Below are 112,195 nucleotides of genomic sequence, written 5' to 3' on the forward strand. Positions count from 1 at the left end.
CCGTGCTGCAGGCGCGCGGGATCGAGTCGGAGGCGACGCTCCCCCACGCCGTCCTGCTGGAGCTGCTCGGCCCGCTGCGCCCCCTGCTGGCCGGGGTCCCGCCGGGTCAGGCGGCGGCCCTCGCGGCGGCGCTGGGCTGGGGCCCGCCCGACGTCCCGGGCGAGCGGCACCTGGTCGGGGCCGGCACCCTCTCGCTGCTGGCCGCGACCGCGGCGGACACGTCCCTGCTGGTCCTGGTCGACGACCTCCAGTGGGCCGACGCCGAGTCCGCGGCCGCGCTGCTGTTCGCCGCCCGCCGGATGCACGGGGACCGGGTCGCGGTCGTGGTCTCCCGGCGGCCGTCCCCGGACCCGGTGCCCGGTGCCGACCTGCTCCCGGTGGGGGCACTGCCCGCCGAGGAGGCCCGCACGCTGCTCGCCGGTCGGGTGGCCCCCGCCGTGGCGCGCCGGCTCGCCGACCGCGTCGGCGGCATCCCGCTCGCGCTCCTGGAGGTGGCCGCGGCGCTCTCCCCGGCGCAGCGTGCGGGCACCGAGCCGCTGCCCGCGGACCTGCCCACCGGCCCGGCGCTGGCCGGGGCGTTCGACCCGGAGCTGGCCGCGCTGCCGCCCGGGGCGCGGGAGGCGGTGCTGCTGCTGGCCGCGGCGTACGACGGCAACGCCGCCACGGTGGCCGCGGCGCTCGCCCGCACGGGCACCGACCCCGCCGCGGCGCTGGACGCCGCCGAGCAGCGCGGCGTCGTCGTGCGCACCGGCGACGCCCTGGACTTCCGGCACCCGCTGCTGCGCAGCCTCGTGTGGCGCCGGGCCTCCCCCGCCGACCGCCGCCGCGCCCACCACCTGCTCGCCGAGACCGCGCGCAGCGGCGACGACGTCGCCCGCACCTGGCACCGCGCGCTCGCCGCCGCCGGACCGGACGAGGCGCTGGCCGGCGAGCTGGCGGTGGTCGCCGGCCGGGCGCGCGGCCGCCGCGGGCTCGCCGCCTCCTCGGCGGCCCTCGAGCGGGCCGCGGCACTGACCGGCGACGCCGCCCGGGCCGCGGCGCTGCTCGCCGCGGCCGTGCGCGACGCCGCCGACGGCGGGGACGCCGCCCGCGCCCGCGCGCTGGCGGGCGAGGTGCTGCGCGGTGCGGCTCCCCCTGGGGTGCGCGCCGAGGTGCTGCACGTGCTCGGCCGGGTCGAGCAGGACACCGGCTCGGTGCCCGCCGCGCACGACCTGCTCCGGGCCGCTGCGGAGACCGCGGAGGGCCGCACCGCCGCCTGGGTGCTCACCGACCTCGCCGTCGTGCAGCACCGGCTCGGCGACGTGGCGGGGATGCAGGCGACGGCGCGGCGGATCACCGCGGCCGCGGGGACCGGCGACCCCCTGCAGCGGGTGCTGGCGGCGTGGGTCACCGGGATCGCCGCCCTGCACGTCGGCGACCCCGACCGCGGCCGGCCGCACCTCCGGGCGGCGGTGGAGGGCATGGAGGCCGACCCGGAGCTGCGCGCCGAGCCCCGGCTGCTGCCCCTGCTCGTCCTCGCGCTGGGCTGGCTGGCCGACCCGCTGGCCGCCGTCCCCGTCGTCGAGCGCCGCCTCCGCGAGGCCCGCACCCTCGGCGCCCTCGGGGTGCTGGTGAGCGTGCTGTCGATGACCGCCCACGGCCGGGCCGAGATGCTCGGGGACCACGCGGGCGCCTACGCCGACGCCGGGGAGGCCGTCGAGCTCGCCGAGCAGCTCGGCTACGTCGCCGACGCCGCCCCCGCCCTGGAGCTGCTCGCGTGGGAGGCCGCCGCCCGCGGCCGGCACGACGAGGCGGCGGCGTACCTCGACCGCGCCCGCGCCCTCGTCACCCGGGCCGGCACCGCCGCGGTGGCGGCCCACCTCACGGTCAACGAGGCGTTCTGCGCCCTGTGCCGCGGTGACCTGGCCGCCGTCGCGCGGCTGCTGGAGGCACGGCTGGCCGCCGACGGCGGGGTCGGCCCGCTCGGCGAGCCGCTCGGCGTGGCGCCGGTGCTGGTCGAGGCCTGGGCGGGGTTGGGTCGGGTCGCCGAGGCCGCGGAGCTGGCCGCCGAGTACGAGCGGGTGTCGCGGTCACCGCTGCCGCCGACCGCCGCGCTGGTGGCGCGCTGCCGGGCCCTGGCCTGCCCCGACGACGACGAGGCCACCGCGCTGTTCGAGCGGGCGCTGGCCGCCCACGCCGCGGCCCCGGACGCCTTCGAGACCCCGCACACCCGGCTGCTGTTCGGCGAGCGGCTGCGCCGGTCGGGCCGCCGCACCCGCGCCCGCGAGGAGCTGGCCGCAGCCGCGGACGCGTTCGCCGCCCTGGACCTGGTGCACTGGGCGCGGCGGGCGGAGGAGGAGCTGCGGGCCACCGGGCGGACCGCGCGGCCCCGCCGTCCGCTGCCGGAGGAGCCGCTCACCGCGCAGGAGACGCGGATCGCGCTCCTCGCGGCGCGGGGGGCGTCGAACCGGGAGATCGCCGCGGAGCTGTTCCTCAGCCCGAAGACCGTGGAGCACCACCTGACCAGCGTCTACCGCAAGCGCGGGCTGCGGTCCCGGGTGCAGCTGGCCCGGCTGGTCCCCCCCGGCGGCTGAGCGGCCCGCCCACCCGGCTCGGGCGTCTCGGGCGGCGTCGTCCCGGGCGGCGTCGGCTCAGGCGGCGTCGTCCCGGCCGGCCAGCCGGTCGACGAACCGGTCGAGCGGACGCGGCTGCTCGCCCGGCGCCAGCGGCGCCGGCGGGGTGAGCACCCAGAGGACGGCGTAGAGCACCAGGCCGACGCCGCCGGCGAGGGTCAGCGCCACGAACGCGGCCCGCCACAGCACGGTGTCGATGCCGGTGTGGGCGGCGAGGCCGGTGCTGACGCCGCCGAGCATCGCGCCGGAGCGGACGCGGCGGAGTTCGGGACGGGAGGTGGTGGAGGGGATCTGTGTCATGCCACGAGCCTCCCGGGAGCGGCCGCGGCGGGGTATCCGGCGACGCCCGGACCGGTCCCTGGTCCTCGGCGTCCGGGGATCCCCCGACCCGCCCCACCCGCGTGCCGGGACGGCGCAGCGGGCACACTCCGTGCATGGCGGACGCTCGCGGCAGCGGGGCGCCGACCGGCGGGCCGGCCGCGCGCTCCGGGTCGAGCGACGCCACGTCCCCGCACCACCTCTCGCTCCGGGAGTGGTGGCACGTCCTCGGCCGGTCCGCCCGGCAGGCGTTCGGCGAGCGGCTGATGGTGCAGGTCTCGGCGGTCGCCTTCTTCGCCCTGCTGTCGATCGCCCCGGTGCTGGTGACCGCGCTGTCGATCTACGGCGCCGTCAACACCCCGGAGCAGGCCCTCGACCAGCTGTCGGACATGGCCGAGGTGCTGCCCGACGACCTCGAACCCCTCGTCGCCGACCAGCTCACCAGCATCACCACCGCCTCCGGCCAGGTGCTCACCTGGCGGGGGATCAGCGGCCTGGTGGCGGCCCTGTGGACGGCGACGACCGCCGCCACCTACCTCGTCGACGCGCTGACCCTGGCCTACGACGAGCAGGAGACCCGGGGCTTCCTCCGGCGCAGCGGGCTCGGGCTGGCCGTGGTGCTGGGCGGGGCCGCGCTCCTGGGCGGGGTGATCGCCGGCGCCACCCTGCTGTCGTCGGTGGTCGCCGGGGCACCCGGACCGGTCCGCGCCGTCGAACCCGTCCTGCTCTGGCTCGGTCTGGCCGGGCTCATGGTGGTCGTGCTCGCCGTCCTCTACCGGATCGGCCCCGACCGGCGGCAGGCGCGCTGGCGGTGGATCAGCGGGGGCGCGGTGCTCGCGACGGTCCTCTGGCTGGCGACGTCGGCGGCGCTGTTCGGCTACGTGCAGAGCCTCGGGGACTACACGGCCACCTACGGCTCCCTGGCCGGCGTGGCCATCAGCATGGTGTGGCTGTGGCTCAGCGTCTTCCTGGTCGTCCTGGGCGCGGTGGTGAACGCCGAGGCCGAGCGGCAGACCGAGCGCGACTCGACCATCGGGCCCGAGCGCCCCCGGGGTGAGCGGGGTGCGGTGGTGGCCGACGACGCCCCGCCCTTCCCGCGCGACCCCTGACGACGGCGACCCGAGCGCGCAGTTGCGGTCGGCGACACGCGCCGACACGCCGTCCCGAGCGGCGGCAACCGCTCACTCGACGGCGCGGAGGGCTCAGGCGTCGGCCACCTTCGGCGCCACCTCGGTGCCCAGCAGCTCGATGCCGCGCAGCAGGTCGGCGTGCGCCAGCCGCGGGTTGGTCATCTGGATCGACACCCGGTCGACGCCGCCGAGCTGCCCGGACACGCGCACCAGCTTCTCGGCGACGGTGTCGGGGTCGCCCAGGAAGAACGCCCCGTCGGGCCCGCTGGTGGCGTCGAACCGCGCCCGGCTGGGCGGGGGGAACCCGCGCTCCCGGGAGACCTTGGCGAACATCTCGTGCCAGCCGGGGTAGATCGTGTCCGCGGCGGCCTCGGTGCTCTCGGCGACGAAGCCGAACACGTGCAGGCCTACCTTCAGGTCCTCGGGCCGGTGCCCGGCCCGCTCGCCGGCCTGCCGGTACAGGTCGACCAGCGGCGCGAACTGCCGCGGCTCGCCGCCGATGATCGCGACCATCAGCGGCAGGCCGAGCACCCCGGCGCGCACGAAGGACAGCGGCGTGCCGCCGACGCCGACCCAGACCGGCAGCGGGTCCTGCAGCGGCCGGGGGTACACGCCCTGCCCGGTGAGCGCCGGCCGGTGCCGGCCGGACCAGGTGACCTGCTCCGAGGCCCGGATCCGCAGCAGCAGGTCGAGCTTCTCGTCGAACAACTCGTCGTAGTCGGCGAGGGAGAGGCCGAAGAGCGGGAACGCCTCGGTGAACGAGCCCCGGCCCACGACGAGGTCGATGCGGCCGCGGCTGATCAGGTCGAGGGTGGCGAACTGCTGGAAGACCCGGACCGGGTCGGCGGCCGACAGCACGGTGACCGCGCTGCCCAGCCGGATCCGGGAGGTCCGGGCGGCCGCCGCGGCCAGGATCACCGGCGGCGCGGAGTCGTAGTACTCGGGCCGGTGGTGCTCCCCGATGCCGAAGGAGTGCAGCCCCACCCGGTCGGCGGTCTCGATCTCCTCCAGCAGGTCGGCCATCCGCTCCTCCGGTCCCACGGCGCGACCGGTGGCCGGGTCGGTCACCGCCGCCACGAAGCTGTCGATGCCCAGGTGCACGGCGGTCCTCCTGCGGGGTGGGAGCGGGTCGTCGAGCGTTCAACCACCAGTGAACCGCACGGCGCGGCGGCCGGGGACGACGACGCCCCTCGGGCCGGGAGGCCGGAGGGGCGTCGGGAGTGGTTCAGGCCGCCGAGGCGGTCTGCGCGGGGGTGTCCCCCGTCCCGCGGGGACGGGGCGCCGCGCCCTCACCGCGCCGGGCCCGCAGGCCGGCGAGGTGCCAGGAGGTGCAGTCGGGGCAGCTGGCGATCCAGACGTGCCGGGGGTGACGGTGACAGACGGCGCGATCGGCCATCGAGCTGGTCATGGTGCGGATACTCCCTGCCGCGGCGCTGCCGCGGCTCGTGACTCGTGGGACGGCTGGTGCAACACGGACGGGGCGGTCGCCCATCCGGGTGTGCGGGAGGACACGCACCGACGCCTGCACCTGCACGTTCGGCGAGATGTGACGATCACGACCTCACCCTTTGGCGTCGGGACACTGCCGTCCGACCACGCTGAGTGCCGATCCTGGGCGCATGTCCGCTCGACTCGTCGCGGCCGGCACCGTCGCCGGTCAGCAGCCGTGGCCCCGGGAGACGCCCGCCCAGGACGGCCCGTGGTGGCGCTCGGCCGTCGTCTACCAGGTGTACCTGCGCTCGTTCGCCGACGGCGACGGCGACGGCATCGGTGACCTGGCCGGCCTGCGCGCCCGCCTGCCCTACCTGTCGTGGCTGGGCGTGGACGCGCTGTGGATCAACCCGCACTACCCCTCGGGCGGCGCGGACGGCGGCTACGACGTCACCGACTACCGGGCGGTGGACCCCGAGTACGGCGACGTGTCCGACGTCGAGGCGCTGGTCGCCGACGCGCGACGGCTGGGCCTGCGCGTGGTGCTCGACGTCGTCCCCAACCACACCTCCGACCAGCACCCGTGGTTCCAGGCGGCGCTGGCCGACCCGGACTGCCCCGAGGCGTCCCGGTACCACTTCGCCCCGCCGTCGGAGCAGCCGCCGAACAACTGGCGGTCGCTGTTCGGCGGGCCGGCGTGGTCGCGGACCGCCGACGGCCGCTGGTACCTGCACCTGTTCGCCCCCGAGCAGCCCGACCTCAACTGGCGCGACCCCGCCGTCGCCGAGGATTTCGAGCGGACCCTGCGCTTCTGGCTCGACCGGGGCGTGAGCGGCTTCCGGGTCGACGTCGCCTACGGCCTCTACAAGGACGCCGGCCTGCGGGACAACCCCGGCGAGTACTCCCCCACGCTGTTCGGCCACGGCCCCGAGCAGGCGATGACGTGGAACCAGCCCGAGGTGCACGACGTGTGGCGCCGCTGGCGGTCGATCTGCGACGAGTACCCGGACACCATGCTGGTCGGCGAGGTCTGCCTGGCCGACCTCGACGAGGTCGCGCTGTACTCGCGGCCCGACGAGATGCACCAGTCGCTGTCCTTCCGGCTGCTCAAGTCGCGGTGGGAGACCCCCGCCTTCGCCGAGGCGATCGGCAGCGCGCTGGAGGCCTTCGGTCGGGTCGGCGCCCCGGTCAGCTGGGTGCTGGGCAACCACGACAAGGACCGCATGGTCACCCGCTTCGGCGGCGGCGAGACCGGCCTGGCCCGCGCCCGCGCGGCGGCCCTGCTGCTGCTGTCGCTGCCCGGCTCGGCCTACGTCTACGCCGGCGACGAGCTCGGCCTGCCGCAGGCGCACGTGCCCGACGAGTGCAAGCAGGACCCGATCTTCCACCGCAGCGGTGGCGCGCGGGCCGGCCGCGACGGCTGCCGCGTGCCGATGCCGTGGAACGCCACCACCGGCGTCGGCTTCTCCCGCGACCGCTCGGCCAGGCCGTGGCTGCCGGTGCCCGCGGAGTGGAAGCGGCACGCCGTCTCCCGGCAGACCCGCGAGTCCGGCTCGGTGCTGCACCTGTACCGCCAGGCGCTGGCCGTGCGCGCCGAGCACCCCGCGCTGGGGACCGGCGAGGCCACCGTGAGCACCCGCGGCGACGTGCTGACCGTCCGGTGCACCGGCGGCGGCCGCACGGTGCGCTGCGTGGTCAACATGGGCGCCGAGCCGGTGCTGGTCCGCTCGCGCGGGCAGGTGCTGCTCGAGTCGGGCCCGGGCGTGCACTCCTCGGCCCGCTCGGTGGCCCTGCCGCCCGACACCGCCGTCTGGATCGCTGAAGACTGAGGGGGTGCGCCCCCGACGCTGCCCCTGCGGATCCGGCCTGGCCTACGCCGAGTGCTGCGGCCGGCTGCACGACGGGACGGCGACCGCGGCGACCGCCGAGCAGTTGATGCGGTCGCGCTACAGCGCCTTCGCCGTCGGCGACCCGGCCTACCTCCTCGCCACCTGGGACCCCGCCACCCGGCCGCGCACGCTGGACCTCGACCCGGGGATGCGCTGGATCGGGCTGGAGGTGCTGGGGACGACCGGCGGCGGGCTGTTCGACGCCGAGGGCACGGTCACCTTCCGCGCGTCCGCCCGGGCCGGCGGGGAGCGGCACGTGCAGGGCGAGCGCAGCCGGTTCCGCCGCGTCGGCGGCCGCTGGGTCTACGTCGACGGCGACCCGGCCTGACGCGCCGGCAGCCAGCGCTCCAGCCAGCCGAGCGTCAGCTCGACGACGTGGCGCAGGGCGCCCGGCTCGGGGAACAGGTGGGTCGCGCCGGGGACGACGGCCAGCTCGTGCACCGCCCGCAGGCGCGCGGTGGCCGCGCGGTTGAGCTCGAGCACGCGCTCGTCGGCCCCGCCCACGATCAGCAGCGTCGGCGCCCGCAGCCGCTCCAGCGCCTCCCCGGCCAGGTCGGGACGGCCGCCGCGGGAGACCACCGCCACGACGCGGTCGGGACGGTCGGCCGCCGTGACGACCGCGGCGGCGGCCCCGGTGCTGGCGCCGAAGGTGGCCAGCGGGAGCCCGGCGGTGCCCGGCGCGCCGCCCAGCCAGTCGGCGGCGGCGGTCAGCCGGCCGCCGAGCAGCCGGACGTCGAAGCGCAGTTCCCGCGTGCGGGCGTCGACCTCCTCCTCGGCAGCCGTGAGCAGGTCCAGCAGCAGGGTGCCGAGGTCCGCCCGCTGCAGCGCGGCGGCCACCTCCCGGTTGCGGGGACTGTGCCGACTGCTGCCGCTGCCGTGCGCGAAGAGGACCACCCCGCGGGCACCGGGCGGCACGGTGAGGTCACCGGCCAGCACCGTCCCGGCTGCGGGCAGTTCGACCGGTCCCCCGGCGCGCATCGACGTCCCTCCTCGGGCGACGGACTCCGTCCTCCCCGGTACCCGGACCCGCCCGGACCGACGCGCACCCCCGGCCTGGCGCCCCGACCGGGGGTGTGGTGGTCTGCCGCCGTGCCCCCCGCCGACCTCGACGTCCTGGTGGCGGGGAGTGGTCCTGCGGGCCTGTCCGCCGCGGCCGCGTGCGCCGCGGCGGGCCTGCGGACGGCGCTGGTCACCCCGTCGCTGCGCGCCTGGCCGGCCACCTACTGCCTGTGGGCCGACGAGCTCGACGCCGCGGCCGGGCCGCTCGGCCTCGACCCGGCCGCCGCCGCGGCGCGGTACGCCCCCACCGTCGTCCGCACCGCAGCGGGCGGCGAGCGGCGGCTCGCGCGCGGCTACGCCCGGCTGCGCAACGACGTCGTGCACGCCGCGCTGCTCGACCGGTTCCGGGCGGCCGGCGGGACGGTGGTCACCGGCCGCGTGACGGCCGTCGAGCGCGGGGAGGTCACCGTCCTCGCCGACGGCGGGCGGCTGGCCGCGCGGGTGGTCCTCGACGCCCGCGGCGGCGGGCCGGGGACGGCGCAGCAGCGGGCCTGGGGTGAGGTGGTGGCCGGTCCGGTCCCCGACCTCGTGCCGCCCGGCGGCGCGCTGCTCATGGACTGGACGGCGCTGGCCGCACCCGGTGCGCCACCGGCGTTCCTCTACGGGCTCCCCCTCGACGACGGCACCGTGCTGCTCGAGGCCACCTCCCTCGCCGCCCGGCCGCCGCTGCCGCTGCCCGGCCTGCGGGACCGGCTGGCCGCGCTGCTCGCCGCGCACGGCCTGCGCCCGGCCGGGGCCGCCGAGCGGGTGGCGATCCCGCTCGACGCGCCGTCCCGCGGCGGCGGTCCGGGCACGCCGCTGGGTGCGGCCGCCGGGCTGGTGCACCCGGCCACCGGCTACAGCGTGGCCGCGTCGCTGCGGCTGGGCCCCCGGGTGGCCGCCTCGCTCACCGGCGGGGGCGGCCCGGCCGCGGCCCGGCGGGCGGTGCGCGCGGCCCGGCCCCGGGCGACGGCGGCGCTGCTCGGCCTGGGCCTGGAGGTGCTGCTGCCACTGGACACCGCCGCCACCGACGCCTTCTTCGCCGCGTTCTTCACCCTGCCCGAGCGGGCGTGGGCGGCCTACCTCGACGTCGGGTCGCCCCCGCCGGCGGTCGCCGGGGCGATGGCGCGGGTGTTCGCCGCCCTCTCCCCCGCGCAGCGCGCCCGGCTGCTGGGCCGCGTCGCGCGGGGGGTGCCCCGGCTCAGGCGGGCGCGGGCGGCGGGGTCGGCTCGATGACGGCGGCGTGCTCGGGCAGCACGCCGGTGCGCTTGCGCTGGCGCAGCAGGTACCAGGCCAGCCCCACCGCGACGATCGCGCCGATGAACAGCGGCGCGGCCCACTGCAGGTACCAGTGCTGCGGGCCGGTGGCGTTGTAGATCTCGCGCCGCGGCCAGGCCAGGTTCACCGCCATGCCGGCGCCCCACAGGACGGCGAGCAGGTTGACCGGCAGCCCCCAGCGCCCGAGCGAGAACCGCCCGGCCGGCGCCGGTGCCGGCCAGCGACCGCGCAGCCGGGCGACCAGCATCGGCCCGGTCACCAGCAGGTAGGCCAGGTAGATCATCACCACGGCCATGCTGGTCAGGGCGGTGAACACCTGCGGCTGGCGGACGTTGAGCAGCAGCACGCCCACCGCGAGCGTGCCGACGACGACGGCGGGCACGACCGGCGTCCGCCGCCGCGGGTCGACGTGGGCCAGCCGGGCGCTGGCCGGCAGCACGTTGTCGCGGGCCATGGCGAAGGTCATCCGGATGGCCGCGGTGTGCACCGCCAGGCAGCACACGGTGACCGCGACGACGATGCAGACGAGGAACGCCCTGCCCAGCCCCGTGCCGGCCACCGAGAGCAGGACGTACTGCAGGCCGCCGCCGCCCGAGGACAGCGCCGGGTCGGTGAGGGAGGGGGCGGCCATGAGGCCGAAGAGCAGGATCAGCCCGCCGAGCACGAACGACGCGGTGATCGCCCGGATGATCGCCCGGGGCGCGGTGCGGCCGGGGTCCTTCGTCTCCTCGCCCAGTGAGCTGGCGGTGTCGAAGCCGTACATGACGTAGCCCGAGGCGAGCGCGGCGACCAGGAAGGCGCCGAGGTAGCCCAGCGGCTGCCCCTCGCCACGGCCGCCGGTGTCGAACAGGACGTCCTGCGGCCCGCGGGTGATCGCCAGCGCCAGGACGACGACGATCAGCACCGCCGCGACCAGCTCGATGAACACCCCGGCGCTGTTGATGCGGGACATCAGCCGCACGCCGAAGGCGTTGACCAGCGTGGTGAACGTGATGAGCAGACCGCCCAGCAGCACGGCGTTGACGGCGACGTCGTAGGTGCCGGTGCCGTCGCCGACGACCTGGAAGCCCGACCACAGCTGCGGCAGCGTGATCTGGTAGGCCAGCGCGGTCGCGGCGAGGGTCACGATCGAGGCGGTGAGCATCACCCAGCCGGCCAGCCACGACGTCGTCGCGCTGCCCAGCCGCTTGGTCCAGTTGTAGAGCGACCCGGCCACCGGGTAGCGGGCGGCGAGCTCGGCGAAGCACAGCGCCACCATCAGCTGCCCGGCGAAGACCAGCGGCCAGGACCAGACGTAGGCCGGCCCGCCGGCGCCGAACCCGAAGTAGAAGAGCTGGAACGTGCCGGTGAGGATCGAGATGTAGCTGACGCCGGCCGCGAAGCTGGAGAACCGGCCGATGCTGCGGTCCAGGTGCTGTCGGTAGCCGAACTCCGCGAGGTGGGGGTCGCCGTCGTCCGAGGGGGGCACGTCGAGGGGCCTTTCCGGTGAGTGAGGTGCTGGGCCGCACCACTCTCGCCGACGGCGCGGCCCCCGGCGAACCGGGACCGCGCCCGGTTACCCTCCCCGCCGATGAGCACCTCCCGGCCCGGCCCCGGCCCCCTGGCCGGGATGCTGCGGCAGTGGCGCGAGCGGGCCGCGCTCAGCCAGGAGGAGCTCGCCGCCCGGGCGGGCCTGACCGCCAAGGCCGTGAGCGCGCTCGAGCGCGGGGAGCGGTGCCGCCCGTACCCGCACACCCTCCGCGCGCTGGCCGACGCACTGGCCCTCGACGACGCCGACCGCGCGGCCCTGACCGCGGCCGCGCGTCCCGGCGGACCGGCGCCCGCCGAGACCGGGAGCGCGCGGGACCTCCCCGTCCTCCCGACGCCGCTGGTCGGCCGGGACGCGGAGCTGGCCGAGGTCGGCGGGCTGCTGCGGTCGGGCGCGACCCGGCTGCTCACGCTCACCGGCCCCGGCGGCGTCGGCAAGACGACGCTGGCACTGGCCGCGGCACGGGCGCTGGCCCCGCACTTCCCCGACGGCGTCACCGTCGTCGAGCTCGCGCCGGTGCGCGAGGCCCGGCTGGTGCTGCCCGAGCTGGCCCGCGCGCTGGGCGGGCAGCGGCCGGCCGGGCCGGTGGCCGACGCCGTCGCCGGCCGGCTGGGCGCCCGCCGGCACCTGGTCGTCCTGGACAACGCCGAGCACGTCCTCGACGCGGCACCGGAGGTCGCCGGCCTGCTGGCCCGCTGCCCGGGGCTCGCCGTGCTGGCCACCAGCCGCGCGCCCCTGCGGGTGCGGGCCGAGCGCGAGTTCCCGCTCGGCCCGCTGCCGGTCCCGGCGCGCGCGGACGCCGCGACCGTCGCCGCCTCCCCCGCCGCGCGGCTCTTCCTCGACCGGGCGGCCGCCGCCGGCCGCACGGTCGCCCTCGACGACGCCGCGGCCGCCGCCGTCGCCGCGATCTGCCGCCGTCTCGACGGGCTCCCGCTGGCCCTGGAGCTGGCCGCGGCGCACGCCCGCTACCTGCCGCCGTCGGCGCTGCTCGGCCGGCTCGACGACGCCCTGGGCGCCGGCCGCTCGCGGGACCTGCCCGAGCGGCAGCGCACGATGCGCGCCGCGCTCGACTGGAGCCACGAGCTGCTCACCGCCGGCGAGCAGGCGCTGTTGCGGCGGCTCGCGGTGTTCGCGGGCGGGTTCGGCCTGGACGCGGCGCGGGCGGTGGCCGGCGGCGACGACGTCGTCCCGGAGCTGGGCGGCCTGGTGGAGCAGTCGCTGGTGGCGGTCGAGGACGGGCCCGAGGCCCGGTACCGGCTCCTCGAGCCGGTCCGCCAGTACGCCGCGGCCCGGCTCGCGGCCTCCGGCGAGGCCGACGCCGTCGCCGGCCGGGCCACCGCCGCCGTCCTCGACCTCGCGGCCGGTGCCCGCGACGGGCTGACCGGGCCGGAGCAGGGGCCGTGGCTGGACCGGCTCGAGCGCGACCACGGCAACCTCGCCGCCGCCCTCGGCCGCCTGGTGGCGGACGGGCGCGTGGCCGACGTCGCCCGGCTCACCGAGGCGACGTGGCTGTACTGGGCGGTGCGCGGCGGCGCCGCCGAGGGGCTGGGCTGGGTGGCGCAGGTGTCCCCGGCCGGGCTGGCCCCCGACGACGCCGCCCGGCTGCTGCTCGGGCTCGCCGCGCTGCGCTACGCGTCGGGCGACATCCCGGGAACCCGCGCAGCCGCCTCCGACGCCGCGGGCGCCGCCGCCGACGCCGGGGCCGCGGACCTGCGGGCGCTCGCGCTGGTGCTCACCGGGTCGGCCGCCGTCTTCCTCGGGGACCTCGACGCCGCCGCCGTCGACCTCGACGAGGCGGAGCGCCGGGCGGACGACACCGGTCAGGCGTGGGCGCGGGCGCACGCGGTGACCGCGCGCGGGCAGCTGCTGCTGCAGGCCGGCGACCTCGGCGGGGGCACCGCCGAGCTCGCCCGCGCCGAGCGGTTGGCCCGCGAGCTGGGCAGCCCGTTCACGCTGGCCACGGTGCTCAACGTGCAGGCCTCGCTCGCCCAGCTGGCCGGCGACGAGGACACCGCGCTGGCCCGGTGGACCGAGGCCGCGGACCTGGCCGCGGAGGTCCGCACCACCTGGACGCTGGCGTACACGCTGCCGGGGCTGGCCGTCGTCGCGGCCCGCCGCGGGTCGCCGGAGCTGGCGGCGCGGCTGTTCGCCGCGGGCTCGGCGACGGCGGAGGCGGCGTCGGTGGCGGTGGCCTTCCCGCCCGACCTGGAGCTGGTCCGCGTGGTGCTGCCGGAGGTGCGCGCGACGCTGGGCGAGGAGGCGTTCGGGCGGGCCTGGGACGCCGGCCGGCTGCTGCGCCCGGAGGACGTCCCGGCCCTGGCCCGCGGGATCAGCGGGTCCCCCGGACGCGGCTGACGTAGCGCCGGTACTGCCGGGCGAGGACGGTCCGCAGCAGGACGCGGACGGGGAACGGGACGACGCCGAGCATCATCTCCCGCTCCTCCGGGCTGCACTCCTCGACGAGCGCGCCGAACAGGATCGGCAGGTCCTTCTTCGCCATCACCTCCTGCCCGTGCGCCCCCAGCCGCGCCCACTCCGCCTGCGTGACGTGCCGCTCGGCGAGCGGGAGGATCTCCCGCTCCTCCTCCGCCAGGTGCACGAGCAGGACCTCGCGGAGTGCGTCGATCGTGCCGGCGACCTCCTCGGCGACGGCCGGCCGGGCCTCGGCCTCCCAGCGGTCCAGCGCGGGGCCGAGCCGCTCGATGAGGTGCTCGACCTGCTCGTGCTGGGCCTCCATGCGGTGCACGACCTCGGCGTCGGGCGGGCAGCGCTCGAGCAGCGTCGGCCACAGGTACTCGTCCTCACCGGTGTGGTGCAGGTGCAGGCCCTGCAGCACCAGGCGGGCGTGCCCGGCGAGGACGGCGGCGCGGTCGGTGTCGCCCGGGGCGACGGCGCGCACCAGCTCGGGCAGCAGCCGGAACTCGCGGCGGAAGGCGCGGTGGACGACGTACATGTCGCGGACGTCGGCCATCGGGACGGGGGCGGGAGCGGTGTTCGTCATGGCGTCGAGCCTGTCGGCGGCCGTCGGCACGTCCCACCCACAGCGCCCCCACACCTCTCCCACACTCCACGGTGTCCGTGCTGGTCAGGACCCCGTTCCTGTCGTACCCCCGGGCTAGCGTCCGGGACGTGTTCGAGGGCTACGGGGTCGGGCTGGCGGTGGCGGAGGTGCCGCGGCCGCCCGCTGCGGCGTCTGCCCACGAGGACGGCGCCCGGCCCTTCCGGTTGACCGACGTGCTGCAGGTCGGCACCTGGGCACCGGCCACGCAGGCCCTCGAGCTGGGCCGCATCCAGGACGTCCGCTCGGCGCTGGCCGCCTACGAGGTGGCCCTGATCGCCGAGCTGGCCGGCGCCCGGGCCGACTTCTTCGGACCGCCCCGGTCGGGAGCGCCCGGCCTCGTGGTCGGAGGGCGGCCTGGCCGGGATGGGTGAGTTCACCGTCGACGAGGTGGCCCAACTGCTGCGCTGCTCGGTCACCGAGGCCAGCGTGCGGTGCGAGATCGCGCTGCTGCTCACCCGGCACCTCACCGCGACCTGGGCGGCGCTCGCCGACGGCCTCGTCGACTGGTCACGGGCCCGGGCGATCGCCGCGGAGCTGTCCGAGCCGGTCCGCCGCGGTGACCCCGCACGGGTGGTCGCCGCGGTCGAGGCCGCCGTGCTGCCCGGTGCGATGGACCTCGGCGTGCGCGCGCTGCGGGCCGCCGCGCGCCGGGAGTTGGTCCGGCTCGACGCCGGGGCGGCCGAACGGCGGCGGCGGGAGGCCCGGCAGTCGGCGGACGTCCGGGTCCGGCCGGTCGCCGACGGCATGTCCGAACTGGTGACCCTGCTGCCACACGAGGACGCCTGCGCCGTCCGCGACACCCTCGACCGCCACGCCCGGCTGGCCGCCGACGCCGGCGCCACCGCCCCGCTGGGGGTGCTGCGCGCCGGGGTGCTCACCGATCTCGTGCTGCGCCCATGGGACACCACCCGCCCGGCGGTGACCGCGCACGTGACCGTGTCGGCACCGCTCCCGGCCCTGGCCGGGACCCCGGGCGCGGACCCGGCCGAGATCGACGGCGAGCCGATCACCGCCGCCCACCTGCGCGAGGTCCTCGCCCAGCTCGACGCAGCCTGCCCAGGCGGACTACGCGCCCCGGCCGGCGGCTGCCTGGACGTCGCGCTCACCGACCCACGCACCGGCGCCCTGCGCGCCGTGGCCCCCGCAGGTGAACTGGTCAGGCTCGCCCGCCGCGGCTGCACCGACCACCCTGGTCCGGTCTGCCGGTGCACACTGCTGCGCCGACCGGCGGAGGTCGACGGCTACCGGCCCAGCCGACCTCAGCGGCGGTTCGTCGCCACCCGGGACCGCACCTGCCGCATGCCCGGCTGCAGTCGACCGGCCGCCTCGACCGACCTCGACCACGTGGCCCCCCACGGCCGCGGCGGGCTCACCGACTGCACGAACCTCTGCTGTCTGTGCGAACGGCACCACCGGCTGAAGACCCACGCCCGCGGCTGGGCCTTCGCGATGGACGACGACGGCTTCCTGACCGTCACCACACCCAGCGGCGTCACCCGGGTGACGCGACCGCCGGGTCTCCGCCGACCGGCTGCGGACGAACCCCCGCCGTTCTGAGCCGCCCGGGTCGACAAGACGACGACTCGACGTGCGGACACCTCGACGTGCGGACACCTCGACGTGCGGACACCTCGACGTGCGGACACCTCGACGTGGCGACGGGTCGACGACTCGACCTGTCGCCACATCGAGGGAGAGTGCCCGGACTCAGTGCTCCGACGCGTGGTGCCGGAACCGCCGCCACGGGTGCCGTTTGGCGGGCGGGGGCTCGGCGGGCGGCAGCTCGGCCTGCGGCACGTCGGCGGACGTCGACGCGACCGGCTCGCGGGCGGGCGGCGCGGCCGTCGCCTGCTCCGGAGGCCGGCGGGCGCCCGGCCGGGTCCGGTCGGCGAGCCGCTCGCGGCTGAGCTGGTGCTGCAGGCCCAGCGGGTCGCACCGCGAGCCGCGCGCGGCGACGTCGTGCTGCGCCTCCCACTGCGCGATCAGCTTCTCCTCCGGCGACATGTCCCGGTACCGGCCCTCACCGGGCGGCGGCGTGCTGGACCTCGTCATGGCGCTCCCTCCGTGCACGGCAGGCCGGGTCCAGTGCACGCCGCACCACCGGCCGGCGGGAGGGTCGGAGGTCCCTGCGCACCGCCGGGCTCAGACCTCCTCGGTCTCCAGCTCCCCCGCCGAGCGCTGCACCAGGCCCACGACGACCACCAGCGACACCAGGGCGGCCAGGGCACCGATCACCACCCACGCCGGCAACTCGAGCAGCGCGTCGAGCGCGGCCACCACCGCGGCCACCAGCGGCCACCACCACCCGTGTCGTACCCGTCCCGTCATCGCCGACGCGGTGAGGCTGGCCGAGACGAGGTAGGCCGCCACCCCACCGGCGACCAGCAGCCTGGTCCCGGCCGGCACCTCACCGGCGGCGGCCTCCACCACGGCGAGCTCCAGACCCGCGCCCACCGACGCGAGCGCGAGCGTCAGCGGCAGGTGCCCGAAGACGTAGACGTCGTGGGAGTGCGCGCCGTTGGACTCCCCGGCCTCGCCCAGCAGCTTCTTCGCCCTCGCGCCGGCGAGGTCGAAGTAGCTCCACCACAGCGCCACGGCGAGCACGAACCCCAGGAGGGCCACCGGCAGCGCGGCGGCCGACCACTTCGCGTCGTAGAGCCCGTGGGCGACGGCGGCCACCGGCTCGCCGAGCACGAGGATGACGAACAGCGCGAACCGCTCGGGCAGGTGCTCGACGTGCAGCGGCACGTCGGCCGAGGACCGCGTCGCGAGCAGCGGCACCAGCGCCTCGACCAGGACCGCGGCCGCCCACAGCGCGTACGCGGCCGGCCGGGGGACCGCCAGCGACACCGCCCACAGCACCGCACCGGCGCCCGCGCCGAGCAGGTACAGCCGGGTGATCGGTCGCGCCTCGGGGACGTGCACGTGCGCCCGGCGGTACTGCAGGAGCAGCAGCACCCGCAGCAGGACGTGGCAGAGCACGAAGACGGTGAACCGCTCCCCCGTCGCCTCCGACGCCGACGCCGCCAGCCCCACGACGGCGGCCATGCTGGCGAGCTTGTACAGCCGGTAGACGACGTCGTCGTGGTCGAAGCGGTTGGCGTAGAGCGTCGAGCTCACCCACGACCACCAGACGGTGGCGAACAGGCCCGCGAAGACGGCGAACCCGTGCACGGTCACGTCCTCGCGCAGCGCGATCGCCAGCTCGGCGACCACCAGGACGAACGCGAGGTCGAAGAACAGCTCCAGTCGCGAGGCGGAGCGGTGGTCGTCGGTGCGCAGCCGCGGCGGCCGGACGGCGTCGCCGCCGCGGCCGCCGAAGAAGGTCCGGACGCCGGCCATGGAACTCCCCCCGTAGCGGGCCGGTCAGGGCGCGGGGGTCGCGTCCGGCACGGGCCTCGACCGGCTCAGCTTCCGCCAGATCCAGCTCGACGGCACCCGCTGGCCGGTGACGAGGTAGTCGGCGACGCCGTCGATGAACAGCGTGGCCTCCACCTCCCGGTGCACCGCGGCCCGGCCGGCGAACAGCAGCTCGTCGCCGGGCTCGAGCACCAGGCCGCCGTCGGGCGCCATCAGTGCCTCGTCCCCGCGCAGCGCCAGCAGCGGCACCGCCAGCAGCGTCGTGTCCCGGTCGGCGGGGTTGCGCAGCAGGTGGGCGAGCCGGAACCGCCCGCCGACCAGGTGGGGGTGCAGCGCCGGCGCGTCGTCCGGGGTGAGCCGCACCTTCCACAGCGCCTCGAGGTGGGTGCCGCACGCCTCCAGCAGCCGGTCGATGACGCCGGCCGACCAGTCGTCGGTCTGCCGGGGCAGCTCGCGCAGGAAGCGCCAGAGCAGCGGCGTGCTGAGCCGGGCGTAGGCGTCGTGCGCGACCACCTCGGTGGGCACCAGCAGCGCGTCGACCTCCATCGCGGCGAACAGCGCCGCGTCGGCGGGCTGGTTCTGGCGGGCGGCGACGAACAGGTCGGGGTTGAGCCGCCGCGCCTCGGCCACCAGCGAGAGGTTCGTCGTGTCGTTGTCGGTCGCCGCGACCAGCCCGACCGCCGACGCCGGGTCGGTCCGCCGGATGGTCTCGGGGTCCGCGGAGTCCCCGACGATGGTCGGCTCCTCCTCCGGCGAGGGATCGACCGTGGTCACCTCCAGGCCCTCCGCGCGCAGGTCGGAGGCGAAGTGCCGGCCGAACCGGCCGTAGCCGCACACCAGCCACCGGCCCGGCGCGGGCGCCTTCCCCCGGGGCGGCAGCTCGGCGCCCGGGCCGCTCTCCAGCCAGGTCATGAGCTGGAACGAGGCCGGGGTCCGCAGCGCCAGCCGCAGGTGGTCGCCGAACCGGTCGAAGGGGTTGATGACCGTCGGCGACCCGAAGCCCGACATCCGCTCCGCCACCGTCGCCGACGTCGTGCGGGCCACCACCGGCAGCTCGGGGCGCAGCAGCGCGGCGGCCATCGTGACCGCGAGGTTGGCCTCGTCGTCACCGGTGACGGCCAGCACGCCCTCGCAGTAGGGGTGCCCGAGCCCGGCGACCCCGAGCACGTGCGGGTCGCGGGCGTCACCCACCACCCCGGGGACGTCGGCCCGGTGGCCGGCGATCTCGAGGGCGTCGATGCGGTTCTCCGCGCAGTCGACGACGGCGAACCGGCGGCCCAGGGCGTCGAGGGAGCGCGCGAGCGTCTCGCCGGCCTGCCCGAAGCCGCAGATCAGCAGGAACGGCTCGCGCAGCGCGCTGACCTTGCGGGACACGTGCCGCAGCGCCAGCGCCTGCCGGAACGCGCGGTCCTGCAGCAGCGCCAGCAGCGACCCGATCGCATAGGCCCAGCCGACGACGGTCAGGTAGATGGTCCCGGTCACCCACAGCCGCTGCCCGTAGCTGAACTCGTACGGGATCTCGCCGAAGCCGATCGTCGTCGCCGTGTAGCTCATGACGTAGAAGGCGTCGAAGAGGCTGAGCCGGGCCGGTCGGCCCTCCGCGTCGACGCCCGGGATCAGCGACAGCCCGAGCACGCTGACGAAGAAGATGGCGATGAGCGTGATCAGCGGCGCCCGCATCCGCCGGAGGACGACGAACACCGTCGCCGAACCCTCGGCGCGCGGCACCACCGGGGCCCGCCGGCGCCGACGCCGTCCGCGGGTCGTGACGGGGGGCGGCGGCGCGGCGTCCACGGCGGTCAGTGCCGCTGGAAGGACACGGTCTCGATGACGAGCAGGACCACCGAGACCACGTTGGCCAGCAGCGCCCCGCCCGACAGCGACACCATGCTCGCCGTCGTCACCTCGGTGAGCCCGTCCGCGGAGACGTGCACCGCCCAGGCCCAGGTGATGGTGGCCGCCACCAGCTGCAGGTCGGCGACCAGGCTGGTGGCGAGGTGGACCGCGCCGATCTGCGTGCGGTCGCCGAACTTGAGCACCGTCGCGATGAGGCTGACCACGAGGGCGGCGAACAGCTCGTAGACGTTGTGCAGCGCGGGGTCGGAGATGTCGCCGAGGAAGAACCCGAAGTTCAGCGTCGCGGCGAGCAGCACGAAGAACCCGAACACGACCTTCTCGAGGTTCATGCGGCTCCTGCGACCGGCCCGGTGCTGACCGCGCCGACCCTAGCGCCGGACACGCACCGGCGCCGGGGAGACCGGACTCCCCGGCGCCGGGCGGGCTCAGCGCGCGCAGTGGCTCGGCGGCTCAGCGCACGTGGTGCACCTCGGCCAGCCGGTACACCGGCGTCGGGATGCCCACCTGCCGGGCCTTGAGCTGCAGCGCGAGGTAGAGCGAGTAGTGCCGCGACTGGTGCAGGTTGCCGCCGTGGAACCACAGCCCCGGCTGCCGGGTGGGCTTCCACATGTTGCGCTGCTCGCCCTCCCAGGGCCCCGGGTCCTTGGTGGTGTCCGAGCCCAGGCCCCACACCTTGCCGACCCGGTCGGCCACCTCCTGGGAGATGAGGTCGGCCGCCCACCCGTTCATCGAGCCGTAGCCGGTGGCGTAGACGACGAGGTCGGCGGGCAGCTCGGTGCCGTCGTCGAGCACGACGGCGTCCTCGGTCAGGTGGTCGACCTGGCCGTGCACCAGCTCCACGTCGCCGTCGGCCACCAGGTCGGCGGCGCCGACGTCGATGTAGTAGCCCGAGCCGCGGCGCAGGTACTTCATGAACAGCCCCGACCCGTCGTCGCCCCAGTCCAGCCAGAACCCGGCCTTCTCGAGCCGGTCGTAGAAGTCGGCGTCGCGCTCCTTCATCTGCTCGTACGCGGGGATCTGGAACTCGTGCAGGATCCGGTACGGCAGCGAGGCGAAGGTGAGGTCGGCCTTCTCCGTGGTCATGCCGGCGGCCACGGCCTCCTCGCTGTAGAGCGCCCCGAGCCCGATCTCCATGAGACTGTCGCTCTTCACGATGTGGGTCGAGGAGCGCTGCACCATCGTCACGTCGGCGCCGTGCTCCCACAGCGCCCCGCAGATGTCGAAGGCGGAGTTGTTGCTGCCGACGACGACCACCCGCTTGCCGGCGTAGGCGTCCGGGCCGGGGTGGGCCGAGGAGTGGTGCTGCTCGCCGCGGAACACGTCCTGGCCCGGCAGCACCGGCACGTTGGGCTTGCCGCTCATGCCGGTGGCCAGCACGAGCTCCCTCGGGTGGAGCGTGAGCTCCTCCCCGTCCCGGACGAGCTCGACGGTCCACTCCCCGGCCGCCTCGTCGTACTCCGCGCGGCGGACCTCGGTGCTGCCCCAGTACGGGATCTCCATGACCTTCACGTAGGACTCGAGCCAGTCGGCGATCTTGTCCTTGGGCGAGAACACCGGCCAGTTGTCCGGGAACGGCAGGTAGGGCAGGTGGTCGTACCAGACCGGGTCGTGCAGGCACAGGGACTTGTAGCGGCCGCGCCACTGGTCGCCGGGCCGGGGGTGCCGGTCGACGACGAGGGCGGGCACGTCCAGCTGGCGCAGCCGGGCGCCCAGTGCGATGCCGCCCTGCCCGCCGCCGACGACGAGGACGTGCGGCTGGGTGGTGCGGCCCAGCTCGGCCGCCTCGCGGGCCCGGCGCTCGGCCCAGGTCCGCCGCCGCCGGTTCGCCCCGTGCTCGGCGCCCATCGGCCGGCCCGGGCCGCGCGGCTCCTCGTGGCCCTTCAGCTCGTACAGGGTGGTGAGGAACGTCCACGCCCGCGGCTGCCCGTCCTCCTCGACCAGGCGCACCAGGCCCTTCCCGCGGCCGACCGCGGTCTCGAAGGTGAACCAGGCCGTGGTGACGCCGTCGGCCTCCTCGGGCTCCTCGCTGACGACGAAGCCGGAGGGATCGGTGCGGTCGAGCGTGGCGGTGAGCAGGTCGGTCACCCCGGCACGGTCCTCGACGGTGGCCAGGTTCCAGCTGAAGGCGACCAGGTCGCGCCAGAAGCTCGTGGTCGCGAACAGGCCGGCGGCCCGCTCGACGTCGCGGGCGCGCAGCGCGTCCTCGAGGGCGGTGAACCACTCGGCCGCGCGCCGCGCGGGGCTCTGCGGGGGTGCGTCGAGCGTCTGCGTCACGGAGAGACCTCCTCGTCCCGGTCCGACGTGGTGTGATGTCCAGCACAGCGCGCCGCCGACCGGAGCGGGAGCGTTGCAGCGGATTGCACGCCCCGAGGAGGCGCCGGTGCCCGCGTGGTCGGCGGTCGCGCCCGGTACCGACCTGTCCACGCACGCCCGGGTGCTCTCCCGGGTGCACGACGCCGTCCTCGCCGGCGGGCGTCCGCCGGTGCGGCCGCGGCGGGTGGTCGAGCGGTCCTGGTCCCGCGTGCTGGGCCTGGGCCTGGACCCCGACCGGCCGCGCCCCCGCGACCCGCTGCCCCCCGACGCGGTGGAGGCGCGCCGCCACGGGTCCGGCCTGGCGCTGGTCGTCGCGGAGCTGCGCCAGGTGCTGGTCGGCGTCGCCGACGCCTCGCACGGGCTGGTCGTCGTCACCGACGCCGACGGCGTCGTGCTGTGGCGGGACGGGTCGGCGGCCACCCGGCGGCGGGCCGACCGGCTCGGCTTCGCCGAGGGGGCGACCTGGACCGAGGCCGCGGTGGGCACCAACGCCATCGGGACGGCGCTGGCCGAGGCCGCGCCGGTGCAGCTGTTCTCCGCCGAGCACTTCGAGCCCGCCCAGCACCCCTGGTACTGCTCGGCCGCCCCGGTCCACTCGCCGGTCACCGGGGAGCTGCTCGGCGTCGTCGACGTCAGCGGCCCGGCGCTCACGCTGCACCCGGCGATCGGCGCGCTGGTGGAGACCTCGGTGCGGCTGGCCGAGACCGGGCTGTGGCGACGGCACGAGCAGCACCTCGACCGGCTGCGGCGGGCCGCCGAGCCGGTGCTGGGGACGGTGCGCGGGCCGGTGCTGGTGGTCGACGACGACGGCTGGGTGGCCGCCCGGTCGGGGATCGCCGCCGGCCCGCGGGTGGCCGCGCCGCGCGCCGGGCTGCCCATGGCGGTGGCCGGGCTCGGGCTGTGCACCCCCGAGCGGCTGGGCGAGGGGTGGCTGCTGCGCTGCCGGGAGTCCCGCGCGCCGGTCACCGCCGAGCTGGACCTCACCGCCCGGCCGGTGCTGCGGGTCACCGGCGGCGAGGGCTCGTGGTCGGCCGCGCTCACCCGGCGGCAGGCGCAGGTCCTCGCCCTCGTGGCCGGCGCCGGCCCGCGGGGGCTGGACGCCGCCGCGCTGGGCCGCGGCCTGTTCGGCGACGACGGGCACGTGGTGGCCGCGCGGGCCGAGGTGTCCCGGCTCCGCCGCGTCGTCGGCGACCTGGTCGCCACCGGTCCCTACCGGCTGGCCGACGGCGTCGTGCTGACGGTGCGTACCGGTCCCGGCCGCGGGTAGCCCCGGGGCGTCCCGTCCCGCGTCCCGAGGAGATCCCGTGGCCGACGCCGTTCCCGTGCCGGACGTGCTCGCACACCTGGGCGAGGTCGACTACCCCGCCGACAAGGAGGCGCTGCTGGACGCCGCCCGGCGGCACGGCGCTCCCGACGAGGTGCTGCGCAGCATCCGGACGCTGCCGCCCGGGGAGGCGTTCGCCAACGTCGACGAGGTGGTCCGCTCGCTGCGCCCGGCCGCGGTCCCGCGTTCCGACGTCGAGACCCACGCCGCCGAGGCGACCCGCGCCGACGCGCGCGCGGCCTTCACCGGGCACCCGGACGACGCGGGGTCCGGCACCGGGCGGACCTCGGGCTGACCCCGGCCGGTCTCGCCCGCGGGGGTGGTGCGTCCGGCGCGGGATGTCCCGCGGTGTCGTACCCGGCTGGGAGCATGTCGGCGTGCTGCTCGCCGACGTCGTCGCCGCCTCCGCCGCGGTGGGGGCCACCCGCGCCCGCACGGCGAAGGCCGCGGCGATCGCGGGGGCGCTGCGCGCGGCCGCGCCCGGCGAGGTGGGCCCGGTCGCCGCGTGGCTGGCCGGCGAGCTGCCGCAGGGACGCGTCGGCGTCGGCTGGCGGACGCTGTCGCGGGCGCTGCCGGCTCCCGCATCCGCGCCGTCGCTGACCGTCGCGGCGGTCGACGCCGCGTTCACCGCGCTCGCCGCCACCTCCGGCAGCGGCGCCACCGCCCGCCGCGAGGCGCTGCTGGGTGAGGTGCTGTCGGCGGCCACCGCCGACGAGCAGCGCTTCCTGACCGGGCTGCTGGGTGGCGAGCTGCGCCAGGGCGCGCTCGAGGGCGTCCTGCTCGACGCCGTGGCCGCCGCCGCAGAGGTGCCGCCGGCCACCGTGCGCCGCGCGGCGATGCTCACCGGCCGGCTCGACGAGACCGCCGCGACCGCCCTCGGCGGCGGGGAGCCGGCGCTGGCCGCCGTCGGCCTGCGGGTGGGCCGGCCGGTGCGGCCGATGCTGGCCGCCCCCGGCTCCTCTCTGGAGGCGGCGCTCGCCGACCTGGGCGGGGAGGTCACCGTGGAGCACAAGCTCGACGGCGCCCGCGTCCAGGTGCACCGCGACGGCGACGACGTCCGGGTGTGGACCCGCACGCTGCGGGAGGTCACCGGCGGGGTGCCCGAGCTGGTGGAGCGGGTGCGCGCGCTGCCCTGCCGCACCGCCGTCCTCGACGGGGAGACGCTCGCGCTCGACGACGACGGCCGCCCGCGCGCGTTCCAGGACACGATGAGCCGCTTCGGCAGCGACGGCGCCGACGCCGGCGTGCTGCTGTCGCCGTTCTTCTTCGACGTGCTGCACCTCGACGGCCGTGACCTGCTCGACGAGCCGCTGGCCACCCGCCTCGAGGTCCTCGACGGGCTGCTGGCCGCCGACGACGCCGCGCCGCTGCGGATGCCCGGCGCCCGCCGGCCCACCCCCGAGCAGGCCGCGGCGGTGCTCGGCGACGCGCTCGCCGCCGGGCACGAGGGCGTGGTGGTCAAGGCGCTGGACGCGCCCTACGCCGCCGGCCGCCGCGGTCGCGCCTGGCAGAAGGTCAAGCCGGTGCACACCCTCGACCTCGTCGTCCTCGGCGTGGAGTGGGGGTACGGCCGGCGCAGCGGCAAGCTGTCCAACATCCACCTCGGCGCCCGCGACCCCGACGGCGGTGACCCGCTGATGGTGGGCAAGACGTTCAAGGGCATGACCGACGAACTGCTCGACTGGCAGACCCGCACCTTCCCCCGGCACGCCCGCGCCGAGCACCCGTGGGGGCTGGAGCTGCGGCCGGAGGTGGTCGTCGAGGTCGCCCTCGACGGCGCCCAGCGCAGCCCGCGCTACCCCGGCGGCGTCGCGCTGCGCTTCGCGCGGGTGCTGCGCTACCGCCCCGACCGCAGCCCCGCCGACGCCGACACGGTCGACGCGGTCCGCGCGCTGCTGGCAGGAGGCTGAGGCGGTGCTCATCCGTGCGGGCCGGCTCGACGGGCCGGCGCTCCGGTCGGAGCCGGCCGACCCCGTCGCCCCGCTGCTGGCCGCCCTCGACGACCTCGAGACGCTGACCCGGTTCGAGGCCGGGTCGGCGTCGGAGCGCGCCGAGGCCGTGCTCGAGGCCGCCCGGGACCTCGACCGGCCCGACCTCGAGCACCGCGCCCGGCTGGTCTGCGCCGACCTGCAGCGCCGCCGCGGCGCGGTCGCCGAGGCCGGCCGGACCGCCTCGGAGGTCCACCGCTGGGCCACCGAGGCGCACGACCGGCGCCTGCTGGCCCGCAGCTCCTTCGTGCTCACCGCCGTCTTCCAGGAGGTCGGCGACCTCGCCGGCGCGCTGGAGCACGCCGTCTCCGCGGTCGACCTGCTCGACGACGACGCCCTGCCCGCGCTGCGGGTCGACCACCTGGTGCGGCTGGCCGACGTCCTCGGCCTCGCCCGCGACCCCGCGGCCCCCGAGCGGTACACGGCCGTGCTGCGGCTGGCCGAGGAGCTCGGCGACGTCGACCGGCAGCTGCGCATCCTCAACAACCTCTCCTACACCGACACCCTCGCCGGCCGGTTCGAGGACGCGCTGGTGCACAGCGAGCGACTGCAGGCGCTGGCCGCCGCGCACGGCGCGGAGCTCGAGGTCGGCCGGCTCGACACCGTCGCCCGGGCGCTCATGGGCCTCGACCGGCTGGCCGAGGCCGAGGCCGTGCTGCTGCCCGGGCTCGCGCCCGAGGTGCTCGGTGCCTCCTCCGACGGCGACGCCGGCGCGGACTTCCTGCTCACCCTCGCCGAGGTGCAGCGCCGCCGGGGCGCCCTCGACCACGCGCGGCACGCGCTCACCGAATGCGTCCGGCGGTGCGCCGAGCACGGCCTGACCTCGATCCGCGTGCGGGCCCGCGCCGAGCAGGCCGAGCTGCACGCCGCCGAGGGCGACCACCGGGCCGCGTTCGAGGAGCACAAGCGCTACGTCGCCGAGCTCGTGGAGCTGCAGTCGGCGCAGCGGGAGGCCCGCGCCCGCGCGCTGCAGGCGGTGTACGAGACCACCGAGGCGCGCCGGCAGAGCCGCCGCTGGCGCGAGCTGTCGCTGCGCGACCCGCTCACCGGCCTGTACAACCGCCGCTACGTCGACGAGGAGCTCCCCCGGCTGCTGGCCGAGGGCGCCGGCCGGGTGTGGGTGGCGCTGCTCGACCTCGACCACTTCAAGCGGGTCAACGACACCTGCTCCCACGCCGTCGGCGACGAGGTGCTGCGCGCGGTGGCCACGCTGCTGCAGGAGACCGGCGCGCCCGGCGGCAGCGGCTCGTTCGCCGCCCGGCTGGGAGGCGAGGAGTTCCTCCTCGTCCTGCCCGACGTCGACGCCGGCGCCGCGACCGCCCACCTCGAGACCGTCCGCCGCACGGTCGCCGCGCACCCGTGGGCCGGGCTCACCGGCGGGCTGCCGGTCACGGTCAGCGTCGGCGCGGCGAGCACCGCCGAGGTGACCGACCGGACGCCGGCGCAGCTGCTCGGCCTGGCCGACGCCCGCCTCTACCGGGCCAAGCGGGCCGGCCGGGACCGGGTCGTCGTCACGGGCTGAACCCGGCAGGCTGGCCGGGTGACCGCCGAGCAGACCCCGATCAGCCGCTTCCCCCTCGCCGACCCCGCCGGCCTGCCGGCCGACCTCGCCGAGCGCTACGCCGACGTGCAGGAGCGCTCGGGGTTCCTGCCGCACGTCTTCGCCGCGCTGGCCTGGCGCCCCGACGAGGCGCGCGCCTTCTTCACGATGCACGACGCGCTCATGGACAAGGACACCCCGGGGCTGTCCACCGGCGAGCGCGAGCTGATCGTGGTGGCCACCAGCGCCGCCAACGACTGCGCCTACTGCGTCGTCGCGCACGGGGCGATCGCGCGCATCCGCACCCGCGACCCGCTGCTGGCCGACCTGGTCGCCGTCGACTGGCGCAAGGCGCCGCTGTCCGAGCGCATGCACACCGTGCTCGACGTCGCCGTCCGGCTGGCCACCGACCCCGCCGCGGTCACCGCCGCCGACCTCGACCGGCTGCGCGCCGTCGGCCTGACCGACGACGACGTGTGGGACGTCGGCGCCATCACCGCCTTCTTCGCGCTGTCCAACCGGCTGGCCCACTTCGCCGCGATCCCGCCCAACCCCGAGTTCCACCTGCTGGGCCGCCTGCCCCGGTGACGGCCGGGGCAGGCGGCCCGCCGCCACCGGGGCGGCGCCGGCTCAGGCGGCGTCGTCGGCCCGCACGCCGTCGGCGAACAGCTGCCGGGACACCACTCCGGTGTCGGGGTTGTCGGTGAACACCCCGTCGATCCCGGTCGCCCAGAACGCCAGGTGCTCCTCGATGGCGCGGCCGTAGTCGGCCGGGTCGTCACCCTCGCGCAGGTCCGTGGGCAGGAACTGGTTCTCGTTGCGGAAGGTGTAGGGGTGGACGAGGAGGTCGGCGGCGTGCGCGTCGTCGACCAGGGACGTGGGCTCGCCCAGGGTGCCGTCGGGCAGCCGCGGGATCACCTGCGCCTTCTCCGGTCCGACCCCGTCGGCGTAGCTCCCGATCTCCGCGAGGCCCTCGGCGGTGGACAGGTCGGCGTAGGTGCGCGGGTCGCCGGCGGCCACCAGGTCGTAGGGCGCGCCGCTGGCCGAGAGCAGCTGCACCAGCGGCACGTCGACGACCTCGTCGAGCTCGCGCAGGTTCGCCGTCTCGAACGACTGCACGAACACCGGCGAGCGGCGCCGGTCCAGGCCTGCCTCGTCCAGGTCGGCGACCAGCGGCTCCTCCAGCGACAGGTCGATGGAGTCGAAGTAGGTCGGGTGCTTGGTCTCGATGTACACGCCGATCTCCCGCCGCAGCTCCCGGCTCAGCCGCTCGCGCAGTTCGAGGACCTCGTCGAGGGTGGGCACCTGGTACAGCCCGTCGTAGAGGGTGTTCTCCTCGCGCAGCTCCGGCAGCCGCTCCACCGCGCGCAGGCCGCGCAGCTCCCCGAGGGTGAAGTCCTCGGTGAACCAGCCGGTCAGCTCGACGCCGTCGATCACCTTGGTGGTGCGCCGGTCGGCGTACTGCGGGCGCTCGGCGACGTCGGTGGTGCCCGAGATCTCGTTCTCGTGCCGGGCGACCAGGACGCCGTCGCGGGTGCTGACCACGTCGGGCTCGATGTAGTCCGCACCCATGCGGGCGGCCAGCTCGTAGGCGGCCAGCGTGTGCTCGGGGCGGTACCCCGACGCGCCCCGGTGGCCGATGACGAGCAGGTCGCCGGCACCGTCGGCGCGCCCGCCGTCGGCGGGTCTGCCCTCGGACTGCCCCGGCGGGGTGGACGGCGGTGCCGCCGCGGCCGGCGCGGCCGGCGCGAGCAGGACGGCGGTCAGCGCGACGACGACGCCGGTGCGGCGACGCGACGGTACGGGCACGGTTGCCTCCGCGGGCTCGCACCGGCGCCCCTCGCCGGCGGCCCGTCAGGCACCTCATCCGGTCGAGGTGGACGGCCCGCCGACGGCGCGGCGAACACCCGGTGAAGCCGGGGCCGCGGGCTACCCGGCCGGCGACAGGCTCCGGGCGAAGCGCGCGATGTCCGCGACGGTCGCGTCGTAGACGTCCCCGACGGCGGTCTTGAAGACCAGCTCGCCGGCGTGGGTGAGCCCCAGGTTCACCCGGCCGATCGTCGGCACGCCGGCCGCCTGCAGCCGGCGGTAGTAGGCGATGCCCTCGTCCCGCAGCGGGTCGAGCTCGTTGACGGTGACCACGTGCGGCGGCATCCCGGTCAGGTCCTCGACGGTGGCGAAGTAGGGCCAGGCCAGCGGGTCGCGGCGGTGCTCGTCGGCGGGGTCGTAGGTCGACACCAGGACGTCCATCATCGCGGTGTTGAGGAACCAGCCCTCGTTCTCCACCAGCGAGGGCAGCTCGGCGCGCTTGGCGTCGTCGTCCCAGCCGTAGCCACCGGAGATGTAGGGGACCATCGCGTAGACGCCGGCGATCGCGTCCAGCCGGCCCTCCCGCTTGGCCAGCAGCGCCGACGCCAGGCACAGGTTCGCCCCGCCGGACTCCCCCTGCAGCACCAGCGAGGTCGCCCCGAGCTCGCCGCGGTGGGCGTCGAGCCAGGTGAGCGCGTCGGCGCAGTCGTGCAGCCCGGTCGGGAACGGGGCGTGGCCGTCGGTGCTCACGGCGTTGCGGAAGTCGACGGCGACGACGACCAGGCCGGTGGCGGCGAGGTCCTCGCACCAGCGGGTGTGCAGCCGGTTGTCGCAGTCGAGGATCGTCATGCCGCCGCCGTGGAGGTACACCAGCCCGGGCAGCGGCTGCCCCTCGGTGCCGGCCGGCCGGAAGACGTACAGCGGGATCGCGTTGCCCCCGCGGCCGGGGGCGGTGTGCGTGGTGCGGGTGACGTCGTCGCGGTGGGTCTCCTCCTGCGCGACCGCGGCGTACAGCTGCTCGAAGGCGTCGTGGGCACCCCGGACGAAGGCCAGCCGGTCCTCCAGCGGCGCGTCCCGCGGGAAGGGCGGCGGCGCGGCCTGGGCGTCGAGGCCGTACCGCGCGAGGGCCTCGCGCAGCCGGCGGTCGGCGCGGTCGTCGGTGCGGTACTCGGCGGCGGGGTCCCCCAGCCGGCCGGGCAGCGGGGTGCGGGTCGTCGGGTCGGACGTCGTCGTCACGGTTCCTCCTGGGCGGTTCCGGGGACCGGCCGCGGCCGCAGGCGCCGTCAGGAACACCCGGGGTGGGGCAGCCGTCGTGCCGGCGACCGTAGTGGCGCGGATCACGCCGGTGTCAGGTCTTCGTCGGCGGGTCGCGACGGAACCGGCCCGTGACGCATCCGTTACGTGGCCCTACGGTGTCCGGACCGGCCCGCCGTGGGCCCTGGAGGAGGAGATACGTGCGCACACCCCGGACAGCCCTGACGACCGCCGCGCTCGTCGCCGCGACCGCCCTCGTCGCCGGAGCCGCTCCGGCCGCCGCCGCTCCCGGAGCGCCCGGCGAGCCGCGCTACGCCGACGGCAGCACCTCCGGCGGGGACCCGTACTTCCCGGCGGCGGGCAACGGCGGGTACGACGTCCAGCACTACGACCTCGGGCTGTCGTGGTTCCCCGGGGCGACGCCCGCGGAGGGCCGGCTCGACGGCACCGCCGTGATGACCCTGACCGCCACGGCCGACCTGGCGAGCTTCTCGCTGGACCTGCGCGGGCTCACGGCCTCCTCGGTGCTGGTCGACGGCAAGCCCGCCCGCTACCAGCAGCTGCTGGTCGGCGCGGACGGCCGCGGCGGCGAACTGGTCGTGCAGGCCGCGCCGAAGCTCAGGGCAGGCACCACCCACCAGGTCACCGTCGTCTACAGCGGCAACCCGGGGCAGCCCACCGACATCGAGGGCGGCCTCTACGGCTGGGTCACCTTCGGCGACGGCGTCCTGGTCGCCAACCAGCCCGAGGGCGCGCCGACGTGGTACCCGGTCAACGACGTGCCGACGGACAAGGCCACCTACGACTTCCGGATCACCGTGCCGGAGGGCAAGACGGCGATCGCCAACGGCGAGCCGGTGGGCGGGCCGGTGACCGTCGACGGCCGCACCACGTGGACCTGGCGGGCCACCGACCCGACGGCGAGCTACCTGACGACCGCGTCGATCGGCGACTACACGCTGAGCACCCAGACCGGCCCCGGCGGGTTGCCGATCCTCAACTACGTGGAGACCGGGCTGACCCCGGCGCAGCGGACCACCACCGAGGCGAGCCTCGGGCAGCAGCCGGCGATGATCGCCTTCTTCTCCGAGCTGTACGGGCCCTACCCGTTCACCTCGTACGGCGCCATCGTCGACGACAACAGCGTCGGCTACGCCCTGGAGACCCAGACCCGGCCGGTGTACTCGGGGCAGGCCCGCGAGGGCACCGTGGCCCACGAGCTGGCCCACCAGTGGCTGGGCAACAGCGTCAGCCCCGAGCGGTGGGCCGACATCTGGCTCAACGAGGGCTTCGCCACCTACTCCGAGTGGATGTGGGAGGAGAGCCGGGGCGGCCGGACCGCGCAGGCGCGCTACACCACCGTCTACGCCCAGCCGGCGACCAGCTCGTTCTGGCGGACGGTGGTCAGCGATCCCGGCCCGACCGGCCTGTTCGCCTCCGCCGTCTACAACCGCGGCGCGGCCACGCTGCACGCCCTGCGCACCCGCATCGGCGACGCGGCCTTCTTCACCCTGCTGGAGCGTTGGGCCACCGAGAACGCCGACAGCACGGTGACCACGGCCGACTTCGTCGCACTGGCCGAGGAGGTCAGCGGGCAGCAGCTCGACGGCTTCTTCACCGACTGGGTGGTGACCCCGGCCAAGCCCGTCGGCTACTGAGCCGACCGCCGGGGGCGGGCAGGATCGGCGTCATGCCCGCCCCCGGCACCCCGCTCGAGCACCTCGGCTTCCTCACCATCGGCTCCTTCGACCCGGCCGAGCCCCGCGCCGGCCACGAGGCCACGCTGCGGATGGTCGAGCTCGGCGAGCGGCTCGGGTTCGACAGCGCCTGGCTGCGCCACCGCCACCTGCAGTACGGCATCTCCTCGCCGGTCGCCGTCCTGGCGGCACTGACCCAGCGGACGTCGCGGATCGCGTTCGGCACCGCCGTCACCCCGCTGGGCTGGGAGAACCCGCTGCGCCTGGCCGAGGACCTCGCCACCGTCGACGTGCTCTCCGGCGGCCGGCTCCACCCCGGGGTCAGCGTCGGGCCGCCGATGCACTGGGACGACGTCAAGGCCGCGCTCTACCCCGACACCGCCGACGCCGAGGACTTCACCCACACCCGGGTCGAGCGGCTGCTGCGGCTCGTAGCGGGCGAGCCGGCCGCCTCCTTCTCCGGGCGCGAGGGGGTCGTCGAGGAGTGGTCGGACCGGGTGCAGCCCCACTCCCCCGGCCTGCGGGGCCGGATCTGGTACGGCGGCGCCAGCACCCGCTCGGCGCGGTGGGCCGGGCGGGCCGGCACGAACCTGCTGACCAGCAGCGTGGTGAAGGCCGAGGACGACCGCAGCGACTTCGCCGCCATCCAGGCCGGGCAGATCCGCGCCTACCGGGACGCCGGTGGCACCGGCCGGGTGTCCCAGGGCCTGGTCGTCATCCCGACCGACGGCGCGACGCCCGAGCAGCGGGAGCGCTACGCCGCCTACGTCGCGGCCCGCACCCCGCGCACCCGGAGCCCGCAGGGCCCGGCGCGGCTGCTGTTCGCCGCCGACCTGCTGGGCACCGCCGAGCAGGTCGCCGAGGCGCTGTACGCGCACGAGGGGTTCCGGGAGGTCACCGAGGTGGTCTTCGCGCTGCCGTTCAGCTTCGCGGAGGCCGACTACGAGCAGATGCTCACCGCCGTCGCCACCCGCCTGGGCCCGCTGCTGGGCTGGTCACCGGCGGCCTGACCCCGCGCGCGGGACGGGCACCGACCAGGCGCCCGCCGCCACCCGCCAGGTGCGCGCCGGCACCGGCGGCAGCAGGTCGCCGTCGGCGTCCAGGGCGACCGGCTCGCCGGACACGGCCACCTCGCGCCCGCGGACGCGGACGACGTCGTCGCGGTCGAGGTGCCGCCCCGCGGTCAGCGCCAGCGCGTAGGCGGCGCGGGCGGCGGGGCCGGTGGCCGCGCTGACCACGACGTCGGCCAGCCCGTCGCCGGGGTCGGCCCCGGGCGCCAGCGCCGTCCCGCCGCCGATCGTCGGCCCGTTGCAGACGCCGACCACGAGCAGCGGCGTGCGGCCGTCGGCCGCCCAGCCGTCCGGCGCGGTGACCACGGCGCCGTCGACGGTGACCCGCAGCCGGTGCTCGGCGCCGGCGAGCCCGGCGACGGCGGCCCCGATGGGGTAGGCCAGCGCGCCGAACCGCTCCTTGAGCCCGGCGGCCTCGTCCGCGGCGCGCACCCCGATGCCGGCGTGCACGGCGTTGACCACCACGCCGCCGGCGTCGTCGCGGAGCAGGTCCAGCCGGCGCGGGTCGCCGCCGAGGACGCACCGCGCGGCGCCGGCCGGGTCGTCGGGCAGCCCGAGCGCGCCGGCGAGGTCGTTGCCGGTGCCGAGAGGGACGATGCCGAGGGGGTCGGCCGGGTCGAGCGCGCCGGCCCGGTCGAGCGTGGCCACGACCGCGTGCACCGATCCGTCGCCACCGGCCACCACCAGCCGGCGGCCCGCGCGGCCGGCGACGACCCGGTCGAGGTCGGCGGCGTCGGCGGTCGCCGCGACCTCGACGTCGGCACCGGCGCGCAGCACCTCCAGGGCCCGGGCCAGGCGCTCCTCGTCGGCGCTCCCGGCGTTGCGGTTGGCCACCACCAGCAGGTCCACGACAGGCACCCTCCCAGCCCGCGCGCCGCCCTGGTGCGCCCGGGCAGGATCGCCACCGTGACGAGCGACGTCGACGACGTGGTGGCCGGCCTGCGGCGGCGCGGGAGCCTCAAGTGGACCCGCCACCCGCAGGCGCTGGGCGCGTGGGTGGCCGAGTCCGACCTCGGGACGGCGCCGGCGGTGACCCGGGCCCTGCAGGAGGCGGTCGGCCGGGGCCTGTTCGGCTACCTGCCCGACTGGCTGGCCGACGACGTGGCCGAGGCCTGGTGCGGCTTCGCCCGCGACCGCTACGGCTGGGCCGTGCCGCCGGAGCGGGTACGGCCCCTGCCCGACGTGCTGGCCGGGCTGGCCGCGGCGATCACCCACCTGTCCCGGCCGGGCTCGCCGGTGGTGCTGCCGACGCCGGCCTACATGCCCTTCCTCGAGGTGCCGCCGGCGCTGGGCCGGGAGGTGATCGAGGTGCCTATGGCCCGCGACGGCGACCGGTACGTCTACGACCTCGACGCGCTCGGCGCCGCCTTCCGCGCCGGCGGGCACCTGCTGGTGCTGTGCAACCCGCACAACCCGATCGGCCGGGTGCTCGAGCCCGCCGAGATGCTCGCCGTGGCCGAGGTCGTCGACCGGCACGGCGGGCGCGTCTTCTCCGACGAGGTGCACGCGCCGCTGGTCTTCCCCGGCCACCGGCACGTGCCCTACGCCTCGCTCGGCGACGTCCCGGCCGCGCACGCGGTCACCGCCACCAGCGCGTCGAAGGCGTGGGACCTCGCCGGGCTCAAGTGCGCGCAGCTCGTGCTCTCCAACGACGCCGACGCGGCGACGTGGGCGCGGGTGGGCCACCCCGTCGAGCACGGCGCCTCGACGCTGGGCGCGGTGGCCAACGCCGCCGCCTACCGCGACGGCGTCGCCTGGCTCGACGACACCCTCGCCGTCCTCGACCGGCACCGCCGGCTGCTCGCCGACCTCGTCGCCGCGCACCTGCCCGGGATCCGGTACCGCCCGCCCGAGGGCACCTACCTGGCCTGGCTGGAGGGGTTCCCCGTCGACGCGCCCGGTGACCTGCTGCTCGCGGAGGCCGGCGTGGCGGTGGTCGACGGCGCCCGGTGCGGCGCCGCCGGCCGGGGCGCGGTGCGGATGGACCTGGCCACGCCCGAGCCGGTGCTGGCCGCGGTGGTCGAGCGGATGGCCGCCGCACTGGGCTGAGGTGCTCCCCGGTCAGGTCGCCTGTTCTCCCGAGGCGACCCGGTAGATCCGGTACTCCACCCGCTTCCCGGGCACCAGGCGCCCCTCCCCCACGAACACCGCCTGGTTCACCCAGGCGTAGCGCTCGTCACCGGTCTCGAGGCGCAGGGTGGTGACGAAGTACTGGTCGCCGAAGTCCGTCGCCGTGTCCCCGCCGCCCATGAGCGCCAGCACGGCCGGGGTCAGCTGCAGGAGCCCGCCGTACTGGAAGTAGACGTGGGCGCCGTCCACCGTCTGCATCGTGGTGCGCACGTCGAGCCGGCCGAACCCGTCGTTGCCGACCAACATCCAGTCCGCACCGCCACCGACGATCCTGCCCTTGAGGCGCTCGCCGGAGATCTCGCCGCCGGTGATCGTCCCCTCGAGGCGGTTGCCGTAGGGCCCGGGGCCGACCGGGTGGGGCTCGACGTCGGCGTGGTAGTCGAACTCGGGTACCAGGTGCGGCATGGCGTCCCTCCCCAGGACGGGGCGGGCCGGGAGCCCGCCCGGGACCGGGACGGTCCGCCGCGCGGGACGGGGCGTCAAGGGTCCCGTGCACGCCCGGGCGCTCCCGGGACGGCGCGTACGCGTGGTCCGCCTCCCGGTGACCGGCAGACCTGCCGGTCAGCAGGAGCGCAGGTCGGCCTCCACCGCCTCGGACGCCTTGCGGGCGGCGATGAGCACCGGGTCCCAGACCGGGGCGAACGGCGGCGCGTAGGAGAGGTCCAGCGACAGGACCTCGTCGACGGTCATCTCGTTCCAGATGCAGATGGCGAGGGCGTCGATCCGCTTGCCGGCGGCCTCCTTGCCGACGATCTGGGCGCCGAGCAGCCGGCCGGTGCGCCGCTCCGCGGTCATCTTGACCCGGATGGGCTTGGCGCCCGGGAAGTAGCCGGCCTTGGTGGTGGAGTCGACGGCGGCGGTCACGAACTCGTACCCGGCCTCGCGCGCCTCCTCCTCGGCCAGCCCGGTCCGCGCGGCCTCGATCGAGCAGGTGCGGGTGATCGCCGTCCCGATGACGCCCGGGAAGGTGGCGTAGCCGCCGCCGATGTTGATGCCGGCCACCCGGCCCTGCTTGTTCGCGTGCGTGCCCAGCGCGACGACGACCCGCTGCCCGGAGAGCCGGTGCACCGACTCCACGCAGTCGCCGGCCGCCCACACGCCCGGCGTCTGGGTGCGCATCTGCGCGTCGACGGCGATGCCGCCGGAGGTGCCCAGCGGGATGCCGGCCTCCTCCGCCAGCCGCACGTTGGGCCGCACGCCCAGGCCGAGGACGACGAGGTCGGCGGGCAGTTCCCGGCCGCTGCCGGTCACCACCGCGCGGGCCCGCCCGTCGGGGCCGACGTCGATCGCCGCGACGCCGTCGGAGAGCACCAGCTCCACACCCTCCTCCCGCACGGCGTCGGCGATGTACCGGCCGACGTCGGGGTCGAAGGTGCCCACCGGCGTGGCCGACCGGTCGACGACGGTGACGTCGAGGCCGCGCTCCTTGCACGCCTCGGCGATCTCCAGGCCGATGTAGCCGCCGCCGACGACGACCACCCGCCGCACCCGGCCGCTGTCGAGCTCGGCCCGCAGCGCGACGCCGTCGTCGAGCACCTGGACGCCGTAGACGCCCTCGGCGTCGATGCCCTCGACCGGCGGGCGCATCGGCACGCTGCCGGTGGCGTACACCAGGTCGTCGTAGGGCTCGGTGCCCTCGGTGCCGGCGTCGAGGTCGCGCCAGTGCACGACGCCCTTGTCGGTGTCGATGCCGACGACCTCGGTGCGCATGCGGACGTCGAGACCGTTGGCGCGGTGCTGCTCGGGCGTGCGGGCGACCAGGTCGGCCTCGCGCTCCACCGCGCCGGAGATCCAGTACGGGATGCCGCAGGCGGAGTAGGAGGTCGCGCGGCCGCGCTCGAACAGGACGACGTCGAGGTCGGGACGCCGCTTCTTGGCCTGCGACGCCGCGCTGCCTCCGGCGGCGTCGCCACCGATGACGACCAGTCGGGTGCTCACCCCCGCAGGCTAGGACGGTGGGCGGCTACAGGCTCACCGCGACGGTGGCGGCGAGTTCCCGCGCGGCCTCGAGGTCGTCCGCGGTGGGCGGTCCGGTCAGCGACAGCGGCGCGGCCACCTGCTTCCACCGCAGCGCCCCGGTGACCGTGCCGATGGCCTTGAGCGCGCCGGCGGTGTCGTCTCCGCCGTGCACGTAGACCCCGTAGGGCAGGCCGACCGTGGCGTCGAGGCACGGGTAGTAGACGGTGTCGAAGAAGTGCTTGAGCGCCCCGCTCATGTAGCCGATGTTGGCCGGGGTGCCCAGCAGCACGCCGTCGGCGGCGAGCAGGTCGGCCGGCCCGGCCGAGAGCGCCGGGCGCACCTCGAGCTCGACCTCCTCGACCAGCGCCGCGCCCTCGCGCACCGCCTCCAGCACCGCCTGCAGGTTCGGCGAGGGGGTGTGGTGGACGACGAGCAACCGCGGCATGCCCGCCATCGTGCCCCCGGTGCGCGCCCCGCCCGGGCGTGCGGCAGGGTCGGGGCGTGTTCGAGGGACTCCACCACGTGCAGCTGGCCATGCCGCGCGGCGAGGAGGCGGCCGCCCGCGCCTTCTTCGCCGGCGTGCTCGGGATGACCGAGGTGGACAAGCCGCCGGTGCTCGCCGCCCGCGGCGGGGCGTGGTTCCGCTCCGGCGGGCTCGAGCTGCACCTCGGCGTCGAGGACGACTTCGGCCCGGCCCGCAAGGCCCACCCGGGGATCCTGGTCGCCGACCTCGACGAGGTGGTCCGGCGGCTGGCGTCGGCCGGGCAGGACGTCACCTGGGACGCCGACTTCCCGGGCTTCCGCCGGGTGTACGCGCACGACCCCTTCGGCAACCGGCTGGAGTTCCTGCAGCCGGAGTGAGGGCCGGCGCCGCGAGGTCGCCCCCGTGTCGACCTGCGGCGGTCTCAGCCCTCCGGAGACCGCACCAGGTCGACGTCCGGCGCCCGCCGGGCGGCCTCGGCGGCGCCCCGGTGGACTGACCGCAGGGCAGGATCGCAGGTCATGGCGACCAACCCCCGGATCGGCCCGGTCGAGCGGGCCACGAAGCGGACCTGGGACGAGTGGCTCCGCTTCATGGACGCGATCGGCGCGCCGCAGCTCGACCACCGGCAGATCGCGCTGCGGGTCTACGAGGAGCTCGGGGACACCGTCGAGCAGCGCGGCTGGTGGACCCAGTCGGTGACCGTCGCCTACGAGCAGCACATCGGCCGCCGGATCCCGGGGCAGCGGTCCGACGGCACGTTCCAGACCAGCGTCAGCCGGTCGACGCCGCTGGGCATGGCCGAGCTCATGGAGCGGTGGCGCGCCTTCGCCGACGGGGACGCGGCCGTGCAGGAGGTCGTCGCCGGCGCGGACGTGAGGGTCAGCGGCACCGACCGGCGCACCACGTGGCGGACGAGGGCCGCGGACGGTTCGTCGGTCGTGGTCACCAGCGAACCGAAGAAGGACGGGACGGCCTCGCTCGTGGCGACCCAGGTCGGGCTGCCGACCCTCGAGGCGAACGACGCGGCGCGCGAGCGGTGGACGGCGGTCCTCGAGCGGTTCCTGGCGGGGGTGCGGCCGGGCCGCTGAGCGGCGCGTCGAGCCGTCGTCACCGGTCGTCACGTCCGGAGCACGTCCCGGCGGCCCACGCCGTCGCGCGGCCCTCCCGGTGGCCGGGGAGCCGCACCGGTGACCCCGGACGTGGTCCGGCGCCGAGCGACGCGCCAGGCTCGTCAGCACTGCGGACGTCGGATCCGGGCAGCCGGAGGTGGGCCGTGCCCCGAGTGGCGATCGTGACCGGCGGGAGCTCGGGGATCGGGCGGGCCCTGAGCGCGGCCCTGGTGCGCCGGGGTGACGAGGTGGTCCTCACGGGGACCGACGGCGCGGCCGCGGCGAGGGTGGCGGAACAGCTCACCGCGAGCGGGCCGGGAGCGGCCTCGGCGGCCGCCGTGGACGTGCGGGACGCGGCGGCGGTCGACGCCCTGGTGACCGACACCGCGGCGCGGCACGGCGGGCTGGACCTGCTGGTCAACAACGCCGGCGTGGCCATCGCCGGTCCCGTCGAGGAGCTGTCCCTGGCCCACTGGGAGCGGGCCATCGACGTCAACCTGCGCGGTGTGGTGCACGGCGTGCAGGCCGCCTATCCGCTGATGGTGCGGCAGGGACACGGGCACATCGTCAACGTCGCGTCCGTCTCCGGGCTGCTGCCCAACCCGGGCTTCGCGCCCTACGCCACGACGAAGTGGGCGGTGGTCGGGCTCTCGCTGGCCCTCCGCGGCGAGGCCGCCTGCCGCGGGGTGCGGGTGAGCGTGGTCTGCCCCGGTGGGGTGGACACCCCGCTCCTCGACAAGGGCATGCCGCGCGACCTCCCGCGGGTGCCCACCGTCGAGGCGGTCGACCCCCGGACGGTGATCACCAAGCTGAACGGAGGCCGCCTGTACGACGCGGACGCCCTGGCCGTCCACGTCCTGCGCGGGGTCGACCGCGACCGGGCGATCATCGTCGCGCCCCGGTACGCCCGGGTCGCGTGGCGCCTGATGCGCCTCTCCCCGTCGTCGTTCATCCGGCTCGGGCAGCTGCTGGTCACCCGTGACGCGGACCTCCGGGCGGCCATCTGCGGGGCGGTGCCCACGTCCACGACCGAGCCGGCGCGGAGTGCCCCGACAGCCGGCTGACGCCGACGGCGTCAGGAGGACCGTGCCGTCCTGCCGGGCCGCCCGCGAACGGCCCGGCAGGCCGGCCGGCTCAGGAGCGCTGACGGTCCGACGAGCGGTACCTGCCGAGCTGCGACTCGGAGTACTCGCCGGCCTCGTCGTCGAAGACCATCGGCCCGATCCGGCTGCCGGGGGCCACGACGGCCTCCCGGCCGGTGAAGTCGTACCGGTACGTCCAGGTCCCGAACTCGTCGACGATCGTGCCGCTCCGACGCTCGCTGTAGGTGTCCCCCACGCCGGTCCACGTGATCGACACCGGCGGTGCCGAGGTCGGGGTCTCCCCGTGCCCGCTGCCCACCGCGAGCGTCCCGGTGAGGGTCGCCGTCGTGTACTTCCGGTCCATGGTGAAGGTCACCTGGCCGCCCTCGACGAAGCGGACGCCGAGGAGCCGGCAGGGGCCGTCCTCGGGCGCCGGCTCGCCGTGCCCGCCGCCGGGCAGGTAGGGGGTCACACCGTCGTCGCACTCGACGTCGGACACGGAGCCGAACACCGACGCCCGGCCGTTGCCCAGGTCGTCGACGAACAGGTCGCCGAAGTGGGCGTTGCCCGGGGCGCCGGCGGCCGGCGGGAGCTCCCCCACCTCGAGCCACGTGACCCAGGCCGTGGTGCCCGAGGTCTTGGAGAAGAACAGGTCACCGGCCAGCGCGGGCGACGGAGTGACGACGACGGCGAGGGCCGCTGCGGAGACGGCGACCGTCCCCAGACGGCGCAGGGTGGAGGCGGACACGCAGACCTTCTCTCGGTAGCGCACGGCCGGGCCGTGCGGGGAGGGCGGGACGCCCGGCGGGCGCCCCGGATCGGGACGAGGGGGAGTCAGCGGCGGGTGCGGATCCGCCGGAGGACCAGGGCGCCGACCTGCTGCCCCTGGGCGAGGCCCGCCTCGATGGCGTGCGGGAGGTGGATGCCGCCGTAGAGCCGGGAGTCCGCGGCCTCGCGGGCGGCGTCGCCGAAGGACGCGAAGGTGCGCGGGGCGTGCCCACGGACGTCGTGCGACCGGTCCGTGAAGGGGAAGGTGCCCAGCCGGTCGGTGAGCACGGCGGCCGCCGCCGGGGACGCGACGCTGTGCCCCGACGTGTGCTCCGGGAACTGCGGGCTGTTGACGTACGTGCTCCAGCCCGGGTCGATGTACCGGTTCACGTAGGTGACCGGCCGGAGCAGCTGGTACCGGTACTTCCACGTCCAGCAGTTGAGGAACGCCTCGTGCAGCGCGATGCCGGTCATCGCGAGCGTGTCCAGGGCGACGTCGAGCCGCGCGCCGCGCAGCGCGAGGGCCTGCGTGGCGATGAGCATCCAGTGGCCGGAGGGCAGACCGGTCGGCGTGCCGTGGGGCGGGGTGAACGAGCCGGGGTTGTCGGTCCAGAACCGGGCGATGGCCCGGTGCTCGTCGGTGTTCGCGGCCGACTGACGGTGCACCGTCGTCGCCTGGGCGTGGAACACCGATCCCGGCTCGGTCGAGAAGGGCAGGGGCGGCTCGGGCTCGACCTCGTCGGCGCTGGTGAGGACCATCGGGCGGACCTCGGACCAGTACGGCTCGACCGCCGGACGGAAGTTGGGCGGCGTCGAGACCCAGTGCCAGGGCTCGGTGGCGGGCGGCGTGTAGAGCCGGCCGAGGATCCCGGCGTGGCCGTCGGCCGCGATCCACGGCGCCAGGTCCCCCGCGACCGCCCGCCCGTGCGCCGTGGACGCGTCGAGCGCCCGCTCGGACACCCCGGCGGCGCGCCGCCGGGCCAGTGCGTCCGCCTCGGCCGCGTCCAGCCGCTCCCGGGTTCCGGCGCCGGCGCCGGCGAAGGGCAGCACCTGACGGAGCACGGCCGCGGCCGACGTCACCACGGCGGCCGGCCAGTCGACCGGCGCGGCCAGGGGGCGGGGTGCGGGGACCGGCAGGTCCCGCAGCAGACCACCCAGGGACCGGTGGGCGGGCATCCCCCGGACCCCGGCCTCGTACATGGCGATCGCCGTGTGCGCGTAGGTGCGGGCAGCGGCCGGCGGGCTGAGGTTCTCGGCGAGCACCAGGTCGTAGGTGGTCTGCAGCCAGCTCAGCGCCTCGTCGGCCGCGTGCCCGGCGACCGTCGCGCCACCAGGACCGGGGACCCCGGCGGGCGCCGCGGCGGCGGTCCGCGGGAGCGCGACCGCGGCCGCTCCGGTGCCGAGCGCCGCGAGGAGCACCTGTCGTCGGGACACCTGACCGGGCATGGCGCTCCTCCGCGGAGGCGAGCTCTCCCGGCTCCTCCGGGATACTCCTCCGTGATCGGATCGTGACGGAGAGCACATGTGTTGGGGAACGGCGGCGTCCCGATGTTATCGATCCGTGACCTCGTGACCACGGATGGTCATGACGGTCGGCGACTCAGGCGACGCCGAACAGCAGCGCGCCGGCGGCGAACAGCGGCAGCGACACGAAGAGGAAGACCCCCACCCCGGTCAGCACCCCGCCCTCGGAGCCGTGGTCGTCGAGGGTGGGCCCGTGGCCGTGCTCGTAACCGTGGGCCCGGGTGAACACCGCACCGCTGGACAGGCCGAGGGCGCCGGCGGCGACCATCAGCGTGACGGCCAGCGTCCGCAGGAACCCGCTCCCCTGGAGCGCCGACCACAGCCCCGCGACCGCCAGCGCCATCCCGGTGGTGGCCAGCAGCGCCACCAGTGCCTGCCTGAGTCCCCGGACGACGACGTCCATCCGCGAACGGTAGTGCGCCCGTGCCGCCCGCGGCGGCGTCGCCGTCGCGCCGCCCGTGGACCCTGCGAGCGCTTGTGGAGCGAGCGCTCTACTATGCTGCCGGGGTGCCCCGGCCCCGCGTCCACGCGCCCGAGGCGGTGCTCGACGCCGCCGAGGAGCTGCTCGTGGCGGAGGGCCGCGCGCAGCTCACCGTCCGCGGTCTGGCCGCCCGGTCGGGAGCGTCGAACGGCAGCATCTACCACGCCTTCGGCTCGCTCGAGACGGTCGTCGCCGCGGCCTGGCTGCGCCGCGCGCAGCAGTTCCTCGAGCTGCAGCGGACGGCGGTGGCCGAGGCCGGCGGCGACGGCCGGCGGGCGGTGCAGGCCGCCGCCGACGCCCCGGCCCGCCTCGCCGGGCTGGACCTGCGGGCGGCACAGGTGCTGTTCCGCCTGCAGCGCGACGACCTGCTCACCGACGCGGTCGCGCCGGAGGTCGCCGACGCCCTGCGCTCGCTCGACGCCGCGCTGCTCGACACCCTGCGCCTGCTGGCCCGCGGCGTGTGGGACCGCGACGACGGCGCCGCGGTCGGCGTCGTCACCACCTGCGTCGTGCGGCTGCCGACCGCCCTGCTGCTCCCCGAGATCCGCGCCGGCCGGGTGCGCCCGCACACCCGCGCACAGCTCGCCGCCGCCGTCGCCGCCGTCGTCGACTGCGGCCCGCCCGCCTGACCCCGACCCGAGGAGCCCCCGGTGCCCACGCTCGACCGCCACGACGACGTCTTCGTGCTCGACCTCGGCGACGACGAGAACCGCTTCTCGCCCGGCTGGCTCGACGAGCTCGACGCGGTCCTCGACGAGGTCGAGGGCGCCGAGGGGCCCCGCGCGCTGGTCACCGCCGCCACGGGCAAGTTCTTCTCCAACGGCCTCGACCTCGCCTGGCTGGCCGAGCACGCCGACCAGCGCGACGCCTACGTGGCCAGGGTGCAGCGGCTGTTCGCCCGGGTGCTGGTCCTGCCGGTGTTCGGCGTCGCGGCGATCCAGGGCCACGCCTTCGCCGCCGGGGCGATGCTGTCCCTGGCGCACGACCAGCGGGTCATGCGGGCCGACCGCGGCTTCTGGTGCCTGCCGGAGATCGACATCGACCTCCCGTTCAGCCCCGGCATGTCGGCGCTGGTCCCGGCCCGGCTGACCCCGCAGACGGCGCACGTGGCGATGACCACCGGCCGCCGCTACGGCGGCACCGACGCCCTCGCCGCGGCGATCGTCGACGGCGCCGTCGCCGAGGACGCCGTCCGCTCCTCCGCCGTGGAGCTCGCCGCCGCGCACGCCGGGAAGGCCGGTCCCGTCCTCGGCACGATCAAGTCCCGCCTGTACGCGCCGGTCCTCGCGGCGCTGCGGCAGCCGCCGGCGGGCTGACCGCCCGTCCGGCGGTGCGGTCGAGGGCCCCCACCGATCGGGCGGGTCGACAGGGACCGAGCTCGCCGCGGACCCGCCACCACGGCGTCCGGGACCGGCAGCTGTCCCCGGACGCCGCGATGGCGGCGCGGCACCGGGGCTCAGTCGAAGACGACGACCCCGCGGATGTTCTTGCCGGCCTTCATGTCGTCGTAGCCCTCGGCGACCTGGTCCAGCGTGTAGGTCCGCGTGACGAGCTCGTCGAGCTTGAGGGTGCCCGCCACGTACTGGGACAGCAGGTTGGGGATGTCCCACCGCGGGTTGCACCCGCCGAAGAGGGCGCCCTGCATCCGCTTCTGGAACACCGTGAACATCGTGGGGCTGATCGGGATGCCCGAGTTGCGCATGCTCCCGGTGCCGGTGAGGACGACCGTGCCGGCCTTCCGGATGGACATCGCGGCCTCGGCGATGTGGTCGCCGGTGGTCACGCCGACCGCCACGACCGTGGCGTCGGCCCCCTGGCCGTTGGTCAGGGACCGGGCGAGCTCGGTGGCCTCGGCCATGGTCGCGGCCGTGTGGGTCGCGCCCAGCTGCTTGGCGGTCTCGAGCTTGAACTCGACCGGGTCGACGGCGATCACCGCGCGGGCACCGATGGCCCGGGCGGCCTGCACGCTGTTGATCCCGACCCCGCCGACACCCATGACGATGACCACGTCGCCATTGCGGGCGTCGGACATGTTGGTGACCGACCCCCACCCGGTGGGGACGCCGCAGGCGACGAGCGCGGCCTTGTCCAGGGGCAGGTCGGGGTCGATCTTCACCACCGACCGGGCGTCGACGACGGTGTGCTCGCTCAGCGCGGCGAGGCCGTATGCCTGGGCCACCGGCCTGCCCTGGTAGGACATCCGGAAGCTGCTGGGGTCCTCGATCCGCGCGCCGGAGAACAGCCGCCCGCCGAGGTCGCAGAGGTTCTGGTGGCCGGTGGAGCACATCCGGCACTGCCCGCAGACCGCGATGAAGGTGAGCACCACGTGGTCACCCTCGGCCCAGCCGCGGGTGTTGGGGCCGACGCCGACGACGACGCCGGCGCCCTCGTGACCGCCGGCGAGGGGCAGCCGCATGGGCGGGGCGCTCCCGGGCGGGACGTCGTGGTCGTCGGTGTGGCACAGCCCGACGGCGGCCATCCTGATCAGCAGCTCGCCCTCGCGGGGTTCGTCGAGGTCGACCTCACCGACCTCGTACCGGCCGGGCTGCGTGTGGAGTAGGGCACTGCGTGTCTTCACGGCTGCTCCTTGCTGGGCATCCGGGGGATCGGGAGGGCCACACTGAGGAACCGGAGAGTATCGACGGACACCCGGACAGGGGAGTGGTCAGCCGCGCACAGCAGCGAGCATCTCGGCGCGGGCGGTGGCCAGCGAGGGACCGTACCAGGTCAGCGCCCGCCCGGACACCAGCACCGACCGCACGCCGGGGAACGCCTCGGGGCCGTCGTCGACGGTGAACAGGTAGGGCTCGTCGGGCAGCAGGACGACGTCGGGTCGGGCGGCCAGGACGTCGGCGACGTCCACGTGCGGGTAGCGGTCCTCCCCAGCGCCGAAGACGTTGACCAGCCCGAGCCGCGCCAGCACGTCCCCGGTGAAGGTGCGCGGGCCGACGACCATCCACGGGTCCCGCCAGACCGGGACGGCGCACCGCAGCGGCGGCTCGGGCACTGGACGGGACCACTTCCGGGCCGCCTCCACCAGCCAGGCGGGCTCGGGGACCCCGAGCGCCTCGGCGAACAGCCGGCGCATCGACGCCAGCGCCTCGTCCACCGACTCGATCACCGTCACCCACACCGGGATCCCGGCCGCCCGCAGCCGGTCGACGTCGAGCCGCCGGTTCTCCTCCCGGTTGCAGACGACCAGGTCGGGTGCCAACGCGGCGATCGCCGCCCGGTCCGGGTTCTTGGTACCCCGGACGCGGGCGACGTCCAGCCCGGCCGGGTGGGTGCACCAGTCGGTGGCGCCGACCAGCCGGTCGGGCACGGTCACCGCGAGCGCCTCGGTCAGCGAGGGCACCAGCGACACCACCCGCCGGGCGGTCCCGGTCAGCGGGACCGGCTCCCCCAGGTCGTCGCTGAGCACTAGACGTTGCGCCGGTACTGCCCGCCCACCTCGAAGAAGGCATCGCTGATCTGGCCGAGCGAGCACACCCGGACGGCGTCCATCAGCGCGGCGAACACGTTGCCGCCCGAGGTGGCCGCCTCCTGCAGCGCGGCCAGCGCGGCGGGTGCCTCGTCGGCGTGCCGGGCCTGGAAGTCGGCCAGCCGGCGCAGCTGCGACCGCTTCTCCTCCTCGGTGGCCCGGGCCAGCTCCAGCGGCTTCGGCGGGGCCTCGTCGCGGTTGGGGTCGAGGAAGGTGTTGACGCCGACGATCGGCAGCGACCCGTCGTGCTTGCGGTGCTCGTAGAGCATCGACTCGTCCTGGATGCGGCCGCGCTGGTAGCCGGTCTCCATCGCGCCCAGCACGCCGCCGCGCTCGGCGATCCGGTCGAACTCGGCCAGCACCGCCTCCTCGACCAGGTCGGTGAGCTCCTCGACGACCGCCGAGCCCTGCAGCGGGTTCTCGTTGCCGGCGAGGCCCCACTCCCTGTCGATGATCATCTGGATCGCCAGCGCCCGGCGCACCGAGTGCTCCGACGGCGTCGTCACGGCCTCGTCGTAGGCGTTGGTGTGCAGGCTGTTGGCGTTGTCGTAGATCGCGCACAGCGCCTGCAGGGTGGTGCGGATGTCGTTGAAGTCCATCTCCTGCGCGTGCAGCGACCGGCCCGACGTCTGCACGTGGTACTTCAGCTGCTGCGAGCGGGCGTTGGCGCCGTAGCGGTCGCGCATGGCCACGGCCCAGATCCGCCGCGCCACCCGGCCGATCACCGTGTACTCGGCGTCCATGCCGTTGGAGAAGAAGAAGCTCAGGTTCGGCGCGAAGTCGTCGATCGACATCCCGCGGGCCAGGTAGGCCTCGACGTAGGTGAACCCGTTGGCCAGCGTGAACGCCAGCTGGCTGATGGGGTTCGCCCCGGCCTCGGCGATGTGGTAGCCCGAGATCGACACCGAGTAGAAGTTGCGCACCTGGTGGGCGATGAACCACTCCTGGATGTCGGCCATGCAGCGCAGCGCGAACTCGGTCGAGAAGATGCAGGTGTTCTGGCCCTGGTCCTCCTTGAGGATGTCGGCCTGCACCGTGCCGCGGACGGTCGACAGCACCCAGGCGCGGATCTCCTCGGCCTCGGCGGCGTCGGGCTCGCGGCCCTCCTCCTCGCGGAAGGCGTCCAGCCGCTGCTCGATCGCGGTGTTGAGGAACATCGCCAGCACCGCCGGCGCCGGGCCGTTGATCGTCATCGACACCGACGTCGTCGGGGCGCACAGGTCGAACCCGCCGTAGAGCACCCGCATGTCGTCGAGCGTGGCGATCGAGACCCCCGACGTGCCGACCTTGCCGTAGACGTCGGGCCGCGGGTCGGGGTCGCGGCCGTAGAGGGTGACCGAGTCGAACGCCGTGGACAGCCGGGTGGCCTCGTTGCCGGCCGACAGCACCCGGAACCGCCGGTTGGTGCGGAACGCGTCGCCCTCGCCGGCGAACATCCGCGCCGGGGCCTCCCCCGACCGCTTGAACGGGAAGACGCCGGCCGTGTACGGGAAGGCACCGGGCAGGTTCTCCCGCCGCAGGAAGCGCAGCAGGTCACCGTGGTCGGTGGTGCGCGGCAGCGCCACCCGCGGCACCTTCGTCCCGCTCAGCGTCTCGCGGGTCAGCGGCGTGCGGATCTCCTTGCCGCGCACCGTGTAGACGTACTCGTCGCCGGAGTACTGCTCGACCCGCGCCGGCCACTCCTCCAGCAGCGTGCGCACCTCGGGCAGCAGGTCCCGGTCGGCGGCGGCCGCCGCCTCGCGCGCGGCCTCGGCGGCGTCCCCCTCCAGCACCTCCGCGGCGGTGGTCAGGTGCTGCCGGCGCCGCACGAGCGCGGCCTGCTCCTCGGTGACCCGGTGGTGCGCGCGGACGGCGTCGGCGACCTCGGCCAGGTACCGCGCCCGCGACGACGGGACGACGCTGGACAGCCCGGTCGAGGCCCGCACGTCGACCCGCGGCAGCACGCCGGCGCCCGCGGGCAGCCCCTTCTCCACGAGCAGCCCGAGCAGGTGCTGGTAGAGGGCGGTGACGCCGTCGTCGTCGAACCGGGCGGCGCTGGTGCCGAACACCGGCATCTGCTCCCACGGGGTGCCGAACGCCTCGCGGTTGCGCACCATCTGCCGGGCGACGTCGCGGCGGGCGTCCTCGGCACCGCGCCGCTCGTACTTGTTGATCGCCACGACGTCGGCGAGGTCGAGCATGTCGATCTTCTCGAGCTGGGACGCGGCGCCGAACTCCGGCGTCATGACGTAGAGCGAGACGTCGCTGAACGGCACGATCGCCGCGTCGCCCTGCCCGATGCCCGGCGTCTCCACGACCACCAGGTCGAACGCGGCGGCCCGGACCGCGGCGACGACGTCGTCGAGGTGCTCGGGGACCTGCGCGCCGGCGGTGCGGGTGGCCATCGAGCGGAAGAAGGTGTGCGAGCCCTCGCCGGACTCCAGCGCGTTCATCCGGATCCGGTCGCCGAGCAGCGCTCCCCCGCCGCGGCGGCGGGTGGGGTCGATCGCGATGACCGCGACCCGCAGCTTGTCCTCCTGGTCGCGGCGCAGCCGGCGCAGCAGCTCGTCGGTGAGCGAGGACTTGCCCGACCCGCCGGTGCCGGTGATGCCCAGGACCGGCACGGTGCGGCCCGCGGCGGCCTCGCGGACGCGGGCGGCGAGGTCGGCGTCGGCGCCGGCCTCCAGCACGCTGATCGTCCGGGCCAGTGCGCGGGGGTCGCCGGTGAGCAGCGCGTCGACGTCGGGCCGCTGCGCGGTCAGGTCGACGTCGCAGGCGCGGATCAGCTCGTTGACCATCCCGGGCAGGCCCAGCCGGGCGCCGTCCTCGGGGCTGAACACCCGCACGCCGCGCTCGGCGAGCAGCGCGATCTCCTCGGGCACGATCACGCCCCCGCCGCCGCCGAACACCTGCACGTGCCCCGCGCCGACCTCGGCCAGCCGCTCCCTGAGGTAGGTGAAGTACTCGACGTGCCCGCCCTGGTAGCTGGAGATGGCGACGCCCTGCACGTCCTCCTCGACGGCGGCCCGCACCACCTCGTCGACCCCGCGGTCGTGGCCGAGGTGCACCACCTCGGCGCCCTGGCTCTGCAGCAGCCGGCGCATGACGTTGATCGCCGCGTCGTGGCCGTCGAAGAGGCTGGCCGCCGTGACGAACCGGACGGGGTGGACGGGCACGTGCAGCTCCGCGGACGCCATGCCCGAACGGTAGGCGCGATTTAGTAGGACGTCCAACTACTCGTCGGTAGCCCGCCGCGCGTCGCCGGGGACGCGCCGCGCGGGAACCCCTCGCCAGCACCCGGGCGTGGTGTCAGAGTGCCCGCCGTCCCCGAACCGAACGGAGCACTCCCCCCATGGCCTTCCGCAACCTGATGGCGAAGCTCGGCGCCGGCAACGCCACCGTCGACGCCGTCCTCGACACCCCGGTCACCACCCCCGGCGGCACCGTCACCGGCACCGTGCACCTCACCGGCGGCCAGATCGCCCAGGAGATCAACGAGCTCCGGGTGTCGCTGCAGGCCACCGTGGAGGTGGAGAGCGGCGACAACGAGTGGCGGGAGAACGTCACCTTCGGCACGGCGGTGATCGCCGGCGCCGGCCGGATCGAGGCGGGCGCCAGGGCCGCGATCCCGTTCAGCTTCCCGGTGCCCTGGCAGTGCCCGTTCACCACGCTCGACGGCTGGACGCTGCGCGGGGTGAAGATCGGCCTGCGCACCAAGGTCGACGTCCCCGGCGGGGTCGACCCCGGTGACCTCGACGCGGTCACCGTCGAGCCGCTGCCGGTCCAGCGCACCGTGATCCAGGCCCTCGCCGGTCTCGGCTTCACCTTCCGCGGCGCCGACGTCGAGAAGGGCCGCCTCGCCGGCAGCGACCTGCCCTTCTACCAGGAGGTCGAGTTCGCCCCGCCGTCGTCGCTGCGCGGCCGGGTCAACGAGCTCGAGGTGACCTTCCTGGCCTCGCCGCACGGCGTCGAGGTCGTCCTCGAGGTCGACCGCCGCGGCGGGCTGCTCACCGAGGGCCGCGACGTCGGCGGCCGGCTGCACTTCGGCCACCACGACACCGACGTCTCCGCGGTGGCCGCGCAGCTCGACGCCGCGGTGCGCCAGCTCGGCGGCCGGCGCGGCTGGTTCTGACGCTCGACCGCGGGACGGCGGCCGCGCGGCTGCAGGGGTTCCCCCGCCGCGCGGCCGGCCGTCCCGAGCTGCGCCAGGCCGCGGTCGCCGTCTGCGTCACCGGGCCGCCGGAGCGGCCGGCGCTGCTGCTGACCCGCCGCGCGGCCGGCCTGCGCGCGCACGCCGGGCAGTGGGCGCTGCCCGGCGGCCGGCTCGACGGCGGCGAGACCCCCGTCGAGGGCGCGCTGCGCGAGCTGGCCGAGGAGGTCGGCCTGCACCGCGGCCCGGGTGACGTTCTGGGCCTGCTCGACGACTACGTGACCCGCTCGGGTTACGTGATGACGCCGGTGGTCGTCTGGGCCGGCGAGGTGGGCGAGCTGTCCCCCGCCGAGGCCGAGGTCGCCGCGGTGCACCAGGTGCCGCTGGCCGACCTCGACGTCGACCCGGTGCTGGTGGCCATCCCCGAGTCCGACGCGCCGGTGATCCGGCTGCCGCTGCTGGGCGGGTGGCTGCACGCCCCCACCGCCGCGGTGGTGCACCAGTTCTGCCAGGTCGCCTGCCGGGGCCGGCACACCCGCGTCGCCCACCTGGAGGCCCCGCCGTTCGCCTGGCGGTGAGCCGATGGGGCGGGCACTTCCGCGGAAGTGCCCGGGAGGGACCTCAGCGGCGGTGCCAGCGGGCGGCGCCGTAGGAGGACAGCCCCAGCACGAGCCCCGACAGGACGGCGCTGCGCGGGCGCACGTCGCCGGTGGCCCGCGAGGTCCACACCACCGCGGCGTCCAGGGCGGTCAGCAGCAACGCGACCTCTGTGGTCCGCCGCGCCTGCGGAGCCGGGGTCGCGAGCAGCGCGGCGCCCATCGCGATGTTGCGGGCCGCGCCCAGCCGCACCAGCAGGGGCAGCGCGACGTCCCCGCGGGCGGCGTCGGGCCGTACGCCGAGGGTGCCGGCGATCCACCGTGGCGCGAACAGCGCCGCCGTCCCGACCCAGATCGACAGCGACCCGACCGTCGTGCGGGTGACGTCCCAGTCCCGACCGCTCACGCCGGGCCCTTGCCCGCGAACCGCCTGGCCGAACCGGCGACGAGCACCAGCACGAGGGCGAGGAAGGGCAGCGTGGCCCAGCTGGCCACGACGTCGCTGACCGTCGCCACGGTGAACGCCGCCGCCGACGGCGCGTCGAGCGGGCCGAGCACGCCGTCGGCCCCCAGTGCCGCCACCGACGCCGGCACGGTGAGCAGCGCCGAGACCGCGCCGCCGAGGACGACGCCCGCGAGCACCGTGGCCGGCGAGCTGCGCACCGCCCGCACCGCCGTCGCCGTCCCCCGGCCCAGCGCCCCGCGCGGGCGCACCCGGCCGTCGGCGGGCAGCCCGGTCAGCGCGCCGGTCAGCCACAGCTGGGCGAGCAGCCCGGTGCCGAAGCCGACGACGTCGACCAGCAGCGCGTGCCCGGCGCTCGGGTCGCGGTACACCAGCAACTGGCGGAGCACGTCGGGCACGGTGTTGACCAGCGTGACCGCCAGGGACAGCGCGTAGACCGGGCCCGCGTGCCGGCGCAGCAGCGCCAGGGCCTCCCGGACAGTGCCGCCGACGCTCACGCCTTCGTCGCGACGGCCTGGATCCAGCGGTCGCCGGCCGCACGCCGCAACCGGGCGGGCGGCACCTCGAGACCACGCGCCCGCAGCTCCGCCAGGAGCTGGTCGGTGGAGAACCGGTCGGCCGGGTGCCGGGAGACCGCGCGCAGCGCGGGCGCGTCGACGAAGCGGGCGGTCATCTCGGTGAGCGCCAGCTGCCCGCCGGGGCGCAGCACCCGAGCGGCCTCGGCCACGGCGGCCCGCCAGTCGGGGATGTGGTGCAGCGCGTGGAAGTCGACGACGAGGTCGACGCTCGCGTCGTCGACCGGCAGTGCGGTGGCGTCGCCCAGCCGGAAGGTCACCCGGTCGGCGAGGTCGGCGCAGCGCAGCCGGGCGCGGCCGACGCTGGCCGGGTACAGGTCGAACGCCGTCACCTCGGTCGCGCCGAGCCGCTCGACGGCGACCCGGGCGCCCAGGCCGCGGCGGCCGGTGCCGATCTCCACCGCGCGGGCGCCGCGCGCGCCGAGCCGGCGCAGGACCGCGCCCTCCACCCGGTACCCGATCTCGTACCGGAGGCGGGAGTCGACCCACAGCCGGTTCGCGTTCACGTAGGTCGGCGGCACGGCGCGGCTGCCGCGCTGGTCGGGGAGCATGCCGCGCGGCTACCCCGTCCGCCTCGCGGTCACCCCACCAGCGCGCGGTAGACGTCCCGCGCGTGGTCGAAGACGAGGAAGTGCCCCTCCCCGGCGTACCAGTGGGCCGAGCAGCGGGGCAGCATCGCCGCCAGCACCCGGCCCAGCCCGACGGGGACCTGCCAGTCCTGGGTGCCGTGCCAGACGTGCACCTGCTGGCGCACCTCGCCGACCGGGAAGCCCCACGGCCGGAACAGCAGGGCGCGGTCCTCCGCCAGCGACCCGGCGCCCTGGCGCAGCCCCTCGGTGAACGTCGCGGCCAGGACCCGGCGGACGGCCGGCCGGCCGATCACCCGGCGGTCGGCCGGGTTGAGCCGCAGCTGCAGGTACCGCGGCAGCAACGCCGGCCGCACGGTCAGCGGCGCGAACACCGGCCGCAGCAACGCCGACGTCGCCGGGGACGGCCGGTGGACGGCGGCGCGCACCGTCGGCGGCAGCCAGCCCGGCCAGGGCCAGGGCACGTCCGGGGGCGGCGCGCCGCCGAGGACGCCCACCGCGGACACCCGGTCGGGCAGCGCGTGCGCACAGGCCAGCGCGTAGGCCGCGCCGCCGGACAGGCTCAGCGTCGCGAACCGGTCGATGCCCAGGGCGTCGGCCAGCTGGACGACGTCGCCGGGCCAGTCGGTGACCCGCCGGCCCGGCTGCGGGTCGGAGCGGCCGAAGCCGGGCCGGTCGGGGACGACCAGCCGCACGCCCCAGCGGCGGTAGGCGCCGGGGTCGTCGACGTGCCGCTCGAGGCGCGAGCTCGGGGAGCCGTGGCAGCCGAGCACCGGTCGGCCCTCGGGGTCGCCCCACTCGGCGTAGGCCATGGTGCGCCCGTCGCGCAGCTGCAGGCGGCCCTCGCGGGGCCCGTCGGCGGGGTCGCTGGGGGTGTGCACGTCCCCGGGCTACCCGGCTGCCCGGCGGGTCAGGCACCCCGGCCGGGGCGGGCGTGCGGCAGCCTGGCCCTCGATGGACCCCGACAGCGCCCTCCGCCGGCTCGACGTCGACGAACCCGCCCACCTGCGCGACCCGCGCGACGCCACCGCCGTCGTGCACCGCTACGCGGCCGAGGGGCCGGTGGCCGCGCTGGTGCAGCGGTTCTGGATCCCGGTGTGGTCGGTGCCGCCCGGGCGCGCGTCGGTGCAGCGGGTGCTGCAGCACCCGGCCTGCCTGCTGGTCGTCTCCGCGGACTCCGCCCGGTTCCACGGCGTGGTCACCGGCCTGTCGACGACGACGCTCACCGGGGAGGGCTGGGCGGCCGGCGTGATGCTCACCCCGGGCGCGGGGGCGCTGGTGGCCGGCGGGCCGGTGGCCCCCTACACCGACCGGCACGTCGACCTCGCCGAGGTGCTCGGTGACGACGGCGACCGCCTGGCGGCCCGGGTGCGGCAGGAGATGGCCGCCGACCCCTCCTCCCCCGCCGCGCACGCCGCCGTGACCGCCGCCTACGGCGAGGTGCTGTCCCGGTTCCTGCCGCTGGACGAGGAGGGGCGGCTGGTCGACCGGGTGGTGGGGCTGGTGGAGTCGCGCCCCGACACCACCCGGGTGGACCGGCTGTGCGCCGAGACCGGGCTGTCGGAGCGGGCGCTGCAGCGGCTGGTGCACCGCCGGCTGGGGCTCACCCCCCGGTGGCTGGTGCAGCGGCGCCGGCTGCAGGAGGCGGCCGGCCGGCTGCGGGAGCGGACGGTGACCCTCGCCGAGGTCGCCGCCGAGCTCGGCTACGCCGACCAGCCGCACCTGACCCGCGACTTCGCCCGGGTCACCGGCATGACGCCGGGCGTGTTCGCCGCCCGCTACCGCGACTCCCCCGGCGACGGCGCTGCGCCGTCCCGGGCGCCGGGTCCGGGTTGCTGACCCGGTTCGTTCCGGCCCCGGTATCCTGCTGACGCGCGTCACACAGCCGGCGTGCCGGAGGGGTCTCCCCTCACCGACACGGGTCCCTGGAACAACCGGGGCCCCGTTCCTGCAGCCGGCACGCGACCGCCGGCCACCCCGGCCTCCGGAGTTCCACTCGTGACCCGCCCCGACGACCGCTTCGCGGCCGCGCTCCTCGACCTCGGCCTGGTGCCCCTCGACCGGCCGCTGCCGGTGCTGCTCGACCAGGCCGCCGGCCTCGCCGCCGAGGTGCTCGGCGGGCAGCCGGCGTTCTCGGTTACGGTCGTCGGCCCCGAGGGTGGCACCACGGTCGGGACCAGCTCCCAGGTGGCGGCCTCCCTGGACGAGGAGCAGTACCGCGCGGGCGAGGGCCCCTGTCTGGAGGCCGCGACCACCGGGGAGCCGCGGGTCGTCGCCGACACCGAGGGCGACCGGCGCTGGCCCGGGCTGACCGCGGCCGCCGCCGCGGCCGGACTGCGGAGCGTGGTGTCGATGCCCTTCCCGGCTCCCCGGCCCGTACCGGCGGGCCTCAACCTCTACCTCCAGTCGAGCCTCGCCGCCGACGACGGCCTCCGCGAGCGCGCCGAGCGGTTCGCCCGGCACGCCGCGGTCCCCGTGGCCAACACCCACCTGCACGCCCGCACCGTGCAGCAGGTGCACCACCTGCAGACGGCGCTGGCGTCGCGGGCCGTCATCGACCAGGCCAAGGGCATCCTCGTGGAGCGCTTCCGGTTCACCCCGGCCCAGGCCTTCGACGCGCTGGCCCGCGTCTCCAACAAGACCAACACCAAGCTCCGCGACGTCGCGGCCCGCCTGGTGGACACCGGGGAGTTCCCGCCGCGCTGAGCCGGGCGGAACCTGGGACGCCATGACCACCGGACCCGGCTGGCCGGACGACGCCGCCGCGCTCGAGGTCCTGCAGGAGCGGCTGGCCGCGCTCCGCCCGCCGCCGTGGCGACCGGCCGGGGAACCGCTGGTCGCCGCGGTCGCGGCCGTCGGTGGCGGCGCCGGGCTGGTGGCCGCCGCCGTCCTCGCCCGCGGGCCGCAGGTCCTCGCCGGGACGACGGTGACCGGCCCGGCGCCGGGTCCGTACGAACCGGCGCTGCTCGCGCTGCGGGAGGGCCCGCTGCTGGCCGCCGCCGTGACCGCGCTCGGGCCTCGTCCCGACGTCCTGCTGGTGCCCGCCGCCGGACGCGACCACCCGCGCCGGGCCGGGCTCGCGCTGCACCTCGGGGCGGTGCTGGACCTGCCCAGCGCCGGGGTCACCGACCGGCCGCTGGTCGCCGGCGGCCCGGCGCCGGGGCCCGCCCGCGGGGACACCGCGGCGCTGCTCGCCGGCGGCGAGGAGGTGGCCCGGGCGGTGCGGACGGTGCCCGGCGTTCGGCCGCTGGTGGCCTCGGCCGGGTGGCGCACCGACCCGGCCACCGCGGCCGCTCTCGTCCTCGCGACGACCGCCGGCGTCCGCACCCCCGAGCCGCTGCGCGAGGCGCGCCGCCGGGCGCGACAGGGGCGCTGACCGGGGGCCGCGTCGCGCGGCCGGCCGCTCCGTGGGACGTTCGCCCCGGACCCGCGCCGGTGCACCCCGCGCCGGCGCGCCGACGGGAGGAGTGCCGTGCCGTTCGACCGGGCCTGGGACCTGCTGGTGGTCGGCGGCGGCACCGCCGGGCTGGTCGGCGCCCGGACGGCGGCGGCGCTCGGGGCCCGCGTCGCGCTGGTCGAGCGGGACCGGCCCGGCGGTGACTGCCTGTGGACCGGCTGCGTGCCGAGCAAGGCCCTGCTCGCGGCCGCCGCCCGGGCGGCCGGGGCCCGCACCGCCGGTGACCTCGGCGTGCGGGTCGGCGAGGTCGCGGTCGACCTCGCCGCCGTGATGCGGCACGTGCACGGGGCGGTCGCGGCGATCGAGCCCGAGGACTCCCGGGAGTCGCTGGAGGCCGACGGGGTGACCGTGCTGCCCGGCACCGCCCGGCTGACCGGCGCCCGGATCCTCGACGTCGACGGGAGGTCGACGTCCTTCCGGGCGGCGCTGCTGGCCACCGGCGCGGTGCCGGCGCTGCCGCCGGTGCCCGGGCTGCGCGAGGCGGTCCCGCTGACCAGCGAGACGGTGTGGGACCTCGAGGTGCTCCCCCGCCGGCTGGCCGTCCTGGGCGGCGGGGGCATCGGCTGCGAGCTGGGCCAGGCCTTCGCCCGGCTCGGCGCCGAGGTCACGCTGGTCGAGGAGCAGCCCCGGGTGCTGCCGGACGAGGACCCCGACGCCTCGGCGCTGGTGGCCGCGGCCCTCGAGGCCGACGGCGTGCGCCTGCTGACCGGCACCCGGGTGACCGCCGTCGCCGGCACCCCGGGCAGGGCCGGCGAGCTGCACGTGCGGGGCCCCGGCGGGGAGCGCGGCCTCCCCGTCGACCGGCTGCTGGTCGCCGTGGGCCGCCGCCCCGACACCGCGGCGCTCGACCCCGCGGCGGCCGGCGTCGCGCTCGACGACGACGGGTTCGTCCGGGTCGACGCGACCCTGCGCACGACTAACCCGCGGATCTGGGCCGCCGGCGACCTGACCGCGGTCTCCCGGTGGACGCACACCGCCGGCGTGCACGGTGCCACCGCCGCCGTCCACGCCGTCCTCGGCCTGCGCCGCGCGATCGACACCCGCGCCGTCCCCCGGGTGACCTTCACCGATCCCGAGGTGGCCGCGGTCGGGGCGCCGACGTGGGCCCGCGACGGCGCCCGGGCCCCGCGCACGGTGACCCGCCGCGCCGACCGGGTGGACCGCGCCGTCGCCGAGGGGGACACCGCCGGGTTCACCCGCCTGGCGCTCGGACCGCGGTCGCGGATCGAGGGCGCCACCGTCGTGGGGCCGCGGGCCGGCGAGGCGCTGGCCGAGCTCACCCTCGCCGTCCGCACCGGGCTGCGCACCACCGACCTCGCGGCCACGATCCACCCCTACCCGACGCACGCCGACGGGCCGTGGAACGCCGCGCTCGACGACGTCTGGGCCCGGCTGGCCGCCCGCCCGGCGCGGCTGGCCACCGGCACCGTGGTCCGACTGCGCCGGCTGCTCGACCGCGCCCGGTAGCCGTCGGGTCGCGCCGCCCGGTCCCCCCGGGTCAGCCGTGCCAGGCGTGGTCGCGGTCGTCCGCACCGTCGACGTCCGCGCTGCCGGCGTTCCCGCGGTCCTCGGTGCGGCTCCGCCGGAGGTCGACCACGCCCAGCACGAGCGCCGCGACGGCGCCGAGCACCGACACGGCCAGCCCCGCCGCCGCGGCCGTCGGGTGGTCGCCGGTCGCGCCGAGGACCAGGTAGAACAGGCCCGGCAGGGCCGCGGTGCCGACGGCGGCGCCGAAGCGCTGCGCGGTCTGCAGGCCGCCCCCGGCCGAGCCGGCCATGGCCACCGGCACGTCGCGCAGCGTCATCGTGATGTTGGGCGAGATGACCAGGCCGCCGCCGAGGCCGCCCAGCAGCAGCGCCGGGGCGATCGCCCACCCGGCCGCCGACGGCGGGGCCACCAGCAGCACCACCGCGGCCGCGGCCAGTCCGGTGACCACCCCGATGAGCCCGACCACGGTGAGGACCCGCCCGTACCGCTCGACCAGCCGCCCGGCGACCACCGCCGACGTCGCCGACCCGAGCGCGAACGGGGTCACCGCCAGGCCCGACTGCAGCGGCGTGTAGCCCAGGCCGGTCTGGAAGAACAGCGCCAGCACCAGCCAGATGCCGCTGAACCCGACGAAGTAGACCGTCCCCAGCGCCGCCCCGATGCCGTAGCCCCGGGTCTGCGTCACCAGGCGGGGGTCGAACACCGGCTGGCCGCCGCGGGCCACCACCCGCCGCTCCCAGGCCGCGAACGCCGCCAGCAGCGCCGCGCCGGCGAGGAACAGCCACCACAGCCGCGACAGCCCGCCGGCCTCGGCCTGCACCAGCGGGAAGAGCACCGCCAGCGCACCGGCGCCGAGCAGCAGCACGCCGACGACGTCGATCCGGCCGCGCCCGCCGGACGTCCCGCGCGGCAGCAGCCGCATAGCCAGCAGGAACGCGACGACGCCGATCGGCACGTTGACGTAGAAGAGCCACCGCCAGCCGTCCGGCCCCGACGCCAGGCCCAGGATCGCCCCGCCGACGACGGGCCCGACGGCGGTGGAGACGCCGACCGTGGCACCGAACAGGCCGAAGGCCCGCCCGCGCTCGGCGCCGCGGAACAGCTGCTGGATGAAGGCGGAGTTCTGCGGCGCGAGGCAGCCGGCAGCGAGCCCCTGCACCAGGCGCGCGGCGACCAGCCAGCCGACCGACGGCGCCGCACCCGCGGCCGCGCTGGCCAGCACGAAGCCGGCCAGGCCCGCGAGGAACAGCCGCCGCCGGCCGAGGGCGTCCCCGAGCCGGCCGGCGGGGACCAGCGCCAGCCCGAAGGTGAGCGCGTAGCCCGACACCACCCACTGCACCGTGGCCGGGGTGGCGCCCAGGTCGGCCTGCAGCGAGGGCAGCGCCACCGAGACGATGCTGACGTCGAGCAGGCTCATGAAGCCGACGACGAGGGTGACCGACAGCGCCTGCCAGCGCCTCGGGTCGGGCCGGTACCCCTCGTCCGCACCGGCCGCGGGACGGGAGGCGGCCTCGGCCGGGGAGCGGGGTGGCACGACGGGGTGCCCTACCCGGTGGTGCGCGACCGACACCCGCCGGCCCCTGCCGACGGCTGGGACAGCGCAAGAACAGTCGGGCGCCGCGGACGGCCGGCTCGCCAGACTGGGCAGGTGACGCCACCCGCACGCGACCGGCTGCGTGAGCTGCTCGACGCCGTCCTCGACGAGGACAACCGCACCCTCTCCGACATGGCCGGCGACGCCTACGCCTCCCCGTTCCACTTCAGCCGGCAGGTGTCGGTCGGCGTCGGCGAGTCACCGGTGGCGCTGCGCCGCCGGGTGGTCCTCGAGCGCGCGGCCTGGCAGCTGCGGCAGGGCGCCAGCGTGACCGAGGTGGCCCTCGCGGCGGGCTACGAGTCGGTGGAGGGGTTCAGCCGGGCCTTCGCCCGCGCCTACGGCCGCACGCCGGGCAGCCTGGCCACCGACGGGACGCCGCCGCGGACCCGCGACGAGCACTGGCTGCCGGCGCCCAACGGGCTGCACTTCCACCCGCCGTCGTCGCTGTGGGTGTCCGACGAGCCGGTGCGCCGCGGCGGCGACGAGGTGACCGCGCTGCTGGTGCACCACGGCGTCGAGGACACCCGGGTGCTGCTGGAGCTGGCCAAGGGCCTGCCCGAGGAGGAGTACCGGCGGGTGCGCTCGGCCGGTCTGTCGGTGCTGTCCTGGGACGGGCCCGAGGAGACGCTGGCCGCCGTCCTCGACCACGTCGTGTGGGCCCTCGAGGTGTGGGTGGCGTCGATCGAGGGCGGGGACACCCCCGCGCGCGGTCCCGACGACGCCGCGGCGCTGCTGGACCGGCACGACGCCGTCGCCCCCCGGTGGCTGGCCGCGGTGCGCGACATCTCGCGGCGCGGCGCCTGGAACGACCGGCTCGTCGACGCGCTGTGCGAGCCGCCGGAGAGCTTCGTCCTCGGCAGCGTCGTCGCGCACGTCCTCACCTTCTCCGCGCACCGCCGGCTGCTGGCCCGGCACTGGCTGCGCGCGGCCGGCGTCGAGGTCGACGCCGGCGACCCCATCGAGTGGCTCTCCCGGAGGAACCGATGACCCGCACCGTCTACTACACCGCCACGTCGCTGGACGGCTTCATCGCCGACGCCGACAACTCGCTGTCCTGGCTGCTCTCCCGCCAGGTCGACCAGGAGGGGCCGATGGGCTTCTCCACGTTCGAGAAGTCGCTCGGCGCCCTGGTCATGGGCGCCACCAGCTACCGGTGGATCCGGGACAACGGCGGCCCGGACCCCTGGTCCTACACCCAGCCGGCGTGGGTGCTAACCCACAGTGAGCTCGAGCCCTTCCCCGGCGCCGACATCCGGTTCGCCGCCCCGGGCACGCCGGAGGAGCTGCGCGCGCTGCACGCGGAGATGGTCGCGGCGGCCGGGGACCTCGACCTCTGGGTGGTCGGTGGCGGGCCGGTGGCCGCGCAGCTGGCCGAGGTGGGGCTGCTCGACGAGGTCGTCGTCGCGATCGCGCCGGTCACCCTGGGCGGCGGGGCGCCGCTGCTGCCGGCCCGGGTGGAGCTGGTGACCCGGGAGGTCGCGCAGAACGGCGAGTTCGTGTGCGTCCGCTACGACGTCGTCCGCTAGGTCCTCGTCAGGCGGCGCGGATCACCGAGACGTCGAACTCGATCTGGATCCGGTCGCTGACCAGCACGCCCCCGGTGTCCAGCGGCGTGTTCCAGGTCAGGCCCCAGTCGCTGCGCTTGATGGCCAGCGCGCCCTCGAAGCCGACCCGGGTGTTGCCGAAGGGGTCCTGCGCCGAGCCGGTGAGCGCGAACTCCACGGTCACCGGCCGGGTGACGTCGCGGATGGTGAGGTCGCCGGACACCTCGTAGGCCTGCTCGTCGACCTGCTCGACGTCGGTGGAGGTGAACACGATCTCCGGGTACCGCTCGACGTCGAGGAAGTCCGGGGAGCGCAGGTGGGCGTCGCGGTCGGCCTGGCCGGTGTCGATGCTCGCCGTCCGGATGCGGATGCCCACCGTGCTCGCCCCGGGCTTGGCGACGTCGAGGTGCGCCTCCCCCTCGAAGTCGGTGAACGCGCCGCGGACCGTGGTCACCATGGCGTGCCGCGCCCGGATGCCGATCCGGGTGTGCGCGACGTCGATCGTGTAGTCGCCCGAGACGTCGGCCAGCGCAGCCGTCGCCGCGTCGAAGTCGATGGGGTCACCCTCGGGTGCCCGGTGCTTGGCCACGTGTCCGTCCTTCCCCCAGTCAGCGGGCCCATCCTCTCCGATGCGCCCGCCGATGACACCGCCGGGCTCCGGAGGCGGCTCAGCGGCCGGGGCGGAAGGGGTTGCGCCCGGGCCGGAACAGCGTCTCCTGCGCGAGGCTGGCGGCCAGGACGCCGTCGCCGGTGGTGACCGAGCCGGTGTACCAGCCGCGCCCGCCGGAGACGGTGTGCGGGACGAGGTCGACCAGCACCCAGTCGTCGAGCCGGGCCGGGCGGTGGAACCAGACGGCGTGGTCGAGCGTCGGCCCCGGCGCCGCCTCGTCCTCCGGCAGCGCCGACAGGCCGGTGCCGATGTCGGAGAGGTAGGTCAGCGCGCAGGCCTGCAGCAGCGGGTCGCCCGGCAGCGGCACGGTGGCCCGGGCCCAGAACCGGGTGGGCATCGACGCGCCGGGGTGCGGCTGGGCGGGACGCCGGCTCTCCATCGTGAACAGCCGCGGCAGGGTGAACGGCTCGCTGTCCTGCGGTGGCTCGGCCGCCGGCGCCGCCGCCACCTGGAGGTCGGGGCCGGCGGTCGGCGCCTGGAAGGACGCCGACATCGACAGCACCACCTCACCGCCCTGCACGGCGACCACCCGGCGGGCGGAGAACGAGCCACCGTCACGGTCGCGGTCGACCCGAAAGACGGTCGGGCGGGCGGCGTCGCCGCTGCGGAGGAAGTAGCCGTGCAGGGAGTGCGGCAGCCGCTCGGGCGCCACGGTGCGGCCGGCCGCCAGCAGCGCCTGTGCGGCGACCTGGCCGCCGTAGAGCGGCAGCGGGTCGGTGAACAGCAGCGTGCTGCGGTAGAGGTCGCGGTCGATCTCCTCGAGCCGCAGGACGTCGAGCAGCGTGGGCTCCGTGGCGGTCGCGCTCACGGCCGCCGACCGTAACCGGGCGCCGGGGCCGCCTCGCGGGGCGGCCCCGGCGCCGGGTGTCACAGCAGCTCGAGGATGGTCGCGTTGGCCTGGCCGCCGCCCTCGCACATCGTCTGCAGGCCGTAGCGGATGCCGTTGTCGCGCATGTGGTGCACCAGCGTGGTCATGATCCGCGCACCCGACCCGCCCAGCGGGTGCCCCAGGGCGATGGCGCCGCCGTTGGGGTTGAGCGCCTTGGCGTCGGCGCCGATGTCGGCCAGCCAGGCCAGCGGCACCGGCGCGAAGGCCTCGTTGACCTCGAACGCGCCGATCTCGTCGACCGACAGCCCCGACTTGGCCAGCGCCTTCTGCGTCGCCGGGATCGGCGCGGTCAGCATGACCACCGGGTCGGCGCCGGCGAGCACCGCGGTGTGCACCCGCGCGACCGGGCGCAGGCCGAGCTCGGCGGCCTTCTCCGACGTCGTCATGAGCAGGGCCGCGGCGCCGTCGGAGATCTGCGAGGAGTTCCCGGCGGTGATGACGCCGTCCTCGCGGAACGCGGTCTTGAGGGTGCCGAGCTTCTCCACCGTCGACTCGCGGATGCCCTCGTCCTGGCTGACGACGGCGCCGTCGGGCGTGGTCACCGGCGCGATCTGGGCGTCGAAGCGGCCCTCGGCGCGGGCGGCGGCGGCCTTCTCGTGCGAGGCGACGGAGAACTCGTCGCACTGCTGCCGGGAGAGTCCCCACCGCTGCGCGATCGTCTCGGCGCCCAGCCCCTGGTTGATCTTCGCGCCGGCGTAGCGCTCGAGGAACCGGGTGCCGAACGGGTTCGCGTCCTGCCGCGCGCTGCCCATCGGCACCCGCGACATCGACTCCACGCCGCCGGCGACGACGACGTCGTAGTGCCCGGCCACCAGCCCGGCGGCGGCGAAGTGCACCGACTGCTGCGAGGACCCGCACTGCCGGTCGACGGTCACGCCGGTCACCGTCTCGGGCCAGCCGGCCGCGAGCGCCGCCGTGCGGGCGATGTCGAAGGTCTGCTCGCCGACCTGGGAGACGCAGCCCCAGATGACGTCCTCGATCTGCGCCGGGTCGACGCCGGCCCGCTCGGCCAGCGAGGTGAGCACGTGCGCCGACAGGTCGACCGGGTGCACCCCCGACAGCCCGCCGTTGCGCTTGCCCACCGGCGTGCGCACCGCCTCCACGATCACCGCGTCACGCATGGTCGCTCCCCTCGACAGGTGTGGTCACCGGCACACTAACCCGCGCCGCCGGGGACCCGGCCCCGACGTCGCAGGAGCGCCGCCGCCGCGGCGGCGGCGAGCGCGGCCGCCGTCAGCCACCCCAGCGGCGCGCCGGCCAGCGGCAGGGCCGTCCCCCCGGTGACGCCGGCGACGAGCAGCACGACCGCCACCCCCAGCGCGGTGCCCAGCTGTGCCGCGGTGTTCAGCACGCCGGCGGCGGTCCCCTGCAGCCCGGGCGCGACGGCGGTGCCCAGCGCCGTCGCCGCCACCGAGGACACGCCGATGCCCAGGCCCGAGACGGCGACGGCGGCCGGGACCACCCACACCCCGGCGGCCGAGGCGAGCAGCGCGAGGTCACCGGCGGCGATGACGGCCAGGCCCGCCGCCGCGGCGGTGCGCGCCGGCACCCGGCGCAGGACGCGCGCGGCGAGGGCGGCGCCGCCCACCACGCACAGGCTGAAGGGCACCAGCGCGAGGCCCGCGGCCGCGGCGCCGAGGCCCTCGGCCTCCTGCAGGTGCAGGGTGGCGAGGGTGACCGCGGAGCTGGTGCCGGCGGTGTTGGCCGCCGAGGCGAGCACGCCGGCGCGCAGCCCGGGGTCCCGCACGGCGGCCGCCGGCAGCAGTGGGTCGGCGGCGCGGCGCTCCACCGCCGGGAGCGCCGCGGCACCGGCCAGGCCGGCCGCGACCAGCAGGACCCCGAGGAGACGGTGCCCGCCGTCCTCCAGCGTCGAGGCGCCGCTGACGACGGCGGCCACCGCGGCGGCGAGCAGCGCCGCGCCGGCCAGGTCGAGCGCGCCCTCGGCCCGGCGCGGGACCGGCGGCGCCGTGCGGCGCACCGCGGCGAGCAGCACGGCCGACAGCGGCACGGTGAGCCAGAACAGCACCCGCCAGCCGGCCAGGTCGGTGAGCACGCCGCCGAGGACCAGGCCGGTGGCCCCCGCCGCGGCGCCGGCCGCGCTCCAGGCGGCCAGCGCGCGGCGGCGTCCGGCCTCGTCCGCGGACGCGGCGGTGAGCAGGCGCAGCGCGGTCGGCACCGACAGCGCGGCCGCCGCACCCAGGGCGCCGCGGGCAGCCACCAGCACGCCCACCGACGGCGCGGTGGCCGCCGCCAGCGACGCGGCGCCGAAGGCCACCAGCCCGGCCTGCAGGACGCGCGCGTGCCCGTACCGGTCGCCCAGCCGTGCGCCGAGCACCAGCAGCGCGCCGAAGAGGACCGCGTAGACGGTCACCACCGGGGCCGCCGCCGACGCCGGCGCGCCCAGGTCGGCCAGCATCGCCGGGAGCGCCGCGACCACCAGCGTGGTGCCGAGGACGTCGACGAACTGGACCGCGCACAGCACCGGCACCGCGCCGCGTGCGGTCCGGACGGCAGCGGCGCTGCTCACCGGGGTCACGGATCGGCGGGTACCCCGCTTCTTCATCGATGAAGCACGCAGGATGGGTCCGTGCCCGACGACCGGCCGAAGACACTGCGGGACGTCGCCGCCGAGCTCGGCGTCTCGGCCAAGACGGTGTCCAACGCGTTCTCCCGCCCCGACCAGCTCTCCGCGGGCCTGCGCGAGCAGGTCCTGGCCACCGCCCGGCGGCTGGGCTACCCCGGCCCCAACCCGCTCGCCGCCGGGCTGCGCCGCGGCCGGGTCGGCGCGATCGGCGTCGCCTACGACAACGGGCTGTCCTACGCCTTCGACGACCCGGTGGCCGTGGCGCTCCTGGCCGGCGCCTCCACGGTGGCCGAGCCCGCCGGCGCCGGGCTGCTGCTGGTGCCCGGGTCGACCGACACGCACCGCCGGCTGGCCGCGGTCAACGACGCCGTCGTCGACGGGCTGGTCGTCTGCTCGCTCGGCGACGACGACCCGCTGCTGGCCGCCGCCGTCGCCCGCGGGCTGCCGCTCGCCGTCGTCGACCAGCCCCGCCCGGAGCGGCTGGCCGCGCTCGGCGCGCCCGGGACCCCGTGGGTGGGCGTCGACGACCGCTCGGCCGCGGCGGCAGTCGCCGAACACCTGCTGGACCTCGGGCACCGGCGGCTGGCCGTCGTGTCGTTCGGGATGCACCAGGAGCCGATCCGGCGCGGGCTCGCCGACCTGGAGCTGCAGGCCGCGGCCACCTACGCCGTCACCCGCGACCGGCTCGCCGGCTACCGCGACGCCGTCGAGCGCGCCGGGCTGGACTGGTCGGCCGTCCCGGTGTCCCACGGCGAGGACAGCACGCCCGCGGTCGGCGCGGCCGGCGCGGCGGCCGTGCTGGACACCGATCCCCGCCCCACGGCCCTGGTCTGCCTGAGCGACCGGCTCGCCGAGGGTGCGCTCGCGGTCGCCGCCCGCCGCGGCCTGCGCGTGCCCGACGACCTGTCGGTCACCGGCTTCGACGACGCGGCCACCGCGGCCGCGCTGGGTCTCACGACGGTGCGCCAGCCGACCCGGGAGAAGGGCAGCACCGCGGCGCGGGGCCTGCTCGAGCGCATCGCCGGCCGGCCGGCGCCGCCGCCGCGGGTGCTGCCGACCGAGCTGGTGGTGCGGACCTCGACCGGCCCGGCGCCGCGGGACTAACGGCCGCGCCAGACCGGCGGGCGGCGCTCGGCGAATGCGGTGGCGCCCTCGCGGGCGTCCTCGGAGGCGAACACCGGCTCGATGAGCTGCTGCTGCCGGGTCCAGCCCTCCTCGGCGGTCCAGTCGGCGGTGCCGGTGGCGATCTCCTTGGTGGCCGCGACGGCCAGCGGGCCGTTGGCGGCGACGACGCCGGCCAGCTCGACGGCCGCCTCGAGCGCGCCGCCCTCGTCGACCACCCGGTTGACCAGCCCGACCGCGGCGGCCCGCTCGGCGTCGACCGGCTGCCCGGTCAGCAGCATCTCCATCGCCACGGCCCGCGGGATCCGCCGCGGCAGGAACAGCGCGGCGCCGGCCGCGGCCACCAGCGAGCGGCTGACCTCGGGGACGCCGAAGCGCGCCGTCCGCGCGGCGACGACCAGGTCGCAGGCGAGCACCAGCTCGAACCCGCCGGCCAGGGCCCACCCCTCGACGGCGGCGACCAGCGGCTTGCGCGGCGGGGTCTGCGTGATGCCGCACAGCCCGCGGCCCTCGATCGCCGGGCGCTCGCCGCGCAGGAACGCCTTGAGGTCCATGCCGGCCGAGAAGGTGCCCCCGGCGCCGGTGAGCACTCCGGCCCGCAGGTCGCCGTCGGCGTCGAGCTCGTCGACGGCGGCGGCCACCCCCCGCGCCACGGCGGCGTCGAGGGCGTTCTTCGCCTCCGGCCGGTTGATCGTGATGACCTGCACGGCGCCGCGGCGCTCCACCAGCACGGGATCGGGCACCCGTCGACCTCCTCTTCTCGGCGCCCCGGTCAGCGGGGGCGGGACCACTCCTCGAGCACGGCGGCGGCGTCGGCCGGGCCCGGCGGGACGGACGCGGCGGGGCCGGCCGGGGTCCGGGAGAACCGCGGCGCCGGCGCCGCCTGCACCACCCCGTCGACCTCGGCGAACGTGCCGCGCGCGGCCAGGTGCGGGTGCGCCGGCGCCTCGCGCGGCTCCAGCACCGGCGTGACGCAGGCGTCGGTGCCCTCGAACACCCGCTCCCAGTGCTCACGCGAGTGGGCGGCGAACGCCGCGGTGAACGCCTCCCGCAGCCGCGGCCAGCCGGCCGGGTCCGACTGCGGGGGCAGGCCGGCGTCGGCGAGCCCGAGGCCGGCGAGCAGCTCGGCGTAGAACTGCGGCTCCAGCGCCCCCACGGCGACGTGCCGGCCGTCGGCGCAGGGGTAGACGTCGTAGAACGGCGCGCCGCCGTCGAGCAGGTTGGTGCCGGGCCGGTCCGACCAGACGCCCATCCCCCGCATCGACCACATCAGCTGCGAGACCAGCGCGACGCCGTCGACCATCGCGGCGTCGACGACCTGCCCGCGCCCGGACCGCGACCGCTCGTGCAGCGCGGCGAGGATCCCGACGAGCACCAGCATCGAGCCGCCGGCGTAGTCGGCGACCAGGTTCATCGGCGCCCGCGGCCGCTCCCCGGGGTGGCCGAGCGCCGCCAGCGTCCCGGTGACCGAGAGGTAGTTGACGTCGTGGCCGGCGCGGTCGGCCCACGGCCCGTCCTGGCCCCAGCCGGTCATCCGCGCGTAGACCAGCCCGGGCGCCCGCTCCAGGCAGACGTCGGGCCCCAGACCCAGCCGCTCGGCGACACCGGGCCGGAACACGTCGAGCAGCACGTCGGCGCGTGCGACGAGGTCGAGCACGAGCTCGCGGCCCCCGGCGGTCTTGACGTCGGCGGCGACCGGGCGCCGGCCGCGCAGCACGACGTCGCGCCCGGTGCCACCCACCCGCAGCGCGCCGGCGGGCCGCTCCACCCGGACGACGTCGGCGCCGAGGTCGGCCAGCACCATCGCCGCGTGCGGGCCGGGGCCGATGCCGCCGAGCTCGACCACCCGCAGCCCGGCGAGCGGCCCGGTCACGCCGCGGCCCGCAGGTGCCGGTCGAGGAAGCGGAGGATGCGCGCCCAGGCGTCCTCGGCCGAGGGCCGGTGGTAGCCGCCGCCGAGCACCCGCTCCAGCGCCGTGACCGGGCCGGGGTGCCGGTTGAGGAAGGAGTGCCCGGCGCCGGGGTACTCCCGCACGTCGTGCTCGACGTCGAGGTCGGTGAGCACCCGGTCCAGCCGGTCGGCGGCACCGCGCAGCGCCGGGTCGCGGCCGCCGTAGCTCGCCACGACCGGGCACGCCCCCGCCAGCACCCGCTCGGCGTCCCGGGGCAGGAAGCCGTAGTTGGGCGCGGCGACGTCGAACCCCCGGGTGGCGGCGACGAGCGCGAACCCGCCGCCCAGGCAGAACCCGAGGACGCCGATCCGGCCGGTGCAGTCGTCGCGGTCGGCGAGGAAGCGGCGGGCGGCCTCGAGGTCGCCGAACGCCGGGCCCTCGCCGCGGGACAGCGACCGGAAGGTCGAGCGCAGGCAGCGCCGGATCCCGCCCGCGCTGAACAGGTCGGGCGCGACGGCGAGGTAGCCCGCCGCCGCGAGCCGGTCGGCGTGGTCGCGGACGTCCTCGGTCAGCCCGAAGGCCTCGTGCACGACGACCACGCCGGGCCAGGGCCCCTCCCCCACCGGCGGGACGGCGAGGTGGGCGGACAGCTGCGGCGTGCTCACGCCACCGGGGACGACGGTGCTGGGCAGGACGGCCTCCGGGGTCTCGGACGGCGGTGTGGAGCGGTGCGGCGCGCCCGACGCTAGCCCGCTGGTGTGGCGCCCGTCTCACCGGGCCGGGTGCAGTGCGGATCACGGCCGCGGAGGTGGCACCCGGGACTCCGGAGGCGGACAGTTGGAATTGCAGACCCAGCAGGTCGGAGCCGTTGTCCTGTGACCGACACCGCACGTGGTGGGCCCGCCGGTGACGGCCGGGAGCGACCGTCGCCGCCGACCGTCGCTCGAGAGGAACCACCATGACCCGCCTGCGCTCCGCCCTCACCTCCGCCCGGGCCACCCGCGCCCGCCGCCGCGACGAGCGCGAGTTGCAGCGCGCCCTCGCCACCGCGCCCACCCAGGAGTCGGCGCACGAGATCGCCGCGCTGGCCGCCCGCCGCTGAGCCGTCCCGGCCCTCCTCCCGGCCCCGGAGCCCCTCGGCTCCGGGGCCGGCCCCGTTCCCGGACACGTGTGGTCCGGGCAACACCCCGCCGTTACGGTGGCACCCGGTGCCAGCACCGGACCCCCGGTCCGACGACAGCGGGAGACGACATGGCGGGCGCGTGGTTCGAGACGGTGGCCGAGGCGCAGCGGCGGGCGGAGCGGCGGCTGCCCAAGGGCGTCTACGGCGCGCTGGTCGCGGGGTCGGAGAAGGGCCTGACCGTCGACGACAACCTGCGGGCGTTCGACGAGCTGGGCTTCGCGCCGCACACCGCGGGCCTGTCGAACACGCGCGGGATGGCCACCACCGTGATGGGCCAGGACGTGTCCATGCCGGTGCTGATCAGCCCCACCGGCGTGCAGGCGGTGCACCCCGACGGCGAGGTCGCCGTCGCCCGGGCCGCGGCCGCCCGGAACGTGGCGATGGGCCTGTCGTCGATGGCCAGCAAGCCGATGGAGGAGGTCATCGCGGCCAACCCGAAGACCTTCTTCCAGCTGTACTGGGTGGGCGACCGCGACGCCATGGCCGCCAAGGTGGAGCGGGCCCGGCGGGCCGGTGCCGCCGGGCTGATCGCCACGCTGGACTGGTCGTTCGCCTACGGCCGCGACTGGGGCTCCCCGTTCATCCCGGAGAGGATCGACCTCGAGGCGGTCCGCCGCTACGCCCCGCAGGTCGTGCTCCGGCCGCGCTGGCTGCTGCAGTTCGCCCGCACGAGGAAGTTGCCCGACCTGTCCGTGCCCAACATGGTCGGCGACCCCGCCGAGACCCCGCCGACCTTCTTCGGTGCCTACGGCGCCTGGATGCAGTCGCCCATGCCGACCTGGGAGGACGTCGCCTGGCTGCGCGAGCTGTGGGGCGCCGACCGGCCCTTCATGCTCAAGGGCGTCATGCGCGTCGACGACGCGAAGCGCGCCGTGGACGCCGGCGTCACCGCCATCTCGGTGTCCAACCACGGCGGCAACAACCTCGACGGCACCCCCGCCTCGATCCGCGCGCTGCCGGCGATCGCCGAGGCCGTCGGCGACCAGGTGGAGGTGCTGCTCGACGGCGGCATCCGGCGCGGCTCCGACGTCGCCAAGTCCCTGGCCCTGGGCGCGAAGGCGGTCATGATCGGCCGCGCCTACCTGTGGGGGCTGGCGGCCAACGGCCAGGCCGGGGTGGAGAACGTGCTCGACCTGCTGCGCGACGGGCTGGGCTCCGCGCTGACCGGCCTGGCCCGGGAGTCCACGGCCGAGCTGACCCGCGAGGACGTCGTCGTCCCGCCCGGCTTCGAGCGGCGCCTCGGCGTGGCCGGACCCGATGCCCCGGTCGAGGCGGCCCCGGTCGAGGCGGCGCCGGTCGAGGCGGCGCCGGTGGCGTCGGCGCCCAAGCGCGCGCGGCGGCCCCGCACCGCCTCGTAGCGACGGCCATGCCGGGCGGGGCGCCTGGGGCGCCCGGTGCCCAGATCGGGGTGGTGTCGGCCACAGGAGGCTGATCGCGGGCGCCGGCCGACCTATGCTCGCGCCGTCATGGGCACGGGGAGTGCCGGAACGGTCGGGTTCCGGGTGTTGGGCGAGGTCGGCGCCGTCCGGGACGGCGTGCCCCTCGACCTCGGTGGTCGCCGGCAGCGGTCGGTGGTCGCCCGGCTGCTGGTCGCCGGCGGCCGGATGGTCCCCGCCGACGTGTTGGTCGCCGACCTGTGGCGGGCCTCCTCCCCCGCCGACGCGATGGGTTCGCTGCAGGCCCACGTCAGCCACCTGCGCCGCATCCTCGAGCCCGGCCGCGCACCCCGGACGCCGGCCGCGCTGCTGGTCACCGTCCCCCCGGGGTACGCGCTGCGGCCGGCCGAGGACGCCGTCGACGTGCTCCAGGCGCTGCGGCTGCTCGACGAGGGCGACCGGCTGGCCGCGACCGACCCGGCCGCGGCCCGGGAGCGCTACACCGCCGCCATCGACCTCTGGCGCGGCCCGGCCTACGCCGAGTACGCCGACGAGCCGTGGGCCGCCCCGGAGGCCGCCCGCCTCGACGAGCTGCGGCTGACCGCGGTCGAGCGGCGCGCCGCGGTGGCCCTCGACGCCCCCGGCGGACGCGACCCCCTGCCGCTGCTGCGCGCGCACGTGGCCGAGCACCCGCTGCGGGAGGAGGGCTGGCGGCTGCTGGCCCTCGGCCTCTACCGCGCGGGCCGGCAGGGCGAGGCCCTGGCCGCGCTGCGCGAGGTCCGCACCCGGCTCGCCGACGAGCTCGGCGTCGACCCCGGTCCGGAGCTCCGGGCGCTCGAGGAGGCCGTGCTGGCCCAGGCGCCCTCCCTGCTCCCGGCCCGCCCGCCCGCGCCCGCCGTCGGCCGGCCCGCCGCCGTCGCCCCGGCTCGCCCGCCGGCGGCCGCCGCGGCCGCGGCGCCCGTGCCGCCGGCGCCGCGGCCGGTCGGCCGGGACGCCGAGCTCGCCGCGCTCGAGGCGGCCGCCGGCCGCGCCGCGGAGGGCCGGCTCGAGGTCGCCGTGCTCGCCGGGGAGGCCGGCAGCGGCAAGACCACGGTGCTCGAGCACCTGCGCGCCGAGTACGCCGGCCGCGGCTGGACCACGCTCGCGGTGTCCTGCCCCGAGACCGACGGCGCCCCGCCCGCCTGGCCGTGGGCCGCGGCGCTGCGCGCGCTGGCCGCCACCGCCCCGCCGGAGGACCCCGCGCCGCTGACCCCGCTGCTGACCGACGACGTGCCCGCCGAGACCGGCGGTGACCCGACCGGCAACCGGTTCCGGCTGCACCGCGCGGTGGCCGGCTGGCTGGCCGCCGTCGCCGCGGCGACCCCGCTGCTGGTCACCGTCGACGACCTGCACCGCGCCGACCGCGAGAGCACCGCGCTCCTGCTGGACCTGCTGCCGGCCCTGGCCGGGTGCCCGGTGCTGGTGGTCGCCGGGCACCGGCCCGAGGAGAGCTCCGGGCTGGCCGACGTCCTGGCCGCCCTCGCCCGCCGCTCCCCCCTCGGCCTGCGGTTGCGCGGCCTCGAGCGTCGCGCCGTCGACGCGCTGGTCGAGGACTGGGCGCTCACGCCGGTCGACGGCCGCACCCGTGCCGCGATCGCCGCCCGCGCCGACGGCAACCCCTTCTACGTGCGCGAGCTGCTGCGGCTGGTCGACGCCGGCGCCGACGTCGACGCCGTCCCCGGCACCGTACGCGACGTGGTGCGGCACCGGCTGGCCTCGCTGCCCGCCCGCACCGGCACCCTGCTGCGGCTGGCCGCGGTCGTCGGGCGCGACGTCGACGCCGAGGTGCTGCTGGCCGCGGCCGCCCCCGCCGGCGGCGCGGACGACGACGAGGACGCGCTGGTCGAGGCGCTGGAGACCGCGCTGGTCAGCGGCCTGCTCGTGGAGCCCGGCCCGGGCCGGCTGCGGTTCGTGCACGCGCTGGTCCGCGACACGCTCTACGAGGACCTGTCCTCGCTGCGCCGCACCCGGCTGCACGGGCGGGTGGCCGCCGTCCTGGAGCGGCTGCGGCCCGACGACGTCACGGCGCTCGCCCACCACACCGCCGCGGCCGGGCCGGGCTCGGCCGCGGCGGCGGCGCGCTGGGCGCAGGCCGCCGCCGAGCTCGCCGAGCGGCGTTTCGCCCACGCCGACGCCGCGGTCATGTGGGGCCGGGCGGCCGAGGCCACCGCGACGGCCCGGCCGGGCGACGCGGCGGGGCTCGCCCGGCTGCTGGCCGCGCAGGCGCACGCCGACGCGATGGCCGGCGCCGTCGGCGAGGCCCGCGCCCTGCGCACCCGGGCGCTGGCGGTGCTGCCCGAGGACGCGCCGGCCGCGCTGACCGCGTCGGTCCTGCTGTCCTCGGACGTGCCGACCTTCTGGAACGCCTGGGTCGACCCCGTCGACGACCGGTTCGTCGCGCGCACCGAGCGCGCCGTCGCCGGGCTGCCGGCCGGGGACCCGCAGCGGGCCCGGCTGCTGGCGATGCTCGCCGTCGAGCTCGAGGAGCGGCACGAGGAGCGGGCCGTCGAGGTGTCGGCCCAGGCGCTGGCCGAGGCCCGCCTCGGCGGGGACCGGCTGGCGCTGGCCCACGCCCTGACCGTCCGGCAGTTCCACGCCGTCCGCGGGTCCGACCGCAGCGAGGCCACCGCGCTGGGCAGCGAGCTGCTCGCCCTGGCGCAGCGCGAGGGCTTCGGCCTGTTCGAGGCGGTGGCGCGGCTGGTGCTGCTGCAGGACACCTGCGCGGTGCTCGACCTCGAGGCCGCCGACCGGCACGCCGGGGAGGCCGAGCGGCTGTCCGCCGCCTACGGGCTGCCGCTGCTGCACGGCATCGCCCGCTGCTACGCCGGCCTGCGCGCCGCCGTCGCCGGGCGGGTGGCCGAGGCCGAGGCGGCGTACCGCGTGGCCGAGCAGGCCCTGCTCGACGCCGGCTACTACCCCCAGGTGGCGCGGGCCCTCCGGCTGACCACGCAGCTGTCCCTGCAGCTCGCCGACCCCGCGGCCCGGCCGGTCGCCCCCGAGGAGCTGGCCACCCTGGCGCCGATCTCGCCGGAGCTCGCGACCGAGTTCCAGGCCCTGGCGCTGGTCCTGGCCGGGCGGGTGGAGGAGGCGCGGACGCTGGGCCCGTCGCGCCACCGGGTCACGCGGGACCTGTTCACGCCGTTCCTCCAGTACTGCCGCGGCGTCGTCGGGCTGGCCCTGGGCGACGCCGACCGGATGGCCGAGGCCGAGGCCGAGCTGCTCCCCTACCGGGACACCGTGTGCGGGACGCACACCGCCCAGCTGGCCTTCGGCCCGACGGCGACCCTGCTCGCCCGGCTGGCCGCCGCGCGGGGTGACACCGAGGCCGCCGCGGCCCACCGCGAGGTCGCCGTCGCCGTCGCCGAGCGGACCGGGCACCCGGGCTGGATCGCGGCCGCCCACGCCGCGCCGGGGGTGCCGGGCTAGGAGCCTGCGACCAGGTCGCGGCGGCGCCGCCAGCCGGGCCCGGCAAGCCGCAGCAGCAGCCGCAGCGGCAGCGGGGTCGCGGCGAGCAGCCCGGCGCGCTCGCCGGGCGTGCCGCAGGCGTCGGCGAGCCAGGGCAGCGTGAACGCCGCCTGCCGGAGGCCGGCGCCGCGTGCGCAGAGCGCCTCGTAGCGGGCCAGGTCGCGGGCCGACACGCACCGGCGCACCGCCGGGAACACCTCGCGCTCCTCCTCGGCGACGTGCTCGTCGAGCGCATCGGCCAGCTCGCGGAGGACGGCCGCCGCGTGGCCGGCGTCCGGGCCCGCGGCGGCGAGCGCCGGCAGCACGGTCGCCGCCCGCCCGAGCAGCGCCCGCAGGGCGGTGTGGTCCTCGGTCAGCGGCTCCAGGTCGGCGGCGTGCGTGCCGGCGCAGGCCGCGACCACCGGCCACAGCACGGCGTCCTCCCGCTCGGTGTGCGCCCGCACCTCGCGCAGCACGCCCCGCCCGAAGGCGACCAGCGCCCGCCGCCGCTCCGGCGGCCAGCCGTCGCCCCCGGTCTGCTCGGTGGCCCCGGCGGCGGCGTCGGCCAGCAGCCGGCAGCCGGCCCGCAGCGCGCGGTGCGCCAGCGCCAGCCGGGAGACGTCGGCCTCGGGCTCGCCGGGCCGGCGGGGGGTGACGGGGAACGGCAGCGGCGCGGTCGCGGTCACCGGACGACCGTCCCGCGGCCCGGTTGCCGGTGACTTGCGACCGACTACCGCCGGCGCCGGAAGAGCCGGGCACCCCCGGGAGTTGCACCGGGCAACGATCGCCGTCGTCCCAGGAGCTCCACCATGCGCATCCCGCTGTCCGTGCTCGACCTCGCCCCCGTCGCCCGCGGGGAGACCGTCGGGGAGAGCATCGCCGCCAGCGTGGCCCTCGCGCAGCGGGCGGAGGAGGCCGGCTACCGCCGGGTCTGGTACGCCGAGCACCACAACATGCCGGCCATCGCCTCGTCGGCCACCAGCGTGCTCGTCGCCCACGTGGCCGCCCACACGCGCACCATCCGGCTGGGCGCGGGCGGCGTCATGCTGCCCAACCACTCACCGCTGACCATCGCCGAGCAGTTCGGCACGCTGGCCTCGATCCACCCGGGCCGGATCGACCTCGGCCTGGGCCGCGCGCCGGGCTCGGACCAGAACACCGCCTGGGCGCTGCGCCGCGACCCCGCGGCCGCCGACCGCTTCCCGCAGGACGTGCTGGAGCTGCAGGGCTACCTGACCGGCCGGTCGCGGGTGCCCGGCGTGGAGGCCGTCCCCGGTCGCGGGACCGACGTGCCGCTGTACGTGCTCGGCTCGTCGATGTTCGGCGCCGGCCTGGCCGCCGCGCTCGGCCTGCCCTACGCGTTCGCCTCGCACTTCGCCCCGCAGCTGCTCGAGCCCGCGGTGGCCGCCTACCGGCGCGACTTCCGCCCGTCCGAGCAGCTCGACGCGCCGTACGTCATCGCCGGGGTCAACGCGATCGCCGCCGACAGCACCGAGGCCGCGCGGGCCGCGCTCGCCGCCACCCGCCGCCGGCTGGCCGTCGGCCTGTTCGGCCAGGGCCGCGACCTCGACGACGCCGCCGCCGACCTGCTGCTGGAGTCGGGCGCGGGCCGGCAGGTGGACACCATGCTCACCCACACCGCGGCCGGCACCCCGGCGGAGGTCCGCGAGCAGCTGACCGCGTTCGCGCGGCAGGCCGACGCCGACGAGCTGATCGTCGCCCACCAGGTCCCCACCGCCGAGGGCCGGCTGCGCTCGGTGACCCTGGTCGCCGAGGCGATGGACGCCGTCGCCGCCTGAGACGTCCTCCCTCAGGGGAGGTACCGGGTCTGGCCGTGCGGTCCGCCGAAGAGCAGGACCTTGGCCGGCGTGACCCGGTAGACCAGCGCACCGCCCTCGGTTGCGCCGCCGGAGTCGCTGACCTCGACGAACTCCTCGCCGTGCACCTCGAAGTGCCAGTCGTCGCCGTACTTGGCGTACCAGGCGCCCGCGAGCGCCTGCAGCTCCTGCGGGTCGGTCACGCGCGTCGCGGTGCCCTCGACCACGACGTCGAGACCGCTGTCCCAGCCGTGCGCGCCGGTGCTGCCGGTGGTCACCGCCACGTGCGGGTTGCCGTCGAGGTTGCGCTTCTTCTGCTCCCCGGCGCCGGTGCAGAACGCGAAGCCGTCCTGCCAGACGCCCACCAGCGGCACCGCGTGCGGGCGCCCGTCGGCCCGGACGGTGACCACCCAGTAGAGCTGGGCGTCCGCGAGCAGCCGTTCGACGTCGGCCCACGGCGGCGCCGTGGCCGACGCGTCGCCGTAGCGGGGGTCGATCTCGCCGGTCGTCATGTCGGTTGTGACCGGTCCCGGCGCGGCGACTCATCGCCCGCGCCGGGTCAGCCCTCCGGGGTGCCGGTGCAGGCGAACAGGAACGCCGGCGGCACGTTCCACGGCGTGACGCGGGTGCGCACCTCGGCGAACCGGCGGCGCAGCTGACCGAGGACCAGCGGCGAGTACTGGATCACCAGCGCCGTCCCGCCGGGGCGCAGCGCCAGCGGGAGCTCGTCGAGCAGCCGGTGGCGCAACCCGGCCTCCAGCGAGGTGAACGGCAGCATCGAGACGACCACGTCGGCGCGCTCCCCGTCGAGGTGGGCGCCGAGGTCCTCCGCCGAGCCGCAGACGACCTGCAGCCGCGGGTCGACCGAGCGCTCGGTGAGCAGGCGGGCCAGCCGCGGGTCGATCTCGACGGCGACCAGCCGGGCGTCCGGGCCGAGCCGGGCGAGGATCTCGCGGGTGGCCACCCCGGTACCGGCCCCGAGTTCGACCACCAGCCGGGCCGCCGGGACGTCGGCGAGGTCGAGCATGGCCCGGACCGCGGTCCGGGACGTGGGCAGCACGGCGCCGATCTGGCGCGGGTTGCTCGCGAACGCGCGCAGCAGGCGCAGTCCGTCACCGAGGGCGTGGGTCACCGTCACTCCCGTCCGCCGCGCCGTCCGCGCCGCTGCCCGGACCCTGTCACGGACCGGTGGCCGTCGCCGCCCGAGCACCGTCCGCCCGGTGCGCGTCGAGCCAGGCGACGACGTCGGCCAGGACCTCGTCCTTCTCCGGCTCGTTGTGCGGCTCGTGGTAGAGCCCGTCGTAGACGCGCACCGTCAGGTCCGGCGAGCCGGCGTGCTCGCGGACGACCTCGCTGGCCGCCGGCGGCATCAGCCGGTCGTCCCCGCCGTGGATGACCAGCAGGGGCAGGCGCAGCCCGCGCAGCCGGTCGGGCATCCCGGCGGCGCCGAGCATGATCGCGGTGCCGGTGCGCGCCACCATCCTCCGGTTGTGGTTCAGCGGGTCGGCCCGGTAGGCGGCGACGACCTCGGGGTCGCGGCTGACCGTCTCGGCGTCGAGGGTGAGCACGCCCAGGCCCGGGGCCAGCCGGGACAGCAGCGGCGCGACCGCGCGCTGCACCGGGGTGGCGCTGCTGGTGTCGAGGGCCGGGGCGGACACGACGGCGCCGGCGACCCGCTCGTGCGGCGTGCCGGTCAGGTACTGCAGCGCGACCAGGCCGCCGAGGCTGTGGCCGTAGACGAACAGCGGGACGCCGGGGTGCCGGTCGGCGGCCGCGCGGGCGGTCTGCGCGACGCCCTCGACGGCCGCGGCCAGGCTGCGGATGTCGCCGCGGCGGCCCGGGGAGCGGCCGTGGCCGAGGTGGTCGGGCGCGTAGGAGGCGTACCCGGCGGCGCCGAGGCGCTCGGCCACGTGCGCGTAGCGACCGCCGTGCTCGTGCGCGCCGTGCACCAGCACCACGACGCCGACGGGGTCGGGCACCGTCCAGCCCTGCCAGTACTGCCCCGACGGCAGGCTGCCCTGCCCGTGCCTCACCGCTGTCGTCACGCGTCCTCCCGGTCCGGTCGTACCGGCGCCAGACCGTAGCCGGTCGCCGGCCGGACCCGGCTCCCGGTCAGGGGACGACCGGCTCCACGTCCCGCGTGCAGAACATGCAGACCGAGGCGTCGACCGGGATGAAGCTCTTGCAGTGGTCGCACTCCCGGTTGCCCTGGGCGCCGGCGGTCTCCCGGCCGGTGGCCCGGCGGATCGCCTGGACCAGGAACATGATCGTCACCGCGAGCAGCAGGAACGAGACGAACGCGGTGAGGAACGACCCGTAGCGGATCTGCGCGCCGTTGACGGTGAGCACCAGGGCGTCGAAGTCGGGCTGGCCGAAGACCGCGGCGACCAGCGGCAGGATCACGTCCCCGACCAGCGACTCGACCACCGTGGCGAAGGCCGCTCCGATCGCCAGGCCGACCGCGAGGTCGACGAGGCTGCCGGAGAAGGCGAAGTTGCGGAAGTTGGTCAGCAGCGTGCGCACGGGGGTCCTCCCTGGCCGGTCCGGGTCGGCGGGGAGCGTAGGGCCGGCCCGCGGTCAGCGCGGCTCGGCGGCCGGCGCACCGTCGGCGGGACCGGGGCCGAGGTCCCGCTGCAGCCAGGTGACGTCGTGCCAGGCACCGGCCTTCCAGCCGACCCGACGGTAGGTGCCCACCGGCTCGAAGCCGAGGGCGCGGTGCAGGCCCAGGCTCGCCTCGTTGGGGAGGGCGACGCCGGCCAGCGCCCGACGGTAGCCGCGCGCGGTGAGCCGCTCGAGCAGCGCGCCGTAGAGGGCCCGGCCGGCACCGGTGCGCCGGCGGCCCGGCTCGAGGTACACGCTCACCGTGCACGACCAGCGGTAGGCCGCGCGGCTCGTGAACGGCCCGCCGTGCGCGAAGCCGCGCACCGCGCCGTCGGCCTCGAGCACCAGCCAGGCGTGGTGCTCCTGCGCCGCGGCGATGCGCGCGGCCATCTCCGCCGCGGTCGGCGGCTCGGTCTCGAAGGAGACGGCGGTGCCGGTGACGTAGGGGGCGTAGACGTCGCGGCAGGCGGCGGCGTCGGCGGGGGTCGCGTCACGGACAGTGCCGGTCACTTCCCCGACGCTAGCCGCACGCCGAGCCCTGTCCGAGCGCTGCGTGTGCGCGGCATCACTCTCACGTGTCGAGATGCGGGCGTGTCGCGCCTCCGGGTGGCACGATCGGCCCACCCCGCAGACCGGCGCATCGAACGACCGGGGCGCCCTCAGTCTCTCGGACCCGGAGCCCGCTCCGGCTGGAGGTGCCGCGGTGCACGCTGTGACCACCGCCGTCCCCGTCCCCCGACCCCGTCCCGACCTCGCCGCCTGGCTGCTCGGCGCGGCCCGTCGGTGGCACGCCGCCGACGACCCGGCCACCGCCGTCCGGGCCGTGCTGGAGGACGTGGCGGCCCTGCTGCCGGCCGGCGCGTCCGCGTCGCTCACGCTGCTCGGCCCCGGCCGGCGGCCGCTCGCGCCGGAGGGCGACGCCGGGCCGGCCGCTGCCCTGGACACCGCCCAGGTCGGCAGCGGGCAGGGGCCGCTGCTGGACGCCCTGGCCGGCACCGCGGCCCGCAGCGGCGACCTCGGCCGCGACCTGCGGTGGCCGGCGCTCGCGGCACCGGCCGCCGCCGCCGGCGTGCGCACGGCGACCTGCCTGCCCCTCGACACCGGCACCGAGGTCCTCGGCGCACTGTCGGTGTACGCGACCGGCCCGGTCGCCGACCGGGCGGTGCTCGTCCCGGTCGCCGGGCAGGCCGCGCTGGCGCTGTCCGCGGTCCGGCGCACCGCTAACCTGGCCGTGGCCCTGGAGAGCCGCGACCTCATCGGGCAGGCGAAGGGCGTGCTGATGGAGCGCCACCGGATCACGGCCGACATCGCGTTCGGCATCCTCGTGCGCGCCTCACGGGACACCCAGCGCAAGGTCCGCGACGTCGCCGCGCTGGTCACCGAGACCGGCGAGACGCCGCCGCCGGCCGGGGACGGCTGACCGGCCGGTGACCGGCCGGGCGCCCGCTGGTCGCGGGGCCCGGCCGGCGGCGGCTACGAGGGCAGCAGCCGGCCCAGCACGCCCTTCGCGGTCGACCCGAGCCGGTAGGACTGCACCAGCCAGGCGTTGCAGACGATGACCGCGCCGGCCAGCGTCGGGACGGCGGCCTGCGCGACCCGCTGCCGCCCCTGCCACCTCGCGATCTCCGGCGGGGTGCCCGCCGAGGGCAGGGTCGCGTCCTTCACGTCGAGCCCGCCGCCGTCGCGGTTCGCCTTCTCGGCCAGCTCGCCGATCTTCTTGCCCGTGTACGCGGCGTAGGCCGTCGCGCCGGCCCCGGCGACGGTGAGCGCGGCCTTGAGCGCGCCGACCGACCCGAAGCCCTTCTGCAGCGCCAGCCGCCGGCCGCCGACGCGGGTCAGCTGCAGCCCGGACCCCAGCGTGGCCGCGATGCCGCCCCACTGCGCCGGGGAGAACCGGCTCCAGGCCGAGCTGGCCACCCGGACCTTGTCGATCCCGGTGGTCAGGTCGCTGCCGGACTTGTTCACGCCGGCGATCCCCATCACCGCGCCGCCGAACCACAGCGCCGTGCCGAGGTCGTGCACCGCCTGGGCCACGAAATGGTTGTCCGTCGTCTTCGTCACGAGTGCTCCTGCCCGGGTGCGCGGTCGCACCCGTCGAACGTCCCCGGCGTCCCCGCTGCTGAGGGCCGGTCCGGTCCGGCTACCCGTGCCACGGCGCGCTCACTCCGAGGCGGTGGCGGTGTTCCCCTCCCCCTGCCGGCTGCTGGGCGGGCCGATCCACACGGTGGTGGCGTTCATGAACTCGTACATGCCGAGTTCGGTGAGCTCACGGCCGTAGCCGCTCTGCTTGACCCCGCCGAAGGGCAGTTCCGGGTAGCTGGTGACCATGCCGTTGACGAACGCCATCCCGCTCTCGACGTCGCGGACGAACGTGGCCCGCTCCGCCTCGTCCTCGCTCCACAGGTTGGCGCCGAGGCCGTAGGGGTGGCTGTTGGCGATCTCCAGGGCCTCCTCGAGGGACTGCACCGTCCACAGCGCGGCCACCGGCCCGAAGACCTCCTCGTCGAACAGGTCCATCTCCGGCGTGATCCCGGTGAGCAGCGTCGGCTCGTAGTACCAGCCGGGCCGGTCGGGCCGCTTCCCGCCGACGACGACGGTCGCGCCCTTGTCGACGGCGTCCTGCACGTACCGCTCGACGTCCTCGCGGCCGGACTCGGTGGCCAGCGGCCCGACCTGGGTGCCCTCCTCCATCGGGTCACCGACGGTGAGCGCGCCGAGCTTCTCGGCGAACAGCCGGGTGAACTCCTCGGCGACATCGGCGTGCACGAAGAACCGCTTGGCCGCGATGCAGCTCTGCCCGTTGTTCTGGCAGCGCGCGGTGACCGCCACCTCGGCGGCGCGGTCGAGGTCGGCCGAGGGCATGACGATGAACGGGTCGCTGCCACCGAGCTCGAGGACCGTCTTCTTCAGGACGTCACCGGCGATCGCGGCCACCGACTGCCCCGCCGGGGCGCTCCCGGTGAGCGTGGCGGCGGCGACCCGGTCGTCGCGGAGCACCCGCTCGATGGCCGAGGAGCCGATGAGCAGGGTCTGGAAGACGTCGGCGGGGAAGCCGGCCTTCCGGAACAGCTCCTCCAGGTACAGCGCCGTCTGCGGCACGTTGCTGGCGTGCTTGAGCAGCGCGACGTTGCCGGCCGTGAGTGCCGGGGCGGCGAACCGCATCGCCTGCCAGAGCGGGAAGTTCCACGGCATGATCGCCAGCACCACGCCGATCGGCCGGTGGACGACGAACGCCTGAGCGGCGCCGACGGCGTCGGCGTCGGCGGGCTTCGGCTCGAGCATCGCTGGGCCGTGCTCCGCGTAGTACCGCAGCGCCTTGGCGCACTTGGCGGCCTCCGCCTTCGCCGCGGCCAGCGTCTTGCCCATCTCGGTGACCATGAGCGCGGCGACGGTGTCGGTGTCGGCGTCGAGCACGTCGGCGGCCGCGCGCAGCCAGCCCACGCGCTCCTCGGGGCTGGTCAGCCGGTAGGAGCGGTACGCGGCCGCGGCCCGGCCGATCTTCTCGTCGACGGCGTCGTCCGACAGGGGTTCATAGGTCTTCAGCGTCTCACCGGTGGCCGGGTTGATCGTCGCGATCGCCATCTCTGCCTCCCGTCCGGGGCGGGCCGGGCTGCCCGCACCCTCAGCCGGGGGCCCTACCCGGTCGGCCGCCGGTCACCCGCGCTCACGCCACCCGCAGCCCGGCGAGGCCCGCGGCCAGCCCGAGCACCGCGCAGACGCCGAGCGTCCGCAGCACCGACCACCTGAGCCGGAACAGCAGGACGGCGGCGACCGCGGCGACCGCCCAGGCCACCGGCTGGGCGCTGGTGGGGTCGGGCACCTCCAGCGCCAGCGGGCCGAGCCGCACGGTCTCCGAGAACAGCGTGTGGACGGCGAAGTAGAGGCCGAGGCTGGCGATGACGCCGACCACCGCCGCGGTGATGCCGGTGAGCGCCGCCGACAGCGACCGGTTGCCGCGCAACCGCTCGATGTAGGGCGCGCCGAGCAGCACGAACAGGAAGCTCGGCACGAAGGTCACCCAGGTGACCAGCAGCGAGGCGAGCACGGCCGCGGCCCAGGGGGCGAGTGCGCCGGGCGCGCGGAAGGCGCCGAGGAAGGCGACGAACTGCACCACCATGATCAGCGGCCCGGGCGTGGTCTCGGCCAGCGCCAGCCCGCGCACCATCTCCCCCGGCGCCAGCCACCCGTAGGTGCCGACGGCGGCCTGGGCGACGTAGGCCAGCACCGCGTAGGCGCCGCCGAAGGTGACCACCGCGGCGCCGGAGAAGAACAGCCCCTGCTCGGTGAGCGTGCTGCCGGCGCCGGTGAGCAGCACGACGGCGGCCAGCGGGACGCCCCACGCGAGCAGCCCGACGGCGAGCACGGTGAGCGTGCGGCGCGTGCTCGGGCGCTCGGAGTGCAGGGCGTCGTCGGCGATCACCGGCGCCGGGCCGCCGTCGGCGGGTGCCTCGGCGACCGCCGCCGGCCGCCGGCGGCCCAGCACCCACCCGGCCAGGCCGGCGGCCAGCACCACGAGCGGGAACGGGACGGCGAACAGCGCCAGCGCGAGGAACGCGGCGACGGCGATGGCGACCAGCGGCGGGCTGGTGAGCGCCCGCTTGGCCACCCGCTGCACCGCCTGGGCGACGATCGCCACCACCGCCGGCGCGAGCCCGGCGAACAGCGCGAGGACGGCGGTGGTGTCCCCGAAGGCGACGTAGACCGCGGACAGGACCAGCAGCGCCAGCACGCCCGGGAGGACGAACAGGCCGCCGGCGACCAGGCCGCCGCGGGTCCCGTGCAGCAGCCAGCCCACGTAGGTGGCCAGCTGCTGGGCCTCGGGGCCGGGCAGCAGCATGCAGTAGTTCATGGCGTGCAGGAACCGGCGCTGGCCGATCCAGCGCCGCTCGTCGACCAGCTCCCGCTGCATGACCGCGATCTGCCCGGCGGGGCCGCCGAAGGTCTGCAGGGACACCAGGAACCAGGTGCGGACGGCGGTGCGGAACGGCGGCACGGCGGCGGCCACGGGCGGGGTGGCAGGCGGCACGGCCGGGGTGGGGCGCGGCTCGGGCGTCACGGGTCTCCGTCGAGGTCAGGCCGGCTCACGGCCGAGCAGCAGGCGGCGTCGGACGTACTCGTAGAGGCCGTCGAACAGCGGTCCGGAGACGGCGAGGGTGCGCTCGTCCTCGCCGGTCATCGACAGGCCGCGCAGCAGGACGTCGAGTCCCGGCGCCTCGGGCGCGTCGAAGCGGCCGTCGTCGAGGTCGGCCTCGTGCACGATCTGGCCGATCCGCTCCAGCGCGGGGTCGGTGAGGCCGTGGACGCGCAGGATCGTCTCGAAGGAGCAGTCGCCGCCGACGTGGCCGAGGGCGGCGCCGCGCATGTCGAAGGGCGTGGCGTCGGCCGGGACGTCGGCGGGGTCGGAGACGAAGACGAACTCGGCGTCCGGGTCGACGAACCGGCGGATCAGCCAGGCGCAGGCGGCACGGTCGACGTGCACCCCGGCGCGGGTCGCCCACCTCACGACCGGCTCCCCCGTCCGGCCGCCAGCGGCTCGCCCACGGCGTCGGCCAGCGCCAGGAGCGCCGCACCGGCCGCATCCCGCTCCGCCGGCGGGAAGAAGTCCCGCCGGCCGATGGCCCGCCACTCGCCGCGCAACCGCCGCAGGGCACGCGCCCGGTCGGCCTCGGGGGCCTCGAGCGCCGCGGTGCACTCCACGGTCAGCTCGCGGTACTCCGCCGCCCGCGCGGCGGCCATGCCGGCGGCGAGCTCGCGCTCCTGGGCGGCCGCGGCGGGCCGGGCGATCCACACCCCGGCGGAGCCGCCGGCGGCGAGCACGTCGTCGGCGAGCCACTCGAGCGACTCCCGGGTGCGGGCGTCGGCGGGCAGGGCCACCACGCCGTCGCCGAGCTGGGCCACGCCGAGCCGGCGCAGCCGGCGCCACAGCGTCGTCCGCGGGCCCGACGGCTCCCTCGGCAGGCGGTAGGACAGCAGCACCCACTCCCCCACCGCGGTCACAGCGCGATGCAACCACGGTTGCGCCGGCCCTGTCGACCCGGCCCGCGTCACCGCGAGGCGCCACGATGATGGGCGCATGGCCCGCCGATGGCACCCTCCGGACGACGACCTCGCCCCGATCACCACGTCGTGGCTCGCGGTCGACGAGTGGCTGGCGGGCCTGCCCTTCGACATGTCGCCCCTGGCCCGGGACATCACCTGGTCCCCGGTGTTCACCGAGCAGGGCTTCCGGCCGGGCCGGGCCGGGCTGGACCGGGAGTGGCGGTGGGGCGGGTGGGTCTCCTGGCTCGGCGGGCCGGCTCTGCTGCCGCTGGACGAGTGGCCGCGCCGACCGGACGGCAGGCCGCTGGCGCACGTCACCTCCCTGTCGCTGCACGACGCCTGGGCCGCTGCCGAGGAGGAGGGCAAGGCGGCCTGGCCGGGACATCGCGAGGGACTGCCGACCGAGGGCTACCTGGAGGTGTTCCACGACCTGGTCGACACCTACGGCTGGGAACCAGGCGACCGGGACGCGGGTGGCTGGCTGGTGCGCTGGGTGCCCCAGCCACAGCGGCCGGGCTTCGCCGAGCCGCCCGCCGACCTCGACACACCGACGGACGCCTGCCAGGCGGGGATGCTGCTACCCGGCTGGAGCAGTCGACCGTCGGGGGACTTCCGCGCAGACCGGGGGCAGAACGCGGCAGCGACGCTGGTCGCCGAGGAGTTCCAGCGAGCCTGGGCGTACCAGCGGACCCGGTCACGGAGTGCACCGCCCACCCCCGTGACGCATGTCTACGGGCACAGCCAGAACTCGACCGCACCGGCTCTGCGGATCCTGCGCGAGGCCCTGCCCGTCCAGGACGGCGACGACCACCGGCTCGTGCTGGACATCGAGTCGTGGACCCACCTGAGCGGCTGGTTCGGCGATGCCGCGTCGCTCGAGGTGTGGATGCGGGACAGCGACCTGGCCGCGCGACGCTTCGACCGCGCTTGGTGCATCACCCGCACCGACTGAGCCGCGATGCGTGAGTGCCCGCTGTGGGGCACCAGAGCAGTCGCGGCGCACGGGTACGCAGGACGGGGCCTCGCACACGGCTGCGTCGGTCGTCGATCGCCGGGCGGGCATGCCGGTACGGCCGTCCGCGGGGGGTGCGGGCGGCCGTGCCGGCGTGCGCGGGTCGGTCAGGCGGCAGGGGCGAGAGGTGGGGGGACGGTGATCTCGGTGCCGTCGGGGCGCCAGGTGCGCCATCGCCCGTCCGGTTGTCGCTCGACGCGGAAGCCGTGGTGGACCTGGGTGTGGTGCCGTTCGCACAGCAGCGCGCTGTTGGCCAGGCTGGTCTCGCCGCCGTCGATCCAGTGCACCAGGTGGTGCACGTCGGCCCAGTGACTCGGGGCGTCGCAACCGGCGAACACGCACCCGCCGTCCCGGAGTTCGACCGCGCGGCGCAGCTGCCGGCTGACCAGCCGCCGGCTGCGGCCCAGGTCCAGCGGCACCCCGTCGGGCCCGAACACCACCCGGGAGATCGCCCCGTCGCAGGCCAGCCAGCGCGCCCGGGCCGCGGAGATCGTCGCCCCGAACCCCATGGTGGCGCTGCCGGGCCCGGTGGCCGGGTCGGCCAGGTCGTCCAGGTCGACCCGCACCGCGACGTGCGGCTTGACCGTCCGCAGCACCGGCAGGCTCCCGGACGCCAGGGCGTTGCCGCACAGCTGCACGAGCGCATCGCCGAGCCGCTGGGCCCGGGTGCGCTCGTCCCCGGCCGGGCGATCGGCCTGCACGTGGCCCTCCAGCGCCGCCTGGAACTTCTCTCCGCCCACGGCGTCGAGGTGGAAGCGTCCGCTGAGGGATCCGTCGGCGTGCTTGGACACCGTCAACGACCGGCTGGCGGTGGGGTCGGGTTCGGGCCCGTCGGGGTCGAGCGCGTCGAGGTAGCGCTGCACGATCTGCACCAGGTCGGCGTGGGGACAGTCGAGGGCGACCTGGGTCAGTGCGGCGTCCATCGCGGCCAGGTCGACGTTCTGGGCGGCGGCCGCGGCCCGCCGCTGCGGCGTGACCACCCGCGCGGCCTCGGCCACCTGCTCGGCCGACACCAGCCCGGCCTCGTGCGCCTCGGCCAGCGCCGGCAGGTGCTCCAGCGCCCGACCGTTGCCGACCAGCCGGGACGCCGCCGCCGAGGAGAGCCGGCAGTGCCCGCGCAGCCACGACGCCATGCTCTTCTGCCCGTCGCGCTCGGGGGCCTGGGACAGTTCCGCGGCGCGGACCCGGCGGGCCAGGGCGGCATCGATCCGGTTGCGCTCGGCGATGAGCGCGGCGACGTCATCCAGGACGTCACCGGTCTCCCACTCGCTCGAACGCATGATCGAAGAATAGCCGATCAAGACCACGCGCACCACCCGAACTCCCAGGTCAGAGCCCTGTCCACAGATCCGCAGCGCGCCTTGACACCACGCCCAGCGCGACCTCAGCGATGAGTGCGCCACCCCGGCGGCGTCCACACCACATGACCCTCGTCATCGGCGACATCACGGTGTCCCTCGACGGCTACGTGTCCGGCTCGGACGACGGCGTCGAGGCCATCCACGCCTGGGCACTCCGCAGCGACGACCCCGTCGACCGCGGCGTCCTGGAGCGGCACGCGGCGGCGTCCGGTGCCGTCGTCATGGGCCGGCGCACCTTCGACGAGGTCGACCGCGGGTGGGGCGACGGCATGGGCTACGGCGCGACGCTGGACGCCCGGCCGCCGTTCTTCGTCGTCACCGGCAGCCCGCCCGCGGAGCACCGGCTCGCGGCCACCCACGACTTCGCGTTCGTCACCGACGGCCCGGCCGCAGCCATCCACAGTGCCCGGGCAGCAGCCGGCGACCGCGACGTCTTCGTCATGGGCGGCGGCGCGATGGTCGGCTCGTGCCTGCGGGACGGGCTGCTCGACGAGCTGCGCCTGCACGTGGCGCCGGAGGTCCTGGGCGCGGGCACACCGTTGTTCGCCGGCGTCGGGCGGCACCGTCTCGAGCAGACGTCGGTCGAGGCTGGCGCGGTGTGCACCCACGTCACCTACCGGGTGCGCCGCTGACTCAGGACCGGCGCGAGCGGAAGTCGCCGCGGCCGGTGTCGCGCCGCCAGTCGTCGAAGGACTCCCCGGTCAGCTCCTCCAGGAGCGCGATGTCGGGCAGCAGCGGCGCCAGGACGTCGCGCCGCACCTCCACCGGCAGCGGCGGCCGGGGCGCCCGCCCGGCGTGCAGCGCGGCCACCAGCGGCCGCGAGACCTGCCGCCACACCTGCGGCGGGGCGTGGGCACCCAGCGCCGCCCCGGCCCGCACCACCTGGGACAGCGCCCGGTACCGGGGCGTGTCGGAGACGTAGGGCTTCACGTTCTCCGGGGGCACGGTGTGCGCCACCCCCCGCTCGACGCCGAGGAAGTCGCTGACCCGGTCGAGCGTCTCCCGCGGGGTGTCGACCAGCTGCCGGTAGCGCAGGAGCAGCACCTGCGACCGCGGCAGGACGGCGTACAGGTCGCGCAGTTGCTCGCCGTAGCGACCGAGACCGCGGTAGTGCCAGAACGGCGCGTAGCCCGCGGCCACCCGCGCGTCCTCCAGCGCGACGGCGGTGCGGAAGTCCGCCTCGGGCTCCAGGCCGTCGGCGCGCAGGTGCACCCAGTTCGACCAGGCCCGGTCCACCGGGTCGCGCACCACCACGACCACGCGGACCCCCGGGACGTCGGCGGCCAGGCGGCGCTGCGCGGCGCGGTCGTGGAGGTAGAACGGCGTGCTCTCCCCGCGCACCGTCCCGGGCGGGGCGCCGTCGAACAGCCGCAGGTAGTCCTCGCGCCGCCAGACCCACTCCCGCGCGCTGTGCGCGTCCCCGGGTCCGCGCTGGCCGCTGCGCGGCGGCGGACGGCCGTCGGTCAGGTAGTACTTCGGCTCCTTGACCGGGGACAGGTACAGGCCGGGGTGGGTGGCCAGCGCCGCGTGCAGCGCCGTCGTCCCGGCCTTGGGCGCACCGGCGACGACGAACTGCGGGAGCCGGCCGGCGTCAGCGGTCACCCGACCCACCCCCGACCCGCGGTGTACACACGGGAGACCTGCCACCCCCACGGAGAGGAGCCGTCGAGTGACCGCGCCCCGCCCCCCGGCGCCCGACCGCTTCTGGAGCGACGCCGAGGTCGTCGTCGAACCGGAGGACCCGCGCCCGGGCTCGTGGGCCGGCGCCCCGTCGGCGCAGCTGGTCGACGGCACCTGGTGGCTGGCCCACCGGCTGCGCCGCCCGGTCGGCGAGGGCCGCGGCTTCGGCAACGTGGTGGCCCGGTCCGACGACGGGGTGCGCTTCGAGCCGGTCGTCGCCCTCGGCAAGGACCGCTTCGGCGCCGAGTCGCTCGAGCGGCCGGCGCTGGTGCACACGCCCGAGGGCCGCTGGCGGCTCTACGTCAGCTGCGCGACGCCCGGCACCCGGCACTGGCGGGTGGACCTGCTCGAGGCCGACACCGTCGAGGGGCTGGCCGTCGCCGAGCCGCGCACCGTGCTGCCCGGCAGCGCCGCCGACGCGCCCAAGGACCCGGTCGTGCGGTGGGACGGCGGCCAGTGGCACCTGTGGGCCTCGGTGCACCCGCTCGACGACCCCGACGCCACCGACCGGATGACCACCGAGCACGCGACCAGCCCGGACGGCGTCACGTGGACGTGGCGGGGCACCGCGCTGGCCGGCACGCCGGGCAGCTGGGACGCCCGCGGCGTCCGGTTCGCCACCGTCGTCCTCGACGGCGACCGCACCTGGGCGCTCTACGACGGCCGGGCCACCGCGGCGGAGAACTGGGAGGAGCGCACCGGGCTGGCCCGGCTCGACGGCGGGGGGTTCCGCGCCGCCCCCGGCGGGCCGCACCTGCAGAGCCCGCACCCGCCGCACGGGCTGCGCTACGCCGACGTCGTCGCGCTGCCCCGCGGGGGTGCCCGCTGGTACTACGAGGCGACCCGCGCCGACGGCGCCCACGAGCTGCGCACCGTCCTGCTCCCGGCCTGACGCCGTCCACCCGGTCCCGACGAGCGACACGTCAAAGTGCACCACGCCGATCGACTTGACACACATTGGAGCGGCAGGTCGGATGGGCGCGTGGCACCCGCCCTGACGCTCACCCGCCGGTCCGCCGTGGACCTGCTGCGGGTGGCCAGCGCGCTGTGTCCGGCCGCCTGAGCGCCCGGCCCACCGCCACCTCCCGCGCCCGCCCCCCGCAGGGGCCCGGCGCGCCATGCACCCGGAGTCCCGATGACCCCCCGCACCGCCCTGCTGTCCGACGCCGCCCGCGACGAGCTCACGGCCGACACCACCAGCGCCCGCACCACGTCCACCGCCGCGGTCGCGGCCGCGCTGGCCGCCGTCGCCGACGCCTGGCTGCCGCGGGTCGAGTACCGCGCCGCCAGCCGCTGGACCGGCCTGCTCCCCCTCGACGACGCCGTCGACCTGCTCGACCCCTCGCTCGCCGCCGACCTCGCCGCCACGCAGGTCTGGCTGCTGACCTGGCTGCCCGGTCAGGGCACCCCGCTGCACGACCACGGCGGCTCGGCCGGTGCCTTCGCCGTCGTCCGGGGCTCGCTGACCGAGGAGACCGTCGGCGGCCGCGCCGGCGCGGTCCGGGAGGTGTCCACCGAGCTGACGGCCGGGCGGGTGCGCCCGTTCGGACCGCACCACGTGCACCGGGTCACCAACCAGGGCACCGGAGCCGCCGTGAGCGTGCACGCCTACACCCCCGCCCTCCGCCAGATGAGCACCTACGCCCTCGATGGCGGGGTACTGCTGCACACCGGCACCGAGCGCGCCGGCGTCGACTGGTGAGCGCCCGCCCGCCCGGCGCCAGGAGCGTCGACCAGCTGCTCGCGGAGGCCCGGTCGCGGATCACCCGCGTGACGCCGGCCGAGGCCGCTGCGCGGGTGGCGGCCGGAGCGGTGCTGGTCGACATCCGGCCGCAGTCGCAGCGCGAGGCCGAGGGCGAGGTGCCCGGCGCGCTGGTGGTCGAGCGCAACCACCTCGAGTGGCGGTTCGACCCCGAGAGCGACGCACGGGTCCCGCAGGCCACCGGGTACGACGTCGAGGTCGTCGTGCTGTGCCAGGAGGGCTACACCTCCAGCCTGGCCGCCGACGCACTGCGCTCGCTGGGCCTGGCCAGCGCGAGCGACGTCATCGGCGGGCACCGCGCGTGGGTGGCCGCCGGGCTGCCCACGACCAGCGGCCCGGCGGGCTGAGACCGTCCGGGGACGGCGGCGCCTGACGGAGGGACGCCGCCGCCCCGGACCCCCCTCAGGTCTTGCTCTTGCCCTGCGCGCCGGAGTGCTCGTGCCGGTCGTCGCCCTTCCGGACGTGGTGGGTCTGCTTCGAGGCGCCGGTGGTGGCGCCGGCCGCGCTGGGCGCCACGCCCTCCTTCTTCGCCTCGCGGGCGGCCGCGCGCTGGGCGTCGGCGTCGTTGTTCTTGCTCATGCCGGGCGGGTACCCCGGCGGCCGCCCGCCACGCCGGACAGCACCCGGAACGTCCGGGCGGCCATGAGGTCCGCGCCGAGGTCCCGCACCGCCCGCGCCCGGGCCCGCGTCCCGAGGTCGGCCCGCTCGTCCGGGTCGGCGAGCAGGCCGCCGATCGCGTCGGCGAGCGCGACGGCGTCGTCCACCGGCACCACGACGGCGTCCTCCCCCACCGCCCGGCGCACGTCGCCGACGTCGGTGGCCACGCACGGCAGGCCCTCGGCCATCGCCTCCAGCAGCGCCAGCGGCAGCGCCTCGACCCGCGAGGACAGCACGAACAGGTCCAGCCCGGCGAGGAAGCCGCGGACGTCGGAGACCCAGCCCGGGAAGGTCACCGGCAGCCCGGCGGCCGCGGCGCGCAGCGCCTCCCCGTCGCGCCCGGCCCCGCCGACGACGGCCTCGTACGGGGCGTCGAGCCGGCGCAGCGCGGCGAGCAGCACGTCGAAGCCCTTCTGCGCGGTGAGGCGGCCGAACGCGCCGACCCGCGGCACCGGGCGCCCTGCCGGCCCCGCGGGGTCGGGCGGGACGTCGACCCCGTTGGGGACCACGTGCGCCCGCGCCGGGTCGACGCCGAGGTCGGCCACCACCTGTGCGCCCCCCTGCTCCGAGGGGCTGAGCACCGCGGCCATCCGCCGGTAGAGGGCGGCCAGCGCGGCCCGCTCCTCCCCCGTGCGCGTGTCGCCGACCAGGTGCAGCACGCCGGCGGTGGGCGCCACCTCCTGCGCGGCGGCGACGGCGGCCGCGTTGGACGCGGGGTCGACCAGGTTGACCACCACGACGTCGGGGCGCTGCGCGGCCAGCGCCGCCCGGGTCCCCGGCGCGGCGGCGGCGCGCCGGGTGAGCGGGACGACGGCGGCCGGCACGTCCAGGCCGGCGAACCCCGCGGCCACCGGCTCGGCGCACACCAGCGACGCGGTGGCGCCGTGGTCGGCGGCCCGGCGCAGGTGGTGGGTCAGCCACACCTCCGCGCCGCCCCACGCGTCGGAGTCGGCGACGAACGAGACCCTCACGAGGCCGCCAGCTCGCGCGCGGCCCGGGCGACGGCGTCCGGCGGGACGGTGAGCGCGCAGCGGAACTCGATCGGGCAGGCCAGGTGCGGGCAGGGCGCGCAGGCGACGGCCGGCGTCAGCGCCCGGTGCCGGGGGCCGGGGTGCGCCCAGCGCACCGGGTCGCCGGGCAGGAAGACGGTCACGCTGCGCGCGCCGACGGCGGCGGCCAGGTGTGCCGAGCCGGTGTCGTTGCCGACCAGCACCGCGCTGTCGCGCAGCAACGCGGCCAGCCCGCCCAGGCTGGTGGCGCCGGTGAGGTCGACGGCCGGGGCGCGCATCGCGGCCACCACCCGCGCCGAGATCTCCCGCTCGCCGGGCACCCCGGTGACGACGACGGCCAGCCCGTCGGCGGCCAGCGCGTCACCAACCGCGGCGTAGCGGTCCACCGGCCAGCGGCGGGTGGGCGCCGAGGCACCGGGGTGCAGGACGGCGTACCGGCCGGGCTCGAGCCCGTGCGCGGCGAGGGTGGCCGCGTGCTCGGCCTCGTCGTCGGCGGTGACGGGGAAGCCCATCGCCGCGTCCCCGCCGGGTGGCAGGCCCAGGTGCTCGAGCAGCGCGACGTGGCGCGCGGCCTCGTGCAGGTGCCGGGGGTAGCGCAGGTGCAGCGCCGCGGCGGCGGCCGGCGGGTCCCACCCGGTCGGCGCGAAGCCCCCGGTGAGCCGGGCGCCGAGCGCGGCGGTGACGCGGTTCGCGGCGGGCCGGTCGCCGTAGGCCTGCAGCGCGAGGTCGAACCGGCGGGCGCGGGCGGCCGCGGTGAAGGGCTGCCACCCCGCCGCGTCGACCGGCCCGTCGGGGATGCCGGGCGCGCCGGGGAAGGCCAGCAGGTCGTCGACGGTGCCGCCGAGGCGGTCGACCACCGGCGCCATCCGGCCGAAGGTCACCAGCGTCACCTCGACGTCGGGACGGGCGGCGCGCAGCCGGCGCAGCGCCGGGACCGTGCACAGCAGGTCGCCCAGGCCCACCCGGAGCCGGACCAGCGCCAGGCGGCGCACGGCCGGGTCGGCGAGCGGCGTGATCACCTGCGCCCTCTGCCCCGGCTGTGCCGTGCGCTAACGCGTGGTGCACTACACATCCCGTCCCGACAGCCGGAGGTCCCCTGCGTGTCCCGCCCCGCCGTCCCCGCCGGTCCCCTGCACGTGCTGCGGCTGTGCAGCGTCTTCGAGCCACCGGCGGCCCCGGGACCGGTCGGTCCCGGGACGCTCCCCGGCGAGCTCGACTCCCGGTCGGCCCGCTTCGACCCGATCGGCGGCATGCAGAACCACACGGCGACGCTGACCCGCTGCCTGGACGCCCGGGGCGTGCGGCAGACGGTGGTCACCGCGCGGCTGGCCGGCCCGGCGGGCACCACCCCGCTGGGCCGCGGGGGACGGGTGCACCGCACCGGACTGCCCGTGCCGCGGCTGCGCCAGCTGTGGGCGCTGAGCGGGCTGTCCACGGTCCTGCGCGCCGGGCGGCGGGCACCGGTCGACGTCGTGCACGCCCACCAGGGCGAGGACCTCGCCACCCTGCCGCTGGCCCGGCTGGCCGCCCGGGTGCACCGGGCCCCGCTGGTGGTCACCGTGCACTGCAGCGTCGGGCACACCCTCACCGGCCGCGGGCCGAGGGTGCGGCTGCTGCGCGCGGTGGGCGGCTGGATCGAGCGCAGCACGCTGCGGCGCGCCGACGCCGTCGTCGTCCTCACCGGGCGGACCGCGGCGGCCCTCCGCGACGACGACGTGCCCGCCGACCGGATCTCGACCATCCCGTCGGGGTTCGACCCGGCGCTGTTCGCCGGGCACACCGCCGACGCCTTCCCCGGGGTGGCCCGGCCGCGGATCGGCTACGTGGGCCGGCTGGCGCCGCAGAAGAGCCCCGGCACGCTGGTCCGCGCGTTCGGCCGGATGCGGGAGACGGCGTCGCTGGTCGTCGTCGGCGACGGTCCGGACCGGCCGCTGGTCGAGCGGCTGGCCGCGGAGAGCCCCGCCGCCGACCGGATCACCCTCGCCGGCTTCGTCGAGCACGCCCGCGTGCCGGCGCTGCTGGCCTCGGTCGACGTGCTGGTGCTGCCCTCGGCCTACGAGGAGATGGGCTCGGTGCTCACCGAGGCGATGGCCGCGGGGCTGCCGGTGGTGGCCAGCGACGTCGGCGGGATCCCCGAGGTGGTGCGGCACGGGGCCACCGGGCTGCTGGTGCCACCGGGCGACGTCGACGCGCTCGCCGCCGCGCTGGACCGGGTGACCGCCGAGCCGGCGCTGCGGTCCCGGCTGGCCGCGGGCGCCCGGGCCCGCGCGGCCGACTACGCCTGGCCGGCGCTCGCCGGGCGGGTCGCCGAGGTCTACGACCGGGTGCTGGGAGCGGCCGCCGACCTCGAGCCGGCCGCGTGAGACCGCAGGTCGCCGTCCTCGTGCCGGTGCACGACCAGGCGGCCTTCCTCCCCCGGGCGCTGGAGTCGCTGCTCGCGCAGGAGGAGACCGCGTGGGAGGCGGTGGTCGTCGACGACGGCTCGCGGGAGCCGGTCGCCGTGCCGCCCGACCCGCGGCTGCGGCTGGTGCGCACCGAGGACAACCGCGGCCTGGGCGCGGCCCTGAACACGGCGCTGGACGCCACCACCGCGCCGGTCGTGGCCTACCTCCCCGCCGACGACGTGTGGTTCCCCGACCACCTGGGCACCGCGCTCGACCGGCTGGCCGACCCGGCGGTGGTGCTGGTCCGCGCCGGGCTCGCCGAGCCGGCCGGCACCCCGTACGCGCAGCTGGTGCAGGTGGCCCACCGCCGCACCGGCGACCGGTGGACCGAGCGCGCCGAGCTGGAGACCGACGACCTCGACCGGCTGATGTGGACCCGGGTCGCCGCCCGCGGGACGACGACGGGCACCGGCCGGGTCACCTGCGCGTGGACGCAGCACCCCGGGCAGCGGTCGCGGGCGATCCGGGAGGCCTTCGACGGCGGCCTCAACGTGTTCCGCACCCGCTACCGGGTGGCCGGGCCGCTGCGGTTCGCCTCGACCGACGGCGGGGAGGTCGACGAGGTCGCCCGGTACGCGCGGTTCCGGTCACGGGCGTACGAGGCCCGCCCCGACGGGCTGTCGGTGCTCGTCGTCGGGGAGCTGGCGTTCAACCCCGAGCGGGTGCTGGCGCTGGCCGAGCGCGGCCACCGGCTCACCGGGCTGTGGACCGCCGACGCGCTGGGCGACGCCACCGTCGGGCCGCTGCCGTTCGGGCACGTGCCCGACCTCGACCGCGACGCGTGGCGCGAGGGCGTGCGCGACCTCGCCCCCGACGTCGTCTGGGCGCAGCTGAACTGGCGGGCGGTGCCGTTCGCGCACGCGGTGCGGCGGGCCTTCCCCGACCTGCCGTTCGTGTGGCACTTCAAGGAGGCGCCGCAGCGCAGTGTCGTCCGCGGCGAGTGGCCGCTGCTGGCCGACCTCGTCTGCGGCGCGGACGCGGTGCTGCTGGCCACCGAGGAGGAGCGCGACTGGTTCGCCCTGGCGCTGTCCGGCCGGGTCGACCCCGCCCGCCTGGGCGTCCTCGACGGCGACCTGCCCACGCGCGACTGGCTGGACGCCCCGCTCCCGCCGAGGCTCTCCGACGCCGACGGGCAGCCGCACGCCGCCGTCGTCGGCCGGCCCTCCGGGCTGGACCTGGAGTGGGTGCTGGCGCTGGCCGACCGCGGCGTGCACACCCACCTCTACGGCCAGGTGCGCGCGCCGGGGCCCAAGGGGTCCTGGACCGGCTGGCTGGACGAGGCGCTGGCCCGCGCACCGGGCTTCGTGCACGTGCACCCGGCGGTGGGCCCGGAGGACTGGGTGCGCGAGCTCTCGCGGCACGACGCCGGCTGGCTGCACCGCTTCGACAGTCGCAACGGCGGCGACCTGCGCCGGGCCACCTGGGACGACCTCAACTCCCCCGCCCGGCTGCCGGTGTGCCTGGCCGCGGGCCTGCCCCTGCTGCAGCAGGCCAACCCGGGCTCGCGGGTGTCGGTGGAGCGGGTGCTGCGCGAGGACGGGACGGGGCTGTTCTACCGCTCGGCCGACGACGTCGCCGCGGTGCTGCACGAGGAGGTCGCGACCCGGGCGGGACACCGGGCGGCGCTGGCCGCGCGGGAGCGGCACGTCTTCGACGCGCACGCCGACCGGCTGGTCGACCTGTTCCGCACGATCGCCCGCTGAAGATCAGCCTTTATCGCGATGAAGGCACCTCCCCAGAGGTGCCTTTATCGCGACAAAGGCCCCTTCCACGGGCGGGACTGTCGGCCCCTGCTCCTACCGTCCGGGACGTGGACGAGCTGCGGTGGGCGGTGACCGACGGGCCGCGCGGCACGGCCGCGGTCGAGCTGCCGGAGGACGCCGGGTCGGCGGGCCGGCTGGCCGAGCAGGCCGGCGGGTTCTGGTGCGCGCTCGCGGCCGGCGGCTGCGGCGGGTCCCTGGTGGTGGCCGACGGCGGTGCGCGGCCGGTGTTCCGGCACACCGGCGAGGAGCCGTGCCGGTTCGTCGGGCGCGGCGCGACGGCGGCCCGCGCCTACGACCCCCTCCGCTACCGGCCCGCGCTGACCGCGTGGCTCACCGGGCAGGGACACCGGCCGCGGGTCGAGACGGTGTCCGGACGGGACGGGCACGCCGGCCTGCACGTCGTCGTCGACGCGCTCGGCGCCGCCCTCGAGGTCCAGCTCGTGCCGCTGACCGACACCGCCTGGCGGGCGCGGGACGACCGGGTCCGTCGCACGGTGCGGTCGGTCACCTGGCTCTACGGCCCCGACGCCGACACCGCCGCGGCCACCGAGGCCGGGGTGCGCGGCGCGGCGCTGTCGCTGCGGCGCCACGACCGGGGCCTGCTCGTGGGGGTCCGGGACGCCGGCGACCGGGTGCGCTGGGTGCGCCTGGCCGCGTGCCGGCTGACCGCCGACGGGGTGACCGCGCCCGGGCTGGCGGAGGCGCGGGCCGCGCACGCCCGGCAGGCGGAGGCGCGGCAGGAGGCGGCGCGCCGGGTGGCCCGGCAGGGCGCGCGGTGGTCGCAGCGGTCCGGCGCGGTGCCGTGGGACGTCCGCACCGGCACGCTGCCGTTCCCGGCCGCGGGTTAGGACGGCACGCCGGTCGTGTCGTCCTCGGCGCCGGCCCGCGGGGACTCCGGCGGCCGGCGGGTCCGCACCCGCCGCGGCAGGTGCAGGTGCGGCAGGCGGAGGTGCGGGGGCAGGTGGGGGTGCGGCACGTGCGGGTGCGGGAGCCGGGCCACCAGCCCGGCCGGCAGGTGCACGTGCGGCAGGTGCAGGTGCGCCCGGCGCGGGTGCTCCCGCGGCTCGGCGTGCCGGCGGCCCAGCGCGGCCGACCAGACGCTGCGTCCCCGCGCCGCCTGCGCCCGCGCGGCGGTCTGTGCCGCGCGGTGGTCGCGTTCCCACCGGGCGGTGTTGCTCCGTGCCATGGCGGTGACCAGCCCGGTCAGCACCAGGAAGCCGACGACGCTGACGACTGCCCACTCCATGGCGGCCCTCCCCTGGACCGCGCCGCGCAGCCCGGCGACCCGGCGGCCGCGGCGATGACCGCAGGATCCCGCCGTCCCGGTTCCGGGACAAGTCGGTCTCCGCGGCGCACCGCGCGACGCGCCGGGCCGTGCGGAGCGGGCTCCGTCAGAACCGCAGCACGGCCTGCAGCGGCGGCGCGGGCAGCCGCCGCCCGGCGAGGTCGGCCAGCAGCCGGGGGCCGTCGTCGAAGGGCAGCACGTCGGTGACCAGGTGCCGGCGGACGTCGTCACCGCGCTCGCGCAGCAGGTCCAGGACGACGTCGGCCAGGGCCCGCCGCGGCCAGGCGGTGGCCATCCCGCGCGGCACCCGGCTGATCTGGGCGCACACCACCGCCAGGCCGTTGTGGTGGAACTCCTCGCCGAGCCGCACCTGCTCGGCGCCGGCCTGGTAGAAGCCGAGGTCGACCACGACGCCCTGCGGCCGCAGCGCCTTGAGCCCGGTGGCCAGCGCCGCGTCGTGGCCGCGGCACTGCAGCACCAGGTCGGCGCCGGCGTCCCCCGGCGCGTGCCGCCAGCGCTGCTTGACCTCGCGCCAGGCGTCGCCGTCCACGGTGTCCAGCCCCAGTGCCCCGGCCACGGCGCGGCGGCCGGGCGAGTCCTCCGCGACGACGACGTCGGCGGCGCCGTGATGCTGCGCGAGCAGCGCCGACAGCAGCCCGATCACGCCGGCGCCGGTGACCAGCACGTGCCGGTCGCGGACGCCGTCGCCGATCGCGCCGCCGGGGCCGGTGAACTGCGCGGTGGCGTGCAGCAGGCCGTTGACGCAGATCGGCCCCATCTGCGCGAGGTAGACGCCGAGCAGCGGGTCGAGGTCGTCGGGGACGGGGATCACGTGCATCGTCGCCGGGTCGGCGCAGCGGCCGGTGCGGTGCCCGTACGCCATCGCCACCCGGGTGCCCTCGGCGAGGTCGGGGGTGCGGCTCTCGGTGACCACGCCGACCTCCATGTAGCCCAGCGTGTGCACCGGATAGCCGACGACCGGCTCGCCTGCGGAGAAGGAGCGCAGGTCGGGGTCCCAGTGCACGACGTGGTGCGGATCGGTGCCGCGGACCAGCGCGACCTCGGTGCCGGCGCTGATCCCGCTGTACTCCGTGGTCACCCACGCCTGGCCGGCCGCGGGCTCGGGCTCGGTGTCGTCGAGCAGCGCCGGCTCGCCGGGCCGGACGACGCCGATGGTCCGCACCGCCCTCACAGCGCCACCGTCCCGCCGTCGGCCGCCGCCCGCGCCACGGCCACCGCGAGCCGGTGGGTGCGCAGCGCCTCGGCGTAGGGCGCGCGGACGTCGTCGCCCTCCCCGCGCACGGCGGCGACGAACGCCGCGTCCTCGACGGTGATCGGGTCGGCCGCGCGCACCACGGTCCGCTCGCCGTCGGCGTCGGTGATGCGCAGGTCGTGCTCGGTGAGCTCCAGGCCGAGGCCGGGGGCCACCACCTGCACGCCGATCCGGTAGCCGCGCGGGGCCAGGCAGCTGTTGGAGAACGTGCCGACCGCGCCGCCCGCGTAGCGCAGGGACGCGGTGCAGACGTCCAGGATGTCGCCGGGCCCGTCCGGCGAGCGCCCGCCGGTGGCCCAGCCGGACTCCACCTCGCCGGCCAGCACCCGGCCGACGTCGAGCAGGTGGGTCGCCTGCTCGACGGTCTGCCCGCCGGACTGGTCCTGCCGCGCCCACCAGGGCACGTTCGGCGCCTTGTCCAGCCAGGCGCCCAGCAGCAGCCGGGGCGGCCGGTCGGCGAGCAGTCCGCGGGCCCGTTCCAGGGTGTCGAGGTAGCGCCAGTGGTAGCCGACCGCGGTCAGCAGCCCGGCGGCCTCGATGCGCGCGGCCAGCCGCTCGGCGGTGGCCAGGTCGGCGGCCGGCGGCTTCTCGACGAACAGCGGCAGGCCGGCGTCGATCGCGGCGTCCTCCACGGCACCGTGCTGGGCGGGCGGGACGCACACGTAGAGCGCGTCGAGCGCCTCGGCGTCGAGCAGGTCCTCCCACGACCGGTACGCCGTCGCGCCGGCCCGCTCGGCCAGCCGCCCCGCGCGGTCGGCCTGCGGGTCGGCGACCCCGGCGACGGTGACGCCGTCCAGCGCGGTCAGGGACTCCACGTGCCGGCCGGCGATGAACCCGGCTCCCACCACTCCGATGCGCGTGCTCACCGGCGCGTCCTGCCCCCGGCCGGGGCTGCGCAACCGCCCGGTACCGGTTCGGGTCGCACACCACCGGGTAGCCGCCGCCGGGTCGAGCAGCGGCCCCGTCCCGCTTCCCAGGGAGATCCGGCATGAAGGCAGTGGTGTGGCACGGCGTCGGCGACATCCGGCTCGACGACGTCCCCGACCCGACCATCCAGGACCCGACCGACGCCATCGTCGAGATCACCGCCAGCGCGATCTGCGGCACCGACCTGCACTTCGTGCGCGGCACGATGACCGGCATGGTCGAGGGCACCGTGCTCGGCCACGAGGCCGTCGGCGTGGTCCGCGAGACCGGTCCGGGCGTGCGCAACCTGCGCCCCGGCGACCGGGTGGTCATCCCCTCCACCATCGCCTGCGGGTACTGCTCGTACTGCCGCGCCGGCTACTACGCGCAGTGCGACAACGCCAACCCCAACGGCCCGGCGGCGGGCACCTGCTTCTTCGGCGGGCCGCAGACCACCGGCCCGGTCGACGGGTTGCAGGCCCAGTACGCCCGCGTGCCCTTCGCCAACGCCGGTCCGGTGTGTCTGCCCGACGAGGTGGGCGACGACGCCGCCATCCTGCTGTCCGACATCTACCCCACCGCCTGGTTCGGCGCCCGGCTGGCCGAGGTGGGCAAGGGCGACACCGTGCTCGTCCTCGGCGCCGGCCCGGTCGGTCAGTTCGCCGTCACCAGCGCCTTCCAGCAGGGCGCCGGGCGGGTGCTGGTCGTCGACGGCGTGGCGAGCCGGCTGGACCAGGCCCGGGCCCGCGGGGCGGAGGTCGTCGACTTCAACGCCGAGGACCCGGTCGCCGTCGTCCAGGAGCTCACCGGCGGCGTCGGCGTGGACCGCGTCGTCGAGGCGGTCGGCGTCGACGCGCAGCGGCCGAAGAGCGGCCCGGCCGCCGAGGCGGCGCAGGAGCAGGCCGAGCAGTTCGAGCAGGAGCGGCAGCAGGTGGCTCCGGAGCGGAACGCGCAGGGCGACACCTGGGTGGCCGGTGACGCGCCGAGCCAGTCGCTGCAGTGGGCGGTCGAGTGCGTGGCCAAGGCCGGGAGCATCGGGGTCATCGGCGTCTTCCCGCCGGACATGACCAGCTTCCCGACCGGCGCGGCCATGAACAAGAACCTGACCGTGAAGATGGGCAACTGCAACCACCGGCGCTACGTCCCCGAGCTGCTCACCCTCGTCCGCACCGGCGCCATCGACCCGACGACGGTGCTCACCCAGGTCGGCGACATGCCGTCGGTGCTCGAGGCGTACGAGACCTTCGACCGCCGGGAGAGCGGCTGGACCAAGGTCGCGCTGGACCCGAGCAGCTGAGGGACCCGCCCCGACCGGTCAGCCGGCCGGCAGCCGCCGGACACCGCGGGCGTCGGCGTAGCGGTCCAGCACGTCCCGCGGGGAGGCCCGGGTGTGCAGGAACTCGTCGTCGACGACCACGAGGAAGTCGTGCACGGCGGCCTCGAGCAGCCGGCCGGCGAACCGGGTGTCGGGGTCCGCTGCGGCCATGGCGGCCGCGGCCAGGTCCAGCGCGACGTCCAGGGCCGGCGCGAGCGCGGCATCGGGGCGGCTCTCGGTGAACCAGTGCGTCTCCGGGTGCTGGAAGAGGTCGACGCGCTGCTGCACCACGTCGGCCGCCACCTGCGCCAGGAGGGCCGGCGCCAGCGCCGAGTCCCCGGCGGCCACGCGGTCCCCGGCGCCCGACCGCTGCAGCAGCGTCAGGCGGATCGCGAGCGCACGCCGCCGGCTCAGCGCCGGGTAGACCTGCAGGACCCACGACACCGCGGCGGTGACGAGGGTGAGGCCGACGAGCGCCTCGACGGGCACGACCAGGCGCAGCCAGGCGGCCTCCGGGGAGATGTCGCCGAACCCCAGGGTGGTCAGGGTGACCGCCGAGAGGTACAGCGCGTCGAGCAGCCCGGCCCGCGCCGAGGGGTCGAGCCCGGTGGCGAAGGCGAACCCGTCCGGCAGGTGCGGCCAGTAGACCAGCGCCCAGCCGCCGGCGATGAGCAGCAGCCAGGTCAGGATGACCGCGGTCATCGCCAGCGGCCCGGTCACCGGTCCGACCCGCCCGCGCCCGGCCCACCAGACGCCCCGCAGCAGCCGCCGGCTCAGCCAGCCCCGGCCGCTCGGGTGCCAGATCGTGTGGAAGATGTCGCGCAGGGCGACGAGGACGAGGAGCGCCCCCACCGCGGTGACCGACCAGCCGAGGACCTCGCCCACCCGGGCCACCCTGCCAGCCGGGAGCCGCCACCGCGGCGCGCCGCCGACCTCACAGCTGCGGGCGGACGCCCGGCTCGCCGGCCACGCCCGACGGCTCGACGGCGGCCCGCCCGGGACCCCGGCGCCCCAGCGGCAGCACGGTGCGGCCGTGGGACCCCTCGAGCTCGAGGGCCAGCGCCGCGTAGACCGCCAGGACGCCGAGCGCGAGCCCCACCCAGCCGGCGGCCGTCTGCCAGGCCGGCGAGCCGGTGAGGTGGTACCCGCCGGTGACGGCGAACCGGATCCCGGCCAGTCCCATCACCGCGGCCGGCACCAGCTTCGCCGTCGCGGAGAGGGCGGAGACCTCCATGGCGACGCCGGCCGCCAGCAGGAGGACACCCAGGCCGGCGCTGGTCGCGCCCGGCGGTGACGTCCACGTGGTCAGGCCGACGACGGCCCACGTGCCGGCGAGCACACCCATCCCGGTGGCGGCGACCGGGTCGCGGGCGGTGAACCCGACGACCGAGGCGAGCAGCTGCAGCGGGACCGTGGCGACGAGCGCGGTGAGAGCGGCGACCCGTCCCTCGGTCGGCGGGACCCAGCCGAGCTGGACGGCGGCGAACACGGTGGTCGCCAGTGCCAGGGCGAGGAAGCCCAGGGGCAGCGGCGTCGCGACCGGCCGGAGGACGACGTGGGTCCCGGGCCGGGTCATCCCGTCACCAGGATCTGCGTCGCGGACTCCTTGATCCGGCTGTTGGCCCACGTGGCCTGGCGGAGGGTCTGCGGGTGGCAGCGCTGCGCGAGCCCGAGCAGGTCGGTGTCCTCGAGCCCCTGTGCCGCCTGCGCCACCATCTCCCAGTCGACCGAGACGCCCACCGCGTGGATGTGGAGGCTGCGCAGGTCGCGCAGCAGGAGCAGCGCGGGTGCCGAACGCCGGCCGAGTCTGTCGCTGACCGCCTCGTAGAGCCGCGCGACCAGCCGCGGCTCACCGGCGGGCTCGGGGTCGAGCTCCACGCCGTACCGGGCCCCGAAGGGGGCCAGCCGTCGCACGTGGTCCTGCGACCAGCGGGCCAGGTCGCGGCCGAGGTGGAACACCTCGTGGTCGACCTTGTGCCGCTCGGCGACGGCCAGCAGCTGGTGCGCCAGGGAGTTCTCCGAGCGGTGCAGCTCCTCGAGTGCCAGGCCGAGGTTCACCGCCGGCCTCCCTCGTCCGCCAGGGTCTCCTGGACCTCGGCGGCCCGCCCGCCCCGGGTCGGCGGGAGGGAGCCGCGCGCCGGGGCCGAGCCGGTGGTGGTGGGTGCCGAGGACCGCCCGCGCCGCGACCAGCGGACCCTGCGCACCCGGGCGGCCGCGGTCTTGAAGATCGGCTGCTTGGAGGCGGCATCCCAGTCGGTGAGCGTGAGCTCGTTGGCGGCCCGGCGCCGGCGTCCGCGTCCCGGGACGTCCCAGTAGCCGTAGTGGAAGGGCAGGAAGACGACGCCGTCGCGGATGCCGCTGATCCGCAACCGGGCCCGCACCCGTCCGCGCGCCGTGGCGATCTCGAGCAGGTCGCCCTCCCGGGCGCGCAGCCGGCCGGCGTCGCCCACCGACATCTCCACCCACACCTCGGGGGCCGCGGCCTGCAGCTGCGGCGCCCGGCCGGTCTTCGTGCGGGTGTGGAACTGGTAGAGGGTGCGGCCGGTGATGAGCGCGAACGGGAAGTCGGCCGAGGTCGGCTCGTGCGGCGGGACGTACTCCGCCGCCTTGACCACCGCCTTGCCCGAGGGGTTCATCGACCGGTACTGGTCGGGATCGAGCGGGGCCCCGGTGAGCAGGTCCCGGCCGTAGCTCTCGCAGTACTCGGGATCGCTGTAGAACCGCCCGCCGGTGTAGAGCCGCTCGGTGCCCTCGGGGGCCTCGTCGGTGCACGGCCACTGGATGCCGCTGCCGCCGCGCAGCTTGTCGTAGGTGATGCCGGTGTAGTCACACGGCCGTCCCCGGCTGCACTCCTTCCACGCCTCGAAGGCGCCCTCGGGGTCGGACCACTTCACCAGCGGGGCACCGTCCCTGTCCTGCAGTCCGAGCCGGTGGGCGAAGTCGATGAGGACGTCCATGTCCGGCCGGGCCTCACCGGGCGGGTCGACCGCCTTCTCCGTCAGGTGCACGGTGCGGTCGGCGTTGGTGAAGGTGCCGGTCTTCTCCCCCCAGGTGGCCGCGGGCAGGACGACGTCGGCCAGCTGCACGGTCTCGGTGAGGAAGATGTCCTGCACCACGAGGAACAGCCGGTCCTGGGACAGGATCGACCGGATGCGGGCCAGCTCCGGCAGGGACACCGCCGGGTTGGTGCAGATGACCCAGAACATCCGGATCGAGCCCTCTTCGAGGTACCGCAGCTGCTGCATGACGTGCGTCGGCGGCGCGTAGTGCGGGATGTGGGCCGGGTCGACGTTCCAGATGCGGGCCAGGTCCTCGATGTGGGCGTCGTTGGACCAGTTGCGGAACGCGGGCAGGTCGCCGTCGGCCCCGGCCTCGCGGGTGTTCTCCGCCGTGGGCTGGCCGTTCATCTGCAGGATGCCGCAGCCCGGCCGGCCGAGCATGCCGCGGACCAGGTGCACGTTGTTGACCTGCACGGCGGCCGCGGTGGCCTGGTGGGACTGGTAGAAGCCCTGCAGCACCGTGGACAACAGCCGCTCGGCGGTCCCGATGACCCGGGCGGCCTCGCGGATCCGGTCGGCGGGGACGTCGCAGATCCCGGCGACGACCTCGGGCGGGTACTCGGCGACGCGCTCGGCCAGCTCGTCGAAGCCGACCACGTGGGCGTCGAGGTAGTCCCGGTCGATCCAGCCGTTGGTCACGATCTCGTGCAGCAGCCCGTTCATGAGGGCGACGTTGGTCCCCGGGCGCGGGGCCAGGTGGACGGCCGCCGCCCGCGCCACCGGGGTCGTGCGGGGGTCGACGCAGACCACCTGGGGCGGGTTCGGGCCGGCCAGCCGGTCGAGGACCCGGGTCCAGGTGACGACCTGCGTCTCGGCCATGTTGTGCCCGTACAGGACGATCACGTCGGCGGAGTCGATGTCGGCATAGGAGCCGGGCTGGCCGTCGCAGGCGAAGGACTCCTTGAGCGCCGCGGCCGCCGTCGCGGTGCACAGCCGGGTGTTGCCGTCGACGTGGATCGTCCCGATGCCGCCGTGCGCGATGAGCCCGAGCGTGTAGTAGTCCTCGAGGAAGAGCTGCCCGGTGTTGTAGAAGCCGATGCTGCCGGGGCCCCGCTCGTCGAGCAGCTCCCGGGTCCGCCGGACGACGAGGTCCATGGCGGTGTCCCAGTCGGTCTCCACCAGCCGGCCGTCCCTGCGGACCAGCGGCCGGGTGAGCCGCTCTCGGGAGGTGTTGGCCTGCCAGCCGAAGAGGTCCTTGGGGTCCAGCCGGCCGCGGTTGACCCGGTCGACGGCCCGGCCGCGGACGCCGACGATCGCACCGTCCTTGACCGCGATGTCCATGGCGTCCCCGTTCGAGTGCAGGATCGACGCCGCCTGCACCCAGCGGTCGACGTCGTCCTCGGTCACCCCGTCGGCCAGGTGCTGGTCGACCCGCACCGGCCACGTCTGCCCCGGCCCGTACGGCGTGCGGGTCCCCCACGGCTCGGCGATCCGGTCGGTGCGTGGCATGCCTGGTCCCCTCGTCGGGTCGGTCCCCGGCTCCTGCTCGGCCGCTGTCCTCCTGGGGTGATCACCCGACGGTTGCTCCGCGAAACGGCCCGGCGTTCGGACGGCGCCCGGCGGGGTACCGCGATCCCGTCGCGTCACCACGGGCACGGGAGTCCCGGGACCCGGCGCAGCCGGCCGGGCACCGAGCGCTGACCGCGCCGGCGGAGAGGAGCACCCGTGACCGTCGACGTCGCCCCGGGCACCGTCGTCGTCTACACCGACGTCGTCTGCGCCTGGTCCACCGTCGCGCTGCAGCGTTTCTACGCCGCGCGGTCCCGGCTGGGCCTCGACGACCGCGTGCGCGTCGACCACCGGCTGTACCTGCTCGAGGACGTCAACTCCTTCGCCATCCCCATGCGGATGCTGCAGGCGGAGATCCCCGTCGTCGGCCCGCTCGAGCCCGACCTCGGCATCGCGCCCTGGCAGGGCGAGCCGTCGGACTGGCCGGTGACCGCGCTGCCGGCCGACGAGGCGGTGCACGCGGCCAAGGAGCAGTCCGCCGCGGCCGCCGAGCAGCTGGACATGGCGCTGCGGCTGGCGTTCTTCCGCGACAGCCGGTGCATCAGCATGCTCCACGAGGTGGTCGACGTGGCCCGCGGCTGCGACCGGGTGGACGCCGACGCGGTGGCCGCGGCGCTGGAGGACGGGCGGGCCCGCGGCGCCATGATGGCCGACTACCGGGCGCACGCCGACGAGGTCCAGGGCAGCCCGCACTTCTTCCTGGCCGACGGCTCCGACGTGCACAACCCGGGCATCGGGCTGCACTGGGCCGACGCCGGGTACCCGGTGGTCGACACCGACGACCCCGGCGTCTACGCGGACCTGGTGCGGCGCGCCGCCGACGCCGCCTCCTGACCGGGTACGCCGGGACGGCACCCGCCGTCCCGGTCCGACCGACCGAACGGAGACCGACGTGACCCTCGCCGACCGGATGCTCGCCGCCCACCCCGCCGACCTCGGCGGCATCGACCGCGAGCGGCTCGTCGCCTGCATCGAGGCCTGCGTCGAGTGCGCCCAGGCCTGCACCGCCTGCGCCGACGCCTGCCTGTCCGAGGAGATGGTCGCCGACCTCCGGACGTGCATCCGCACCGACCTCGACTGCGCCGACGTCTGCGAGGCCACCGGCCGGGTGCTGTCCCGGCACACCGGCTACGACGCCGACCTGACCCGGGCGGTGCTCGAGGCCTGCGCCGCGGCGTGCCGGGCGTGCGGCGACGAGTGCGCCGCCCACGCGGAGGTGCACGAGCACTGCCGGATCTGCGCCGAGGCCTGCCGGCGCTGCGAGCAGGCCTGCCGCGACCTGGTCGCCACGCTGGGCTGACCCGGGCGGGGGCGCATGGCAGCCTGTGCCCCCATGGTCAACGTCCTCTCGATCCAGTCGCACGTCGCCTACGGGCACGTGGGCAACTCCTCGGCCGTCTTCCCGCTGCAGCGCCTCGGCATCGAGGTGTGGCCGGTGCACACCGTCCAGTTCTCCAACCACACCGGCTACGGGGCCTGGACCGGGCGGGTCTTCGACGGGCAGGCCGTCGAGGAGGTCGTCGACGGGATCGCCGACCGCGGCGTGCTCGGCACCGCCGACGCCGTCCTGTCGGGTTACCTGGGCTCGGCCGACATCGGCCACGCCGTCGTCGGCACCGTGGGGCGGGTGCGGGCGGCCAACCCCGACGCCGTCTACTGCTGCGACCCGGTGATCGGCGACGTCGGGCGGGGCGTGTTCGTCCGGCCGGGCATCGAGGAGCTCATGCGCGAGGTCGCCGTCCCCGCCGCCGACCTGGTGACGCCCAACCACTACGAGCTCGACCTGCTCTCCCAGATGACGACGCGGTCGCTGGCCTCGGTGAAGGACGCCGTCGCCGCGGTGCAGGAGCTGGGGCCGCGGGTGGTCATGACCACCTCGCTGGTCGCCGAGGACACCCCCGACGACGCCGTCGACCTGCTCGCCTCCGAGGGCGGCCGGCACTTCCGCGTGCGCACCCCGCGCCTGTCGGTGTCGGTCAACGGCGCCGGCGACGCGATCGCCGCACTGTTCCTCGCGCACTGGCTCGACACCCGCTCGGCCGGCGAGGCGCTGTCGCGGGCCGCGGCCAGCGTGTGGGGCCTGCTGCGCCGCACCGAGGAGGCCGGGTCGCGGGAGATCCTGCTGGTCGCGGCGCAGGACGAGTTCGTCTCCCCCTCGCGGAGCTTCCCCGTCGACGAGGTGTGACGAAGCGCCCTCCTGCCCCGGTCAGCAGGGGCGGCCCCCGGCGCGCAGCATGGTCCGGGTGGAACTGTTCCGGACGAAGTCGGTGGAGGCCGTCCGCGCGGACGCGGGCGACGGCGGGACGCACGCCGGGGCGGGGCACGGGCGGCTGCGCAAGCGGCTGTCGGCCCGTCACCTGGTCGGCTTCGGCATCGGGATCGTCATCGGGACCGGCATCTTCACGCTGACCGGCGTGACGGCGAAGAACAACGCGGGACCGGCGGTGGTGGTGTCCTTCGCGATCGCCGGGCTGGTCGCGCTGCTCGCCGCTCTCTGCTACGCCGAGCTCGCGTCGTCGGTGCCGACGGCGGGCAGCGCCTACACCTACGCCTACGCGACCGCCGGCGAGGTGGTGGCGTGGATCATCGGCTGGGACCTGTTCCTGGAGTTCGCGCTCGGCGCGGCCGTCGTCGCGCGCGGGTGGTCGGGCTACGTGGGCAACCTGCTCGACCTGCCGCCGTCGATGTTCGGCGAGACCTCGACGGTGAACGTGGGCGCGGCCGGGATCGTCCTGCTGCTCACCGCCGTGGCGGTGCTCGGCATCCGGGAGTCGGCCCGGGTCACCGGCGCGCTGGTGGTGGTCAAGGTCGCCGTGTGCGTGTTCGTCGTCCTGGCCGGCATGTGGTTCGTCCGCGGGGACAACCTCACGCCCTTCGTCCCGCCCGCGGAGCCGGCCGAGGGCGGCAGCGGGCTGTCCCGCCCGCTCCTCGAGGTCGTCGCCGGGCTGGAGCCGGTCGCCTTCGGCATGGGCGGGGTGCTCACCGCCGCCGCGGTGGTGTTCTTCGCCTACACCGGTTTCGAGGCGGTGGCCAACCTCTCCGAGGAGACCCGGCGACCGGCCCGCGACGTGCCGCTGGGCCTGCTGGGCACGCTGGGGCTGGCCACCGCGCTCTACGTCGGCGTCGCGTTCGTCCTGGTCGGGATGGTCGAGTACGGCAGCATCGACGAGGGCGCCCCGATCGCCGACGCCTTCGACCAGGTCGGGCTGGGCTGGGCGGCGTCCCTGGTGGCGATCGCGGCGGTCGCCGGCCTGACCTCGGTGATCCTGGTCGACCTGATCACCATCGGCCGGATCGGCTTCGCCATGGGCCGCGACGGCCTGCTGCCCCCGGCGGTCGCCCGGGTCAGCCCGCGCACCGGCGTCCCCGCGCGGATCACGCTGCTGTTCGCCGCGCTCGTGCTGGTGCTGGCCACGTTCGTGCCGCTGGGCACGCTGGCCGACCTGGTGAGCATCGGCACCCTGTTCGCGTTCCTGCTGGTGTCGCTCGCGGTGGTGGTGCTGCGGCGCACCCGGCCCGAGCTCGAGCGCCCGTTCCGCGTGCCGCTGGCCCCCGCGCTGCCGCTGGTGGCCGCGGCGGCCTGCCTCTACCTGATGTTCATGCTGAGCATCGAGACGTGGCTGCGCTTCCTGGCCTGGCTCGCGCTCGGCGGGCTGGTCTACGCCGTGTACGGCTACCGGCACTCCCGCGTCCGCCGGGAGGCGCGGGTGCAGTCGCGGGTGCGCTGAGTCGGGTCAGTCGCCGGCGCGCTCCTCGACGGAGGCGAGCAGCTCGCGCAGCAGGTCGTCGAGCCGCCGCACCGCGGCCGGTGACATCCCCTCCAGCAGGCGCTGCTGCTCGGCCAGCCCGGCGCCGACCGCCTCGTCGACCAGCGCCCGGCCGGAGTCGGTGAGCCGCACGAGCAGCGCCCGCCGGTCGGCCGGGTCCGGGGTGCGCACCAGGTGGCCGGCCTTCTCCAGCCGGTCCAGCCGGCTGGTCATCCCGCCGCTGCTGAGCATGAGAGCCCCGGTCAGCCGGCCGGGCGAGAGTCCCTCGGGGCCGCCGGCCCGGCGCAGCGTCGCCAGGACGTCGAAGTCCGCCCGGGTGATGCCGAACCGCGCGTAGCAGCGCTCCTGGGCGTCCCCCACCAGCCGGGCGGTGCGGTAGACGCGGCCGAACACGGCCATCGCCGTGGTGTCGAGCTCGGGTCGCTCCCGCGCCCACTGCGCCACGATCTCGTCGACGCCGTCCTGATCGGTCACCTCTCGATCCTGCCACCCACTCGCTTGACGGATACTCGGTCCTGAGTATCTTGGCATCGAGATTCATTTGAGCGAGGGAGTTGGCCGTGGTCACCACCGTCTCCGCACCACCGGCCGCTCCCCCCGTCGCCGCCGCCGCGCCGGCCCGTCGCCGCGTCCGCGCGGGCTGGGCGCTGACCGCGCTCACCGCGGTCGCGCCGGTCACCTGGGGGACCACCTACGTCGTCACCACCGAGTGGCTGCCGCCCGACCGGCCGCTGCTCGCCGCGACCGTGCGGGCGCTGCCCGCCGGCCTGCTGCTCGTCGCGGCCGGCCGCGTGCTCCCCCGCGGCGCCTGGTGGTGGAAGGCGGCGGTGCTGGGCACGCTCAACATCGGCGCGTTCTTCGCGCTGCTGTTCGTCGCCGCCTACCGCCTGCCCGGCGGGGTGGCCGCGGTGCTCGGCGCCGTGCAGCCCCTCGTGGTGGCGCTGCTGGCCCTGCCGCTGTTGGGCCGGCCGCTGCGGGCCCGCACGTTCGCCCTCGGCGCGGCCGGCGTGGCCGGGGTCGCGCTCGTCGTGCTCACCGACGCAGCGAGGCTCGACCCCCTCGGCGTCGTCGCCGGGCTGGTGGCCACCGTCTGCATGGGGACCGGGGTGGTGCTGACCAAGCGGTGGGGCCGGCCGGTCCCGGTGCTGGCCTTCACCGGCTGGCAGCTGGCCGCCGGCGGCGCGCTGCTGCTGCCGCTGGCCCTCGCCGTCGAGGGACTGCCGGCGACCGTCAGCGCCGGCCAGGTGGGCGGCTTCCTGTACCTGGCCGTGGTCAACACCGCGCTGGCCTACGTGCTGTGGCTGCGCGGGATCGGCCTGCTGCCCGCCGACCGGGTGAGCTTCCTCGGCCTGCTCTCCCCGGTCGTGGCCGCGGCCGTCGGCTGGGTGCTGCTCGGGCAGTCGCTCGGGCCGCTGCAGCTGGCCGGTGTGGTCCTGGCGCTGGGCAGCGTCCTCCTCGCCCAGCGCGGCGGCTGACGGCCGCACCCGAGCAGACTCCCCGGCGTGGACCTCAACTCCGACCTCGGCGAGGGCTTCGGGCGGTGGACCCTCGGCGACGACGACGCCCTGCTCGACGTGGTCACCAGCGCCAACGTCGCCTGCGGCTTCCACGCCGGCGACCCGGTGATCCTGCGCCGGGTGTGCGACCGGGCCGCGACGGCCGGCGTCGCGATCGGCGCCCAGGTCGGCTACCGCGACCTCGCCGGGTTCGGCCGAAGGTTCGTCGACGTCGAGCCCGACGCGCTCACCCAGGACGTGCTCTACCAGGTGGGCGCGCTCGAGGCCTTCGCCCGGGTGGCCGGCACCCGGGTCCGCTACGTCAAGCCGCACGGCGCGTTGTACAACGCGATCGTCGCCCACGAGGAGCAGGCCGCGGCCGTGGTGCGCGCCGTCGTCGAGTACGACCGGACGCTGCCGGTGCTGGGCCTGCCCGGGTCGGCGTGGCTGCGGCTGGCCGCCGACGCCGGGCTGACCGTGGTGGCCGAGGCGTTCGCCGACCGCGCCTACACGCCCGAGGGCACGCTGGTGTCGCGGCGACTGCTCGGGGCGGTGCTGCACGACCCCGGCGAGATCGCCCGCCGCTGCGTGGCCATGGCCACCGGGGAACCGATCACCGACGTCGAGGGCGGCCCGCTGCGGCTGGCCCCGCAGTCGATCTGCGTGCACGGCGACACCCCCGGCGCCGTCGAGGTCGCCCGCCGCGTGCGGGCGGCGCTGGCCGGGGCCGGGGTCGAGCTCGCCCCCTTCGCGCCGTGATGCGGGTGCTGCCCAGCGGCTCCACCGCGCTGCTGGTGGAGCTGGACGGCCTCGACGAGGTGCTCGGCCTGTACGCGGCGCTGGAGGAGGACCGCCCGGCCGGCGTCGTCGACCTGGTCCCGGCCGCGCGCACGGTGCTGGTGGTCACCGACCCCGCGGTCACCACGCCCGAGGCCGTCGAGGCGGCGGTGCGGCGGACCCGTCCCCGGCCGGGGCGCGGACCCGCCGGCGAGCTGGTGGAACTCCCGGTCGTCTACGACGGCGCGGACCTCGGCGACGTCGCCGCGCACCTTGGCGTGGACCCCGGCGAGGTGGTGCGGCGGCACACCGGCACCGACTGGACCGTCGCCTTCTCCGGCTTCGCACCGGGCTTCGGCTACCTGACGCCGGCCGACGGCGGCTGGGACCTGCCGCGCCGCGCGTCCCCGCGCACCCGGGTGCCGGCCGGGTCGGTGGCGCTGGCCGGCGGGTTCACCGGCGTCTACCCGCGCGAGTCGCCGGGCGGGTGGCAGCTGGTCGGGCGCACCGACGTCGCCGTGTTCGACCTGGCCCGCGACCCGGCCGCGCTGCTGCGCCCCGGCGTGCGGGTGCGGTTCGTGCCGTGCTGACCGTCCTCGCCCCCGGGCCGCTCACCACGGTGCAGGACCGCGGGCGCCCGGGGCTGGCCGGCATCGGGGTGGGCCGGTCGGGCGCGGCCGACCGGGCGGCGGCCGCGCTGGCCAACCGGCTGGTGGGCAACGACGCAGGGGCCGCCGTCCTCGAGGCCACGCTCGGCGGGCTGGCACTGCGGGCCGACGCCGACCTGCTGGTCGCCACCACCGGCGCCCGCTGCCCGGGGTCCCCGGCGCACGACGCGCCGGCCCTGCTGCGCGCCGGGAGGACGCTGACGCTGGGCGCGCCGGCCACCGGGCTGCGGACCTACCTCGCCGTCCGCGGCGGGATCGCCGTCGAGCCGGTGCTCGGCTCGCGGTCCACCGACCTGCTGTCCGGCCTGGGACCGGCACCCCTGCGCGCCGGGGACCGCCTGCCGGTCGGGGAGCCCACCGGCCCGCCGCCCGGGGTCGACGTCGCGCCGGTGCCCGACCCGCCCGGCGGGGAGGTGACCGTGCGGCTGCTGCCCGGTCCCCGCGGCGACTGGTTCACCGAGGATGCGCTGGCCACCCTGGGCACCGCGGCGTGGACGGTCACCGCCGAGAGCAACCGCATCGGCCTGCGGCTGGACGGCCCCCCGCTGGCGCGCCGGGTGCCCGGCGAGCTGCCCAGCGAGGGGCTGGTCCGCGGCGCGCTGCAGGTGCCGCCGGCGGGCACGCCGGTGCTGTTCCTCGCCGACGCGCCGGTCACCGGCGGCTACCCGGTGGCCGGCTACGTCACCGACGACGACGTCGACCGCTGCGCGCAGCTGCGGCCCGGGCAGACCCTCCGGCTGCGCCGCTGACCCGTGCACGTCCGCGGAAGTGCCCGGGACCTCAGAAGGGGTACGTCGGCAGGTCACCGCGCACGGTGACCCACTGGGTCTCGGTGAACGCCTCGATGT

At 76.8% G+C, this 112,195-nt stretch carries 112 protein-coding genes (2 of these 112 only partly in view); 53 read left to right on the forward strand and 59 right to left on the reverse strand.

The features are described 5' to 3' along the window. Positions 1-2,573 carry the 3' portion of an AAA family ATPase gene (locus tag ACI79V_RS00250; RefSeq protein ID WP_456885746.1) on the forward strand. The gene continues 241 nt to the left of window position 1, outside the view, so the window shows 2,573 of its 2,814 coding nt (coding positions 242-2,814); its start codon lies beyond the left edge, outside the window; its stop codon occupies positions 2,571-2,573. A 57-nt stretch (positions 2,574-2,630) separates the two neighbouring features. Here the strand turns inward: ACI79V_RS00250 and ACI79V_RS00255 are convergent, their stop codons facing one another. Then, positions 2,631-2,912: a PspC domain-containing protein gene (locus tag ACI79V_RS00255; protein ID WP_456885747.1), complete on the reverse strand. Its 282-nt coding sequence runs from the start codon at positions 2,910-2,912 to the stop codon at positions 2,631-2,633. Between the two features lie 134 nt (positions 2,913-3,046). Here ACI79V_RS00255 and ACI79V_RS00260 point away from each other — a divergent pair, with 134 nt between their 5' ends. Then, on the forward strand, positions 3,047-4,039 hold the full coding sequence (locus ACI79V_RS00260) for a YihY/virulence factor BrkB family protein (RefSeq protein WP_456877363.1): 993 nt from the start codon (positions 3,047-3,049) through the stop codon (positions 4,037-4,039). Between the two features lie 93 nt (positions 4,040-4,132). On the opposite strand, the gene ACI79V_RS00265 is transcribed toward ACI79V_RS00260, so the two are convergent. Further along, the gene (locus ACI79V_RS00265) at positions 4,133-5,161 is read right to left on the reverse strand and encodes an LLM class flavin-dependent oxidoreductase (protein WP_456885748.1); all 1,029 of its coding nucleotides are present in this window, start codon (positions 5,159-5,161) and stop codon (positions 4,133-4,135) included. 518 nt (positions 5,162-5,679) lie between these two features. Between ACI79V_RS00265 and ACI79V_RS00270 the strand changes: the two genes are divergently transcribed. Together ACI79V_RS00270 and ACI79V_RS00275 are read left to right on the forward strand one after the other, a co-directional pair. Then, on the forward strand, positions 5,680-7,320 hold the full coding sequence (locus tag ACI79V_RS00270) for an alpha-amylase family glycosyl hydrolase (RefSeq protein WP_456885749.1): 1,641 nt from the start codon (positions 5,680-5,682) through the stop codon (positions 7,318-7,320). Between the two features lie 4 nt (positions 7,321-7,324). Next, complete coding sequence (locus tag ACI79V_RS00275; RefSeq protein WP_456885751.1) at positions 7,325-7,708, forward strand: YchJ family protein; 384 nt, start codon at positions 7,325-7,327, stop codon at positions 7,706-7,708. Here ACI79V_RS00275 and ACI79V_RS00280 read toward each other — a convergent pair. Further along, the gene (locus tag ACI79V_RS00280; protein ID WP_456885753.1) at positions 7,684-8,358 is read right to left on the reverse strand and encodes a dienelactone hydrolase family protein; all 675 of its coding nucleotides are present in this window, start codon (positions 8,356-8,358) and stop codon (positions 7,684-7,686) included. The two genes, ACI79V_RS00275 and ACI79V_RS00280, sit on opposite strands and share 25 nt — an antisense overlap. 111 nt (positions 8,359-8,469) lie before the next feature. On the opposite strand from ACI79V_RS00280, the gene ACI79V_RS00285 reads away from it, so the two are divergent. Beyond that, a complete protein-coding gene (locus tag ACI79V_RS00285) occupies positions 8,470-9,654 on the forward strand; it encodes a lycopene cyclase family protein (RefSeq protein WP_456885755.1) in 1,185 nt (394 codons plus the stop codon). On the opposite strand, the gene ACI79V_RS00290 is transcribed toward ACI79V_RS00285, so the two are convergent. Next, entirely contained in the window at positions 9,620-11,164 is a 1,545-nt protein-coding gene (locus ACI79V_RS00290) for an APC family permease (protein WP_456885756.1), read from the reverse strand. The genes ACI79V_RS00285 and ACI79V_RS00290 overlap by 35 nt on opposite strands. A 102-nt stretch (positions 11,165-11,266) precedes the next feature. On the opposite strand from ACI79V_RS00290, the gene ACI79V_RS00295 reads away from it, so the two are divergent. After that, positions 11,267-13,579, forward strand: coding sequence for an ATP-binding protein (locus tag ACI79V_RS00295; RefSeq protein WP_456885757.1), 2,313 nt, complete (start codon positions 11,267-11,269; stop codon positions 13,577-13,579). On the opposite strand, the gene ACI79V_RS00300 is transcribed toward ACI79V_RS00295, so the two are convergent. Beyond that, a complete protein-coding gene (locus ACI79V_RS00300) occupies positions 13,554-14,225 on the reverse strand; it encodes a hemerythrin domain-containing protein (protein WP_456885759.1) in 672 nt (223 codons plus the stop codon). The genes ACI79V_RS00295 and ACI79V_RS00300 overlap by 26 nt on opposite strands. A gap of 128 nt (positions 14,226-14,353) precedes the next feature. Here ACI79V_RS00300 and ACI79V_RS00305 point away from each other — a divergent pair, with 128 nt between their 5' ends. After that, on the forward strand, positions 14,354-14,656 hold the full coding sequence (locus ACI79V_RS00305; RefSeq protein ID WP_456885761.1) for a hypothetical protein: 303 nt from the start codon (positions 14,354-14,356) through the stop codon (positions 14,654-14,656). After that, a complete protein-coding gene (locus tag ACI79V_RS00310; RefSeq protein ID WP_456885763.1) occupies positions 14,649-15,842 on the forward strand; it encodes a DUF222 domain-containing protein in 1,194 nt (397 codons plus the stop codon). The genes ACI79V_RS00305 and ACI79V_RS00310 overlap by 8 nt, the downstream gene beginning before the upstream one ends. A gap of 150 nt (positions 15,843-15,992) precedes the next feature. On the opposite strand, the gene ACI79V_RS00315 is transcribed toward ACI79V_RS00310, so the two are convergent. The 5 genes from ACI79V_RS00315 to ACI79V_RS00335 form a co-directional block, all read right to left on the reverse strand. After that, positions 15,993-16,337: a hypothetical protein gene (locus ACI79V_RS00315; protein ID WP_456885765.1), complete on the reverse strand. Its 345-nt coding sequence runs from the start codon at positions 16,335-16,337 to the stop codon at positions 15,993-15,995. A 90-nt stretch (positions 16,338-16,427) separates the two neighbouring features. Beyond that, positions 16,428-17,627: a low temperature requirement protein A gene (locus tag ACI79V_RS00320; protein ID WP_456885767.1), complete on the reverse strand. Its 1,200-nt coding sequence runs from the start codon at positions 17,625-17,627 to the stop codon at positions 16,428-16,430. Between the two features lie 24 nt (positions 17,628-17,651). Next, positions 17,652-19,346, reverse strand: a complete 1,695-nt coding sequence (locus ACI79V_RS00325; protein ID WP_456885769.1) for a potassium channel family protein — start codon at positions 19,344-19,346, stop codon at positions 17,652-17,654. Between the two features lie 98 nt (positions 19,347-19,444). Then, a complete protein-coding gene (locus tag ACI79V_RS00330; protein WP_456877376.1) occupies positions 19,445-19,831 on the reverse strand; it encodes a DUF6394 family protein in 387 nt (128 codons plus the stop codon). Between the two features lie 121 nt (positions 19,832-19,952). Then, positions 19,953-21,776: a flavin-containing monooxygenase gene (locus tag ACI79V_RS00335; protein WP_456885771.1), complete on the reverse strand. Its 1,824-nt coding sequence runs from the start codon at positions 21,774-21,776 to the stop codon at positions 19,953-19,955. Between the two features lie 106 nt (positions 21,777-21,882). Here ACI79V_RS00335 and ACI79V_RS00340 point away from each other — a divergent pair, with 106 nt between their 5' ends. The 5 genes from ACI79V_RS00340 to ACI79V_RS00360 all read left to right on the forward strand — a co-directional run bounded on the left by ACI79V_RS00340 (position 21,883) and on the right by ACI79V_RS00360 (position 27,255). Next, complete coding sequence (locus tag ACI79V_RS00340) at positions 21,883-23,082, forward strand: GAF domain-containing protein (RefSeq protein WP_456885772.1); 1,200 nt, start codon at positions 21,883-21,885, stop codon at positions 23,080-23,082. A gap of 37 nt (positions 23,083-23,119) precedes the next feature. Then, a complete protein-coding gene (locus ACI79V_RS00345) occupies positions 23,120-23,434 on the forward strand; it encodes a DUF2795 domain-containing protein (protein WP_456885774.1) in 315 nt (104 codons plus the stop codon). 82 nt (positions 23,435-23,516) lie between these two features. Continuing rightward, entirely contained in the window at positions 23,517-25,049 is a 1,533-nt protein-coding gene (locus ACI79V_RS00350; protein WP_456885776.1) for an ATP-dependent DNA ligase, read from the forward strand. A 4-nt stretch (positions 25,050-25,053) separates the two neighbouring features. Beyond that, complete coding sequence (locus tag ACI79V_RS00355; RefSeq protein WP_456885778.1) at positions 25,054-26,649, forward strand: diguanylate cyclase; 1,596 nt, start codon at positions 25,054-25,056, stop codon at positions 26,647-26,649. A gap of 18 nt (positions 26,650-26,667) precedes the next feature. Further along, positions 26,668-27,255, forward strand: coding sequence for a peroxidase-related enzyme (locus ACI79V_RS00360; RefSeq protein ID WP_456885779.1), 588 nt, complete (start codon positions 26,668-26,670; stop codon positions 27,253-27,255). Positions 27,256-27,297: 42 nt separating this feature from the next. Here ACI79V_RS00360 and ACI79V_RS00365 read toward each other — a convergent pair whose 3' ends face one another. After that, positions 27,298-28,476, reverse strand: coding sequence for a glycerophosphodiester phosphodiesterase (locus tag ACI79V_RS00365; protein ID WP_456885781.1), 1,179 nt, complete (start codon positions 28,474-28,476; stop codon positions 27,298-27,300). 120 nt (positions 28,477-28,596) lie between these two features. Beyond that, positions 28,597-29,712, reverse strand: coding sequence for an alpha/beta hydrolase fold domain-containing protein (locus ACI79V_RS00370; RefSeq protein WP_456885783.1), 1,116 nt, complete (start codon positions 29,710-29,712; stop codon positions 28,597-28,599). Between the two features lie 218 nt (positions 29,713-29,930). Here ACI79V_RS00370 and ACI79V_RS00375 point away from each other — a divergent pair, with 218 nt between their 5' ends. Next, positions 29,931-31,388 (forward strand): M1 family metallopeptidase, encoded by a 1,458-nt coding sequence (locus tag ACI79V_RS00375; RefSeq protein ID WP_456885786.1) that lies wholly within the window; start codon positions 29,931-29,933, stop codon positions 31,386-31,388. Positions 31,389-31,420: 32 nt separating this feature from the next. Beyond that, positions 31,421-32,437: an LLM class flavin-dependent oxidoreductase gene (locus ACI79V_RS00380; protein ID WP_456885788.1), complete on the forward strand. Its 1,017-nt coding sequence runs from the start codon at positions 31,421-31,423 to the stop codon at positions 32,435-32,437. Here ACI79V_RS00380 and ACI79V_RS00385 read toward each other — a convergent pair. Beyond that, positions 32,423-33,346 (reverse strand): diacylglycerol/lipid kinase family protein, encoded by a 924-nt coding sequence (locus ACI79V_RS00385; protein WP_456885790.1) that lies wholly within the window; start codon positions 33,344-33,346, stop codon positions 32,423-32,425. The two genes, ACI79V_RS00380 and ACI79V_RS00385, sit on opposite strands and share 15 nt — an antisense overlap. A gap of 57 nt (positions 33,347-33,403) precedes the next feature. On the opposite strand from ACI79V_RS00385, the gene ACI79V_RS00390 reads away from it, so the two are divergent. Beyond that, on the forward strand, positions 33,404-34,546 hold the full coding sequence (locus ACI79V_RS00390) for a MalY/PatB family protein (RefSeq protein ID WP_456885792.1): 1,143 nt from the start codon (positions 33,404-33,406) through the stop codon (positions 34,544-34,546). A gap of 12 nt (positions 34,547-34,558) precedes the next feature. Here ACI79V_RS00390 and ACI79V_RS00395 read toward each other — a convergent pair whose 3' ends face one another. The 3 genes from ACI79V_RS00395 to ACI79V_RS00405 form a co-directional block, all read right to left on the reverse strand. Beyond that, the gene (locus ACI79V_RS00395; RefSeq protein WP_456885794.1) at positions 34,559-35,032 is read right to left on the reverse strand and encodes a DUF3237 domain-containing protein; all 474 of its coding nucleotides are present in this window, start codon (positions 35,030-35,032) and stop codon (positions 34,559-34,561) included. A gap of 156 nt (positions 35,033-35,188) precedes the next feature. Then, positions 35,189-36,565 (reverse strand): FAD-dependent oxidoreductase, encoded by a 1,377-nt coding sequence (locus ACI79V_RS00400; RefSeq protein ID WP_456885796.1) that lies wholly within the window; start codon positions 36,563-36,565, stop codon positions 35,189-35,191. Positions 36,566-36,590: 25 nt separating this feature from the next. Next, positions 36,591-37,031 (reverse strand): flavodoxin family protein, encoded by a 441-nt coding sequence (locus tag ACI79V_RS00405; RefSeq protein ID WP_456876435.1) that lies wholly within the window; start codon positions 37,029-37,031, stop codon positions 36,591-36,593. A gap of 56 nt (positions 37,032-37,087) precedes the next feature. Here ACI79V_RS00405 and ACI79V_RS00410 point away from each other — a divergent pair, with 56 nt between their 5' ends. The 3 genes from ACI79V_RS00410 to ACI79V_RS00420 all read left to right on the forward strand — a co-directional run bounded on the left by ACI79V_RS00410 (position 37,088) and on the right by ACI79V_RS00420 (position 39,243). After that, positions 37,088-37,447 carry a VOC family protein gene (locus ACI79V_RS00410; RefSeq protein ID WP_456885797.1) on the forward strand — a complete coding sequence of 120 codons (360 nt, stop codon included), beginning with the start codon at positions 37,088-37,090 and terminating at the stop codon, positions 37,445-37,447. A gap of 141 nt (positions 37,448-37,588) precedes the next feature. Next, positions 37,589-38,158 (forward strand): hypothetical protein, encoded by a 570-nt coding sequence (locus ACI79V_RS00415; protein WP_456885799.1) that lies wholly within the window; start codon positions 37,589-37,591, stop codon positions 38,156-38,158. A gap of 185 nt (positions 38,159-38,343) precedes the next feature. Beyond that, on the forward strand, positions 38,344-39,243 hold the full coding sequence (locus tag ACI79V_RS00420; protein ID WP_456885801.1) for an SDR family NAD(P)-dependent oxidoreductase: 900 nt from the start codon (positions 38,344-38,346) through the stop codon (positions 39,241-39,243). 70 nt (positions 39,244-39,313) lie between these two features. Here ACI79V_RS00420 and ACI79V_RS00425 read toward each other — a convergent pair whose 3' ends face one another. The 3 genes from ACI79V_RS00425 to ACI79V_RS00435 form a co-directional block, all read right to left on the reverse strand. Continuing rightward, complete coding sequence (locus tag ACI79V_RS00425) at positions 39,314-40,009, reverse strand: hypothetical protein (protein ID WP_456885802.1); 696 nt, start codon at positions 40,007-40,009, stop codon at positions 39,314-39,316. A gap of 86 nt (positions 40,010-40,095) precedes the next feature. Then, a complete protein-coding gene (locus ACI79V_RS00430; RefSeq protein WP_456885804.1) occupies positions 40,096-41,463 on the reverse strand; it encodes a vanadium-dependent haloperoxidase in 1,368 nt (455 codons plus the stop codon). 166 nt (positions 41,464-41,629) lie between these two features. Further along, entirely contained in the window at positions 41,630-41,956 is a 327-nt protein-coding gene (locus tag ACI79V_RS00435; protein ID WP_456885805.1) for a hypothetical protein, read from the reverse strand. Positions 41,957-42,060: 104 nt separating this feature from the next. Here ACI79V_RS00435 and ACI79V_RS00440 point away from each other — a divergent pair, with 104 nt between their 5' ends. Both ACI79V_RS00440 and ACI79V_RS00445 read left to right on the forward strand, forming a co-directional pair. Further along, positions 42,061-42,663, forward strand: a complete 603-nt coding sequence (locus tag ACI79V_RS00440; protein WP_456885807.1) for a TetR/AcrR family transcriptional regulator — start codon at positions 42,061-42,063, stop codon at positions 42,661-42,663. A gap of 21 nt (positions 42,664-42,684) precedes the next feature. Then, positions 42,685-43,350, forward strand: a complete 666-nt coding sequence (locus tag ACI79V_RS00445; protein WP_456885809.1) for an enoyl-CoA hydratase-related protein — start codon at positions 42,685-42,687, stop codon at positions 43,348-43,350. Positions 43,351-43,490: 140 nt separating this feature from the next. Here the strand turns inward: ACI79V_RS00445 and ACI79V_RS00450 are convergent, their stop codons facing one another. The 3 genes from ACI79V_RS00450 to icmF all read right to left on the reverse strand — a co-directional run bounded on the left by ACI79V_RS00450 (position 43,491) and on the right by icmF (position 48,691). Beyond that, entirely contained in the window at positions 43,491-44,612 is a 1,122-nt protein-coding gene (locus ACI79V_RS00450; protein ID WP_456885811.1) for an NDMA-dependent alcohol dehydrogenase, read from the reverse strand. An 87-nt stretch (positions 44,613-44,699) separates the two neighbouring features. After that, positions 44,700-45,455: a helical backbone metal receptor gene (locus tag ACI79V_RS00455; RefSeq protein ID WP_456885813.1), complete on the reverse strand. Its 756-nt coding sequence runs from the start codon at positions 45,453-45,455 to the stop codon at positions 44,700-44,702. Then, positions 45,455-48,691: a fused isobutyryl-CoA mutase/GTPase IcmF gene (icmF, locus tag ACI79V_RS00460; RefSeq protein ID WP_456885815.1), complete on the reverse strand. Its 3,237-nt coding sequence runs from the start codon at positions 48,689-48,691 to the stop codon at positions 45,455-45,457. The genes ACI79V_RS00455 and icmF overlap by 1 nt, the downstream gene beginning before the upstream one ends. 155 nt (positions 48,692-48,846) lie before the next feature. On the opposite strand from icmF, the gene ACI79V_RS00465 reads away from it, so the two are divergent. Together ACI79V_RS00465 and ACI79V_RS00470 are read left to right on the forward strand one after the other, a co-directional pair. Beyond that, entirely contained in the window at positions 48,847-49,626 is a 780-nt protein-coding gene (locus tag ACI79V_RS00465) for a sporulation protein (RefSeq protein ID WP_456885817.1), read from the forward strand. 68 nt (positions 49,627-49,694) lie between these two features. Continuing rightward, positions 49,695-50,222 (forward strand): NUDIX hydrolase, encoded by a 528-nt coding sequence (locus tag ACI79V_RS00470; protein ID WP_456886246.1) that lies wholly within the window; start codon positions 49,695-49,697, stop codon positions 50,220-50,222. A gap of 43 nt (positions 50,223-50,265) precedes the next feature. Here the strand turns inward: ACI79V_RS00470 and ACI79V_RS00475 are convergent, their stop codons facing one another. From ACI79V_RS00475 to ACI79V_RS00490, 4 genes are read right to left on the reverse strand one after another with little or no spacing between them, the layout of a single operon-like run. Then, positions 50,266-50,646 carry a DUF4267 domain-containing protein gene (locus tag ACI79V_RS00475; protein ID WP_456885819.1) on the reverse strand — a complete coding sequence of 127 codons (381 nt, stop codon included), beginning with the start codon at positions 50,644-50,646 and terminating at the stop codon, positions 50,266-50,268. Then, entirely contained in the window at positions 50,643-51,200 is a 558-nt protein-coding gene (locus ACI79V_RS00480; protein WP_456885821.1) for a hypothetical protein, read from the reverse strand. The genes ACI79V_RS00475 and ACI79V_RS00480 overlap by 4 nt, the downstream gene beginning before the upstream one ends. Further along, positions 51,197-51,829, reverse strand: a complete 633-nt coding sequence (locus ACI79V_RS00485; protein WP_456885823.1) for a class I SAM-dependent methyltransferase — start codon at positions 51,827-51,829, stop codon at positions 51,197-51,199. The genes ACI79V_RS00480 and ACI79V_RS00485 overlap by 4 nt, the downstream gene beginning before the upstream one ends. Before the next feature lie 29 nt (positions 51,830-51,858). Next, entirely contained in the window at positions 51,859-52,746 is an 888-nt protein-coding gene (locus ACI79V_RS00490) for an alpha/beta fold hydrolase (RefSeq protein WP_456885825.1), read from the reverse strand. A gap of 73 nt (positions 52,747-52,819) precedes the next feature. Here ACI79V_RS00490 and ACI79V_RS00495 point away from each other — a divergent pair, with 73 nt between their 5' ends. From ACI79V_RS00495 to ACI79V_RS00510, 4 genes are all read left to right on the forward strand, one after another. Further along, the gene (locus ACI79V_RS00495) at positions 52,820-53,704 is read left to right on the forward strand and encodes a helix-turn-helix domain-containing protein (RefSeq protein ID WP_456885827.1); all 885 of its coding nucleotides are present in this window, start codon (positions 52,820-52,822) and stop codon (positions 53,702-53,704) included. Positions 53,705-53,863: 159 nt separating this feature from the next. Continuing rightward, positions 53,864-54,571 (forward strand): GAF and ANTAR domain-containing protein, encoded by a 708-nt coding sequence (locus tag ACI79V_RS00500; protein ID WP_456885828.1) that lies wholly within the window; start codon positions 53,864-53,866, stop codon positions 54,569-54,571. Positions 54,572-54,593: 22 nt separating this feature from the next. Then, on the forward strand, positions 54,594-55,241 hold the full coding sequence (locus ACI79V_RS00505; RefSeq protein WP_456885830.1) for an endonuclease V: 648 nt from the start codon (positions 54,594-54,596) through the stop codon (positions 55,239-55,241). Positions 55,242-55,337: 96 nt separating this feature from the next. Then, complete coding sequence (locus ACI79V_RS00510; protein ID WP_456885832.1) at positions 55,338-56,789, forward strand: dihydrolipoyl dehydrogenase family protein; 1,452 nt, start codon at positions 55,338-55,340, stop codon at positions 56,787-56,789. A 31-nt stretch (positions 56,790-56,820) separates the two neighbouring features. Here ACI79V_RS00510 and ACI79V_RS00515 read toward each other — a convergent pair whose 3' ends face one another. Next, positions 56,821-58,344 (reverse strand): MFS transporter, encoded by a 1,524-nt coding sequence (locus ACI79V_RS00515; RefSeq protein WP_456885834.1) that lies wholly within the window; start codon positions 58,342-58,344, stop codon positions 56,821-56,823. Positions 58,345-58,458: 114 nt separating this feature from the next. Between ACI79V_RS00515 and ACI79V_RS00520 the strand changes: the two genes are divergently transcribed. Together ACI79V_RS00520 and ACI79V_RS00525 are read left to right on the forward strand one after the other, a co-directional pair. Next, positions 58,459-59,391 (forward strand): helix-turn-helix domain-containing protein, encoded by a 933-nt coding sequence (locus tag ACI79V_RS00520; protein WP_456885836.1) that lies wholly within the window; start codon positions 58,459-58,461, stop codon positions 59,389-59,391. Beyond that, entirely contained in the window at positions 59,388-59,930 is a 543-nt protein-coding gene (locus tag ACI79V_RS00525) for a dihydrofolate reductase family protein (RefSeq protein WP_456885838.1), read from the forward strand. Before ACI79V_RS00520 ends, ACI79V_RS00525 begins: the two co-directional genes overlap by 4 nt. 7 nt (positions 59,931-59,937) lie before the next feature. On the opposite strand, the gene ACI79V_RS00530 is transcribed toward ACI79V_RS00525, so the two are convergent. From ACI79V_RS00530 to ACI79V_RS00545, 4 genes are all read right to left on the reverse strand, one after another. Further along, the gene (locus ACI79V_RS00530; protein WP_456885840.1) at positions 59,938-60,537 is read right to left on the reverse strand and encodes a YceI family protein; all 600 of its coding nucleotides are present in this window, start codon (positions 60,535-60,537) and stop codon (positions 59,938-59,940) included. Positions 60,538-60,616: 79 nt separating this feature from the next. Continuing rightward, positions 60,617-61,426 carry an acyl-CoA thioesterase gene (locus tag ACI79V_RS00535; protein WP_456885841.1) on the reverse strand — a complete coding sequence of 270 codons (810 nt, stop codon included), beginning with the start codon at positions 61,424-61,426 and terminating at the stop codon, positions 60,617-60,619. A 59-nt stretch (positions 61,427-61,485) separates the two neighbouring features. Next, on the reverse strand, positions 61,486-62,628 hold the full coding sequence (locus ACI79V_RS00540) for a thiolase family protein (protein ID WP_456885843.1): 1,143 nt from the start codon (positions 62,626-62,628) through the stop codon (positions 61,486-61,488). Between the two features lie 35 nt (positions 62,629-62,663). Next, the gene (locus ACI79V_RS00545; protein WP_456885845.1) at positions 62,664-64,043 is read right to left on the reverse strand and encodes an MFS transporter; all 1,380 of its coding nucleotides are present in this window, start codon (positions 64,041-64,043) and stop codon (positions 62,664-62,666) included. Between the two features lie 51 nt (positions 64,044-64,094). Here ACI79V_RS00545 and ACI79V_RS00550 point away from each other — a divergent pair, with 51 nt between their 5' ends. Then, positions 64,095-65,195, forward strand: coding sequence for a LacI family DNA-binding transcriptional regulator (locus tag ACI79V_RS00550; protein ID WP_456885847.1), 1,101 nt, complete (start codon positions 64,095-64,097; stop codon positions 65,193-65,195). Here the strand turns inward: ACI79V_RS00550 and ACI79V_RS00555 are convergent. From ACI79V_RS00555 to ACI79V_RS00565, 3 genes are read right to left on the reverse strand one after another with little or no spacing between them, the layout of a single operon-like run. After that, entirely contained in the window at positions 65,192-65,956 is a 765-nt protein-coding gene (locus ACI79V_RS00555; protein ID WP_456885849.1) for a crotonase/enoyl-CoA hydratase family protein, read from the reverse strand. The genes ACI79V_RS00550 and ACI79V_RS00555 overlap by 4 nt on opposite strands. A 29-nt stretch (positions 65,957-65,985) precedes the next feature. Further along, the gene (locus ACI79V_RS00560) at positions 65,986-67,086 is read right to left on the reverse strand and encodes a CaiB/BaiF CoA transferase family protein (RefSeq protein WP_456885850.1); all 1,101 of its coding nucleotides are present in this window, start codon (positions 67,084-67,086) and stop codon (positions 65,986-65,988) included. Next, entirely contained in the window at positions 67,083-67,769 is a 687-nt protein-coding gene (locus ACI79V_RS00565) for a dienelactone hydrolase family protein (RefSeq protein WP_456885852.1), read from the reverse strand. The genes ACI79V_RS00560 and ACI79V_RS00565 overlap by 4 nt, the downstream gene beginning before the upstream one ends. Before the next feature lie 293 nt (positions 67,770-68,062). On the opposite strand from ACI79V_RS00565, the gene ACI79V_RS00570 reads away from it, so the two are divergent. From ACI79V_RS00570 to ACI79V_RS00580, 3 genes are all read left to right on the forward strand, one after another. Continuing rightward, positions 68,063-68,206: a hypothetical protein gene (locus ACI79V_RS00570; protein WP_456885854.1), complete on the forward strand. Its 144-nt coding sequence runs from the start codon at positions 68,063-68,065 to the stop codon at positions 68,204-68,206. A gap of 149 nt (positions 68,207-68,355) precedes the next feature. Continuing rightward, entirely contained in the window at positions 68,356-69,645 is a 1,290-nt protein-coding gene (mftD, locus tag ACI79V_RS00575; protein ID WP_456885856.1) for a pre-mycofactocin synthase MftD, read from the forward strand. A gap of 108 nt (positions 69,646-69,753) precedes the next feature. Next, entirely contained in the window at positions 69,754-73,128 is a 3,375-nt protein-coding gene (locus ACI79V_RS00580; RefSeq protein ID WP_456885857.1) for a BTAD domain-containing putative transcriptional regulator, read from the forward strand. Here ACI79V_RS00580 and ACI79V_RS00585 read toward each other — a convergent pair. Next, complete coding sequence (locus ACI79V_RS00585; RefSeq protein ID WP_456885859.1) at positions 73,125-73,832, reverse strand: hemerythrin domain-containing protein; 708 nt, start codon at positions 73,830-73,832, stop codon at positions 73,125-73,127. The genes ACI79V_RS00580 and ACI79V_RS00585 overlap by 4 nt on opposite strands. A gap of 123 nt (positions 73,833-73,955) precedes the next feature. Here ACI79V_RS00585 and ACI79V_RS00590 point away from each other — a divergent pair, with 123 nt between their 5' ends. Further along, complete coding sequence (locus tag ACI79V_RS00590; RefSeq protein ID WP_456885862.1) at positions 73,956-74,945, forward strand: LLM class flavin-dependent oxidoreductase; 990 nt, start codon at positions 73,956-73,958, stop codon at positions 74,943-74,945. 11 nt (positions 74,946-74,956) lie between these two features. Here ACI79V_RS00590 and ACI79V_RS00595 read toward each other — a convergent pair whose 3' ends face one another. The 5 genes from ACI79V_RS00595 to ACI79V_RS00615 all read right to left on the reverse strand — a co-directional run bounded on the left by ACI79V_RS00595 (position 74,957) and on the right by ACI79V_RS00615 (position 78,074). Then, positions 74,957-75,475: a pyridoxamine 5'-phosphate oxidase family protein gene (locus ACI79V_RS00595; RefSeq protein WP_456885863.1), complete on the reverse strand. Its 519-nt coding sequence runs from the start codon at positions 75,473-75,475 to the stop codon at positions 74,957-74,959. Between the two features lie 47 nt (positions 75,476-75,522). Continuing rightward, positions 75,523-76,095, reverse strand: coding sequence for a class I SAM-dependent methyltransferase (locus tag ACI79V_RS00600; RefSeq protein WP_456885865.1), 573 nt, complete (start codon positions 76,093-76,095; stop codon positions 75,523-75,525). Positions 76,096-76,141: 46 nt separating this feature from the next. Then, on the reverse strand, positions 76,142-77,008 hold the full coding sequence (locus tag ACI79V_RS00605; protein ID WP_456885867.1) for an alpha/beta hydrolase: 867 nt from the start codon (positions 77,006-77,008) through the stop codon (positions 76,142-76,144). 67 nt (positions 77,009-77,075) lie between these two features. After that, entirely contained in the window at positions 77,076-77,486 is a 411-nt protein-coding gene (mscL, locus tag ACI79V_RS00610) for a large conductance mechanosensitive channel protein MscL (RefSeq protein ID WP_456868828.1), read from the reverse strand. Between the two features lie 54 nt (positions 77,487-77,540). After that, entirely contained in the window at positions 77,541-78,074 is a 534-nt protein-coding gene (locus ACI79V_RS00615; protein WP_456885869.1) for an N-acetyltransferase family protein, read from the reverse strand. Positions 78,075-78,267: 193 nt separating this feature from the next. Between ACI79V_RS00615 and ACI79V_RS00620 the strand changes: the two genes are divergently transcribed. After that, positions 78,268-78,984: a GAF and ANTAR domain-containing protein gene (locus tag ACI79V_RS00620; RefSeq protein ID WP_456885871.1), complete on the forward strand. Its 717-nt coding sequence runs from the start codon at positions 78,268-78,270 to the stop codon at positions 78,982-78,984. 53 nt (positions 78,985-79,037) lie between these two features. On the opposite strand, the gene ACI79V_RS00625 is transcribed toward ACI79V_RS00620, so the two are convergent. The 5 genes from ACI79V_RS00625 to ACI79V_RS00645 all read right to left on the reverse strand — a co-directional run bounded on the left by ACI79V_RS00625 (position 79,038) and on the right by ACI79V_RS00645 (position 83,561). After that, the gene (locus ACI79V_RS00625) at positions 79,038-79,625 is read right to left on the reverse strand and encodes a hypothetical protein (RefSeq protein WP_456885873.1); all 588 of its coding nucleotides are present in this window, start codon (positions 79,623-79,625) and stop codon (positions 79,038-79,040) included. A gap of 99 nt (positions 79,626-79,724) precedes the next feature. After that, positions 79,725-81,146 (reverse strand): NADP-dependent succinic semialdehyde dehydrogenase, encoded by a 1,422-nt coding sequence (locus ACI79V_RS00630; RefSeq protein ID WP_456885875.1) that lies wholly within the window; start codon positions 81,144-81,146, stop codon positions 79,725-79,727. Between the two features lie 82 nt (positions 81,147-81,228). Then, positions 81,229-82,620, reverse strand: coding sequence for a chromate efflux transporter (gene chrA, locus ACI79V_RS00635; RefSeq protein WP_456885879.1), 1,392 nt, complete (start codon positions 82,618-82,620; stop codon positions 81,229-81,231). A 15-nt stretch (positions 82,621-82,635) separates the two neighbouring features. Next, positions 82,636-83,067 (reverse strand): chromate resistance protein ChrB domain-containing protein, encoded by a 432-nt coding sequence (locus ACI79V_RS00640; RefSeq protein WP_456885882.1) that lies wholly within the window; start codon positions 83,065-83,067, stop codon positions 82,636-82,638. Continuing rightward, positions 83,064-83,561, reverse strand: a complete 498-nt coding sequence (locus ACI79V_RS00645; RefSeq protein WP_456885884.1) for a Chromate resistance protein ChrB — start codon at positions 83,559-83,561, stop codon at positions 83,064-83,066. The genes ACI79V_RS00640 and ACI79V_RS00645 overlap by 4 nt, the downstream gene beginning before the upstream one ends. 76 nt (positions 83,562-83,637) lie before the next feature. On the opposite strand from ACI79V_RS00645, the gene ACI79V_RS00650 reads away from it, so the two are divergent. Then, positions 83,638-84,555: a YwqG family protein gene (locus ACI79V_RS00650; RefSeq protein ID WP_456885886.1), complete on the forward strand. Its 918-nt coding sequence runs from the start codon at positions 83,638-83,640 to the stop codon at positions 84,553-84,555. 167 nt (positions 84,556-84,722) lie between these two features. Here the strand turns inward: ACI79V_RS00650 and ACI79V_RS00655 are convergent, their stop codons facing one another. After that, positions 84,723-85,895 (reverse strand): DUF222 domain-containing protein, encoded by a 1,173-nt coding sequence (locus tag ACI79V_RS00655; RefSeq protein ID WP_456885888.1) that lies wholly within the window; start codon positions 85,893-85,895, stop codon positions 84,723-84,725. 143 nt (positions 85,896-86,038) lie between these two features. Here ACI79V_RS00655 and ACI79V_RS00660 point away from each other — a divergent pair, with 143 nt between their 5' ends. After that, positions 86,039-86,608 carry a dihydrofolate reductase family protein gene (locus tag ACI79V_RS00660; RefSeq protein ID WP_456885890.1) on the forward strand — a complete coding sequence of 190 codons (570 nt, stop codon included), beginning with the start codon at positions 86,039-86,041 and terminating at the stop codon, positions 86,606-86,608. Position 86,609: 1 nt separating this feature from the next. On the opposite strand, the gene ACI79V_RS00665 is transcribed toward ACI79V_RS00660, so the two are convergent. Further along, a complete protein-coding gene (locus ACI79V_RS00665; RefSeq protein WP_456885892.1) occupies positions 86,610-87,578 on the reverse strand; it encodes a sulfotransferase in 969 nt (322 codons plus the stop codon). Positions 87,579-87,645: 67 nt separating this feature from the next. Between ACI79V_RS00665 and ACI79V_RS00670 the strand changes: the two genes are divergently transcribed. From ACI79V_RS00670 to ACI79V_RS00685, 4 genes are all read left to right on the forward strand, one after another. Beyond that, entirely contained in the window at positions 87,646-88,548 is a 903-nt protein-coding gene (locus ACI79V_RS00670) for a hypothetical protein (RefSeq protein ID WP_456885894.1), read from the forward strand. A gap of 90 nt (positions 88,549-88,638) precedes the next feature. Next, positions 88,639-88,719, forward strand: coding sequence for a putative leader peptide (locus tag ACI79V_RS00675; RefSeq protein WP_425283680.1), 81 nt, complete (start codon positions 88,639-88,641; stop codon positions 88,717-88,719). A 72-nt stretch (positions 88,720-88,791) separates the two neighbouring features. Beyond that, on the forward strand, positions 88,792-89,358 hold the full coding sequence (locus ACI79V_RS00680; protein WP_456885896.1) for a cysteine dioxygenase: 567 nt from the start codon (positions 88,792-88,794) through the stop codon (positions 89,356-89,358). Then, complete coding sequence (locus tag ACI79V_RS00685; protein WP_456885898.1) at positions 89,355-89,765, forward strand: rhodanese-like domain-containing protein; 411 nt, start codon at positions 89,355-89,357, stop codon at positions 89,763-89,765. Before ACI79V_RS00680 ends, ACI79V_RS00685 begins: the two co-directional genes overlap by 4 nt. Positions 89,766-89,820: 55 nt before the next feature. Here ACI79V_RS00685 and ACI79V_RS00690 read toward each other — a convergent pair whose 3' ends face one another. From ACI79V_RS00690 to ACI79V_RS00700, 3 genes are read right to left on the reverse strand one after another with little or no spacing between them, the layout of a single operon-like run. Continuing rightward, entirely contained in the window at positions 89,821-89,997 is a 177-nt protein-coding gene (locus ACI79V_RS00690; protein ID WP_456876553.1) for a hypothetical protein, read from the reverse strand. After that, complete coding sequence (locus tag ACI79V_RS00695) at positions 89,994-91,046, reverse strand: glycosyltransferase family 4 protein (RefSeq protein ID WP_456885900.1); 1,053 nt, start codon at positions 91,044-91,046, stop codon at positions 89,994-89,996. Before ACI79V_RS00695 ends, ACI79V_RS00690 begins: the two co-directional genes overlap by 4 nt. After that, a complete protein-coding gene (locus ACI79V_RS00700) occupies positions 91,043-92,104 on the reverse strand; it encodes a glycosyltransferase family 9 protein (RefSeq protein WP_456885902.1) in 1,062 nt (353 codons plus the stop codon). The genes ACI79V_RS00695 and ACI79V_RS00700 overlap by 4 nt, the downstream gene beginning before the upstream one ends. A gap of 81 nt (positions 92,105-92,185) precedes the next feature. Between ACI79V_RS00700 and ACI79V_RS00705 the strand changes: the two genes are divergently transcribed. From ACI79V_RS00705 to ACI79V_RS00715, 3 genes are all read left to right on the forward strand, one after another. Beyond that, positions 92,186-93,448, forward strand: coding sequence for a glycosyltransferase (locus ACI79V_RS00705; protein WP_456885904.1), 1,263 nt, complete (start codon positions 92,186-92,188; stop codon positions 93,446-93,448). Continuing rightward, positions 93,445-95,232, forward strand: coding sequence for a glycosyltransferase (locus ACI79V_RS00710; RefSeq protein ID WP_456885906.1), 1,788 nt, complete (start codon positions 93,445-93,447; stop codon positions 95,230-95,232). Before ACI79V_RS00705 ends, ACI79V_RS00710 begins: the two co-directional genes overlap by 4 nt. Positions 95,233-95,339: 107 nt before the next feature. Next, positions 95,340-96,140 (forward strand): hypothetical protein, encoded by an 801-nt coding sequence (locus ACI79V_RS00715; RefSeq protein ID WP_456885908.1) that lies wholly within the window; start codon positions 95,340-95,342, stop codon positions 96,138-96,140. On the opposite strand, the gene ACI79V_RS00720 is transcribed toward ACI79V_RS00715, so the two are convergent. The 3 genes from ACI79V_RS00720 to ACI79V_RS00730 all read right to left on the reverse strand — a co-directional run bounded on the left by ACI79V_RS00720 (position 96,137) and on the right by ACI79V_RS00730 (position 98,716). Next, positions 96,137-96,538: a hypothetical protein gene (locus ACI79V_RS00720; protein WP_456885910.1), complete on the reverse strand. Its 402-nt coding sequence runs from the start codon at positions 96,536-96,538 to the stop codon at positions 96,137-96,139. The two genes, ACI79V_RS00715 and ACI79V_RS00720, sit on opposite strands and share 4 nt — an antisense overlap. 145 nt (positions 96,539-96,683) lie before the next feature. After that, positions 96,684-97,769, reverse strand: coding sequence for a zinc-dependent alcohol dehydrogenase (locus ACI79V_RS00725; protein ID WP_456885912.1), 1,086 nt, complete (start codon positions 97,767-97,769; stop codon positions 96,684-96,686). Beyond that, entirely contained in the window at positions 97,766-98,716 is a 951-nt protein-coding gene (locus tag ACI79V_RS00730; RefSeq protein WP_456885913.1) for a Gfo/Idh/MocA family protein, read from the reverse strand. Before ACI79V_RS00730 ends, ACI79V_RS00725 begins: the two co-directional genes overlap by 4 nt. 122 nt (positions 98,717-98,838) lie before the next feature. Here ACI79V_RS00730 and ACI79V_RS00735 point away from each other — a divergent pair, with 122 nt between their 5' ends. Continuing rightward, positions 98,839-100,053, forward strand: a complete 1,215-nt coding sequence (locus tag ACI79V_RS00735; RefSeq protein ID WP_456885914.1) for a zinc-dependent alcohol dehydrogenase — start codon at positions 98,839-98,841, stop codon at positions 100,051-100,053. A gap of 18 nt (positions 100,054-100,071) precedes the next feature. Here the strand turns inward: ACI79V_RS00735 and ACI79V_RS00740 are convergent, their stop codons facing one another. From ACI79V_RS00740 to ACI79V_RS00755, 4 genes are read right to left on the reverse strand one after another with little or no spacing between them, the layout of a single operon-like run. Further along, on the reverse strand, positions 100,072-100,956 hold the full coding sequence (locus tag ACI79V_RS00740) for a potassium channel family protein (RefSeq protein WP_456885916.1): 885 nt from the start codon (positions 100,954-100,956) through the stop codon (positions 100,072-100,074). 49 nt (positions 100,957-101,005) lie between these two features. Next, positions 101,006-101,647, reverse strand: coding sequence for a hypothetical protein (locus ACI79V_RS00745; protein WP_456876564.1), 642 nt, complete (start codon positions 101,645-101,647; stop codon positions 101,006-101,008). Continuing rightward, positions 101,644-102,129 (reverse strand): hypothetical protein, encoded by a 486-nt coding sequence (locus ACI79V_RS00750; protein WP_456876565.1) that lies wholly within the window; start codon positions 102,127-102,129, stop codon positions 101,644-101,646. Before ACI79V_RS00750 ends, ACI79V_RS00745 begins: the two co-directional genes overlap by 4 nt. Further along, positions 102,126-104,579, reverse strand: coding sequence for a molybdopterin oxidoreductase family protein (locus tag ACI79V_RS00755; RefSeq protein WP_456885918.1), 2,454 nt, complete (start codon positions 104,577-104,579; stop codon positions 102,126-102,128). Before ACI79V_RS00755 ends, ACI79V_RS00750 begins: the two co-directional genes overlap by 4 nt. Before the next feature lie 216 nt (positions 104,580-104,795). On the opposite strand from ACI79V_RS00755, the gene ACI79V_RS00760 reads away from it, so the two are divergent. The 4 genes from ACI79V_RS00760 to ACI79V_RS00775 are packed head-to-tail and all read left to right on the forward strand — an operon-like array spanning position 104,796 to position 108,367. Continuing rightward, the gene (locus ACI79V_RS00760) at positions 104,796-105,473 is read left to right on the forward strand and encodes a DsbA family oxidoreductase (protein ID WP_456885920.1); all 678 of its coding nucleotides are present in this window, start codon (positions 104,796-104,798) and stop codon (positions 105,471-105,473) included. Between the two features lie 58 nt (positions 105,474-105,531). After that, positions 105,532-105,939, forward strand: coding sequence for a four-helix bundle copper-binding protein (locus ACI79V_RS00765; protein ID WP_456876568.1), 408 nt, complete (start codon positions 105,532-105,534; stop codon positions 105,937-105,939). A gap of 33 nt (positions 105,940-105,972) precedes the next feature. After that, a complete protein-coding gene (pdxY, locus tag ACI79V_RS00770; protein WP_456885922.1) occupies positions 105,973-106,824 on the forward strand; it encodes a pyridoxal kinase PdxY in 852 nt (283 codons plus the stop codon). Between the two features lie 49 nt (positions 106,825-106,873). Beyond that, positions 106,874-108,367 carry an APC family permease gene (locus ACI79V_RS00775; protein ID WP_456885924.1) on the forward strand — a complete coding sequence of 498 codons (1,494 nt, stop codon included), beginning with the start codon at positions 106,874-106,876 and terminating at the stop codon, positions 108,365-108,367. A gap of 6 nt (positions 108,368-108,373) precedes the next feature. Here the strand turns inward: ACI79V_RS00775 and ACI79V_RS00780 are convergent, their stop codons facing one another. Then, positions 108,374-108,880: a MarR family winged helix-turn-helix transcriptional regulator gene (locus ACI79V_RS00780; RefSeq protein ID WP_456885926.1), complete on the reverse strand. Its 507-nt coding sequence runs from the start codon at positions 108,878-108,880 to the stop codon at positions 108,374-108,376. 86 nt (positions 108,881-108,966) lie between these two features. Here ACI79V_RS00780 and ACI79V_RS00785 point away from each other — a divergent pair, with 86 nt between their 5' ends. From ACI79V_RS00785 to ACI79V_RS00800, 4 genes are read left to right on the forward strand one after another with little or no spacing between them, the layout of a single operon-like run. After that, complete coding sequence (locus ACI79V_RS00785; protein ID WP_456885928.1) at positions 108,967-109,881, forward strand: EamA family transporter; 915 nt, start codon at positions 108,967-108,969, stop codon at positions 109,879-109,881. A gap of 27 nt (positions 109,882-109,908) precedes the next feature. Next, positions 109,909-110,661 (forward strand): LamB/YcsF family protein, encoded by a 753-nt coding sequence (locus tag ACI79V_RS00790; RefSeq protein ID WP_456885930.1) that lies wholly within the window; start codon positions 109,909-109,911, stop codon positions 110,659-110,661. Continuing rightward, on the forward strand, positions 110,661-111,269 hold the full coding sequence (locus tag ACI79V_RS00795; protein ID WP_456886248.1) for a 5-oxoprolinase subunit B family protein: 609 nt from the start codon (positions 110,661-110,663) through the stop codon (positions 111,267-111,269). The genes ACI79V_RS00790 and ACI79V_RS00795 overlap by 1 nt, the downstream gene beginning before the upstream one ends. Then, entirely contained in the window at positions 111,263-112,096 is an 834-nt protein-coding gene (locus ACI79V_RS00800) for a 5-oxoprolinase subunit C family protein (protein ID WP_456885932.1), read from the forward strand. Before ACI79V_RS00795 ends, ACI79V_RS00800 begins: the two co-directional genes overlap by 7 nt. 31 nt (positions 112,097-112,127) lie before the next feature. Here ACI79V_RS00800 and ACI79V_RS00805 read toward each other — a convergent pair whose 3' ends face one another. Next, on the reverse strand, positions 112,128-112,195 hold the final stretch of the coding sequence (locus tag ACI79V_RS00805; protein WP_456885934.1) for a benzaldehyde dehydrogenase. 1,393 nt of this gene lie beyond the right edge of the window; the window shows 68 of its 1,461 coding nt (coding positions 1,394-1,461); the start codon falls outside the window, past its right edge — the gene reads right to left on this strand; its stop codon occupies positions 112,128-112,130.

The sequence above is a fragment of the Geodermatophilus sp. SYSU D00700 genome, from assembly GCF_054050255.1.

Bases quoted from the DNA above. Each gene is read 5' to 3' on its own strand.
- ACI79V_RS00255 (WP_456885747.1), bottom strand. From the start codon at position 2,912: ATGACACAGATCCCCTCCACCACCTCCCGTCCCGAACTCCGCCGCGTC.
- ACI79V_RS00260 (WP_456877363.1), top strand. From the start codon at position 3,047: ATGGCGGACGCTCGCGGCAGCGGGGCGCCGACCGGCGGGCCGGCCGCG.
- ACI79V_RS00270 (WP_456885749.1), top strand. From the start codon at position 5,680: ATGTCCGCTCGACTCGTCGCGGCCGGCACCGTCGCCGGTCAGCAGCCG.
- ACI79V_RS00280 (WP_456885753.1), bottom strand. From the start codon at position 8,358: ATGCGCGCCGGGGGACCGGTCGAACTGCCCGCAGCCGGGACGGTGCTG.
- ACI79V_RS00295 (WP_456885757.1), top strand. From the start codon at position 11,267: ATGAGCACCTCCCGGCCCGGCCCCGGCCCCCTGGCCGGGATGCTGCGG.
- ACI79V_RS00300 (WP_456885759.1), bottom strand. From the start codon at position 14,225: ATGACGAACACCGCTCCCGCCCCCGTCCCGATGGCCGACGTCCGCGAC.
- ACI79V_RS00310 (WP_456885763.1), top strand. From the start codon at position 14,649: ATGGGTGAGTTCACCGTCGACGAGGTGGCCCAACTGCTGCGCTGCTCG.
- ACI79V_RS00315 (WP_456885765.1), bottom strand. From the start codon at position 16,337: ATGACGAGGTCCAGCACGCCGCCGCCCGGTGAGGGCCGGTACCGGGAC.
- ACI79V_RS00320 (WP_456885767.1), bottom strand. From the start codon at position 17,627: ATGGCCGGCGTCCGGACCTTCTTCGGCGGCCGCGGCGGCGACGCCGTC.
- ACI79V_RS00330 (WP_456877376.1), bottom strand. From the start codon at position 19,831: ATGAACCTCGAGAAGGTCGTGTTCGGGTTCTTCGTGCTGCTCGCCGCG.
- ACI79V_RS00380 (WP_456885788.1), top strand. From the start codon at position 31,421: ATGCCCGCCCCCGGCACCCCGCTCGAGCACCTCGGCTTCCTCACCATC.
- ACI79V_RS00395 (WP_456885794.1), bottom strand. From the start codon at position 35,032: ATGCCGCACCTGGTACCCGAGTTCGACTACCACGCCGACGTCGAGCCC.
- ACI79V_RS00405 (WP_456876435.1), bottom strand. From the start codon at position 37,031: ATGCCGCGGTTGCTCGTCGTCCACCACACCCCCTCGCCGAACCTGCAG.
- ACI79V_RS00415 (WP_456885799.1), top strand. From the start codon at position 37,589: ATGGCGACCAACCCCCGGATCGGCCCGGTCGAGCGGGCCACGAAGCGG.
- ACI79V_RS00435 (WP_456885805.1), bottom strand. From the start codon at position 41,956: ATGGACGTCGTCGTCCGGGGACTCAGGCAGGCACTGGTGGCGCTGCTG.
- icmF (WP_456885815.1), bottom strand. From the start codon at position 48,691: ATGGCGTCCGCGGAGCTGCACGTGCCCGTCCACCCCGTCCGGTTCGTC.
- ACI79V_RS00465 (WP_456885817.1), top strand. From the start codon at position 48,847: ATGGCCTTCCGCAACCTGATGGCGAAGCTCGGCGCCGGCAACGCCACC.
- ACI79V_RS00485 (WP_456885823.1), bottom strand. From the start codon at position 51,829: ATGCTCCCCGACCAGCGCGGCAGCCGCGCCGTGCCGCCGACCTACGTG.
- ACI79V_RS00495 (WP_456885827.1), top strand. From the start codon at position 52,820: ATGGACCCCGACAGCGCCCTCCGCCGGCTCGACGTCGACGAACCCGCC.
- ACI79V_RS00505 (WP_456885830.1), top strand. From the start codon at position 54,594: ATGACCACCGGACCCGGCTGGCCGGACGACGCCGCCGCGCTCGAGGTC.
- ACI79V_RS00525 (WP_456885838.1), top strand. From the start codon at position 59,388: ATGACCCGCACCGTCTACTACACCGCCACGTCGCTGGACGGCTTCATC.
- ACI79V_RS00540 (WP_456885843.1), bottom strand. From the start codon at position 62,628: ATGCGTGACGCGGTGATCGTGGAGGCGGTGCGCACGCCGGTGGGCAAG.
- ACI79V_RS00570 (WP_456885854.1), top strand. From the start codon at position 68,063: ATGACCCGCCTGCGCTCCGCCCTCACCTCCGCCCGGGCCACCCGCGCC.
- mftD (WP_456885856.1), top strand. From the start codon at position 68,356: ATGGCGGGCGCGTGGTTCGAGACGGTGGCCGAGGCGCAGCGGCGGGCG.
- ACI79V_RS00580 (WP_456885857.1), top strand. From the start codon at position 69,754: ATGGGCACGGGGAGTGCCGGAACGGTCGGGTTCCGGGTGTTGGGCGAG.
- ACI79V_RS00590 (WP_456885862.1), top strand. From the start codon at position 73,956: ATGCGCATCCCGCTGTCCGTGCTCGACCTCGCCCCCGTCGCCCGCGGG.
- ACI79V_RS00595 (WP_456885863.1), bottom strand. From the start codon at position 75,475: ATGACGACCGGCGAGATCGACCCCCGCTACGGCGACGCGTCGGCCACG.
- ACI79V_RS00630 (WP_456885875.1), bottom strand. From the start codon at position 81,146: ATGGCGATCGCGACGATCAACCCGGCCACCGGTGAGACGCTGAAGACC.
- ACI79V_RS00650 (WP_456885886.1), top strand. From the start codon at position 83,638: ATGGCCCGCCGATGGCACCCTCCGGACGACGACCTCGCCCCGATCACC.
- ACI79V_RS00655 (WP_456885888.1), bottom strand. From the start codon at position 85,895: ATGCGTTCGAGCGAGTGGGAGACCGGTGACGTCCTGGATGACGTCGCC.
- ACI79V_RS00660 (WP_456885890.1), top strand. From the start codon at position 86,039: ATGACCCTCGTCATCGGCGACATCACGGTGTCCCTCGACGGCTACGTG.
- ACI79V_RS00680 (WP_456885896.1), top strand. From the start codon at position 88,792: ATGACCCCCCGCACCGCCCTGCTGTCCGACGCCGCCCGCGACGAGCTC.
- ACI79V_RS00690 (WP_456876553.1), bottom strand. From the start codon at position 89,997: ATGAGCAAGAACAACGACGCCGACGCCCAGCGCGCGGCCGCCCGCGAG.
- ACI79V_RS00720 (WP_456885910.1), bottom strand. From the start codon at position 96,538: ATGGAGTGGGCAGTCGTCAGCGTCGTCGGCTTCCTGGTGCTGACCGGG.
- ACI79V_RS00735 (WP_456885914.1), top strand. From the start codon at position 98,839: ATGAAGGCAGTGGTGTGGCACGGCGTCGGCGACATCCGGCTCGACGAC.
- ACI79V_RS00745 (WP_456876564.1), bottom strand. From the start codon at position 101,647: ATGACCCGGCCCGGGACCCACGTCGTCCTCCGGCCGGTCGCGACGCCG.
- ACI79V_RS00755 (WP_456885918.1), bottom strand. From the start codon at position 104,579: ATGCCACGCACCGACCGGATCGCCGAGCCGTGGGGGACCCGCACGCCG.
- pdxY (WP_456885922.1), top strand. From the start codon at position 105,973: ATGGTCAACGTCCTCTCGATCCAGTCGCACGTCGCCTACGGGCACGTG.
- ACI79V_RS00775 (WP_456885924.1), top strand. From the start codon at position 106,874: ATGGTCCGGGTGGAACTGTTCCGGACGAAGTCGGTGGAGGCCGTCCGC.
- ACI79V_RS00795 (WP_456886248.1), top strand. From the start codon at position 110,661: ATGCGGGTGCTGCCCAGCGGCTCCACCGCGCTGCTGGTGGAGCTGGAC.